The sequence below is a fragment of the Zobellia russellii genome, assembly GCF_018728565.1.
GTDB classification, from domain to species: domain Bacteria; phylum Bacteroidota; class Bacteroidia; order Flavobacteriales; family Flavobacteriaceae; genus Zobellia; species Zobellia russellii.
The window spans coordinates 115343-230685 of the sequence record NZ_JACSOI010000006.1; the positions used below are offsets into that span (position 1 = coordinate 115343).

At 39.2% G+C, this 115343-nt stretch carries 101 protein-coding genes, 2 tRNA genes and 1 other RNA gene (2 of these 104 running past the window's edge); 44 read left to right on the top strand and 60 right to left on the bottom strand.

Translation table 11 applies throughout. The features are described 5' to 3' along the window. The 10 genes from H9565_RS14895 to H9565_RS14940 form a co-directional block, all read right to left on the bottom strand. A protein-coding gene (locus H9565_RS14895; protein WP_215440807.1) for a CRTAC1 family protein crosses the window boundary here: on the bottom strand, positions 1–1234 show its beginning. Its footprint begins 2045 nt before the window's first position; only the first 1234 of its 3279 coding nucleotides appear in the window; it begins with the start codon at positions 1232–1234; the stop codon falls past the left edge of the window. A 134-nt stretch (positions 1235–1368) separates the two neighbouring features. Continuing rightward, positions 1369–2385, bottom strand: coding sequence for an AraC family transcriptional regulator (locus H9565_RS14900; protein WP_215440808.1), 1017 nt, complete (start codon positions 2383–2385; stop codon positions 1369–1371). Positions 2386–2398: 13 nt separating this feature from the next. Then, complete coding sequence (locus H9565_RS14905; RefSeq protein WP_215440809.1) at positions 2399–3265, bottom strand: sugar phosphate isomerase/epimerase family protein; 867 nt, start codon at positions 3263–3265, stop codon at positions 2399–2401. A gap of 34 nt (positions 3266–3299) precedes the next feature. Then, entirely contained in the window at positions 3300–4211 is a 912-nt protein-coding gene (locus H9565_RS14910) for a DUF6807 domain-containing protein (RefSeq protein ID WP_215440810.1), read from the bottom strand. A gap of 88 nt (positions 4212–4299) precedes the next feature. Then, a complete protein-coding gene (locus tag H9565_RS14915) occupies positions 4300–5844 on the bottom strand; it encodes a DUF7133 domain-containing protein (RefSeq protein ID WP_215440811.1) in 1545 nt (514 codons plus the stop codon). A gap of 296 nt (positions 5845–6140) precedes the next feature. Then, a complete protein-coding gene (locus H9565_RS14920) occupies positions 6141–7694 on the bottom strand; it encodes a RagB/SusD family nutrient uptake outer membrane protein (protein WP_215440812.1) in 1554 nt (517 codons plus the stop codon). A gap of 50 nt (positions 7695–7744) precedes the next feature. After that, on the bottom strand, positions 7745–10804 hold the full coding sequence (locus H9565_RS14925) for a SusC/RagA family TonB-linked outer membrane protein (protein ID WP_215440813.1): 3060 nt from the start codon (positions 10802–10804) through the stop codon (positions 7745–7747). A 674-nt stretch (positions 10805–11478) separates the two neighbouring features. Then, a tRNA-Pro gene (locus tag H9565_RS14930) sits at positions 11479–11553 on the bottom strand. Between the two features lie 70 nt (positions 11554–11623). Then, positions 11624–11712: transfer RNA gene (locus H9565_RS14935), tRNA-Ser, on the bottom strand. Between the two features lie 184 nt (positions 11713–11896). After that, a complete protein-coding gene (locus H9565_RS14940) occupies positions 11897–13945 on the bottom strand; it encodes an HD family phosphohydrolase (protein WP_215440815.1) in 2049 nt (682 codons plus the stop codon). A 121-nt stretch (positions 13946–14066) separates the two neighbouring features. On the opposite strand from H9565_RS14940, the gene H9565_RS14945 reads away from it, so the two are divergent. Both H9565_RS14945 and H9565_RS14950 read left to right on the top strand, forming a co-directional pair. After that, on the top strand, positions 14067–15239 hold the full coding sequence (locus H9565_RS14945) for an acetyl-CoA C-acyltransferase (protein ID WP_215440817.1): 1173 nt from the start codon (positions 14067–14069) through the stop codon (positions 15237–15239). Positions 15240–15264: 25 nt separating this feature from the next. Further along, on the top strand, positions 15265–16017 hold the full coding sequence (locus H9565_RS14950; protein WP_215440819.1) for a C40 family peptidase: 753 nt from the start codon (positions 15265–15267) through the stop codon (positions 16015–16017). A gap of 73 nt (positions 16018–16090) precedes the next feature. Here H9565_RS14950 and H9565_RS14955 read toward each other — a convergent pair whose 3' ends face one another. Beyond that, positions 16091–17353, bottom strand: coding sequence for a tetratricopeptide repeat protein (locus H9565_RS14955; protein ID WP_215440821.1), 1263 nt, complete (start codon positions 17351–17353; stop codon positions 16091–16093). A 44-nt stretch (positions 17354–17397) separates the two neighbouring features. Continuing rightward, positions 17398–19938 (bottom strand): DNA gyrase subunit A, encoded by a 2541-nt coding sequence (gene gyrA, locus H9565_RS14960; RefSeq protein ID WP_215440823.1) that lies wholly within the window; start codon positions 19936–19938, stop codon positions 17398–17400. Between the two features lie 256 nt (positions 19939–20194). Between gyrA and H9565_RS14965 the strand changes: the two genes are divergently transcribed. Further along, positions 20195–22741: an ATP-dependent Clp protease ATP-binding subunit gene (locus H9565_RS14965; RefSeq protein ID WP_215440824.1), complete on the top strand. Its 2547-nt coding sequence runs from the start codon at positions 20195–20197 to the stop codon at positions 22739–22741. 202 nt (positions 22742–22943) lie between these two features. After that, the gene (locus H9565_RS14970) at positions 22944–23345 is read left to right on the top strand and encodes an STAS/SEC14 domain-containing protein (protein WP_215440825.1); all 402 of its coding nucleotides are present in this window, start codon (positions 22944–22946) and stop codon (positions 23343–23345) included. A gap of 75 nt (positions 23346–23420) precedes the next feature. Here H9565_RS14970 and H9565_RS14975 read toward each other — a convergent pair whose 3' ends face one another. Further along, positions 23421–24974 (bottom strand): NAD(P)H-hydrate dehydratase, encoded by a 1554-nt coding sequence (locus H9565_RS14975; RefSeq protein WP_215440826.1) that lies wholly within the window; start codon positions 24972–24974, stop codon positions 23421–23423. Positions 24975–25353: 379 nt separating this feature from the next. Between H9565_RS14975 and thrA the strand changes: the two genes are divergently transcribed. From thrA to thrC, 3 genes are read left to right on the top strand one after another with little or no spacing between them, the layout of a single operon-like run. After that, positions 25354–27798, top strand: a complete 2445-nt coding sequence (thrA, locus tag H9565_RS14980) for a bifunctional aspartate kinase/homoserine dehydrogenase I (RefSeq protein ID WP_215440827.1) — start codon at positions 25354–25356, stop codon at positions 27796–27798. Positions 27799–27800: 2 nt separating this feature from the next. Then, entirely contained in the window at positions 27801–28724 is a 924-nt protein-coding gene (locus tag H9565_RS14985; protein ID WP_215440828.1) for a homoserine kinase, read from the top strand. Next, complete coding sequence (gene thrC / locus H9565_RS14990) at positions 28724–30019, top strand: threonine synthase (protein ID WP_215440829.1); 1296 nt, start codon at positions 28724–28726, stop codon at positions 30017–30019. Before H9565_RS14985 ends, thrC begins: the two co-directional genes overlap by 1 nt. Before the next feature lie 45 nt (positions 30020–30064). Here thrC and H9565_RS14995 read toward each other — a convergent pair whose 3' ends face one another. Further along, complete coding sequence (locus H9565_RS14995) at positions 30065–31678, bottom strand: aminopeptidase P family protein (protein ID WP_246560682.1); 1614 nt, start codon at positions 31676–31678, stop codon at positions 30065–30067. 129 nt (positions 31679–31807) lie between these two features. Here H9565_RS14995 and gcvT point away from each other — a divergent pair, with 129 nt between their 5' ends. From gcvT to H9565_RS15015, 4 genes are all read left to right on the top strand, one after another. Next, positions 31808–32893, top strand: a complete 1086-nt coding sequence (gene gcvT / locus H9565_RS15000; protein WP_215440831.1) for a glycine cleavage system aminomethyltransferase GcvT — start codon at positions 31808–31810, stop codon at positions 32891–32893. Between the two features lie 9 nt (positions 32894–32902). Then, positions 32903–33751: a sugar nucleotide-binding protein gene (locus tag H9565_RS15005; RefSeq protein WP_394370257.1), complete on the top strand. Its 849-nt coding sequence runs from the start codon at positions 32903–32905 to the stop codon at positions 33749–33751. Positions 33752–33832: 81 nt separating this feature from the next. Next, complete coding sequence (locus tag H9565_RS15010; protein ID WP_215440832.1) at positions 33833–34120, top strand: 4a-hydroxytetrahydrobiopterin dehydratase; 288 nt, start codon at positions 33833–33835, stop codon at positions 34118–34120. A gap of 128 nt (positions 34121–34248) precedes the next feature. Next, positions 34249–34959 carry a YebC/PmpR family DNA-binding transcriptional regulator gene (locus H9565_RS15015; RefSeq protein WP_215440843.1) on the top strand — a complete coding sequence of 237 codons (711 nt, stop codon included), beginning with the start codon at positions 34249–34251 and terminating at the stop codon, positions 34957–34959. Between the two features lie 69 nt (positions 34960–35028). On the opposite strand, the gene H9565_RS15020 is transcribed toward H9565_RS15015, so the two are convergent. The 7 genes from H9565_RS15020 to H9565_RS15050 all read right to left on the bottom strand — a co-directional run bounded on the left by H9565_RS15020 (position 35029) and on the right by H9565_RS15050 (position 41472). Next, a complete protein-coding gene (locus H9565_RS15020; RefSeq protein WP_215440844.1) occupies positions 35029–36057 on the bottom strand; it encodes a hypothetical protein in 1029 nt (342 codons plus the stop codon). Between the two features lie 136 nt (positions 36058–36193). Further along, a complete protein-coding gene (locus tag H9565_RS15025) occupies positions 36194–36730 on the bottom strand; it encodes a 1-acyl-sn-glycerol-3-phosphate acyltransferase (protein WP_215440847.1) in 537 nt (178 codons plus the stop codon). A gap of 77 nt (positions 36731–36807) precedes the next feature. Beyond that, positions 36808–37935 carry an iron-containing alcohol dehydrogenase family protein gene (locus H9565_RS15030; RefSeq protein ID WP_215440849.1) on the bottom strand — a complete coding sequence of 376 codons (1128 nt, stop codon included), beginning with the start codon at positions 37933–37935 and terminating at the stop codon, positions 36808–36810. A gap of 3 nt (positions 37936–37938) precedes the next feature. After that, positions 37939–38640, bottom strand: coding sequence for an HAD family hydrolase (locus H9565_RS15035; protein ID WP_215440850.1), 702 nt, complete (start codon positions 38638–38640; stop codon positions 37939–37941). Then, the gene (gene kdsB, locus H9565_RS15040; RefSeq protein ID WP_215441065.1) at positions 38631–39344 is read right to left on the bottom strand and encodes a 3-deoxy-manno-octulosonate cytidylyltransferase; all 714 of its coding nucleotides are present in this window, start codon (positions 39342–39344) and stop codon (positions 38631–38633) included. Before kdsB ends, H9565_RS15035 begins: the two co-directional genes overlap by 10 nt. 47 nt (positions 39345–39391) lie before the next feature. Further along, entirely contained in the window at positions 39392–39967 is a 576-nt protein-coding gene (locus H9565_RS15045) for a DUF4126 domain-containing protein (protein ID WP_215440852.1), read from the bottom strand. A 65-nt stretch (positions 39968–40032) separates the two neighbouring features. Then, on the bottom strand, positions 40033–41472 hold the full coding sequence (locus H9565_RS15050; protein WP_215441066.1) for an ATP-dependent DNA helicase: 1440 nt from the start codon (positions 41470–41472) through the stop codon (positions 40033–40035). A 101-nt stretch (positions 41473–41573) separates the two neighbouring features. Between H9565_RS15050 and H9565_RS15055 the strand changes: the two genes are divergently transcribed. The 3 genes from H9565_RS15055 to H9565_RS15065 are packed head-to-tail and all read left to right on the top strand — an operon-like array spanning position 41574 to position 43583. Then, on the top strand, positions 41574–42227 hold the full coding sequence (locus tag H9565_RS15055) for a hypothetical protein (RefSeq protein WP_215440853.1): 654 nt from the start codon (positions 41574–41576) through the stop codon (positions 42225–42227). Then, on the top strand, positions 42202–43035 hold the full coding sequence (locus tag H9565_RS15060) for a DUF3822 family protein (RefSeq protein WP_215440855.1): 834 nt from the start codon (positions 42202–42204) through the stop codon (positions 43033–43035). The genes H9565_RS15055 and H9565_RS15060 overlap by 26 nt, the downstream gene beginning before the upstream one ends. After that, positions 43035–43583 carry an RsmD family RNA methyltransferase gene (locus tag H9565_RS15065; protein ID WP_215440857.1) on the top strand — a complete coding sequence of 183 codons (549 nt, stop codon included), beginning with the start codon at positions 43035–43037 and terminating at the stop codon, positions 43581–43583. Before H9565_RS15060 ends, H9565_RS15065 begins: the two co-directional genes overlap by 1 nt. Positions 43584–43603: 20 nt before the next feature. On the opposite strand, the gene rnpB is transcribed toward H9565_RS15065, so the two are convergent. Continuing rightward, an RNA gene (gene rnpB / locus H9565_RS15070) (RNase P RNA component class A) lies at positions 43604–43915 on the bottom strand. 124 nt (positions 43916–44039) lie between these two features. Between rnpB and H9565_RS15075 the strand changes: the two genes are divergently transcribed. After that, positions 44040–45872, top strand: a complete 1833-nt coding sequence (locus tag H9565_RS15075; protein WP_215440859.1) for a DNA polymerase III subunit gamma/tau — start codon at positions 44040–44042, stop codon at positions 45870–45872. Here H9565_RS15075 and H9565_RS15080 read toward each other — a convergent pair. The 7 genes from H9565_RS15080 to H9565_RS15110 are packed head-to-tail and all read right to left on the bottom strand — an operon-like array spanning position 45861 to position 52658. After that, positions 45861–46220, bottom strand: coding sequence for a transmembrane 220 family protein (locus H9565_RS15080; RefSeq protein ID WP_215440861.1), 360 nt, complete (start codon positions 46218–46220; stop codon positions 45861–45863). The two genes, H9565_RS15075 and H9565_RS15080, sit on opposite strands and share 12 nt — an antisense overlap. After that, a complete protein-coding gene (locus tag H9565_RS15085; RefSeq protein ID WP_215440863.1) occupies positions 46217–47596 on the bottom strand; it encodes an alkaline phosphatase family protein in 1380 nt (459 codons plus the stop codon). Before H9565_RS15085 ends, H9565_RS15080 begins: the two co-directional genes overlap by 4 nt. A gap of 3 nt (positions 47597–47599) precedes the next feature. Continuing rightward, positions 47600–48793, bottom strand: coding sequence for a metabolite traffic protein EboE (eboE, locus tag H9565_RS15090; protein WP_215440865.1), 1194 nt, complete (start codon positions 48791–48793; stop codon positions 47600–47602). Position 48794: 1 nt separating this feature from the next. After that, complete coding sequence (locus H9565_RS15095; protein WP_246560685.1) at positions 48795–49958, bottom strand: 3-dehydroquinate synthase; 1164 nt, start codon at positions 49956–49958, stop codon at positions 48795–48797. Between the two features lie 30 nt (positions 49959–49988). After that, positions 49989–50891, bottom strand: coding sequence for a UbiA-like protein EboC (gene eboC, locus H9565_RS15100; protein ID WP_215440867.1), 903 nt, complete (start codon positions 50889–50891; stop codon positions 49989–49991). Continuing rightward, positions 50891–51799: a TatD family hydrolase gene (locus tag H9565_RS15105; RefSeq protein ID WP_215440869.1), complete on the bottom strand. Its 909-nt coding sequence runs from the start codon at positions 51797–51799 to the stop codon at positions 50891–50893. The genes eboC and H9565_RS15105 overlap by 1 nt, the downstream gene beginning before the upstream one ends. 1 nt (position 51800) lies before the next feature. After that, complete coding sequence (locus H9565_RS15110; protein WP_215440871.1) at positions 51801–52658, bottom strand: EboA domain-containing protein; 858 nt, start codon at positions 52656–52658, stop codon at positions 51801–51803. Positions 52659–52836: 178 nt separating this feature from the next. Between H9565_RS15110 and miaE the strand changes: the two genes are divergently transcribed. Further along, positions 52837–53418, top strand: a complete 582-nt coding sequence (gene miaE / locus H9565_RS15115; protein ID WP_215440873.1) for a tRNA-(ms[2]io[6]A)-hydroxylase — start codon at positions 52837–52839, stop codon at positions 53416–53418. Between the two features lie 62 nt (positions 53419–53480). Here miaE and ppk1 read toward each other — a convergent pair whose 3' ends face one another. The 9 genes from ppk1 to rpsA form a co-directional block, all read right to left on the bottom strand. Then, positions 53481–55583: a polyphosphate kinase 1 gene (ppk1, locus tag H9565_RS15120; RefSeq protein ID WP_215440875.1), complete on the bottom strand. Its 2103-nt coding sequence runs from the start codon at positions 55581–55583 to the stop codon at positions 53481–53483. Next, positions 55584–56069: a SixA phosphatase family protein gene (locus tag H9565_RS15125; RefSeq protein WP_215440876.1), complete on the bottom strand. Its 486-nt coding sequence runs from the start codon at positions 56067–56069 to the stop codon at positions 55584–55586. It lies immediately after the preceding gene. Between the two features lie 63 nt (positions 56070–56132). Then, positions 56133–56780 (bottom strand): pyridoxamine 5'-phosphate oxidase, encoded by a 648-nt coding sequence (pdxH, locus tag H9565_RS15130; RefSeq protein ID WP_215440878.1) that lies wholly within the window; start codon positions 56778–56780, stop codon positions 56133–56135. Between the two features lie 70 nt (positions 56781–56850). Next, positions 56851–57756 (bottom strand): ribonuclease Z, encoded by a 906-nt coding sequence (locus H9565_RS15135; protein WP_215440879.1) that lies wholly within the window; start codon positions 57754–57756, stop codon positions 56851–56853. Between the two features lie 4 nt (positions 57757–57760). Then, positions 57761–58234, bottom strand: coding sequence for a DUF3291 domain-containing protein (locus H9565_RS15140; protein ID WP_215440881.1), 474 nt, complete (start codon positions 58232–58234; stop codon positions 57761–57763). Next, positions 58231–58563 (bottom strand): ribonuclease Z, encoded by a 333-nt coding sequence (locus H9565_RS15145; RefSeq protein ID WP_215440882.1) that lies wholly within the window; start codon positions 58561–58563, stop codon positions 58231–58233. The genes H9565_RS15140 and H9565_RS15145 overlap by 4 nt, the downstream gene beginning before the upstream one ends. A 7-nt stretch (positions 58564–58570) precedes the next feature. Beyond that, positions 58571–59497, bottom strand: a complete 927-nt coding sequence (locus H9565_RS15150; RefSeq protein ID WP_215440883.1) for an aspartate carbamoyltransferase catalytic subunit — start codon at positions 59495–59497, stop codon at positions 58571–58573. 2 nt (positions 59498–59499) lie between these two features. Then, positions 59500–60039 (bottom strand): bifunctional pyr operon transcriptional regulator/uracil phosphoribosyltransferase PyrR, encoded by a 540-nt coding sequence (pyrR, locus tag H9565_RS15155; RefSeq protein ID WP_215440884.1) that lies wholly within the window; start codon positions 60037–60039, stop codon positions 59500–59502. 196 nt (positions 60040–60235) lie between these two features. Next, positions 60236–62068, bottom strand: coding sequence for a 30S ribosomal protein S1 (gene rpsA, locus H9565_RS15160; RefSeq protein ID WP_215440885.1), 1833 nt, complete (start codon positions 62066–62068; stop codon positions 60236–60238). A 266-nt stretch (positions 62069–62334) separates the two neighbouring features. Between rpsA and H9565_RS15165 the strand changes: the two genes are divergently transcribed. Continuing rightward, a complete protein-coding gene (locus tag H9565_RS15165; protein ID WP_215440886.1) occupies positions 62335–62715 on the top strand; it encodes a LysM peptidoglycan-binding domain-containing protein in 381 nt (126 codons plus the stop codon). Positions 62716–62767: 52 nt separating this feature from the next. Here the strand turns inward: H9565_RS15165 and cmk are convergent, their stop codons facing one another. Together cmk and lon are read right to left on the bottom strand one after the other, a co-directional pair. Beyond that, positions 62768–63460, bottom strand: coding sequence for a (d)CMP kinase (gene cmk / locus H9565_RS15170; RefSeq protein ID WP_215440887.1), 693 nt, complete (start codon positions 63458–63460; stop codon positions 62768–62770). After that, the gene (lon, locus tag H9565_RS15175) at positions 63460–65910 is read right to left on the bottom strand and encodes an endopeptidase La (RefSeq protein WP_215441068.1); all 2451 of its coding nucleotides are present in this window, start codon (positions 65908–65910) and stop codon (positions 63460–63462) included. The genes cmk and lon overlap by 1 nt, the downstream gene beginning before the upstream one ends. A 233-nt stretch (positions 65911–66143) precedes the next feature. Between lon and H9565_RS15180 the strand changes: the two genes are divergently transcribed. Genes H9565_RS15180 through H9565_RS15195 form a run of 4 tightly spaced genes read left to right on the top strand, consistent with a single transcriptional unit; the run spans position 66144 to position 69087 of the window. Further along, positions 66144–66698, top strand: a complete 555-nt coding sequence (locus H9565_RS15180; RefSeq protein WP_215440888.1) for an RNA polymerase sigma factor — start codon at positions 66144–66146, stop codon at positions 66696–66698. Between the two features lies 1 nt (position 66699). Further along, the gene (locus H9565_RS15185) at positions 66700–67260 is read left to right on the top strand and encodes a hypothetical protein (RefSeq protein ID WP_215440890.1); all 561 of its coding nucleotides are present in this window, start codon (positions 66700–66702) and stop codon (positions 67258–67260) included. Next, positions 67241–68332: a DUF4097 family beta strand repeat-containing protein gene (locus tag H9565_RS15190; protein ID WP_215440891.1), complete on the top strand. Its 1092-nt coding sequence runs from the start codon at positions 67241–67243 to the stop codon at positions 68330–68332. Before H9565_RS15185 ends, H9565_RS15190 begins: the two co-directional genes overlap by 20 nt. Before the next feature lie 32 nt (positions 68333–68364). After that, complete coding sequence (locus tag H9565_RS15195) at positions 68365–69087, top strand: head GIN domain-containing protein (RefSeq protein WP_215440892.1); 723 nt, start codon at positions 68365–68367, stop codon at positions 69085–69087. Positions 69088–69119: 32 nt separating this feature from the next. On the opposite strand, the gene H9565_RS15200 is transcribed toward H9565_RS15195, so the two are convergent. The 4 genes from H9565_RS15200 to glgB all read right to left on the bottom strand — a co-directional run bounded on the left by H9565_RS15200 (position 69120) and on the right by glgB (position 75761). Next, a complete protein-coding gene (locus H9565_RS15200; RefSeq protein WP_215440893.1) occupies positions 69120–70457 on the bottom strand; it encodes an MFS transporter in 1338 nt (445 codons plus the stop codon). Between the two features lie 60 nt (positions 70458–70517). Then, on the bottom strand, positions 70518–71327 hold the full coding sequence (locus tag H9565_RS15205; RefSeq protein WP_215440894.1) for a M48 family metallopeptidase: 810 nt from the start codon (positions 71325–71327) through the stop codon (positions 70518–70520). Positions 71328–71363: 36 nt separating this feature from the next. Next, complete coding sequence (locus H9565_RS15210) at positions 71364–73763, bottom strand: glycoside hydrolase family 31 protein (protein WP_215440895.1); 2400 nt, start codon at positions 73761–73763, stop codon at positions 71364–71366. A gap of 99 nt (positions 73764–73862) precedes the next feature. Continuing rightward, positions 73863–75761: a 1,4-alpha-glucan branching protein GlgB gene (gene glgB / locus H9565_RS15215; protein WP_215440896.1), complete on the bottom strand. Its 1899-nt coding sequence runs from the start codon at positions 75759–75761 to the stop codon at positions 73863–73865. Between the two features lie 189 nt (positions 75762–75950). Between glgB and H9565_RS15220 the strand changes: the two genes are divergently transcribed. From H9565_RS15220 to H9565_RS15240, 5 genes are all read left to right on the top strand, one after another. After that, a complete protein-coding gene (locus H9565_RS15220; protein ID WP_215440897.1) occupies positions 75951–76517 on the top strand; it encodes a collagen-like protein in 567 nt (188 codons plus the stop codon). 166 nt (positions 76518–76683) lie between these two features. Next, positions 76684–77181: a peptide-methionine (R)-S-oxide reductase MsrB gene (msrB, locus tag H9565_RS15225; RefSeq protein ID WP_215440899.1), complete on the top strand. Its 498-nt coding sequence runs from the start codon at positions 76684–76686 to the stop codon at positions 77179–77181. Between the two features lie 50 nt (positions 77182–77231). Next, positions 77232–77759: a DUF1572 family protein gene (locus H9565_RS15230; RefSeq protein ID WP_215440901.1), complete on the top strand. Its 528-nt coding sequence runs from the start codon at positions 77232–77234 to the stop codon at positions 77757–77759. A 165-nt stretch (positions 77760–77924) separates the two neighbouring features. Further along, positions 77925–79316 carry a dihydrolipoyl dehydrogenase gene (lpdA, locus tag H9565_RS15235; protein ID WP_155600434.1) on the top strand — a complete coding sequence of 464 codons (1392 nt, stop codon included), beginning with the start codon at positions 77925–77927 and terminating at the stop codon, positions 79314–79316. 115 nt (positions 79317–79431) lie between these two features. Continuing rightward, entirely contained in the window at positions 79432–79722 is a 291-nt protein-coding gene (locus H9565_RS15240; protein WP_038234646.1) for a DUF3817 domain-containing protein, read from the top strand. An 18-nt stretch (positions 79723–79740) separates the two neighbouring features. Here H9565_RS15240 and H9565_RS15245 read toward each other — a convergent pair whose 3' ends face one another. The 3 genes from H9565_RS15245 to H9565_RS15255 form a co-directional block, all read right to left on the bottom strand. Then, on the bottom strand, positions 79741–80259 hold the full coding sequence (locus tag H9565_RS15245; protein ID WP_215440903.1) for an outer membrane beta-barrel protein: 519 nt from the start codon (positions 80257–80259) through the stop codon (positions 79741–79743). A 177-nt stretch (positions 80260–80436) separates the two neighbouring features. Then, positions 80437–80853, bottom strand: a complete 417-nt coding sequence (gene aroQ / locus H9565_RS15250; RefSeq protein WP_038234648.1) for a type II 3-dehydroquinate dehydratase — start codon at positions 80851–80853, stop codon at positions 80437–80439. Positions 80854–80947: 94 nt separating this feature from the next. Beyond that, positions 80948–81535, bottom strand: coding sequence for a porin family protein (locus tag H9565_RS15255; protein ID WP_215440905.1), 588 nt, complete (start codon positions 81533–81535; stop codon positions 80948–80950). Positions 81536–81773: 238 nt separating this feature from the next. Between H9565_RS15255 and xerD the strand changes: the two genes are divergently transcribed. Beyond that, a complete protein-coding gene (xerD, locus tag H9565_RS15260) occupies positions 81774–82670 on the top strand; it encodes a site-specific tyrosine recombinase XerD (protein ID WP_215440906.1) in 897 nt (298 codons plus the stop codon). Between the two features lie 10 nt (positions 82671–82680). Here the strand turns inward: xerD and H9565_RS15265 are convergent, their stop codons facing one another. Further along, positions 82681–83043: a hypothetical protein gene (locus tag H9565_RS15265; RefSeq protein ID WP_215440909.1), complete on the bottom strand. Its 363-nt coding sequence runs from the start codon at positions 83041–83043 to the stop codon at positions 82681–82683. A 364-nt stretch (positions 83044–83407) separates the two neighbouring features. On the opposite strand from H9565_RS15265, the gene H9565_RS15270 reads away from it, so the two are divergent. Next, the gene (locus tag H9565_RS15270) at positions 83408–85102 is read left to right on the top strand and encodes a glycoside hydrolase family 13 protein (protein WP_215440910.1); all 1695 of its coding nucleotides are present in this window, start codon (positions 83408–83410) and stop codon (positions 85100–85102) included. Here the strand turns inward: H9565_RS15270 and H9565_RS15275 are convergent. Beyond that, positions 85087–86409 (bottom strand): NAD(P)/FAD-dependent oxidoreductase, encoded by a 1323-nt coding sequence (locus H9565_RS15275; RefSeq protein ID WP_215440912.1) that lies wholly within the window; start codon positions 86407–86409, stop codon positions 85087–85089. The genes H9565_RS15270 and H9565_RS15275 overlap by 16 nt on opposite strands. 321 nt (positions 86410–86730) lie before the next feature. On the opposite strand from H9565_RS15275, the gene H9565_RS15280 reads away from it, so the two are divergent. Together H9565_RS15280 and H9565_RS15285 are read left to right on the top strand one after the other, a co-directional pair. After that, entirely contained in the window at positions 86731–87225 is a 495-nt protein-coding gene (locus H9565_RS15280) for an RNA polymerase sigma factor (protein ID WP_215440914.1), read from the top strand. Between the two features lie 4 nt (positions 87226–87229). Further along, positions 87230–87880, top strand: a complete 651-nt coding sequence (locus tag H9565_RS15285; RefSeq protein ID WP_215440915.1) for a hypothetical protein — start codon at positions 87230–87232, stop codon at positions 87878–87880. Here H9565_RS15285 and H9565_RS15290 read toward each other — a convergent pair. Then, positions 87877–88692 (bottom strand): lysophospholipid acyltransferase family protein, encoded by an 816-nt coding sequence (locus H9565_RS15290; protein WP_215440918.1) that lies wholly within the window; start codon positions 88690–88692, stop codon positions 87877–87879. The genes H9565_RS15285 and H9565_RS15290 overlap by 4 nt on opposite strands. A 25-nt stretch (positions 88693–88717) precedes the next feature. Continuing rightward, entirely contained in the window at positions 88718–89362 is a 645-nt protein-coding gene (locus H9565_RS15295; RefSeq protein ID WP_215440919.1) for an NUDIX hydrolase, read from the bottom strand. Between H9565_RS15295 and H9565_RS15300 the strand changes: the two genes are divergently transcribed. Continuing rightward, positions 89361–90077: a peptidylprolyl isomerase gene (locus H9565_RS15300; RefSeq protein ID WP_215440920.1), complete on the top strand. Its 717-nt coding sequence runs from the start codon at positions 89361–89363 to the stop codon at positions 90075–90077. The genes H9565_RS15295 and H9565_RS15300 overlap by 2 nt on opposite strands. 11 nt (positions 90078–90088) lie before the next feature. Here the strand turns inward: H9565_RS15300 and H9565_RS15305 are convergent, their stop codons facing one another. Together H9565_RS15305 and H9565_RS15310 are read right to left on the bottom strand one after the other, a co-directional pair. Next, on the bottom strand, positions 90089–90706 hold the full coding sequence (locus H9565_RS15305) for a trimeric intracellular cation channel family protein (RefSeq protein ID WP_215440922.1): 618 nt from the start codon (positions 90704–90706) through the stop codon (positions 90089–90091). A 75-nt stretch (positions 90707–90781) separates the two neighbouring features. Beyond that, positions 90782–91498, bottom strand: coding sequence for an RDD family protein (locus tag H9565_RS15310; RefSeq protein ID WP_215440924.1), 717 nt, complete (start codon positions 91496–91498; stop codon positions 90782–90784). Positions 91499–91530: 32 nt separating this feature from the next. Here H9565_RS15310 and H9565_RS15315 point away from each other — a divergent pair, with 32 nt between their 5' ends. The 11 genes from H9565_RS15315 to H9565_RS15365 all read left to right on the top strand — a co-directional run bounded on the left by H9565_RS15315 (position 91531) and on the right by H9565_RS15365 (position 103925). Then, entirely contained in the window at positions 91531–92490 is a 960-nt protein-coding gene (locus H9565_RS15315; RefSeq protein ID WP_215440925.1) for a stage II sporulation protein M, read from the top strand. Then, the gene (locus H9565_RS15320) at positions 92487–93359 is read left to right on the top strand and encodes a hypothetical protein (protein WP_215440927.1); all 873 of its coding nucleotides are present in this window, start codon (positions 92487–92489) and stop codon (positions 93357–93359) included. Before H9565_RS15315 ends, H9565_RS15320 begins: the two co-directional genes overlap by 4 nt. A 2-nt stretch (positions 93360–93361) precedes the next feature. Further along, positions 93362–94102, top strand: coding sequence for a DUF4129 domain-containing protein (locus H9565_RS15325; RefSeq protein WP_215440929.1), 741 nt, complete (start codon positions 93362–93364; stop codon positions 94100–94102). Next, positions 94095–95312: a DUF4350 domain-containing protein gene (locus H9565_RS15330; protein ID WP_215440930.1), complete on the top strand. Its 1218-nt coding sequence runs from the start codon at positions 94095–94097 to the stop codon at positions 95310–95312. Before H9565_RS15325 ends, H9565_RS15330 begins: the two co-directional genes overlap by 8 nt. Then, positions 95302–96300 (top strand): AAA family ATPase, encoded by a 999-nt coding sequence (locus H9565_RS15335; protein WP_215440932.1) that lies wholly within the window; start codon positions 95302–95304, stop codon positions 96298–96300. The genes H9565_RS15330 and H9565_RS15335 overlap by 11 nt, the downstream gene beginning before the upstream one ends. Positions 96301–96302: 2 nt before the next feature. After that, complete coding sequence (locus tag H9565_RS15340; RefSeq protein WP_215440934.1) at positions 96303–97634, top strand: DUF58 domain-containing protein; 1332 nt, start codon at positions 96303–96305, stop codon at positions 97632–97634. Positions 97635–97927: 293 nt separating this feature from the next. After that, positions 97928–98461, top strand: coding sequence for a hypothetical protein (locus H9565_RS15345; RefSeq protein ID WP_215440936.1), 534 nt, complete (start codon positions 97928–97930; stop codon positions 98459–98461). A 91-nt stretch (positions 98462–98552) separates the two neighbouring features. Then, positions 98553–99572 (top strand): DUF3500 domain-containing protein, encoded by a 1020-nt coding sequence (locus H9565_RS15350; protein WP_215440937.1) that lies wholly within the window; start codon positions 98553–98555, stop codon positions 99570–99572. Positions 99573–99591: 19 nt separating this feature from the next. Further along, a complete protein-coding gene (locus H9565_RS15355) occupies positions 99592–100101 on the top strand; it encodes a DinB family protein (RefSeq protein ID WP_215440939.1) in 510 nt (169 codons plus the stop codon). Positions 100102–100210: 109 nt separating this feature from the next. Further along, the gene (locus tag H9565_RS15360; protein WP_215440941.1) at positions 100211–100444 is read left to right on the top strand and encodes a putative signal transducing protein; all 234 of its coding nucleotides are present in this window, start codon (positions 100211–100213) and stop codon (positions 100442–100444) included. A gap of 70 nt (positions 100445–100514) precedes the next feature. Beyond that, positions 100515–103925: a HEAT repeat domain-containing protein gene (locus tag H9565_RS15365; protein ID WP_215440942.1), complete on the top strand. Its 3411-nt coding sequence runs from the start codon at positions 100515–100517 to the stop codon at positions 103923–103925. Between the two features lie 70 nt (positions 103926–103995). Here H9565_RS15365 and H9565_RS15370 read toward each other — a convergent pair whose 3' ends face one another. Beyond that, positions 103996–104937 carry an NAD(P)H-dependent flavin oxidoreductase gene (locus H9565_RS15370; RefSeq protein WP_215440944.1) on the bottom strand — a complete coding sequence of 314 codons (942 nt, stop codon included), beginning with the start codon at positions 104935–104937 and terminating at the stop codon, positions 103996–103998. Between the two features lie 21 nt (positions 104938–104958). Next, positions 104959–106149 carry a tRNA 2-thiouridine(34) synthase MnmA gene (mnmA, locus tag H9565_RS15375; RefSeq protein WP_215440946.1) on the bottom strand — a complete coding sequence of 397 codons (1191 nt, stop codon included), beginning with the start codon at positions 106147–106149 and terminating at the stop codon, positions 104959–104961. Positions 106150–106374: 225 nt separating this feature from the next. Here mnmA and H9565_RS15380 point away from each other — a divergent pair, with 225 nt between their 5' ends. Beyond that, complete coding sequence (locus tag H9565_RS15380) at positions 106375–107748, top strand: fasciclin domain-containing protein (RefSeq protein ID WP_215440948.1); 1374 nt, start codon at positions 106375–106377, stop codon at positions 107746–107748. Positions 107749–108123: 375 nt separating this feature from the next. Here H9565_RS15380 and yidC read toward each other — a convergent pair whose 3' ends face one another. The 3 genes from yidC to H9565_RS15395 all read right to left on the bottom strand — a co-directional run bounded on the left by yidC (position 108124) and on the right by H9565_RS15395 (position 112004). After that, entirely contained in the window at positions 108124–109977 is a 1854-nt protein-coding gene (yidC, locus tag H9565_RS15385; protein ID WP_215440950.1) for a membrane protein insertase YidC, read from the bottom strand. Between the two features lie 118 nt (positions 109978–110095). Next, a complete protein-coding gene (locus H9565_RS15390; protein ID WP_215440952.1) occupies positions 110096–111712 on the bottom strand; it encodes a CTP synthase in 1617 nt (538 codons plus the stop codon). 58 nt (positions 111713–111770) lie between these two features. Further along, positions 111771–112004, bottom strand: coding sequence for a DUF3820 family protein (locus H9565_RS15395; protein WP_215440954.1), 234 nt, complete (start codon positions 112002–112004; stop codon positions 111771–111773). A 48-nt stretch (positions 112005–112052) separates the two neighbouring features. Between H9565_RS15395 and H9565_RS15400 the strand changes: the two genes are divergently transcribed. Continuing rightward, the gene (locus H9565_RS15400) at positions 112053–112922 is read left to right on the top strand and encodes a hydroxypyruvate isomerase family protein (RefSeq protein WP_215440956.1); all 870 of its coding nucleotides are present in this window, start codon (positions 112053–112055) and stop codon (positions 112920–112922) included. 32 nt (positions 112923–112954) lie between these two features. Here H9565_RS15400 and H9565_RS15405 read toward each other — a convergent pair whose 3' ends face one another. Beyond that, the gene (locus H9565_RS15405; RefSeq protein ID WP_215440958.1) at positions 112955–113701 is read right to left on the bottom strand and encodes a LytR/AlgR family response regulator transcription factor; all 747 of its coding nucleotides are present in this window, start codon (positions 113699–113701) and stop codon (positions 112955–112957) included. Between the two features lie 7 nt (positions 113702–113708). After that, positions 113709–115343, bottom strand: partial view of a tetratricopeptide repeat-containing sensor histidine kinase gene (locus H9565_RS15410; RefSeq protein ID WP_215440960.1) — the 3' portion only. It continues 471 nt past the right edge of the window; the window shows 1635 of its 2106 coding nt (coding positions 472–2106); its start codon lies beyond the right edge, outside the window; it ends in the stop codon at positions 113709–113711.

The window sequence follows — 115343 nt, forward strand, 5'->3', positions numbered from 1 at the left end:
CAGGCTCCGTTTGGTGATATAAGGCAGATTCTTCATTAGCAAAAAAATCAATAAAATCCCTATTCGTAATGTCTTTATAAATGCCATTATCGACAAAAATATCTTTTAGACCATCATTGTCAAAGTCCGCTATAAGACCGCCCCAACTCCAATCTGAACTCTGTACATTGGCCATCTGGCCCACCTCAGCAAAAACTCTATGGTCTTTATCACCTGCAGCATTGGGAGCAGGAATATTCCAATGAAGCATGTTTCGCATATATTGATGGTAATAGCCCTGTTTTATTTTATTTTGATGCACATCATAAGGCTCATACCCTACCAACTTTTTAAATCGTATTTCATCATCGGGCAACATATCCGTCACAAAAACATCAGGGAACCCATCATTATCGATATCGGCCATATCAGCACCCATTGAAAAAGTGCTTATATGCCCCATTCTATCCATTAATTCTTCACTGAAAGTGCCATCCTTTTGATTTATATAGAGGTAATCTCGTTCAAAAAAATCATTGGAAACATAAATATCCAACCATCCATCCTTATTGATATCTCCCACAGAAACGCCAAGACCAAACCCTATCTGGCTCCCAAAAATTCCCGCTTCTTCAGTAACATCCCGAAAGACCCCATCATCATTTCTCAACATTTTATCGCCCCCTAGGGCGTCTCTTTCATTACGAGTATTTTTATACCCATGTTTTATAAAATCTACAATTGGCGTAGAGGAATTATTGAGCAGATATAGATCCAAATCCCCATCATTATCATAATCAAAGAAAGCACTATGCGTAGAATACCCTTTATCGTCCACACCATACATATCTGCCGATTCTGTAAAACGAACCTCGTTTATAGACCCCGTAGTTCCATTATTAATAAAAAGTTCGTTTGCTTTATTATCACCTTGTACATCTCCGGAATTACAGACATAGATATCTAAAAAACCGTCATTGTTCACATCTGCAAAACCAACACCTGTAGACCAGGCTTGTTTTCCGCCAACACCAGCTTGTTCCGTAATATCTTTAAACCTAAAACCGCCTTGGTTCAAATAAAGTTTGTTTGAAGTTCGATTCGCAGTAAAATATATATCTGCCAGACCGTCATTATTGATATCTCCAATAGCAACACCTCCTCCATTGTAGTAGTTTCGATAAGAGAAGATGTCAAATTTACTATCGCGTTGAAGATTGTTCGAAAATTCAATACCCGTATCTTGAGCCGACATTTGGCTAAAAAGAGTTAATTCCCCACTAGGCTCGCCGCATGCGAAAAACAACAAGATGAATGCGACACATACGAATGACCTAACCATAAACTATTATTAGTGACATTTATAGGAATTATAGCTTTCAACTACAACTACTTTTTGGCAAGCAGTAAATTTGCCCGATAATCTTTCGGTGAAACGGCGTACTGCTTTCTAAACGTAGTCGCAAAGTATTGGCTACTCGAAAAACCACAGTCATAACTTATTTCCCCAACCCCCTTATCTTCATCATCGAGCAGCATTTTTGCAGCCGCTTCAAGCCTTATTTTAATGAGATAATTAATAGGGGTCAAATTTGAAAGCTGTTTACAATACTTTGTCAGACTAGTTATACCCATACCGCAATGTCCAGCCATTTCATCCAAGGTCCAATGTCTCTCAAAATCTGTCTGAAGGTGGTCTAAGAATATTTCTACCGTTCGAAGGTTAACGATCAAGGATTCATCCAATTCCACTTGGCCCTTTCTGAACAGATCGAGCATTTGCAACAACAACTGGTTTATCAGTATGGTAAGCTTTGAATGTGGAATCTGACCTTCAGTCTTTGATTCTTCTATACATTTTCCGATTTCAGTGAAGCAAACATTTAGAACCTCACTTGTTTTCCAGACGGGCATTTCATTTTGCCTAAGAATTTTGGTCAACTCCGACAGGTCTTTTTTAGAGAGCACTATCCAATCTGGCCAAATCCAGTCTTGGTGAGGCTGCCGAACATCTACATCTATGATCATCCAATACAGTTTACCAACCGTAATATTTGGGTTCCCCACTCGGTGGAGTTGCCAAGGCCTTGTCACCGTTAGGTTTCCGGGCCTCAATTTGAATGTTTCATTCCCCAACGAAAAATCGAGTCCCCCCGACGATAGAAAGGTAAACTCAATACCCTCATTTCTATGCCAACCCAAACCCCAATCTTGATTCTTTTTAGCATCCCAATAGCCCAAGCTATATATACCGGGCAAAACCTCATCGGGAAGCTTGAGACCGGGGTAATTGCTCCGGCGAAGTCCTTTGACCTCAAGATCTCCCGAATCAGCAGCGGAAATCAACGACTCACATCGGTCAGCCGAATAAATTTCATAAAAGTTCTTGTTGGGTTGATTATTCATTTTTACATGCCTTCTATTCCTTTTGTTGTGCATACAATGCATCTAGCTTATTAAGGTAATCAAAACTTTTCTTAACAGCATCCTCTCCTGCAATTTCTAGGGTGGTGTATCCATCAAAACCGATTTTCATCAATTCTTCATAAATACTTTCAATACCGACAATGCCGTCGCCCAGTGCGATTAAAGACATTCCACACCCGAACATTTTCCCTCTTTGCCCTTGAAATTCAGCTGGCAGATCCTTCCAATGTATGTGTTCTATTTTGGATCCCAATTTTTGTATCATCTCTACGGGACTCCCTCCCCCTAGCCAAAGATTTCCGGTATCTAGGTTAAGCCCCAAGGCTTCCGAATCGCACTCGTGCAAAATCTTCTCCATATGCGCAACGGAATCGGTATACTTCCCATGGGGCTCCAATAGTATTTTTACCCCATAGTCTTTGGCCATTTGCAAGGGCTCGTTAAGCTTTTCCTTTATAGAAAAAATGGCTTCGGCATCGGTCAAGTTGTGACCGAATGTGGTGTGGGCATCCCCTTCCGTCGTAATCACATGCTTCACCCCAATAGCGGCCGCCATACGGATCGCTTTTATGATTTGCGAAGTACCATACCTCCACGGTGCGCTCGGATCCAAAAGATTGGCATGGGCACAAACACTTGTAATCTTGACTCCCCGAGACTCAAAAAGACGTTTGATATCAAAGGCATTGGCATCTAAACTAGCAACGGCATTAAATCCGAAATGGGACCCTAGGCACGCACCATCGGCATTATCAGTTACATCGGCATATTCAAAACCCCAATCTTTTATCTGATCCACCTGTTTGTCTAACGTTTGAAATGGATTTATAAGGGCAAAACACCCTACTTTAATGGCCATACTATTTGCTTTTTATTTAAAAATATCCGTTTTATTATTTACTTAAATTGATGTAGGATTTGTAATGCTTGCTAATTTTAAGCTTACTTGACTTATCACCGTGAATCAGAATCCGATATTGGAGTCGCATGCTGTCTCCCGGATAAATGGTCATAGGACCGTGAAACAATGGAGAAGCATTAAAAAAAGCGAATTCACCGTCTTTATAGATATACCACGGCACCTCTTCATTTCCATTTTTCGGATGATTGAATATGGCCAAACCCGACAAGCCGTTGGATTGCGCGAAGTTCCCCGATAAATCCATCCACTTGTCTTTCATACCATGGCCTACAAGTTTATTTTTGGTCTTCCAATCGCTAGCCGTACTAAAAGTATGATCGTGCATGTCGCGTGCAGCTCGATACGAAAGTCCCCCATAGCCCCCATATTGGGGACCACCATATTTTTTAGGAGGGGTTCGGTCAAAGGTAACCGTGTCTTTTTGACCCGACCATTCTCCGGACCAGTCGATGTAGTAAATTCCATGCTTATCAGGGGCAGAAATCTTTAAGGTCCTTTTTTCCAAAAGCATCGGGCTCCCCTCTGTTTTTGCATAGGAAATGTCAAATTTAACAATGGCCGAGAAGTCTTCGTTTAGTGTTTTCGAAATCTTTCCTACCCTAGCCCTACCCTCTGAAAGACCGGTATTTCGATCCTCTTCCCAAAAATTCACACCGTTGATATACTTCCACGAAAACCATAAACCGTAATGCCAGGGATGGTCTTCAGGGTGCAACCACACCAGGTTTTGTCCTTCTACAGTTTTCAATGGGGCAAAATAGGGCTTACCCTTTAACTCATTATAGTTGAGTTTCCACAGTATTTTTGAATTATGTAAAAGTGCCAGCGATGTATCGGATTCCTGCCAACTGTAGATAATCACTTTTGTTTTCGTACTTTTCACCGGCGACGGCTTAGGACCGAAATCACATTTCAATGCGACTATCATCCCCAAAAACAAAACCGAAACCAACGAAACCAAAGCTTTCATACTAATACTTCATTTTTAGACTATTCAAATACCCCAATAAGTTTTCGACTTCGTTTTCACTCAAGCCCGACAGCAACCCAGTGGGCATAAGAGAACTTCCGACCAATTCTTGAGATTGGATCTCGTCCCTATTTATTCTTAAGACTTGGTTCCCCACGACCATAAGTGAAATTTCCTTTTCATTTACGGTGATCATCCTACCATTCAAAACACTTCCATCATTTTTAATCACAGTGTAGGTATCGAAACCCGTCTTAATATTCCTTTCCGGTTCATTAATTGATTCCAACAACTGTTCTTTTGACAAGAGCTTTCCGATCCCCATTAAATCAGGACCCAATAAATTATCACTACCATCAACGGTATGACAGGTCACACATGCCCTTTCGGTAAAAATTCGTTGTCCCTCCTTTATATTCCCAACAAGCGCCAAAGAATCGTTCTGTGTAGTATCGGGCTGAACCCAGGGTGCCACGATCAACTTATAGATTTCCCCAATGGGATTTTTGTTCGGGGTATGCATTCTATCCTCAATCCCAAATTGTGCGACGTACAAATTCCCATCCTTTCCGAATTCAACATCAGAAACTTTTGGCATTTTATCGACGACACTAAATTCTTGTACATCATAACCCCCAGAATTATTTAATGTCAACCTTACTCGAGAAACCCCGCCTTCTTCCCATTGCCCATCAGGGCCATAAAGAGCGATAAACAAATCTCCCGCCGTACCACCAAAATCATTATCTTCTTTATTAAAGGTAATTCCAGTGGGCGCAAAACCTGTTTTGATCTTTAGTATTGGCTCGGTAATAGGAGGGTGATTGGGGAATTTCGGTAAATTATTACCGTAAAAACTATCTTTCTTCGCCCAATTCAACTCTTCGTATTTGTTCTCATTCCCCCTGTTGTCGGAAAAAAACAAATGCCCATTGGTATTGAACTCCATACCATAGGCGAACCGCAATCCGGAAGCGAACCTCTCATAAGACTTACCATCAGGAGCAATTTTCAAAATAGAACCCCTCAGGCCTTCCGGGTCTTTCGCCGGCTTACTATTCCAAGAATCGGTACATAAAATTGCATATATATATCCTTCTGGACCAACTTCAAGACCAAAGGTCCAATCAAATGGATGCAAGGTATAAGGGAAATCTGAAAAGAAGGTATTACTTGTATTGGCTACCCCATCCCCATCCGTATCTTCGTATACCCGTATTTCTTGGGTTGTGCCTACATAAAGCTTGTTTTCCTTAAATATCATGGATGTGGGATATCGCAACCCATCATCCTTTACATCACAAAACAATTTTGCCTCATCTTCCAAGCCATCACCATCGGTATCTTGAAGCGAATAGATTTCACCCGTGTAATTAGCGGCATACATAACACCATCGGGACCAATAGCTACATTAGTGGGGTTCCACAAGGGAACACCCTTGTCTATCGGCAACTTGACGGCAGCATAATGCCCAAAAACCTTTACGGAGGTATCCGTATGTTTCTTCACCAGCTCCTCCCATTCCTTGGCTTTAGCTTCAGCCATACCATCGGGTTTGTTCTTTATTTCGCCACAGGAACCAAATAACAATATCGAGCCTAGACTTAAAAAAGTTAGTCTCTTTAGATTAAAATCCATTCTTTACGTATCAATATTTACAGTGTAATGTAAAAACTTTAACCTACACATATGTTCAATAAATAGCGTCACGATATATTGCACATTTATGTTCTTCCTTAGACAATTATAAAATATCATCGAAAAAAGGCTGTCAATATATCTTATTCCGCTCTTGGACTAGGCCAACGCTATTTTCTATATCATTTAGTAGAAAAATAAAATCAATAACCTGGATTTTGAGTCAAATTCGGATTCGCATCCAATTCAACCTGTGGTATTGGAAAAAGTTTTCTGATAGGATCGTTCTCCAATTTAAACTGCCACGGATCGTTCCATTTTCCAAACCGAATCAAGTCTGTCCTTCTATGGGCTTCGAAAAGAAATTCCTTGCCCAATTCTTCCAACAACAGATCTAAATCTAGACTTACCAACGGCTCCTCTGGCTCGAAAGCCCTTGCCCTCACCGCGTTAATATCGGTAAGTGCATTCGTCTCATTACCCGTTCTTAGATATGCTTCGGCGCGCATGGTGTAAGCTTCGGTGAAACGAATTATAATAAAATCATTGCCAGCTGCCCCCCCAGATATGTTAGGATCTTCGGACCATTTTAGTAGGCGTGCACCATCAAAGAAACCTGTTCTATTGATGTCAGTTAAATCACGGTTATGTACCACGGGCTCAACCTCACCCGTAATTATATTTCCTGTTGTCACAACGTTACCACTATCATCTTTCAAAGTATCTACCACGATTACATCAAACCTTGCATCGTCTTCTAGATAAGAATTTACCAAATCGGCAGTTACAACAAAGCCACCCCAAGGATTTGTATTCTTAAAGGAAGGATGAACGTTCAAAGACAAATTATTGATATTATTTCCCGCCCCTCCGACATTGGAATAACGGGTCACAAAGACTGCCTCAGGGTTATCCAATTCATATGCCGGGTTAAAAATATCAAGATAGTTATCCATTAACGAATAAACACCTGAATTGATTACCTCTGTAGTAAGAGCCACTACCTTTTGCAAATCCGCATCGGAAAAACTACCTGTTTCAAAATAGATGTTCGCATTTAAATACATCCTTGCAAGAAGCATTTGGGCCGCCCCCTTTGTTGCACGCCCAAAATTTTCGCCAATCTGTTGAGTTGGGAGAAGCGGAATAACCTCATTCAATTCATCAACAACGAACTGGGCCACTTGTTTTCTATTCGAAGCCCCCTCATTTGACGGCAACTCATCTGTATTGGTCAATGGTTGGGTAACAATAGGAACATTACCATACAGGTCGACCAAATTTGCATAGAAAAAGGCTCTTAGAAAACGCGTTTCGGCAATTAATTGTTCTTTTGAATCAAAAACCGCATCAGAATTATCTAAATTGTAAAGAAAGGAGTTGGCTCGGGCAATCGCGGAAAACAAACTTTTATACGTTGAGGTAATACTACTATGCTGAGGGGTCCAATTGTGTTCTGCCAAGCGCAACCACAGGCCCCCATCTTCCCAACCCCATCCCGGTCTTGCCGGCACTACGATTTCATCAGAGGTAACCTCTGAAATACCACGAATATTTCGCTCATTGTAAAATCCCCTTAAAGATGCATACACCGGTACTAGGCCCGTAACAGCCTCACTTTCATTTCTAAAAAAGGTTTCCGGCGTTACAACTCCAAAGGTATCCTCGTCAAGATCAGTACACGATATTGGCAGAAAAAACATAGAAAGCACAAGTACTCCTGTTATTTTCATTATTCTTCTTGCTGAATTGTTCATAATATTTAGCTGTATTTAGTTTAATCAATTGTAGTTGCCTTCTTAACCTTCTATAGCGTGAACTGAAGACCAATATTAATGGTTCTAGCCAATGGATATCCATTAGTATCTACCCCAATGGTAGGGAGCCCTGCCGGAGTTTCTCCCCCTAAGTTCGAAACATTTACTTCTGGATTGAAACCTGAATAATTTGTTATGATAAATGCATTTTGAACCGTTACATAAAGTCTTCCTGCTTTTAACCATTGAATATTATCAGCTGAAAGTTTATAGCCTAAGGTAAGGTTTGACATTTTCAAGAAATCACCACTTTCGATTATACCGCTATGAAACACCCTTGGTTCACCGAGCGCCGGGTATTGAGCACCTGTATTTTCCGGAGTCCAATAATCCGCATAGTCCCTAAAAGTATTCGTTGCCCCTACCGTTCGCAACTCCAAACGCTGCACATATAGCATATCTATTCCTAATCGGGCTTGCATAAAGAATGAGAAATCCCAGTTTTTATATTTAAAGGAATTATTGAGCCCCAAGATCAAGTCAGGCTGGGCACTCCCTATTATTTCTCGATCTTCACCATCGGTATCACCGTCTCCATCAACATCCTTAAACTGTTCTTTACCTGTAGCGGGGTCGACTCCCGTAAACACCCTTCCGTAGAAAGATCCAAGTTCCTCGCCCACCCTAAGTATCTGTGTTGTAGTACCACTTAAACCAGCGCCGGAAATTCCACCACTAATTACATCCGCATTATTGTTCGCCAATCGTAATATCTCGTTTTTGTTATGCGACAAATTAAAGTCCGTTGACCACGTAAACTCCTCACGATTGATATTTAAACTACTCAAAGAAAACTCAATACCCTGATTTCTAACCTCCCCAATGTTCACTAATCGAGTAGAGGCGACCGAGGGTGAAGGCAAGGCCGCTTCCAACAAAAGGCCATCCGTATCTTTTCTATACATATCTATACTTCCTGAAATCCTACCATCAAAAAAACCAAAATCGAGGCCTAGATTAGTAGAAGTAGTTTCTTCCCAAGTTAAACTTTCATTACCAACATTGTTTTGGGCAATACCAGTTAAAAAGACACTGCCTATTTCAGCATTAAAACTGTTTCCTGCGGGACCAAAAGTATTTAACGATCGGTTTGAAGGAATTTCTTGACTCCCCGTAACTCCCCATCCTAATCGTAATTTTAAATCGCTAACCACCTCGCTGTCGGTTAAGAAACCTTCCTCTGAAATTCTCCAAGCAGCGGAAATAGACGGGAAATTTCCCCATTTATTGTTTTCACTAAAACGGGTGGAACCATCCTTTCTATAGGTTGCTGTAAATAGAAATTTATCATTATAGCTATAGTTGGCCCTAAATATCCCTGAAATCAAACGGTTTTTTGTCCATGTTGAAAAGGGAGGGTTTGCACTAAACCCTCCGGATTCCCCTAGTCCCAAGTTATAAAAGGAAATAGCATCTGTTGGAAACCCAGTTCCTGTAGCCCCGAAAGCTTCAAAAATGAAATCTTGATAGGAATATCCCAAAAGGGCATTCAGTCGATGATTCTCGCCAAATTGCTTATCATACTTAAAAAACACCTCGCCAAGAATACTAGACCTGGTTCTTTGCCTGATATCGGCCCTTCCACCTGTTCGCTCTCCCGTTCGCGTAGTTGTTGGGTTATATGAGGTTCTTTTTCCTATATTTCTATCACCGCCGAACCTACCTTCCAATTCCAATGATTCCGTTAGCGACAAGCTAACCACCAAATTACCTAACACCCTAGATGCCTGAGTATTATCAGCAATACCCAATACTGCTACCGGATTATCCGTAGTCAATAAAGAACTCGGAAAAAATGTTCCATCCGGATTAAAAACTGGATCAGATGGAGGTGCCTTTAATGCATTATTTATTACACCTCCATCTCCTGAAGTTCCTGCAGAACCTGCAGCCAAGTTTGCAAGATCGGAATATGAACCTAACAGATTAATCGAAATCTTTAGTTTATCATTCAAACTTTTATGGTTCAATTTTATTCTACTCGTGAGTCTTTCAATTCCCGAATTTTTCACAATACCCTCTTGATCAAAATAACCCACCGACGCACTATATGACGAACTCTCACTACCTCCTGAAACAGAAAGCGTGTGACTATGCGAAATGGCACTTCTTGTTACCTCATCAAACCAATCAGTTCTAGCAGCGGTATTCGGATCAATCGTACCAGGCGTAATCTTATTCGTTTCTTCAATAAATTCTTCCGGACTGAATATATCTAAAGTGTTTATCGCTTGTGAAACTCCGGTAAACCCCTCATAATTCACTTGCATTCTTCCCGCAGAACCCTTCTTTGTAGTTATTATAACTACGCCATTAGCTCCTCGAGAACCGTAAATTGCGGTGGCAGACGCATCCTTTAAGATATCGATAGACTCAATATCAGCCGGATTTATCATACTCAACGGATTTGAAGCTGAAGTTCGTGTGGTAGACAGTGAACTACCCGGGTCAATTGCGCCATTATCAATTGGAAAACCATCGATTACATACAATGGCTCATTGCTGGCCGTGATTGAAGTCCCCCCTCTAATCCTGACATTGGCACCAGCACCGGGGGCACTTGAAACATTGGAAATATTCACCCCGGCGACCCTACCTCTTAACAGCTCTTCGGGCCCCACTACCGAGCCTTGATTAAAATCTTCCGCTTTTAACGATCCGACAGCACCGGTAACGTCTTTTTTTCTTTGTGTACCGTACCCAATAACTACAACATCTTCCAATTGAGTAACATCAGATTCTAGCCGCACATCAATATTCGACCTATTGTTCACCTCAATTTCAATGGTCTGAAATCCTAAATATGAAAAAATAAGCGTAGAAGAAGCATCGGCGGTAATTTCATAATCCCCATCAAAATTAGTGGTTGTTCCACTTGTTCCTCCTTTGACTACAATACTAACTCCGGGCAAAACACCTTCATCATCCGCCGATATAACTACACCCTTTACTATTATCTCCTGAGAATAAGCATCTACCCCTATTAGAAAAACAGAAATCAATAACACTATGTTTATTCGTTGCCGGCTAAACCATAAAATCTTTTTCATCAGTATTTAGTTTAATATTAATTTCAGTTTGATTGCAACGCAATATAAACGGAAGAACTAAAAACGATGTTCATTTTCTCATGGTGAAAAATAATATACAGATGAATATTTTTCTTTCAGAGCCTCATTTCATATTTTACGAATGTGAATTAACCACCTAATCAAAATGTAGACAAAGGATTAAACAAAACAGCGGGAAATTTTCAAGAAACCGGTAATTATCCCGGATTAAATTTATAACATCAATTATTGGATTAATACACGAGATTATATAGTAAATTCAGTATAAACAAGTTCCTTTTTAAATCCAACAAAAACGATTTAAGAGTTTATCAACCTTACTAAATGAGCAGGATATTTATACTGTCGAATAATTATATATTTTAAAGGAAGATGATTGTCAATCATGCAATAAATAATTTCCATTTAAACCAAAACCTACAAGTACGATATATCAAACAAATTAAAACAGCAATAAAAATTCATTTGAGTTTTAGATATAAGGCAAATACCTAATATTAGAAATATCAATTAACAATTGATTCAAATCCAATATAATTAGAATTTTCTGTACCAAAATGTTGGTACCACCTACTCTTAGGAAAAATAGCTTTTCCTTTAAAAAGCAACCCCTTGAAAACAAAAAAACCAGTTCATTTCTGAACTGGTTTTTGTCGGGGTGGCAGGATTCGAACCTGCGACCTCCGCGTCCCAAACGCGGCGCGATAACCGGGCTACGCTACACCCCGAGTGGTTATCAATATTATTTCAATACTTGAGAAATTTTTCTGCCCTCGCAATTTGCTTTGACAGCTATTGCGGAGAGACAGGGATTCGAACCCTGGGTAAGTGTTTCCACCTACGACGATTTAGCAAACCGCTCCTTTCGGCCACTCAGGCACCTCTCCAGTAATCTCTTCAATGAACTTAATTTTAGTACGTCTCCGTGGCTAAAATTGCGGTTGCAAATGTATGTTTTTGTATTCAAGTTCGCAACTATTTTCTTTATTTTTTTCAATAAGTTTGAAACTATTTCTAGATGGCCTCTAAAATAATTTAAATCGCTTACTTTCTAATATTCATACCCCCTTATCATTCAGGATATTCCACTCGCAGATGGTAGATGTTTATCAATTTTTGCTTAAAAATCTTTTTTATCGCCTCAATCTCCTTAAAGGTAATATTAGCGTTCAAAAACTGTCCGGCACTCATTTGGCCCGCTACAATTTTATCCACAAATTCTTCAATAATTCCCGAAGTAGGGTTCTTTAAACTCTTGGATGCGGCTTCAACCGAATCTGCCATCATAAGTATGGCCGTTTCTTTTGAAAAAGGTATGGGCCCAGGATATCTAAAGTTAGCTTCATCCACATCTTCTTCCAACTCTTGTTGTTTTTTATAAAAATAATAAACCAAAGATGAACCGTGATGCGATCGTATAAAATCTATGACTCGATCCGGTATCTTGTTTTTTCTGGCCAGTTCAATTCCATCAATTACATGGTTGATTATTATTTTACCACTATCCTTTGGCGACAATTCATCATGAGGGTTTACATTGGTAATCTGGTTCTCCGTAAAATAAGTGGGGTGGTTCATTTTCCCAATATCATGATATAGCGCCCCTACTCTGACCAACATAGCATTTGCACCAATTTCGTTTGCTGCAGCTTCCGCTAGGTTCGCTACTTGTAATGAATGATGAAAAGTTCCCGGAGCTTTATTAGAAAGCTCCTTTAACAGCTTAGAATTGGTATCCGATAGTTCCAACAAAGACACATCGGACACCAATCCAAAGACCTTTTCATATACATATATAAGTGGTTGCACAAAAAGGGTTATCATTCCGTTCAAAAAGAAAAGCCCCAACGTAAACCATTGAATATTGTCCAGATTTCCTTCATGTATGATATGAAAAGCTAAATACCCCACAACATATATCAAAGTAATCTGGCCTACGGATATAAAAAGATTGGCTCTTTTATAAAGTTCGGATACCGTGAGTATAGTAACAATTCCCACAATTATCTGTAGAAAGATGTATTCAAAACTGTTGGGAACCACAAAGCCCAAAATAAGTACGGTCAAAACATGAACAAAAAGACCTAATCTAGCATCAAAAAAGGTCTTAAGCACCAGGGGTAAAATGCAAATGGGCACTACAAAAACAAAGGCTTCATCATATTTAACAACCATAGTGGTAACAAATACCATGAACAGAATATTAAAGAAAATAAAGGTAACCTTAGTGCTATTCTCAAAATTCTCTCTCCTATACTTTTTTAGGAAGAGAAAAAGCATCATGAGCACTAGGGCAACCAAAACGGTATAACCGAACAATATAAAATAATAGTTATTGGCCGTCCATAATTCGGACTCATATTCCGTTTTTAGAGAGTTCAGCACATTTAAATTTTCGGACTCTACAACCTCTCCTTTTGCTATAATGAGTTTTCCCTCATCTACCGTTCCCCTGGTATGTGATATGCCTGATAACGCTTCATTCAGCGCTTTTTCAGAGAGATTTTTATCATACGTAATGTTTGGCCTCACAATATCCAAGAACAAGTCTTGATATTCTTGAGCATATATGTCTAAATCTTTCTTCTGAAGAATTTTTTTAAGTACAGTTCTCAAGTCCTTAATCTGAACAAAATTGCTGACCGCAACACGCTCCGCTTGGTTATCATTTACAAGATAGAACTGTTCTTTTACCCCTGGTTTACTGTTTTTTGCCAGAACTCCGTTTTTATACAACTGTTCTAGGATATCCTTCCCCGCTCCATCCAAAGCTTCCAGGGCACTTGGACTAAATCGTTCGCCAGTAAATACCGTAGAAAATTTTTGCTCGTATTCTTGGGCTACTTCTTGTTTAACAGAAGTATCTAGTTTAAAATAATCTATTTGATTGTTAAGAAGCTCGGTCTTTTCCTTAGAAATATCTTCATTACTTTTTTGTATAGAAAAGTCAAAAGGAGCATACAGATTCTCATACTGCCATGGTTTTCCTTTTTGAAACTCGTATTTAAATTTCCCCCCTTGGGGAAAGAATAAAACTATACAAACCACCGATACCAAGTATAGAAAATACTTATATAAAAGCGATTGGTTTTTAAAAAGTCTATCCAAAAAATTGCGCATGGGCCATGTATCTGAGTCAAAAATAGAAAATTATAAACTTCCGAGGGGCTTTTATCAAAACAACGAAATGTATTGCCTATTAATTTCTTAGTTTTGTGATACGAGAAATTCTTGTCTTAATATGAAAAAAGTAGTCATTGTATCTGCCACCAGAACTCCAATAGGTAGTTTTATGGGAGCCTTATCCTCAATTCCAGCTCCTAAACTTGGGGCTTCGGCCATAAAAGCGGCACTCGCTAAAATAAATCTTGAACCCAATCTAGTTGAAGAGGTTTTAATGGGTAACGTTGTTCAAGCAGGAACCGGACAAGCGCCTGCAAGACAAGCTGCAATTTTTGCAGGAATTCCTGATAATGTACCCTGTACTACCATTAATAAAGTCTGCGCTTCCGGGATGAAAGCCGTTATGCAGGCAGCTCAAGCTATTGCCCTAGGCGATATTTCAATTGCAGTGGCCGGAGGAATGGAAAATATGAGCCTTATTCCGCATTATGTTCATATGAGAAACGGTCAAAAATTTGGCCCCACTACTTTGGAAGACGGAATGCAAAAAGACGGTCTGGTAGATGCTTACGACCAACAAGCTATGGGGGTTTGTGCCGATGCATGTGCAACAGAATATAAGTTTTCCCGAGAAGACCAAGATAATTTTGCCGTGCAGTCTTACAAAAGGTCCACAGAAGCATGGAAAGACGGGAAATTCAACAATGAGGTAACGCCAATAGAAGTACCTCAGCGTCGTGGAGAGCCTATAGTTGTTTCCGAAGACGAAGAATTCAAGAATGTGAGAATGGATAAAATTCCCGCACTGCGTCCAGCCTTTTCAAAAGACGGAACGGTTACCGCAGCAAATGCTTCTACTATTAATGATGGAGCTGCTGCACTGGTTTTAATGAGCGAAGAAAAAGCGAAAGAACTAAACTTAAAACCCTTGGCTACTATTCAAAGTTATGCCGATGCCGCTCAAGAACCAAAATGGTTCACTACCGCACCGGCCAAAGCACTTCCAAAGGCTATTGCCAAAGCTGGTATTTCAATAGATGACATAGATTTCTTTGAGTTTAACGAAGCGTTTTCCGTGGTAGGATTGGCTAATATGAAACTATTGGGGTTAACGGATAAAAATGTAAACGTAAATGGTGGTGCCGTATCCCTAGGACATCCGTTAGGTTGTTCTGGGGCGCGTATTCTTATAACGCTGCTGAATGTCTTAGAGCAGAACAATGCAAAAATAGGGGCTGCCGCAATATGTAATGGCGGAGGTGGCGCTTCTGCAATAATTGTAGAACGATAAAGAACACCTTCATTCAACCAAACATATGCAATACGGAATTTGTCCCCTAAGTATAGTTTCCGTTCGTGTAAATGCCGATGAAACATCAGAAATGGTTTCTCAATTGGTATACGGCGAACATTTTAAAGTCTTGGAGCGTAGAAAGGCTTGGAGCCGCATTCGCCTTGCTTTCGATAAATTTGAAGGATGGGTGAACAATCACCAAATGACCCTAATTTCCGAAGAGACATATAAGAGTATAGAGTCTTCTAAAAACGTAAGTTACACTTCAGACCTTATTTCTTTCGTAGAAACGGAAAACTCAGTTCTCTTACCCGTAATTCTGGGATCAACAACAAGTAATTGCCCTATACTTTCCCATACTTTTGACGGTAAATGCAATGGCAATAAAAAAGACAAAAGCCAAATCATACAGACGGCATTACTATACCTGAACGCTCCATACTTGTGGGGCGGAAAAACTCCTTTTGGAATTGACGCCGCAGGGTTCACCCAAATGGTGTATAAAGTTAACGGCTACCGGCTACTTAGAAAAGCGGCCGATCAATCCGGCCAAGGTCATGCATTAAGTTTTATTGAGGAAACCGAAGCTGGGGATTTAGCTTTTTTTGACAACAATGAAGGTGAAATTTACCATGTTGGGATTATCATGGAAAATAACTACATCATTCACGTAGATGGAAAAGTACGGATAGATCGTATTGACCATACCGGAATATTCAATAATGAAACAGGTAGTTACACCCATAAACTTAGGGTAATTAAACAAATTGTTTAGACCCAAAAAAACGGCATAAAAAAAATCCCCTAGGAAAAATTCCAAGGGGATTTTTTGTGTTTATAAACAGGGATTACTCTCCTAAAAGCTTCTTAACTCTTGTAAAGTTCTCCGTGTCACCCATTGCGCCATAGATGTTTTTCAACTGCGTTAAGATACCTTGGTTATCTGGGTTCAACTTTAAAGCATCCTCCAATACAGTAGCTCCTTGAGTGAAAAGGTTATCTTTCTTTTCTTTTAGCTCATCATAACGAGCAATATCTTTTTTAGAATTGCCCAACGAGTTCATCTCATCAATTAGACCGTTACCTTCGTTAACGTAAGTTGTAGAAAGGTTTAACTGAGCATTAGTGTAACCAGGGTTGATTTCCAAAGCTTTCTTGTAAGAAGCTCTCGCATCTTCCAAGTTACCCTGCTCCATGTTAATTACCCCAATGTTGTAATGTAAATCTGGATTATCAGGAGCTACAGAAGCTGCTTCCGCCATTAACTCTTTAAACTTTTCCTTATCACCCATCTTGTAATACAGGTTGGCTTCGTTCAAGATCAGGTTTACATCCTCTGGATCGTTAGCTCTTGCCGCTTTATAAGCTTCCAAAGCTTTATCATCTTGTCCTAATTGAGTATAGATTAAAGCCGTATTCTTAACGATTTCAGCTTTCTTAGACGGAGATCTCTCATCTTTAGGGTCTTTGTAAGTTCCAGACTTTACCATCAAATCTCTTTGAGTTTTGTCCATCTCCTCTTCTTGACCTGTCTCTACATTAGTAGCTTTATAGATAACACCACTACCGTCGTAACCTATTTCTTGAAGTTCGTTATAGTAAGACAACGCCTCTTCATAGTGACCACCGTTTACAGCGCTACTTGCCGCATAGTAAAGGTAAGATGTATCCTTTGGGCTAATCTTGTAGCTGGTATACAACTTCTCCGCAGCTTCTTTAAACTTCTTGTTACCGTTATCTTCTACAGCAGAGTTTACCAAATCAGCACTTAAGGCAGACATGTGTTGTTGAGTTTCATCGGAATATTTTTTCTTTCCGCTTTTTTCTTCTACTTCAATCACTTTTTGAAAAGCATCCGCTGCTTTTTTGAAAGCACTGGCATCACCTTTTTTCGCTAAATCTGCATAGGCTTTACCGCTTACGAAATAGTATTGCGCCTGTAATTTTGCATCAGCTCCTGAAATGGAACCCGAAACAGCTTCAAGTGCGCTACTTGCAGAAGCAGCATCACCAGCTTTCATAGCCTTTTCGGCTGCTTTTATTTCGTTCTTCTGTGCGAATCCTACCATGCAAAAACAAAGGCTCGCAACTATTAAAAATCTACGTTTCATTTTCAATTTAATTAAATATTAGTGTTATAATTATAGTTCAAAATTTATTCTTCTTCTGTTCCTTCGGTATTGTCAATATCAAGAGCCGTGCCATCTTCTTCTGCCTTAACATCTATATCCAATACATCTGCATCCGTAAGATCGTCTTCGTCCTTCATCACCTTAGCTACTGCCGCAATAGAATCGTTACCTTTTAGATTGATAAGACGAACCCCTTGTGTGGCTCTTCCCATAACCCGAAGATCCTCTACACTCATTCTAATAGCGATACCTGATTTATTGATAATCATTAGGTCATCCGAATCCGAAACATTCTTAATGGCAACAAGACCTCCCGTTTTTTCAGTAATAGAAATGGTCTTAACTCCTTTACCTCCTCTATTGGTTATACGGTAATCATCTATATTGGAACGTTTACCATATCCATTTTCAGAAACTACAAGAAGGTTATCTTCCATATCATGAACGGAAACCATGCCAATTACCTCATCATTATCGTCCGCTAGGGTAATACCACGCACACCGGAAGCGTTCCTACCCATAGGGCGTGTCTTACTTTCCTCAAAACGTATAGCCTTACCAGACTTCAAACCTAAGAAAATTTGGCTAGTACCGGTAGTCAATTTTGCTTCTAGCAACTCATCGTCTTCACGAATACCAATAGCATTGATTCCATTTTGTCTTGGACGTGAGTATTGTTCTAAGCTAGTTTTCTTAACCACACCTTTTTTGGTGGCCATAATTACGTAGTGGCTGTTTACGTACTCTTCATCCTTAAGATCTTGGGTACAGATAAACGCTTTAACGTTATCATCCTGCTCAATATTAATTAGGTTTTGGATAGCCCTACCTTTTGATGTTCTACTACCCTCCGGTATTTCATAAACCCGCATCCAGAAACACTTACCTTTCTGAGTGAAGAATAGCATGTACTGGTGGTTGGTCCCCACAAAAAGATACTCCAAGAAATCTTCATTTCTAGTAGATGATGCTTTTTGACCAACACCTCCCCTGTTCTGTGTCTTGTACTCAGAAACCGGGGTTCTTTTAATATATCCAGCGTGCGAAATAGTAATTACTACTTGCTCATCCGGTATCATATCCTCAATACTTAAATCTCCGCCGGCCAAGTTAATTTCGGAACGACGTTCATCTCCGTACTTCTCTTTTACCTCTAACAGCTCTTCCTTAATGATTTCCATTCTACGCTCTTTTCTAGCAAGAATATCTTTAAGATCGGCAATAGTCACAAGAATCTCATCATACTCGGCACGTAGCTTATCCTGCTCCAGACCTGTTAGTTGACGAAGTCTCATTTCCACAATGGCTTTCGCTTGAATCTCCGTTAATTTAAAACGTTCCATCAAGTTCTCCCTTGCCTCATCTGCATTAGAAGATGCCCTAATAATTGCAATTACTTCATCTATATTATCAGATGCAATAATCAACCCTTCCAAAATATGGGCACGGGCTTCCGCTTTCTTAAGTTCAAACTCCGTACGCCTTACCACTACTTCATGGCGATGCTCCACAAAATAATGAATCATTTCCTTTATGTTCAATAACTGCGGACGGCCGTTTACCAACGCAATGTTATTGACACTAAAAGAATTTTGTAGTGCAGTATACTTATATAAGGTATTAAGAACAATGTTAGGAATGGCATCTCGTTTTAAGATATAAACGATACGCATTCCATTTCTATCGGACTCATCCCTAATACTAGAGATACCTTCTATTTTCTTTTCGTTAACAAGATCGGCTGTTTTCTTGATCATGTCCGCCTTGTTCACCTGATACGGAATCTCTGTAACCACAATACATTCCCTACCCTGCACCTCTTCTACAACAGCCTTTGCTCTTATCTTTACCCTACCTCTACCGGTATGGAAAGCCTCTTTAACTCCATCGTATCCATATATAATACCTCCTGTTGGAAAATCAGGGGCTTTGATATGGGTCATGATCTCATCGATCTCTATATCATTGTTCTCAATATAGGCTACGGTTCCGTTTACAACCTCTGTTAAGTTGTGGGGCGGCATATTTGTTGCCATACCAACCGCAATACCGGAAGCTCCGTTTACCAATAAGTTAGGTACACGGGTAGGAAGAACGGTAGGTTCTTTTAAAGAGTCATCAAAGTTTAATTGATGATCTACGGTTTCCTTATCTATATCCGCCAACATGTCATCGGCAATCTTTCTCATTCTTGCCTCGGTATAACGCATTGCCGCAGGACTATCGCCATCTACGGACCCAAAGTTACCTTGGCCATCTACTAACATGTAGCGCAAGCTCCACTCTTGTGCCATACGCACCATAGAGTCATATACGGATGTATCACCATGCGGGTGGTACTTACCTAGAACCTCACCCACGATACGCGCAGATTTTTTATGGGAACTAGTGGATCGCACCCCAAGTTCGTACATCCCGTAAAGCACCCTTCTGTGAACTGGTTTTAAACCATCCCTGACATCAGGTAAAGCACGTGACACAATGACTGACATCGAATAGTCGATGTAAGCAGATTTCATTTCCTCTTCGATGTTAATCGGGATCAATTTTTCTCCTTCTGCCATTTTTAAATCCTAGAATTATTTTAGTTAAAAAACATGCCAATATACACAAAATGATAGCCTTTAAAGCACATACGACCTTCTTTATTAAACAATTTATCAACACTTTTTCAATACCAAAAAGCCACCCTTCTTACCCTAAGCACCTTTTAGGGGCATTCCTTTTTCAATATTTCAAGCTACTTTCTCTAATATTAGGTACACTATTTGCGTTAGATTGGTATAGTTTTACTAATTTTATAGATGAAAGGATAAATTTATGGATGATAATTTTTCACCGAGAGTAAAAGACGTAATTGCTTATAGTAAAGAAGAGGCGCTGCGGTTAGGCCATGATTTCATTGGTACCGAGCATCTAATGTTGGGGCTTTTACGAGATGGCAACGGCAAAGCAATTAGTATTCTTGACGCTATGGAGGTCGATTTAGATCATCTTAGGCGTAAGGTAGAAATTCTTAGCCCTTCCAACCCAAACCCGAACACTTTACAAAAAGATAAAAAGAACCTGCATTTGACGAGACAGGCAGAGCGCGCCCTTAAAACTACGTTTTTAGAGGCTAAGCTTTTCCAAAGTTCCTCGATCAATACTGCACATTTACTATTATGTATTTTGAGAAACGAAAATGACCCTACCACGAAGCTACTTCACAAACTAAAAGTAGATTACGATGGCGTTAAGGAACAGTTTAAATTTATGATTACAAGCGATGATGATATTGTAGACTCTCCAACTTCCGAATCATTTCCTAGTGATAATGATGACAGTGAAGGAAAAGAAGGAAGTTTTGGCACTACTGCCGGACAAAAAGGCAATAAAAAGTCTAAAACTCCTGTATTGGACAACTTTGGTCGTGACCTTACCCTTATGGCAGAAGAAAACAGACTGGACCCTGTAGTTGGACGAGAAAAAGAAATTGAAAGAGTTTCACAAATTCTAAGCAGAAGAAAGAAAAACAACCCTTTATTAATAGGTGAGCCCGGTGTTGGTAAAAGTGCCATTGCCGAAGGTTTGGCTTTGCGCATCATAAACAAGAAAGTTTCACGTATTCTTTACAACAAAAGAGTAGTAACGCTAGACTTGGCCTCTTTGGTTGCCGGAACAAAATACCGCGGGCAGTTTGAGGAACGCATGAAAGCCGTTATGAACGAACTTGAAAAGAATGATGATGTTATTCTTTTTATTGATGAAATCCACACCATTGTTGGCGCTGGTGGTGCTACGGGTAGTTTGGATGCTTCCAACATGTTCAAACCTGCTTTGGCAAGAGGTGAAATTCAATGTATTGGTGCTACTACGCTAGACGAATACCGTCAGTACATAGAAAAAGACGGCGCTCTAGAAAGACGTTTCCAAAAAGTAATCGTAGAACCTACTACTGTTGAAGAGACTATTGAAATTCTTCATAATATAAAAGGTAAATACGAAGATCACCACAATGTAAACTATACGGACGAGGCTATTGTTGCCTGTGTAAAATTAACAAACCGTTATATGACGGATCGTTTTTTACCGGACAAAGCCATTGATGCCCTTGACGAAGCAGGTTCTCGCGTACATATTGTAAACATGGATGTACCCAAGCAGATCCTTGAACTCGAAAAACAACTTGAAGATGTTCGCGAGCTAAAGAACAGCGTGGTCAAAAAACAGAAATACGAAGAGGCCGCTAAATTGCGCGATGACGAGAAACGTCTTGAAAAAGACTTGGCTACCGCGCAAGAAAAATGGGAAGAAGACAGTAAGCTTCATAAAGAAACGGTAACGGAAGACAATGTGGCCGATGTAGTTTCCATGATGAGCGGTATACCCGTAAACCGAATTGCACAAACGGAAAGTAATAAATTAGCTGAATTGCCCAACCTCATAAAATCCAATGTAATTGGTCAAGATGATGCGGTTGCAAAAGTTGCCAAAGCCATACAAAGAAACCGTGCCGGACTAAAAGACCCTAACAAGCCTATTGGTTCGTTCATTTTCTTAGGTCAGACCGGGGTAGGTAAAACGCAATTGGCCAAAGTATTGGCTAAAGAACTTTTTGATTCGGAAGACGCTTTAATCCGTATTGACATGAGCGAGTACATGGAAAAATTCGCCATATCTAGATTAGTAGGTGCACCTCCGGGATATGTGGGTTATGAAGAAGGTGGCCAGCTGACGGAGAAAGTACGACGCAAACCTTATTCTGTTATCTTGTTAGATGAAGTTGAAAAAGCGCATCCAGATGTATTTAACATGCTCTTGCAAGTTTTAGATGATGGATTCCTTACGGATAGTTTAGGACGAAAAATAGATTTCAGAAACTCTATAATCATCATGACCTCCAATATTGGAGCCCGTAAATTGAAAGATTTCGGTCAAGGCATCGGTTTTGGAACATCTGCCATGAAATCCCAAGAAGAGAGTCACCAAAAGAGTGTTATTGAAGGTGCGCTTAAAAAAGCGTTTGCTCCTGAATTCTTAAACAGAATTGATGATGTTATTGTCTTTAATGCTTTGGAAAGAGCAGACATTCACAAAATCATAGATATTGAGCTTCGCAAACTATTCGCAAGAATTAAGGATATTGGATATGATTTAAATCTTACCGATAAAGCCAAAGATTATATCGCGGATAAAGGTTTTGATAAGCAATATGGAGCTAGACCTTTAAAAAGAGCCATCCAGAAGTATATTGAAGATGCCCTAGCCGAAGAAATAGTGAACTCTAAACTTGATGAAGGAGATACTATTTTGATGGATTTGGACGAGAAGAAGGAAGAGCTTACCATAGAGATCAAAAAAGCAGAAAAATCTTCTAATACATAAACTTAACGTAGGAAATGTGAGCAAAGGGAGTCAATTAATTTGACTCCCTTTTTTCTTATGATAAAATTTTGAAGTAAGAAACACAACACATTTATTTTCCAGCAATAGCACTATAAACGATATTTACGCTTTTAGTCTATTATTTTTCGCAAAAGATTACGATACATCTACATTCGTCACAGGACATTATAATATATTTAAAATGAAAGTGAGACGACCAAAAAAGACTGTTATAGTCAGGGAGTATCAATTAGATGTTGGAAAAATACAGGTTTACGAAAACTATATGGTTTCGCTGTTCGATGAAGGAGCAACACTTACATTGGAAAGAGTATACCAAATCATAGGAATTTCAGAAATACATTTTAGGGACAAAAACTTTGGTTACATAAGTCTAAGAAAAAATTCTTATGCCGTAGACCCTACCATATACACCTATTTGAGACAGTTAGACAACCTTAAGGCAATGGCTATTGTTTCCGTAAAGGAAATAGATATGCACAACTTTAAAATTGAAAAACTCTTCTACAAAAAACCAATGAAATTTTTTATTGAGTTTGATAATGCGGTAGCTTGGGTAAAAAGACGGGTTAAGAGCAAATAATATTGTTTTATTCCATAAAAAAAGCCTCAAGATTCTAGAATCTTGAGGCTTTTTTTATGTCTTTAAGTCAGTCTATTATTCTGCTGACGCTTCTCCAGCGCTCTGCTCAGGCCTATTTTCCGGTTGTGCGAACAAATCTATAAAGGCCAAACCAATTGCGTCAACAATATGAGATGCCGTAAGTGCTTGATATCCGGTTTTTTCCACAGCTATATCTCCTGCTCTTCCGTGTAAATAAACCCCAAATACGGCCGCGTTAAGTGGGTTGTAACCCTGAGCTATCAGACCCGTTATCACCCCTGTTAAAACATCTCCTGTACCACCTGTTCCCATTCCCGGATTACCCGTTGTGTTTACATACCCCTTATCATCATAGATAGTAATCGTATGAGAACCTTTAATCACCAATACACAATCATATTTCTTTGAAAATTCTTTGGCTTTTTTCAGCTTGTCAAAATCATCTTTCCAGCTTCCAATTAATCGCTCCAACTCCTTTGGGTGCGGTGTTAACACGGTCTGAGCAGGGATTTTACCCAGCAATGCCTTGTTTTCTGAAAGAATATTAAGCGCATCAGCATCTATAACCAGAGGTTTTTTATTGTCGCCCAAAAACTCATCCAAAGCTTTTACGGTACTCGCATCCTTTCCTAATCCAACACCAATACCTACTACCGTGGGGTCAATATCAAATTCAAGTTTTGAGATATGATTTTCATCGTTGTCGGTTAAAACCATGGCCTCTGGAAAATTGGTTTGCAACGGAATATATCCGCATTTGGGCACAAAAGCCGTAACCAAACCGCTACCCGCATACAAACAGGCCTTTGAAGCCAAGTGAACCGCTCCTATTTTTCCATAGCTACCGCCCACAATCAATCCATGGCCGTGGGTACCCTTGTGCGAGAACTTCTCTCTGGGAATGTAAACAGGAAGCATTTCATTTTTTCCTATCAGCTCATATTCCGTTTCCGTATTCACCAGAAATTCGGGGTCAAGACCAATATCTAAAACTTCCCATTGTTCCGTAAAAATGCCAGTTTCGGGCAAGAAAAAAACCAATTTAGGCACTTGAAAGCTCAAGGTATGGTTCGCTTTTACAACTGCTTTTTCGTCCTCTGGTACTCTATCTGTAAATAAACCGGAAGGAATATCCACAGAAAGCACAAAGGCTTTAGATTTTTCAATATGTTCAAACAAATTCACCACCCAAGAATCGGGAGCACGGTTAAGTCCAATGCCAAAAATAGCATCAACAATAATATCATCACGACCAATTTCCGGAAGCACTGAGCTATCATCCAAAAATTCCGGCCATATTTTTCGGTCTTTTAATCGGTCTAAATTCACCAAAAAATCATCTGACCGCTTCTTGCTATAGTTTACAACATAGACTCCAATATTATAACCATGTTCTTGTAAATGCCGCGCCAACGCAATACCGTCTCCCCCATTATTACCTATTCCGCAGAACAAGTGAATTTTAACCGGTGCCCCTTGAATCCTAAGGTGCAACCAATTAAAAAGTTGAACGGCAACCCCTTCCATTAATTGGTCACTAGAAATATTGTTCTTTTTAATTGTAGCCTTATCAGCTTCATAAATTTGCTTTGACGAGAAGATTTTCATGTATAAAATTGTAGAATTATCTGGTTCTTAAGTATGTAACTAGTTCTATATAGTTAGCCGTTTTGCCGAAATATTAGACTTTAGCCATTAATTTTTTGCGAAAATCTCACAAAAATCTGAATAATGTAAGTAATTAACATTATCGCTCAATAACTAACAACAAAAATTTGATTAAGAATCCAAAAGTACTACTTTTGATGCTTTCATTTTTACAATGTACCAGCATATCGCAAACATATCAACTGAATTTTTCTTCACGACCAATGGTTCAATCAACACATTTGGCACCACCACCCCTTTGGGGTAGACAAAAACATATCAGTTCGTTTTCGCGTTATTTCGCATCCAATCTATTTTTTAAGAGTAAATTTCATCTAACATGAAAGTTTTAAAATTCGGCGGCACTTCTGTTGCCAACGCCTCTAACATATCATTAGTAAAAAATATTGTTGCTAACACAGAAGCCAAAAAAACCATTGTGGTAGTTTCGGCCTTTGGCGGTGTTACAGACTTATTATTGAATGCAGCACACTTAGCCTCATCGCAGAGCCAAGGGTACAAATCTATCTTGAAAGAAATAGAAGATAGGCACTTAGATACGGTAAAGGCTCTCATTCACGTAAGTGCACAAAGTAAGGTGCTAAGTAAGGTGAAGAGCGAATTGAACACTTTGGAGACCTTACTGGAAGGCGCCTCCTTAATTGGTGAGACCACTCCAAGACTTTCGGATAAAATTGTTAGCTATGGTGAACTTTTATCATCTTATATCATTAGCGAATACTTTTCACAGGAAAAGTTAAATGCTGGTTATGTAGATAGTAGGGAACTCATAAAGACGAATAATATTAATGGTAAGGCTGCAGTAAATTTTGACCTGACCAATGCTAATTGTGAGCAGTTCTTTAATGCGGACAAGCATCAAATCATTGTCATGGGAGGTTTTATTGCTTCCTCAGAAAACGGAAACTCCACTACTTTAGGACGTGGAGGATCGGATTATACCGCTGCTATAGTAGCTGCAGCAGTGAATGCGGAATTCCTTGAAATTTGGACGGACGTTAGCGGCATGTATACTGCTAATCCAAAACTGGTGAAACAAGCCAAGGCCATCCCGCACATATCATACGAAGAAGCCATGGAGCTATCGCACTTTGGCGCTAAAGTTTTATATCCCCCAACTATTCAACCTGTATTGGCCAAGGGCATTTCTATCGTAATCAAAAACACTTTTGAACCTGAAAACGCAGGTACCCTTATTACCAAGAACAAGAATAAACAAGGTAAGACCGTACGTGGTATCAGTCACGTTGAGAATATTGCCCTTTTATCTTTGGAAGGTCCAGGAATGGTAGGGATACCAGGAACTTCAAAACGGTTTTTTGAGGTGCTTTCCCAATCAGAGATAAGTGTAGTTCTTATTACTCAAGCTTCCTCCGAACATTCAATTTGTGTTGGTATTTCCGCGGATGATATCGATAAGGCGACAGAAGTGGTAAACACCGCCTTTGAATATGAAATTGAGCGCGGGAAAATCAAACCTGTCATTGCGGAAAAGGACTTGGCCATCATAGCACTAGTTGGTGACAACATGAAAAGCCATCAAGGTTTAAGCGGTAAAATGTTCAGTACCTTAGGTAAGAACAATGTTAATCTAAGGGTTATTGCGCAAGGGGCTTCAGAGCGAAACATATCTGCGGTCATCAAAAAAGAGGATGTTAAAAAGGCCCTGAATGCACTTCATGAAGAGTTCTTTGAAGAGAATATAAAACAATTGAACCTGTTTGTAATGGGTGTTGGTAACGTTGGCTCCAAATTTTTGAACCAAGTGCATCAACAAAAGAAATTTTTGAAGGAAAACCTAAAATTGAATATCCGGGTCATAGGTATGTCCAATTCCCGTACTATGGTTTTCAATGAAACCGGAATTCCCCTTAAAAACTGGGAATCAGAATTAGCTGCTGGTGAAAAAGCGGATAAAGTTAAGTTCATGCAAAAAGTGAACGAACTTAATTACCGTAATAGCATTTTTGTAGATAATACGGCCAGTGAAGAGGTTTCAAAAACATATAACACCTATTTGGGCAACAGCATTTCTGTTGTTACTTGTAACAAAATTGCTTGCTCGTCAGCTTTTGAAAATTACCAAGAACTAAAATCATTGGCTAGAACTTACAATGCTCCGTTTTTGTTTGAAACAAACGTAGGCGCAGGTCTTCCAATCATTGACACCTTGAAGCATTTAATTGCTTCAGGTGATAAAATCCTCAAAATTCAAGCGGTACTTTCTGGAAGTTTAAACTTTGTCTTTAATAATTTTAATGACAAGACTACTTTTCACGATATCGTAAAACAGGCCCAGCAAGAAGGGTATACAGAACCTGACCCAAAGATTGATTTGAGCGGTGTAGATGTAATGCGAAAAATATTGATTTTAGCGCGTGAAAGCGGAAATCAGCTAGAGATAACCGATATCGAAAACAAATCTTTCTTACCACAAGAAAGTTTGGATACCGATAATAACGAAGACTTTTTTGCTACCCTGATAAAGCATGAAGATGATTTCCAGGCCATGTACAAAGAAGCTAACGACGCTAATAGCAAACTAAAATACGTTGCACAGTTTGAAGATGGAAAGGCAAGCGTAGGTTTACAAGCCATACCAAAGGGACATGATTTCTATAACTTGGAAGGAAGTGACAATATCGTTTTATTTTATACGGAACGCTACCCAAATCAGCCTATGATTATTAAGGGGGCAGGTGCAGGTGCCGATGTTACCGCTTCCGGTATTTTTGCCGATATCATCAGAATTGGAAATTTCTAATTATGGAGGAAATCAAAGTATTTTGCCCGGCCACAATTGCCAACATCTCATGTGGATTTGACGTATTAGGCGTTGCCCTTGATAATGTAGGCGATATTATGGTAGTTAGGAAAACCCAAGAAAAAGGCATTCGCATCACCAAACTGGAAGGTCAGGATTTACCTATGGAAACCGAGCAAAATGTTGCCGGTGTAGCAGGTTTGGCACTTGTGGAAAAAAGTGATTATACAGGTGGATTCGAAATAGAAATCTATAAAAAAATTAAAGCCGGTAGTGGTATTGGAAGTAGTGCGGCAAGTTCTACCGGTGCCGTCTGGGCCATGAACGAGCTTTTGAACAGACCGTTCACGACAGCTGAATTGGTTACATTTGCAATGGAAGGCGAAAGATTGGCAAGCGGTGTAGCCCATGCGGACAATGTAGCCCCTGCCCTATTTGGCGGGTTTACTCTGGTACGCAGTTATGCTCCATTGGATATTGTCCCCATTCATACGCCACCCGAATTGTACGCTACGGTAATACATCCACAGATAGAAGTAAAGACATCTGATTCCAGGAAGATTCTTAAGACCAATATTACATTGGCCGATGGCATCAAACAATGGGGCAATGTAGGTGGCCTTATAGCCGGTCTATATACCGAAAATTACGACCTTATTGGCCGTTCTTTGGAAGATCATATCGTAGAACCTATACGCTCCATTCTTATACCTGGTTTTGACCAGGTTAAAACCGAAGCTTTAAAAGCAGGTGCTTTAGGTTGTGGCATCTCAGGGTCAGGGCCCTCAATTTTTGCATTCAGCAAAGGCATAGACACCGCTCAAAAGGTAGGTGAAGCAATCAAAGAAGTATACAAGAACATTGGTATTGACTATGACGTTCATGTATCTAAAATTAATAGTGAAGGAATTAAGATTTTACAGTAATGAATTTTTATAGTCTAAATAAAAAAGCACCCGACGTTTCATTTAAAGATGCCGTAATTAAAGGAATTGCTCCTGACAAAGGCCTTTATTTTCCAGAACGTATAGAACCGCTTCCAAAGCGATTTTTTGAACATATTGAAGACCTTACGGATCACGAAATCGCGTTCAACGCCATTCACCAATTTGTATCCAAGGAAATCCCTAACGATAGACTTAGAGAAATTATAGCCAAGGTGCTAGATTTTGACTTTCCAGTGGTAGAAATTGAAGATAACGTAGCTACGTTAGAGCTTTTTCACGGCCCCACCATGGCGTTCAAAGATGTAGGCGCCCGTTTTATGGCCAACTGTCTCGGTTATTTTTCCGAAGGCGAAAAACAAGATGTGACCGTTTTGGTAGCGACTTCCGGCGATACTGGCGGTGCCGTAGCCAATGGTTTTTTAGGCGTAGAAGGTGTTCGTGTGGTAATTTTATATCCGGACGGAAAAGTGAGCGATATTCAAGAGCGCCAATTGACCACTTTAGGTAAGAATATAACAGCCCTTAAAGTTGACGGTACTTTTGATGATTGTCAAAAAATGGTAAAAACCGCATTTCTAGACGAAGCCCTTCTAGAAAAAATGCAATTGACCTCTGCTAACTCTATTAATGTGGCACGGTGGTTGCCCCAATTGTTCTATTTTCTTTTTGCCTACAAACAGGCAAAATCCCAAGGAAAAGAAATTGTATTTTCCATACCTAGCGGAAATTTTGGAAATGTATGCGCCGGAATGGTAGCCCAACGTTTGGGTATGCCCGTAAAGCACTTCATTGCCTCTACGAACGTTAACGATACCGTTCCCCAGTTTATGCAAACGGAAGAATACAAACCCAAACCGTCTACAGCTACTATATCAAATGCTATGGATGTGGGTGACCCGAGTAATTTTATCCGTATTAGACATTTGTATCAAGACAATTTTGATACGCTAAAAGAGAACCTCAGCTCCTATTCTTTTACAGATACAGAAACAAGGGAGACCATGAAGAAGATATACGGTGAGAGCGGATATATTGCAGACCCACACGGTGCCGTTGGTTATTTAGGATTGAAAAAATATCAGGAATCACACCCAAATACCTACGGTATCTTCTTAGAAACCGCACATCCGGTTAAATTCTTGGATGTAGTAGAAGACACCATTGGAAAGTCCGTTGAAATCCCAGAGCAAATCCAAAAGGTAATGGACAAAGAAAAGAAGGCTATTTCAATTAAGGAATACGACGAGCTAAAGCAATATCTACTGAATAGATAGCAAACAAAAAGCCCCTAAAGAAAATTCTTTAGGGGCTTTTTGTTTTTAGTTTAAAGTAGGAAGTTCAAACTTGTCCAGCGGACTTGGTTGTTTCATTACTTTCTCTATTTCTTCCGCTTTTCTAGGAGCCATAGCCGATAGATTAACCGGACCATCTTTTGTGATTAGGATATCATCTTCAATTCGTACCGCAATACCCCACCATTTTTCATCACAAGCACTACCTTCCGGAATATAAATACCGGGCTCCACGGTTATAATCGTGTTTTCTTGAAAGGGCCTATAAGTGCCAGCATCATGCACATCTAAACCCAAATAGTGAGAAGTGCCGTGAGGAAAGTAAATACGGGCGTCTTCCTCTTTTGTAATAATACCCAGTTTCATCAATCCCTCTGTAACCACTTTACTCGCTGCCTGACCCGGTGCCTGAAACGGAGCCCCCACTACACTTGCCTTAATACCGGCCTCCTGCGCGTCATAAACAATATCGTAAACTTCTTTTTGTTCTTTTGTAAACTTTCCATTTGCAGGTATAGTCCTAGTAACATCTGCAGTATACCCGTGATATTCCGCTCCCAAATCCATCAATACCAAATCATCACCTACCTTAGGTTTATTGTTTTCAATATAATGCAAAATACAACCGTTGTTACCCCCTCCTACAATGGAAGGATAGCCTTCATACTCAGCTCCATATTTCTTATAAACATACTCGTGCACCCCCTGAATCTCCGTTTCAGACATGTTGGGATGCATGGCTTTCATTACCTCAACTTGACCCACCGCAGAAATTTCAATAGCCTTTTTCAAAAGCACCATCTCCTCTGCAAGCTTAGTCTCACGAAGGCTCGCCATAATTTCACTTAACATGGAAGAGTTTAAGTTGTTCGCCGCTAATTTTAAGGACACTTTTTCCTTTATTTCGCTCCGTAACTTATCATCCTCAGCATTTACAAATCCATTTATGAGTTCATCTTCTTTCAAGCTTTCATCCCTGTTCAAATAACGTCCTAAAATCTGAGCGACATTAGCACTGTTCTCAACATCCGTAGAGGTAATCATAGAGTAGAATCTATCTTTTGAACTATCATAATCCGCAGGGTAATTGGCCTTTACCTTAAACGCCTGAATCAAATCGAACAAATCTGCTTCGTCCCTAGAATCGCGATAGTCATTTTCAAAATCAAAGAACAGTACTTTATCAAAATCCTTAAAATTAATTTCTGCCGCTTTAAAAGCACTTCCGTTAAAAGCAGTTTTAAAACCCAGTCTACCTTTCGCTCCTTCAACCCCTAAACGTTTTCCGTTCCATTGCTCGGCCCGTGGGTCCTTTTCTTGAACATATAATATTTCATTATCACTGGCCCCCAAAATTTGTTGATCTTCCGAAAAAAGAACCAGAACGGCATTAGGCTCATTGTATCCCGTTAAGTAATAAAAATTAGGGTCCTGATGATAAACATAATCCACATCATTTGCCCTATTTCGTACGGCATTGGCAAAAAATACGGCAACACTATTAGCCGGCATCATTGCGCGAACGGCGTCTCTCCTACCTTTATGAAAATCCGCAGGAAGAAAATCTGCAGGCCCTTCTTGTGCTATGTTGGCCAAAGGAACCAACAATAACGCCACCATTACGTAAAGTAGTCTCACCATCCTATTTGTTTTTAGAAAATTATTTTTTGTGTTCGGGTAATTTACAAAGATTATGCAAAACATAACAAACTGCGGTTATACTATAGTTAAATATTTCAATAGCTTTGTGAACCTAAATACAGAAGTACAATGAAAAATACTGCATTAACCAAGACCCATGAAGCACTAGGAGCCAAAATGGTGCCCTTTGCCGGGTACAATATGCCCGTTTCTTACGAAGGCGTAAATGTAGAACATGAGACCGTTCGTAACGGTGTAGGCGTTTTTGACGTCTCCCATATGGGTGAATTCCTTATTGAAGGCCCAAAAGCACTTGAATTAATTCAAAAAGTAACTTCTAACGATGCCTCAAAACTCACTATTGGAAAAGCACAATACAGCTGCCTCCCCAACGAAACAGGTGGCATTGTAGATGACTTGATTGTATATCGCATTAAAGAAGAAACCTACCTCTTGGTAGTAAACGCTTCCAATATTGATAAAGATTGGGCCCATATTTCTAAATACAATGAAGAAATAGGTGCTACAATGCGTAATATTTCCGATGGGTTTTCTCTTCTTGCCATCCAAGGGCCTAAAGCTGTTGAAGCCATGCAGTCTTTAACTTCTGTAGATTTGGCCAGTATAAAATTCTATAATTTTGTAGTTGCCGATTTTGCAGGAATTGAACACGTTATTATCTCTGCAACAGGTTATACTGGTTCTGGCGGATTTGAAATTTACTGTAAGAACAGTGAAGTTCAGCAAGTTTGGGACAAAGTTTTTGAGGCCGGTGCCGCCCATGGCATTAAACCTATAGGACTTGCCGCTCGTGACACTTTACGCCTAGAAATGGGGTATTGCCTTTACGGAAACGACATTGACGATAGTACTTCTCCTTTTGAAGCAGGTCTTGGGTGGATTACTAAATTCACTAAAGATTTTGTAAATAGTGATTCTTTAGCAAAAATAAAAGCGCACGCTCCCGAACGTAAACTCATTGGTTTTGAACTAGACGAAAGAGGTATACCAAGACAGGGGTATGACATTGTAGACGGACAAGGAAATAAAATTGGCGTAGTTACCTCCGGTACCATGTCACCCTCACTGGGCAAAGGCATAGGGCTTGGTTACGTACCTACCGTGTTTACAGAAGCAGGCAGCAAAATACATATTCAAATTAGAAAAAACGCAGTATCGGCTACTGTTGTAAAACCACCTTTTTACAAGGGGTAAACAACATTTATGAGTAAGAGAAGAGGAAAGATGGACGACGGAAGTAAAAAGATTCTCATTTTGGGTGCCAGTGGTTTTTTAGGTAATGCCATATACAAGGAACTGTGCAATTATTTTGATACGTACGGTACCTACAACTCGGCCAGGCGTTCGTTTGAAGACAACCAACAGTTCTTCAAATATGATATGGAAGAGGATGACGTACATGAAATCTTAAACAAAATACGTCCTCAAATAATTATTTCTGCCGTTCGGGGTAATTTTGCCGCTCAAATCATGGCACATCAACATCTGGTTGAATATTTGAACGAGAATGAATGCCGTCTCTATTTCCTGTCTTCGGCCAATGTTTTTGATGCGTACCGGAAATACCCTTCCTACGAACATGACAAGACGTTATCCGAAAGTGTATACGGACGGTTAAAAATTAAAATTGAAAACATGCTTCTTAGGCTGCCCCAGAAAAAAATGGGCATCCTTAGGGTACCTATGGTTTTTGGTAATAGTTCTCCAAGAATAAAGGATATTAAAAAATATATTTGGGACAACGCTCCTGTGGAGGTTTTCCCTAATTTGGTTTTAAACGTAACCAATGATGATAAGCTTACGCAGCAAATACACTATCTTATAAACAGAGATAAAACCGGAATTTTTCACTTGGGAAGTAACGACCTTGTTCACCATGAAGATTTTATAAAGGAAGTGGTTGAACGCATTGGAGAATTCACCCCTATTTACAAAAGGGTGTTTACCACCAATGAAGAGCGTTATCTTGCCGTATTGCCAAAGGATAACAAATTGCCAAAAAATTTACAGTACGGATATCAAGATATAATTGACCATCATGTAATGCGCTAATTTAAAATTATGCTCTTTTTTACATTGAATTGCTTACTTTCAAAGTCCCTACTCACACGAACAAAAATTAACTAGAATACTATGAAAAAATTAACGGAACAAGAAATTGAAAGCCAACTTGCCAAACTTAGCGGTTGGGAATATGTTGATGGTGCAATAGAAACTTCATTTGAGTTCAAGGATTTTAAGGATGCGTTCTCGGTCATGACCCGTATAGCTTTTGAGTGCGAGGCCCAAGGCCATCACCCGGATTGGAGTAATGTTTACAATTCTTTGAACATTAGACTCAATACACATGACGCAGAAGGCGTAACGGAAAAAGATTTTAAACTGGCACACAGCATTGAAGAGATTATAGAAAGCGAATAAAAAATGTGAAGATTTCACGTAAACCTGAGTCAAAATGCATCCTTATTGAATTGGTGACGCTCAGTTACTTGCAACCCTTACCATTTTTATTAAATTTGCTACGTTCAACAAATATTTAGTTACAGATTATGGGAAGAGCTTTTGAATTTAGAAAAGCACGTAAAATGAAGCGATGGTCCGCAATGTCCAAAGCCTTTACACGTATAGGCAAAGATATTGTAATGGCGGTCAAAGAAGGTGGGCCAGACCCAGACTCCAACGCAAAATTAAGGGCGGTTATACAGAATGCCAAGTCTGTAAACATGCCTAAAGACAACGTAGAACGTGCTATTAAAAGAGCAAGTGACAAAAGTCTTGGTGATTATAAAGTTGTTTTATTTGAAGGCTACGCCCCGCACGGAATTGCAATCTTGGTAGAAACGGCAACAGACAATAACACAAGAACCGTAGCAAATGTTCGCAGTTATTTTAACAAATGTGATGGTAGCTTGGGAACTTCGGGTTCTGTAGAATTTATGTTTGACCATACCTGCAACTTTAGAATTCCTGCAGAAGGAATTGACCCGGAAGAACTGGAATTAGAACTTATTGATTTTGGTGCCGAAGAAGTTTTTGTTGATGAAGATGGAATCCTTATCTACGCTCCTTTTGAGAGCTTTGGTGCTATTCAAAAAGAATTGGAAAACCGGGAAATAGAGATTCTTTCTTCTGGATTTGAGCGTATTCCACAAGTAACCAAACAACTTACGGAGGAACAAGCGGCAGATGTAGAAAAGCTTTTGGAGAAAATTGAAGAAGATGATGATGTACAGAACGTATATCATACCATGCAAGAATAATTTATTCCTGCATCCATAAAACAAAAAAGCGACCTTTTCAGGTCGCTTTTTTTATGCTCTACAATCTGTTTACTTATTAGAATAAAAGTAAAGTGATGAAGCCGAAGCCAAACTGTTATTAACTGAAGGAGCTATATCTCCACCAGCATCTGTATTTGAAAAAGCTAAAACTCGGCCTCCTCCATTAGCAGCTTCTGCTATAAATACCATTTTTGAATCTGCATCATATTCGGCGGAAACTGGATTACCCAAAAAGGTACTGGCTCCAGATACTCTAATTTGGTTATTGGCCACTGCCATAACCTCTCCGTTTGCGACCGCACCAAATTTAGAATCAAAATCAGAGATGATATGAAAAGCCCCATCGGAATCGGACGCGGCATCACCCACATCTGTCAGAATCATTGTTCCATTATCATAAGCCAAACCATGGGTACGGACAATTCCTTCTATTGCAATCTGTTTTGACGCACTCACTGTAGCATTTATAGTATTCGTTGCTGTAAATTCTGTAAAAACAGCCAATTCATTGGTTTTATCTACTACGGCATATAAATCATCTTCTACCATTTCAATTCCCCAAAGTGCAAAATCCGTAGTTACTATATTCCGTAACGTAATTTCCCCATTACTTCTGGTGTATACAAACAACCTTCCATCGGGTGTTTCCGCATTTCCATCTACATCGGCATTATCGGCAACTACAATAAAATCATCATTTACAGCAATATCCCTTGGGCTTTCTAAATCCGCAGAACTAGAAACTGATGCCGTAAGTGCTGCATCTACCAAAAAAGTAGAAATATTCGCAAATGCATTCAATTGGCCCGATGACCTGGATGCCTGGATAATTTCATCTGTATCATGATCATAATAAATACCTTCTGCGGCGGTAGAAGTTGTGGTCAATGTTTTGACTTCTCCCTTTGTCATATCATAAACCGTAACATTTCCATTGCTATTGTTAGAAGCAAATAACTGTACTTGCTCCTCTTGTTCTTGCATCTCTACCGTATCGTCGTCATCTTTATCACATGAGACCATTAAGAAAGAACCTAAAGCGATTGCTAAACTGAGTTGTATTACATTTTTGTTCATCTATTCGTGTTTTATTTATCTATACCTACGAAGAACGAACTAGATGGTTTTAAAAAAAAATGTTAAAAATATGGAAACCTAAGCAACTAAAAGATTTACAGTTGGTTGGCTCCTAAAAAGAATAGTTTGTAAAAAGTCATGATCTACGTGCCCTACCTACAACCCCCTTAAAAAAGCTTTCGTAAACTTTAAAATCCGCTTCTTTATCATCGGTAGTAAGCATGGGCTCCGAAATTTTGACCTGTTTTTTTCCAAAATCAAAAGCTATCAAAACAATAGGCACTTGAGCTCCTTTGGCTATATAGTAAAACCCTGTTTTCCATTTGTCTACTTTCTTGCGCGTACCCTCGGGTGCAATGGTCAACCTAAACTTTTCCCGTTTTTGGAATACCTTTACCGTAGCGGAAACCATATCATTGTTCTTACTGCGATCTATGGGCTCTCCTCCCAACCGTCTAAAGATATATCCAAAGGGAAATGTAAACAGGCTTTTTTTACCCACAAAATTGATTTGCTCATTCCAAACTTTTCTGATGAGCAGGCCCAGAAAAAAATCCATATAACTGGTATGTGGCACCACTGCAATTACAAACTTGTTCAGATGACCGGGAAATTGACCTACCATTTTCCAGCCCATTACCTTGAAGTAAATAAATTGAGCTAGTTTTTGCATGAGTATATGTAGAGTTTCAACAAAGAAAAATTAGCGTTCCCAGCTAGGGAAACGATTGTGTTACACATCTAATAAGGCTATATTTTTCTGTAGATGGATTCCAATTTCTCAGGAGTAATGGTATCTCGCCAATTCTCTCCAAGTGCATTTTCCCATAGGGGAACCATGTTCATTGCAACAGAAATCATGGTATCAAATTCTTTTTCACTTAAATTAGAGCAAATACCTGTAGGTAGAACAATACCATGTTTTTCTTTCATTTTATTAAAAAGCGCCACACCTTCTGGATAGAATTCTTCCAAATGCTGAAAAACGAGACAATTTCCAATACCATGTTTAACACCTAACAAATATCCCAGGCCATAACTCATGGCATGCGCTACGCCCACTTGAGAATATGCGATGCTCATGCCTCCATGCCAAGAAGCCATCATTAACTTATCCCGTGAATCCTCTTCAGATAAATCATCTAAATAAACTTCTTTACACAACTCCAAAGCCTTTTCTCCGTAACTCTGGCTAAAGGCGTTCAAATACGTACCTGTAAGCGATTCTATGCAATGGATGTAGCAATCCATACCGGTGTAAAACCATTGTTCTTTTGAAACCCCTTGGGTTAAATCCGGATCTAGCAGCACTTGACCAAAAGTGGTATGATCAGAATTGATTCCCAGTTTTTTCTCAGGCCCAAGCAAAACTGTGGTTCTAGAAACCTCGGCACCTGTGCCACTAATTGTAGGAATACCAACATGAAAAATAGATGGTTTCTGAACTAAATCCCACCCTTGATATTTTGATGAACTGCCCTCGTTTGTCAATAAAATAGCCACTGCTTTGGCCAAATCCAACAAAGTGCCCCCTCCAATACCAACGATACCGCTTGGCAAGTCTTTATATTCTTTCTTTATTTTGTGAACCAAAGCATCAACTTGCACTGTCTTAGGCTCCTCTTCCGCAGAGATAAATATAATCTGATCGTTGAAAATTAATGGGATTCTTTGAGCCAGCTCGGTTCCCTCAAAAACATCATCTACCAAGAAAATAAAAGGAGCTTCGGAATGTTTTCTTTTGGGTAGTAAAATATCTCCCAATTGATTAAAACTTCCTTTGCCGAAAACAACTCTAGGCACCATTGGAAAATTCTTGAATTCCGGCTTTTTACCTACAGTTTTATGTTTTACCTGCACTTCTTTCTTTACCTCCATAAGCTATTTCAAATACTCAACTATATCCGATAATTTATTTATTTTCAGATACTTATAATCACCATTCTCTATTTTTACTTCTTCATGCTGCCATGTAGTATGAAAGGGCACATGCACCGCCTGAGCACCAATTTCAATAAGCGGCAACACATCTGATTTTAATGAATTTCCAATCATCAAAAATTCATTCACATCAATCTCTAAATGGTTCAACAAATGTAGATAGTTTTCTTCTTTTTTATCACTCAAAACCTCCACATGATGAAAGAATTCCGAAAGTCCTGACCTTTCCAATTTACGCTCTTGGTCTAAAAGATCACCTTTGGTCAGAACTATTAACCGATAATTATTGCTTAATTTACGTAAAACTTCTCTTACACCGTCTAATAATTCCACAGGTTGGCGTAACATCTCCTTACCAAGATTTAAAATTTCACCTATTGTGTCTTGAGAAACCCGATTATTAGAAAGCTGCAAAGCAGATTCTACCATAGATAGCATAAACCCCTTTACACCATACCCATACAATTCAAGGTTTTTAATCTCCATTTTAAAGAGCTCCTGATCAATGGTGTTCATGGTTTCGTATCCCTCTAGAAGCTTGGCGAACTTTTGTTCGGTATCCCTAAAGTAGGTTTCGTTTACCCACAGGGTATCATCGGCATCAAAGCCAATTACCTTTATATTACTGTAATCTACTTCCATGCTGCTTGCGCTCTTTTCAAATCTTCAGGCGTATCTATTTCTATTCCCGAGACGGTAGTTTCTACCATTTTAATTTTTTTTCCGTACTCTAAATATCGGATGGCTTCAATTTTTTCGATAGCCTCCAAAGGCAGCATAGGCAGTCTCTGGAAATCCATTAAAGCCCTTTTCCTAAAGGCGTAAATACCTTTGTGCTTGTAGTACACACTTTCAATCTCTTTATTTCGGGGATAAGGAATTGGCGAACGGGAAAAATACAGTGCAAAATTACGGTTATCCACAATTACTTTTACCGTATTGGGGTTGCTTATTTCCTCTTCGTCTGTAATCCTGACCATTAACGAGGCTAAATCTATCTCTTTCTCCGGATCGTTTTTAAACACCTCCAAAACCCCGGCCAAACTTTCCCTATCCGTAAAAGGTTCGTCTCCTTGAACGTTTACAATGATATCAACATCCATATCGGTTACCGCTTCCGCTATACGGTCACTTCCACAGTCATGCTCTTTTTGGCTCATCAGGACTTTTCCGCCGGCGTTGCTTATAGCATTAAAAATGACATCACTATCCGTTACCACGTAAACCTCATGAAACAACTTGGTTTCTACTGCCGCTTCGTAAGTGCGCAATATAACGGGCTTTCCCGACAAGTCCTGCATCAGTTTTGCAGGAAATCTAGATGCCGCATAACGGGCAGGTATCATGGCTATTATCTTCACTTTATATACAAATTATAGTTTTTATTCTATTGTTACGTCCGGTCATTTCTTTTGGGTCTTAATTTTCTGTAAATACGAAAAATCACTACCAAAATAATTATGACTAAAATTACGGCAAGTACAGGAGCGAATATAGATGTCGTGGTTACCACGACCGCCGTGCCCGTTTCTACGGTAGAAACCACAGGATTGGCCAAACCGCCTGTTGAAGCCGTAGAGGCCAACCTACCGGTTGCCCCGGCCCCTTTTATGGCCGTAGCCGTACCGCCACCTGCAATTATAGCCAAAGACCAAGTTACCACTGGATCTAGATCTGCCACCGTAGAGACCATTACCGCCGTACCTGCAATGGCCGCCAAAGGTACCGCAAAACTATCCAAAACATTATCTACCCACGGTATAAAGTAGGCGAAAATTTCCACCAAAGTTGCGACTCCAAATGCTATTACGGCTGCAAAACTTCCTATCCACTGCCAACTTTCGTTTAATTCCCAAACTCCGGTATACGAGGCCAAACTAAGTGCAAACAGAGGCAGGAATACCCGAAACCCTACCGAAGCGGCTAAACCTACACCTAAAAAAATACTGATTATGGTTTCCGATGTCATCTTAACACTATTATTTCCGGTCCGTACGACCTTAAAATTAATACCCTGTACGAGTGCAATTTAGCCTATTCATCACCAACAAAAAAATCGTCCTTAAAACCTATAAGATACAATTGTTTTTTTGCCCTGGTAACCGCGGTGTACAACCACCTAAGGTATTCCTTGTCCACCCCATTTGGCAGATAAGGCTGTTCTACAAAAACCGTATTCCATTGGCCTCCTTGAGACTTGTGACAAGTAATGGCATAAGAAAATTTTACCTGGAGCGCGTTAAAATATTTATTATTCTTCACGCCCAGAAACTTCTTGTATTTAGAAGATTCATTCACAAAATCTTTCATTACCTCTTGGTAAAGCCTATTCCCATCTTCGTAAGGTAGCGATGGTGTTTCCGCTTTTATGGTATCCAAAAGTAGAACTGTCTCAAAAGGTTTTTGGTTAGGATAATCTACCATTTGCACCTTTACTTCCGCAAACCTAAAACCATAGAGTTCTTTTATTGCAAACAGCTCTAACACCTCAATTATGTCACCATTTGCAATAAAACCGGCCTCCGTATTGGGCGATAACCAAAAATAATTATTCTTGACCACCATCATATAATCCCCAACAGATATCTCATTCTCCAGAAACAAAATCCGGCTACGAATGTTCTCATTGTACAGGTTGGCCCGCTTATTGGACCTCACGATAAATGCGGTTTCTTCTTTTCCGTTTTCAGAATAGCTTGAATCTATTGCCTCTTGAATCTCATACCCATCAACCAGTCTAACTATATCTCTAAAATTGCTTAAATGAAATTTAAACTCATCTACAAAACTACTCTGTAATTGCTCCCTAAGCAGGGTAGCATTAACCAAAATACCCGAATCTTCGGCCTGGCGCACTACCTCATCCAGTTCTAGGCGAACCACTTCCTTATCGTAATTTAGCGCCAGTTTATCAGGGTCTAACGCCGGACTTAGGTTTAAGTGCACGGGTGGCAACTGAGCGGTATCACCAATTAAAATCAGTTTGCAATTATGTCCTCCATAAACAAATTGTATTAAATCATCTAAAAGCGAACCGTTACCAAAAAGCTTGGAATCTGTAGGTGCATCCGGAATCATAGAAGCCTCATCTACTATAAAAATGGTATTCCTATGCTTATTGGGGGCCAAAACAAATTGAATACCGCCTCCGCCCTGCTTTTTAGGGAAATAAATTTTTCGGTGAATTGTAAAGGACTGGGTGTTTGCATAGTTGGACATGACTTTTGCCGCCCTTCCTGTGGGTGCCATTAACACTGCCTTCATAGTGGTCTTCCACAAACTACTTACCAAGGTCCCCACCAAGGTAGTTTTACCCGTTCCCGCAAAACCTTTAAGTAGGAACACATCATCCTTTCTGTCAGAAAGTATATACGTAGCTAGTTTTTGTAGCGCTATCGCTTGCTTAAGGGTAGGTTCGTGCGGAAATTTTTCCTTTAAAATTTTGTAAAATGAAGCATCGTTCAACATTGTCATAGGTATCAAAGATAAACAGGATTTTTGGGCGAAAAACTTTTGCGATTGAAAAAAAATTGTAGATTTGTCACAACCACTTAAATATAATTAACACTTAAGAAATGAAGACCATAATTCAAATTGTACTGTGGGTAGCTTGTGTAGGTTTGGCATACCTTATATACCAATCAGTTACGGGGCCTATCGAATTCAACAAAGTAAAGGAAGAACGTTTCGGGCAAGTTATTGCTAAATTGAAAGATATAGGAAACGCTCAAGAAGCTTACAAAACGGTGAACAGAAAATACGCCAATGATTTTAACAGTTTGATTAAATTTATCGATACTGCTGAATACACTATTACTCAGCAACGCGATTCTTCATACATGGAGTTTGATAAAACTTACCAAATTGACCTTCTTAAAGAAGTAAAAATTATAGATACCTTAGGTACCGTTTCAGTTAAAGATTCACTTTTCAAGAACGATACTCGTTACAAGACTCTTATGGAAGTTCCTTTCGCTAAAAATGGTGAGAAGTTTGAAATGAAAGCTGATGTTCTTGTTAAAGGAAATTACAAAGCCCCTGTTTATGAGGCTAAAGTAGACAAGGCTGTTGTTCTTTACGACCAACAACCTACTCTTTTAAAGAAAGAAAAAGCAGAAGTTGGTGTGGAAGAGGTAAATGGTGCTTACATAAAAATTGGCTCACTTACCGAAGTTAGTACTGCTGGTAACTGGCCCCCTATATATGACAAAAAAGCAGACAAAAAATAATACTGGAGAACCAGTGGAAAATTTTAAAAAACTGTCCATTCAAGTTAGCTTGAATGGACTTTCTTTTTGTGTATTTGATACCGTAGCGAATACCATACTAAATTCTGAAAAGGTGGTTTTTGCAAAAGAACTTACCCCGTATGAAATATTAAAACGGTTAAAGCTCTTATTTTCATCCCATACCATTGAAAAAGAGCAATTTTCAGAAATAGTTGTTGTTCACAGAAACAACCTCTTCAGCCTTGTACCAAAAGCTTTGTTCAATGAAAACGAGCTGGCCAATTATCTAAAATTCAACACCAAAATCTTGGCCAACGACCATTTGGCCTATGATGAACTTGAAAGTTTTGAGATCAACAATGTTTATGTTCCTTTTGTAAACATCAACAACTATATCTACGACCTTTTTGGAGAATTTACCTTTAAGCACAATGGCACCGTAATGGTAGAGTCATTATTGAACAACCATGCTACCAATAAAGAAGCTGTGTGTTATATACATACTTCGCAACGCCAAATGGACGTTACGGTAATCGCATCAAAAAAACTTTTGTTGTTCAACAGCTTCAATTTTGTAACCAAAGAAGATTTTCTCTACTACCTGCTCTTTACGTTGGAGCAACTGGAGCTTGATACGGAATCGGTTTGTTTAAAACTCTTTGGTGATATTGAAAAAGGCGATGATATTTACGACCTATGTTACAACTACGTAAAAGATGTTTCCATTTTCTACCCCTCATTTACCGAACACCCTGGCATAGACAGACCAGAAGAAACTATTGATTTTACCGTAATAAACGCCTTTTAATGCGCATCATTTCAGGTTTACACAAAGGAAAGCGATTAACAGCTCCCAAAAAATTACCGGTTCGCCCTACTACGGACATGGCCAAAGAAGCCCTGTTCAACATTTTAAACAACCGTTATTATTTTGACGAACTCGTAGTTTTGGACCTATATGCCGGAACAGGAAATATTAGTTATGAATTTGCCTCTAGAGGCACCACACAAATTAGTGCCGTAGATGCAGACTATGGGTGTATACGGTTCATTAACGAAACCTCGGAAAATCTAGAAATGAGTATTTCTGCTTTTAAAAGTGATGTTTTTAGTTACCTTGAAAAATCCCGGGAAAAATCAACTATCATTTTTGCGGATCCGCCTTACGACCTTCCTTTGGAGTCATTTGAAAAAATACCTGAACTGGTTTTTGAAAATGAATTATTGTTGGATAATGGCCTTCTTATTATAGAACATGCCAGCCAAATGGACTTATCCCATATCAACAATTTTGTGGAAAACCGAAAATACGGAAGTAGTATGTTCAGTTTTTTTGAAAATCCTGACCAAGATTAAAATTGAATTCTTGGAAGAAAAAATAAAGCAGGCCATAAGCCGGATTCTGTTAAGCCCCAAAGGAACTCCCTTATCATTTATCTAGTACTAACATTACTGTTAGGCTCAAACCGCCTACCCTTCGGCTCGGGCGTGCAGCCCTCAAGCACCGATTTACATGACGTTTCACCGCATAGAGTTTACCTGGTTTCACTACAGCATTACCTGTACATACTTTCTGCTGCACTTGTCCTATTCCGTTAAACGGACGACGGGCGTTACCCGCTATGCTGCACTGTGGTGTCCGGACTTTCCTCTCCCGTTTTCACGGCAGCGATAAGGAGACCTGCTCAACGCGCTAAATTAGTACAATTGTTGATAAATAAAGACTTTATCCCACCGAAATAAAACACTGGTACCATTCCTATTTTTATATTTGTAGGATTGAATTGATGTAAATTCTAAACCATAGTTTTTTTGGAACCTTTTATTGTATCGGCACGTAAATATAGACCTCAAACATTTAGGGATGTTGTGGGGCAACAGGCCATTACCAATACTTTGACCAATGCCATCGAACACAATCATTTGGCACAGGCCCTTTTATTTTGTGGCCCTAGAGGAGTTGGCAAGACTACCTGCGCCCGTATTCTTGCCAAACAGATAAATTCTGATGGAACGGAACGTGAAGGTGAAGATTTTGCTTTCAATATTTTTGAGCTGGATGCCGCATCCAACAACTCGGTAGATGACATCCGTAATCTTATAGACCAAGTACGCATACCACCACAAGTGGGCAAATACAAGGTTTACATCATAGATGAGGTTCACATGCTCTCGCAATCGGCCTTCAACGCTTTTCTAAAAACACTTGAAGAACCGCCAAAACACGCCATATTTATTTTGGCCACCACCGAGAAGCATAAAATTATACCCACGATACTCTCTCGTTGTCAGATATTTGATTTTAAGAGAATCACCGTTAAAGATGCTGCCGAATATCTAAAATACATTGCCGAGAACCAAGGTATTGTTGCAGATGATGATGCACTACATATCATAGCCCAAAAGGCAGATGGTGCAATGAGGGATGCCCTTTCTATTTTTGATAGGGTCGTTAGTTTTTCAGGAAAAGAACTGACCAGAAAGGCCGTGACGGAAAATTTAAATGTTCTTGATTACGACACTTATTTTGCTGCGACCGATTTAATTCTAGCTCATAACATACCGCAACTACTCTTATTATTTAACAAAACCCTATCATTAGGCTTTGACGGGCATCATTTCATAAGTGGATTAGCCTCTCATTTTAGGGACTTAATGGTTTGCCAACACCAAGACACCATTAACCTTTTGGAAGTAGGCGATGTGGCCAAACAGAACTATTTAGAGCAATCAAAGAAGACCTCAATGCAGTTTCTTCTTCAGGCTTTGAATATTGCCAATGACTGTGACCTGAAGTATAAGACCAGTAAAAACCAACGGTTGCTGGTAGAACTTACCTTAATGAAACTAGCTTCAATTGGATTTGAGGCCGAAAAAAAAAATTCTGAATCCGACCTCCTAGACGGTTCTACCATTGATTATATAGCTCCAGCATCCTTTTTCAAAGGAAATGGCGCGGTTCAAAAAACACCGGCAAACACTAGTATTCCCGCTCCAAAAGAGCAACCAGAAGTGACTACTCCTGAACCTGTTGTTTCTACCGAAAAACGAGAGGAAACCTATCAAAACGAGGAAAAAATTCCTTCTCCAAGTTCAATTGCCGTTGCGGAGCCCAAAATACAGGAAACAGCACAGCCACAACCTGAAGCTGCACCCATAAAAAAACTCAGTATAGGTGGAGAAAGAAGGGTTTCAGGACTTTCCCTGTCTAGTTTAAAGGCAAAAAAAGAACATGAGCTTAGTAGAAAAGATGAAACAATTGATGAAAGTAAGCTCCCAAAAGATGCTTTTTCCGAAGAGGAAATGCAACAACATTGGGCAGATTATATTCAGAAAATTGATAATGACGGAAAGAAAATTTTGGCCTCCAACCTTAACGTAGATATTCCAAAACTAGTTCAGGATAAAACCATTTGGATAGAATTACCCAATGAAACCATGAAAAAGGAAATTGAGCGTGAGCAATATGGACTTATGGAGCATTTGAGAAGAAACCTGAACAACTACTTTATTGAATTAAAGATTACCGTAAACGAAACCGTTGCGAAAAAGTTTGCGTTTACTCCTGAAGAAAAATATGAAAAGCTCAGGGAGAAAAACCCTGCCATAGATTTACTTAGAAAAACTTTTGATTTAGACCTTTAGCCCTTTTTCAAACCGGATTCTTAGAGCGTACACCAACATTATTACAGCAATAATCAGCAAACCACCTGCTTCCCTAGCCCGTTCAATATTTACAATATCACCTTCACCAATAGCAAAACCTTGAAATTGCTCTGGCCATTGGGTATACGTACCAATTACGGCCAAAAAGAAAAAAGATATAGCCACATAAACAGACAAACGGTTCATTGCGAACAAAGCAGAGGCCAATGCCGCAAGTCCGTAAATAAGATACCACGTAGTAGCATCCGGATCATTATACTGCATATAGGCGGCCCAAGCGAAAAGAATGGCGAATACCACGCCCACTATTTTAAAGAAGATTTTCATATTTCCTCCGTTACGTGCTCCTTAAGGATAGTATACACATCCGTAGCTTCTATATCATCCTTAAAAGAAGAATTGATCTGATCAGTTATCAATATAGGGTAATCTGCCTTGTCTTCAGGAATTCTACCATGAGAACCTTTTACTAAAGTAGCATCTAAGGGAATAATATTCATAACCGTTCTAAAGCCCATTTTTTTCTTCAACAACTTAGCTACAACTTTTGCCATAACCAATTTGTCTTTTGGGTTTGTCAACATTTCTACAGGGTCGTAACCCGGTTTTTTATGAATATCAACCATACGTGCGTAATCCGGCGCCTTGGCATCATCTAACCAAAAATAATAGGTAAACCAAGAATCGGCATCTGCTACTACAACTAAGTCTCCACACCTCTCATGATTTAAATTAGCTTTTTCCAACTCCTCACCTGTCAGAACCTTTTCTACTCCGGAAACGGTCTCTAATAAAGCTTTAACTTCTAGTTTTATAGATGGGTCGTTTAAATACACATGTGCAATTTGATGATCGGCCACGGCAAAAGCCCTACTCTGCCCCGCATCCAAAAGCTCCAACCCACGTTCTTCCCTAATAGCGATGTACCCCTTAGAACGCAAAATTCTATTTAAATGAACAGGGTTGTTTACATCCGTAATACCATATTCCGACAGTAATACAATACGCGCGTTACGCTGTTGAAAATGAGTCACCAACTGTTCAATAACAGCATCTATTTCCTTTAAATCCTTTTTTATTTTGCTGAAATCCAACCCGTGGCGCTGCAAGTTGTAATCTAGATGTGGAAGGTAGACAAGAGACAATGTTGGATTGTGCATCTCATCCGTACGAATAGCCGCATCGGCAATCCATTTACTGGATTTTATAGAGGTTTTTGGACCCCAAAACTGGAACAAAGGAAAAGTACCCAATTCATCCTGCAACATATCCCTTAATTCCGGAGGATAAGAATATACATCAGGTATCTTTCGGCCATCTGCCAAATAGTTCGGCCTTGGGGTTAAACTGAAATCAACCGTAGAATACATATTGTACCACCAGAAATGATTGGCACAGGTAAAATGTTCATCCTCCTTTTTAAGATCGTCCCAAAGCTTATCGCTCTGTACCAAATTATTGGACTGTCGCCAGAATTTTATTTCACATTCTTCCTTAAAATACCAGCCATTACCCACAACACCATGCTCATCCGGTGTTTTCCCCGTGAGGTACGTAGATTGTGCCGAACATGTTACCGCTGGCAAAACTGGACTTATGTAAGCCGATTTTCCCTTTTTTAAGAAAGATTCTATAAATGGGGTATGTTCCCCAATAAGACGTTGGGTCAAGCCTACAACGTTAATTACTACCGTTTTTTTCATCCTCTAAAACTTTTCAACAAACCACTCAATCTCTCTGATAATAGACTCCGAAAGGTCTCTTTTCAAGGTATATGGAAGAACATCCCACGTATAGGTCTCTATTTCCAAGTGCTCGGAAACAGGATTATTTTTTAAATATTCCATCACCTTTAGGATATGGTCTTGCGTAGAATCCAGTACCCCAAACCGTTCCAGAAATATAGGTACGTGAAAATGCGCGCGCAACTCCTTAAAATCACGCTTATGCTCCAACACTATGGGTAAATCATTATAGGTTTTTACCTTTCTATCTATCTTTTCGGTCACCTGATGCAGGTAAGTAGGCTCATCAAAAAGAGCCAAGGCCTCCCATATTTCTTCATTGCCTGACGGATTAGCAAGAATTTTCAGCGCTGCACTAACTTGAATTTTTCCAATCGCTATTCCCGCGTCGGCGAACTTCTTAAATGTGTCCACTGGTTCTTCATAGGCCAAAGAAAAATGACAGATATCATAACAGACAGTAAGATACCGGTGTATAATTTTATTGGCTTCTGAAGCATTCAAACCAAGTTTATCGGCAATTACGGTCGTTCCTATGGGTATAAGGTAATCCGTAAAAAAACGTAGCACCTCATCACTGTTTTCCAACATACCATCTGGCTCCGGTTCTATGTCCAGATGTACATACTTTCCGGTTCGCTTTTCTATGTCATGTAGATGAATGGCGACTTCCACCATATTCTTTGCTCCGGTCTCAAAAGCTGATTTTGTAGCCTCTTTGGTAGAATGCCAATATTTATAACTTACCGGAGAGGTAGATATTCCACCGGATATACCTTCAGGAAGTAAAGCCTCTAACTGATCGAACAAACGTTTGGTATAGATCAACCGTTCAGCAGTGGTCCAATCCGGGGCATGTACATCATCCTTTACCCGTTCATTATGAAAGTTGCCGTATGGAAAACCGTTCATGGTAAACACATACACATTGTTCCTGTCCAACCATTGCTTGAATTCTTCAAGATTACCGTTCATGGCAAGCTCTTCACTAGCTTTGTTGGACAACCGCAACCCTAATCCAAAGGGCTTGTCCACAGCTACTTTTTGCTTTATCTGGGGAACATGTTCCTTAAGACTATCAAACGTAGTCTTCCAATCAAATCCGGGGTGAATATTGGTACAATAAGTGAGTTGAAAATTGTTATCTATCTGCAAACTACCCTACTTTAAGTTTTGAAATTTCGTTTACCATGTCCAGTGCCTTTTTCATGGTCTGGCGGTCAATCTGATGAACATCATGCTTAACACCTAAATCAGAAATAAGTGTTATAGTAAGTTCTCCTCCTAAATGCTCGCGAAACTCTTCTATTCCGTTCAACAATTCATTTACCTCTTTCTCCGAAGCCAATGGAAAGCTTAAATCAAAACCAATGTTCTGAAAAACAGCCACCACACGGTCCAAATCCGCTTTATTGATCAAACCTGTTAAATGCGCATACGCCACATCTAACACGATACCCTTTGCAACGGCTTCGCCATGACGTAAGGCATAATTGGTCATATATTCTAATTTATGGGCCGCCCAATGCCCAAAATCCAAAGGTCTGGACGAACCACTCTCAAAAGGGTCTCCGCCTTGGGCAATATGGTGCATATGCATTTCGGCACACCTATATATCGTGTACTGCATTGCTTCCATGTCTCTATCCCGCAATTTATATGCGTTTTCCTCCAAATACTCAAAAAAGACCTTATCCTTGATCAATGCGACTTTTAAGGCTTCGGAAATACCGGAAATCCAATCGCGTTGCTCTAAGGTTTTTAGAAAATCCGTATCGTTTATAATCGCATATGGTGGCGCAAAAGTGCCAATGAAATTCTTTTTCCCAAAAGCATTCACACTATTTTTAACGCCCACAGCGGAATCATCTTGAGACAAAACAGTTGTTGGTATACGAATTAATTTTACACCTCTATGCGCAATTGCCGCGGCGTATCCCGCCATATCAATTACCGCTCCCCCGCCAATGACCACAACAAATGAATGTCTGCAAATAGCATATTCGCTAACTCCTTTAAGAATTGCTTCAACTTGACTTTCATCATTTTTACACGCTTCGCCCCCTTGGACTATCATGCTCTTCATGTGCACCAGATTTTCAGGATAATGCTTACAGTAAGATTTTATATTATCCATAAGCGCCGGGTGCGCAGCCGCAACACCATCATCAACCACAAAAAGAAGTTTTACAGGCTCATTTTTATAGGTCTTGATAATATCCTTGAACAAGGTATTTTCGGTACCGAACAAGTTTTGGGTAAAGTGAAGGCCATATTGATATGAAACCTCAAATTTTTGTTCTATCGTTTTAAACATCATTTTTCTTTTGAACGCCAATAACAATTGACCTTAGGTAACGGCAAATAATTTTGATAGGCTCTTGGACACCGGAAGCAGTGCCAAAATAACCAACCCATACCACCAGTCCGAAAAAGCTACGGCAATGGACGAATCCAATAAAATTAACGCTATGACACCCGCCATAACCGCTTTTTTAATATTCTCCGGTGAGTTTACGGAATGTGCCTTAATCAAAGGCTTAAAAACCGTGAACGCAAACAATATCAAAAACAATAACGGAAATAAAAGCGCATCCGTATGTAGAAAGGCCATAGTTGCAACGGCTAAAATTACAGTTCCGTAGAGCACACCCGCCAATACAATATGATTTTTATTTTCTCCATGCACTTCACCTCTACTTATTAAAGTAATCGCAAAGATGTATACGATGGGTATAAAGGCCATGAACCAAAAACTAAAATCATTTAAGATGGACATGCCCAATAACAAGTTGATTCCCCTGCACAGCCCCATACTTAAAGGCCCGAAAAAATCATATTTCTTAGCAATTGCATCATATAAAAGTATGGCAAATGCCAATGCTACAGCAACCATTCCGGACGTTACGGATACCAGGAATGCCAACAGTACGCCAACAGTTAAAGTAACACCGCCATATAACGCCGCCGAATTATAAGGAACAACACCACTAGGAATGGGCCTTTCCGGACGTTCTACTTGATCGATCTTAAAATCGAATACATCGTTTAGAATTACGCCTCCCGCATAGAGAAGTACGGATGAAAATATTAGGTATATCACATTAAAAAACCGCTCCGAACCTAGAAAATCAGTTTGAAGACCACCTACAAAAATACCTCCAATAGCTACACCGGCCAAAATATCGGCCGCAGCAGTCGGTAAATTAGCAGGTCTTGCCAATCGTGCATAACCAAGAAACGTGCGATTCATTATGTAATCTGATCAGAATCTATCCTAGGCTCCTGCCCTCTTAAAACACTGTTATCATTATAAAGTTGCGTTTGATTGATTCCATCAGGCTTTAACCAGTGCTCTTCCTTCATTTTACCATTAGATCCAAAAATATCCAATGCATTTTGATAACATGTCTTTACAACATCCTCTCTTGCAATTCCTCTTTTAAGCATAAGGTTTGCCGTCTTTGGCACCGCCAAAGGATCACTAACACCCCAATCTGCAGAGCTATCTACTATAATATTGTTGCTTCCATATTTTTTGACCACTTCTACCATACGTTCGTTACCCATTTTTGTCTTTGGGTAAATGGTAAATGCTGCAATAAAACCTCTATCAAGAACGTCTTTTACGGTTTCTTCGTTATTATGGTCGATAACCACTTTTGAAGGGTCTAGACCATGCTCCAAACAAACCTCCATACTTTTTAAAGTTCCTGCCTTTTTATCGCGATGAGGCGTGTGCACTTGCACTACCATGTCCAACTCCTTGGCCATTTCCAGCTGCATACGGAAATATTTATCCTCCGCCGGGGTCTGGTCGTCATACCCTATTTCTCCAATAGCTACAACGTTCTGCTTGTGCACGTACAATGGCAAAAGCTCTATAACCTGCTCCGCCAATGCTTCATTGTTGGCTTCTTTGGAATTTAAGCCGATGGTACAATAATGCTGGATACCAAATTGGCTCGCCCTAAAAGGCTCCCAACCTACCAAACTACTGTAATAATCTTGAAACGAACCCACTTGCGTTCTTGGCTGTCCTAACCAAAAAGAAGGTTCTATTATAGCTACTACTCCGGCCTCGGCCATAGCCTCATAATCGTCCGTAGTTCGCGATGTCATATGTACATGCGGGTCGATTATCATCATTTTATCTTCCATACTAATCTTTTATATTTTTCCAGGTAATAGTTTTACGCTCTACTTGAGTTTTTATTTCGGGATACTTATCCAGTAATTCTTTCGCTTTTGACGCTTCGGAATTATAGCAACATAATGCGGCCACTTTATTTTCAACAGGATTATCACTTGCAAACAAGCGTGCCATATCTTTCAACAAGTTATCATCTAAAAATCCCGCGACCGGTCTCCAAAACAAAGGTTCAATCTCCCTTGAAGCCGCCCAACGTTCATGTGCATAATCTGAGATAATCCGTGCCAAGTCCTTATTGGCCCGCTCGTCAATATTCAAAATATTGGAGAGGTCTAACTGCATAAAGGCAGCCTTTAGAAACATTTGGTTCCATTGCTGATCATTAAAATATTTTGCCGGGTAAGGGTTCCGCATACTTATCGCTTCAAAAATAGTGGCAATGTTCGTACGCAAAGCTTCAACTGCGGTCTGCTTATAATTCTCCGCATTGGGCAATAAGATTAGAAATTTCAGAAAAGTTTCGAGCTCACCAATATCTGCAACTTGAATTAAATTGGCCACTTTGGGCACAAAAAAATCTTCGTTGGCATATAGCACCTTTATCAATAGATAAATACGCGCTACCTGAAGCGTTGTAGCTTTTTGAGTTTTTAAATATTGGGTTACTGCATCCGCATCCTCACTTAGATTCAGAATAGTGCCTGAATCTATTTTACTAGCCAGCAGGCTATAGGTCATATACAGGTCCTTAGTAGAACTTGAGCCAATGATCTGCTCTAATTTTTGTTGCAACCATGAATTTGTTTCCGAGTCTAAATTAGTGCTTAATAAAGACTGGAGCTTTTGGTCTATTTTGGTTAATTCCATAATCTGTTATTCGGGTTTCTTGACAAGTGGTAACAACCCTGCTTTTTTAACCTTTCGGTCTAATAAAAAACAACTATCTACAAAACTAATTATTCTTTAGGGGAAACTGGATATTTAAGATGCTAAATTCTAGTTATAGTTTACAAAGATTCTTGCTAATTTTACGAAAAATATAATTATGCTAGGCCTTAAGTTACCAACTGACCCCAGATGGGTGAATATTGTTGAGAAAAATATAGATGAGATTTTGACCGATCACGCCTACTGCGAACAAAAAGCAGCAAGCACGGCCATATCATTAATCATAAGTTTTCCCGAGTATACCGAGTTGGTGGAGGAAATGATAGCACTTTCTAGAGAGGAAATGGCCCATTTTAAAATGGTACATGACCGTATTACGGCTAGAGGACAAAGTTTAGGACGGGATAGAAAAGATGAGTATGTTCTTCAATTGATCAAATTCTTTCCAAAAGGCGGAAGCCGCACCACCCAATTGGTACATCGTCTTTTATACGCCGCATTGATCGAAGCCAGAAGCTGTGAACGCTTTAGATTGCTATCTGAAGAACTGGAGGATAAAGAACTTGCTGAGTTCTACCATAAGCTTATGGTAAGTGAAGCCGGGCACTACACCATGTTCCTAAAATTTGCAAGGCAATATGGAAATCGTGAAGAAGTGGACAAGAAATGGCAAGCACTCCTAGATTTTGAGGCTGAAATAATGAAAAACCTAAGTAAGAACGAAAGCATTCACGGGTAAGAATTTCAGGTTTTAGAAAAGCCCATATGCTTTAGCCTAAAACCTGAAACCCTAATTATTCCTTACTCTGCCATTGAAATATCCGGACCTAGTTTATTTTTGTAATAATCATATGTAGCAAACTGCGAACGTAGCTTAGGCTTATCATTTACACGATAAGCGTTATTCTGTTCTTCATTGAACACTCTAGCTTTTACATTATCGTTCCAAGAAATTTCATACGTATCTATCAACTCTTGTTTTACATCTTCGTCATAAATAGGACAACCTACCTCTACCCTATTCTCTAGGTTACGGGTCATAAAATCCGCAGAAGAAATAAACACTCTGGTATCACCATCGTTACAGAAAATAAAGATTCTTGGGTGTTCCAAAAACTTATCTACAATACTAATGGCCTCAATATTCTCGCTCATACCTTTTATACCGGGTATTAAGCAGCAGATACCCCGCACAATCAATTGTATCTTAACACCGGCATTACTGGCTTCGTACAATTTATCTATCATTTTATACGAAGTAAAGCTGTTCATCTTAATTTTGATGTACGCCTCTTTACCCGCTTTAGCGTTCGCTATTTCCTTATCTATCAGTTTTATAAAGAAAGATTTGGTATAATGTGGAGACACTATTAGATGCTTGTACTTATTGATTTTATAGGTTGTCTCAAAGAAATCGAAAACCTTATTCAATTCTTTTAGAATACGCTCATTTGCCGTAAACAGCGTATAATCCGTATAAATTCTTGCTGTAGACTCGTTAAAGTTACCTGTGCTAATAAATCCATAACGCTTCAGCACCCCGTTTTCCTCTCTTTCTATCATACATATCTTACTATGTACTTTAAGCCCCGGTACACCAAAAATGAGTTTTACACCTTCCGCCTGAAGTTCCTCGGCATATCTAATATTGGCTTGTTCATCAAAACGTGCGCGAAGTTCTATTTGCAGGGTCACCTGTTTTCCATTCTTAACCGCATTGGACAAACAAGCGGCCACCTGAGAATCGTTGGCAAGACGATATACCGTAATCTTGATCGCTTTTACCTTTGGGTCTAGAGCGGCTTCCCTTAAAAATTTAAGCACATATGAAAATGTATGGTAAGGCGTGTACTGCAAATAATCCTTATCAGCTATTTTCTCAAGCAGACTACCTTCAAGATTTAAACCTTTTACCGGTAAGGGAGCTATTTTACTGTACATTAAATCTTCTCTTCCCAAACTAGGGAAGCCCATATAATCCCGCTTGTTATGATATCTACCTCCCGGTATAACACTATCCGCATCCTCGATCCCCATTTTATCCTTAAGAAAATCCAGCGTATCCAACTCTATGTTCTTGTCATATACAAAACGTACCGGATCACTAATTTTCCTATGTTCTACACTGGAGTAAATTTTCTCAATAAAACTTTTACTTAAATCATTATCTATATCAAGTTCCGCATCTCGCGTAATCTTGATCATATGAGAGGATATGGACTTATAATCGAACATAGGGAAAACACTATCCATACAATACCGGATAATATCATCCAGAATGATCACATAGTTCTTATCACCCTCTTTAGGCAGGACCACAAAACGATCAATACCCTTAGGAATCTCAATAAGTGCATATCGTTTTTCCTTTTTCTCAAAGGTACGTTTGGTGCGATCATCACTCTTTAAAACCATCTTTACGGCTAAATATGCCGCTGTATCCTTCAACATTGGAAACTCCGCCAAATCATTTAAAATGATGGTCATAAGCTGCGGACTCACCTTTTGAATAAAGTATTTCTTAACGAACTCCCCTTGTTTCTCGGTCAATTCGTTTTCCTTAAGAAGATAGATATCCTGATTTTCTAACTCCTTCTGTATTTCGTCTAAAATCTCAACACTTTTGCGTTGCTGCTCAATTACAAATTTGGTAATCTCTTCCAGTAAATCCTTGGCCTTCTCACCACCTAAAACACTTTTGCCCGATTTTCCCGCTTCAAAAATTCGTTTTACGGTAGCATAACGCACTTTAAAAAACTCATCTAAATTGTTGGAAAAAATTCCTAAAAACCGAAGACGTTCTATTAACGGTACATTCTCATCCTCGCACTCTTGAAGCACTCTTTCGTTAAAACGCAACCAGCTTATTTCTCTGTTTATATATTTGTAATTTGTCTTTATCATTTATCTAAGGTCTTTCGGGAAAATGGTTTGTTTTGTTGTTCCTTTTGTTACTGAATTCCAGCTATTGACCGGAAAATTGAGCTGTACCAGACCACTGGTCGTAACGTTGTCAATATAGGTATTTCCCAAAGAATTGGCAACATGGGTAAAAGCGTGATTATGACCAAAAATCATCACAGAATCTAACGAATCATCAAGGTTTGATATAAAGTCAAAAACCGATTCCCCTGAAAAATCATACAGTTCGTTCGTAATCTGTACCAAGGACAAAGAAATATTGAGCTGTCTAGTAAAAATCATAGCGGTGTGCAATGCCCTATTTGCGGGACTTGAAAAAACGGCGTCTATATTTTCTCCTTGAGAATTAAACTTGGAGGACACTAAAAGTGCATCGTTCACACCTCTTTCCTGAAGCGGCCGATCTTTATCGCTCACCGAATAATCCCAAGAAGATTTCCCGTGCCTGACCATTATCAATGTTTTCATTTAATCGAAATTTAAAGTTTTAAAAATGTTTAGCCCCTTCCAAATTTTGCTCTAACCTTGGGTTTAAGGTGCCAATCTTTCCATTTTCCAATCCAAACCATCAATTAAGCTGTACCTAATACGATCATGCAAGCGGTTAGGTCTTCCTTGCCAAAATTCCAATGATTGCGGTTTTACAATATACCCGCCCCAATAGTCCGGTCTTGTTATTTCCTTGTCCTGGTATTCTTGCTCTAATTGCTTTAACTTATTTTCCAAATTTTCCCTAGATGCAATAACAGAGCTTTGCTCAGAAACAATGGCTCCGAGCTTGCTCCCATCCGGGCGGGACTCAAAATAACCGTCAGACATATTTTCGGCAATCTTTTCGGCCTTGCCTTTTATAATAATCTGTCTTTCCATATTAGGCCAAAAAAAGGAAATACACACATTTGGATTAGCGGCTATGGCCTTGCCCTTTTCACTATGGTAATTGGTATAGAATATAAATCCCTCATGGGTAAACTTTTTCAAAAGCACCACCCTACTTTTAGGGTAACCGTCCAAACCAATAGTTGAAACGGTCATAGCATTTGGCTCATCCACTCCGTCCGATGCTTCTGTTTCATAGAACCATTTTTGAAACAACTCCATAGGATTATCCGAAATGGAATCTTCCAAAAGGGCACTCTTTTCATATGATTTGCGATAATCGCCTAAATCTTTCTGCATAATTTTTTTTGCTAAAATCCTTTTAACCAAAGTTCAGCAAAAGATTGGTAACGAAAAAGTAGGAAGGAAACTAAAACTCAAAAAACTTGCCGTCATCGGCAAGTTCTACATTGGAGAAAACTTCCAATGCTTCGCCTTTAAAAAGCTCTATGGATTTATATCGGGTAGAATAGTGACCTAAAACCAGCAAACCCACGTTTGCCGCTTTGGCAATTGCCGCTGCTTCCTTGGCCGTAGAATGCTTAGTTTTTACCGCTAAATGGGCCTCTGTCTCCAAAAAAGTGGACTCATGGTACAATGCCGTAGCGTTTTTGATTTGACCAACAATATCTGGCTTATAACCGGTATCACTACAATAGGCATAACTTTTGGGGATTGGCGGATCAAAACTTAACTTGGCATTAGGAACCACAGTTCCGTTATCTAACGTAACATCCTTGCCGTTTTTTATATTTTGAAAATAGGCCCTATCCACCTTATACTTTGCAACCGCTTCTACATTAAGTTTACGCTCCCCCGGTTTCTCTTTGAATAGGAAACCGTTTGTATATACCCGATGATTTAACCGAATAGTTTCTACAGAAATTTTATCGTCTTCAAAAACAATTTCCGATTCCCTATTTGAAAGCTCATGAAAATACAGTTGATAATTGGTCCATGAATCACCCAGCTTTAAGAGTAAGGTAACAGCTTCTTTAATTCCCTTGGGCCCATAAATATGTAATTCTTTTTCCCTACCTAGCAACCGAAAAGTGGAAACCAAACCCGGGAGACCAAAAAAATGATCACCATGTAAATGGGAAATAAAAATATGGTTAATGCGCGAAAACTTTATTTTATGCTTTCGTAACTGTACTTGGGTACCTTCGCCGCAGTCTATCAAAAACATATGGTTCTTGACTTCCAAAACCTGAGAAGTAGGATTGGTTAACGTACGAGGTGTTGCAGCGTAGCAACCAAGAATATGCAGTTTCATTTTTCTAGTTCTTAGGCGAATAGCTTAAGGCTTCCTCAACCGTAAATTGCCCTTTAAAACTGAACGCATAAGGAGATTCACCATGCTCATTAAGGTACCTAAGACGTTCTTTAGCCTCATCCGGAGTGGGTTCATGACCTTCCTTTGTGTACCACAGACACATGTGCATATCTGACATTTGGTGAAACCATTCCTTTTTTCTTCTCATGACACCCGCATGTTGCGAGGCATAGGTAAAATTGAACAAAGCTTCTTTGGATTCCCAAACAGACATATTGATAATAAGAAAATCATCTTCAAAAACGCGCAGGGCGGTAGCATTGTCGTCTTCACCTTTAAGTCTCCAGACAAAACCCGTACTCTTGTCCGCAATGGCATTTATACGATCAAGGTCATTTACAAAATCGGCCATTACAGGGCTATCTATTGGAGCCCGCATCTTAGCTATGTTTACTTGAGACAGGTGATAGTTACTCATAGGTCTAAATCTCGTTCAATTTCTTCCATTTCTATGATATCATGGGCTTCTTGAATGGTTGGCACTACCATTATGGTATCCGGCACCTCATCATAAGAAACCTTATCTGTCACCAAAACAAAAGATTTCTTGGCTTTTTTATGCAAATCCGAAATTTGCAAAAACTCAAGAACATCATCTGCCTTTAACTTTGAAAAGGAAAAAAGGTTTACGACAATATTGTCATTTTTTATCTTTGGATAAGCGTCATTTAGGTTTTTTAAGAAAATAGAAAGCGTGGTATTTTCTTGAAAAACGATAGTTGTAGAACCGTCCGAATCGAAAATCATACTTTTATTATTTTATTTTTGAAGCTAATAAATAAATCACTGCCATACGAATGGCAACTCCATTTTCTACTTGATTTAATATAATGGACTGTTTTGAGTCCGCCACATCACTGGTAATTTCCACACCTCTGTTTATTGGACCTGGGTGCATAATTACAATCTCTTTATCTAAACTGTCCAGCAATTTTTTGTTGACACCAAATTGCTGCGTATACTCCCTAGTGGTAGGGAAGTAACTAATATCCAGTCTTTCGTTCTGGATTCGCAACATATTTGCCACATCGCACCAGTTTAAAGCCTTTCTTAAATCCGTTTCTACTTCTACCCCTAATGATTCCACATATTTTGGCAGTAAGGTCTTAGGTCCACATACTTTTACGTTCGCACCTTGAAGCTTTAAAGCAAATATATTGGACAGCGCTACGCGAGAATGCAAAATATCTCCAACAATCACAACATTCTTACCGGCAACATCACCCAATTTTTCACGAATGGAATAAGAATCTAAAAGTGCTTGGGTAGGATGTTCATGAGCACCATCTCCAGCATTGACTATAGATGCTTTAACATGTTTGGACAAAAATATTCCGGCCCCAGGATTGGGATGGCGCATAACCACCATATCTACTTTCATAGACAAGATGTTATTGACCGTATCTATTAGGGTCTCCCCTTTTTTAACCGATGATTGGCCCGCCGAAAAGTTAATGACATCCGCAGACAATCTTTTTTCTGCAAGCTCAAAAGATAGCTTAGTTCGGGTACTGTTTTCAAAAAAGATATTCGCAATAGTAATATCCCGTAAGGAAGGCACCTTCTTTATAGAACGATTTATTACTTCCTTAAAATGATCGGCGGTTTCGAAAATGAGCTGAATGTCATTCTCATTTAAATATTTGATTCCCAGTAAGTGTTTTACACTCAGTTCCGCCATTGTTATTTATTTATCAAATATATCACGTCTTCACCATCGTTCTCTTTCCAAAGAACCTTAACTTTTTCATCGTTTATAGCATCTACCTGCCTGCCCCTGTAGTTTGGCTGTATAGGCAAATGTCTACTAAAACGCCTGTCTATAAGGGTTAGCAATTCTATTTCCGAAGGTCTCCCAAAAGATTGGATAGCCGTTAATGCAGATCGAATACTACGCCCGGTATACAGTACATCATCTATAAGTACCACTTTTTTATCCTCCACCAAAAAATCTATTTTGGTCTTGGTGGCTTCCAAGGTTTTATCACCCCTTCTAAAGTCGTCCCTATAAAAAGTAATATCCAAAAAGCCTAGCTTAATTTCCTTTACGCCGTATTCTTCCTGCAAAATTTTGGTTAACCTATCTGCTACAAAAATACCCCTAGGCTGAATGCCTATAAGTACGGTATCTTTAAAATCTAGATGGTTTTCGAGAAGTTGACATGCCAAACGATGGAGTATGATGTTTATTTCCTTTTCAGAAAGAAGTACTTTTTGCCCCATACTGCTCTATTGCTTTAGCTTAACAAAAATAGGGAATTCTAGTTAGAAAAAAAGTGATTTTTAAATGTATACCGTTTTCTTCCAAAGTAATAAAATCTAGAAGCTTCTTAAGTCCTTTAAAAATAGTTTCATAGACCAAAAAAAAATCCCCATAACCAAAAGGCTATGGGGATTTCTATATAGATTAGTGTAAGATTTAGCTCTTACCTTCCATCTTATCTTTCAACGCTTGCAACGCTTCGTTAGCATCACCTAAAGTAGGCTTAGCTTCCTCTGCAGATGCAGCAGCTTTCTTCTGTGCCGCCTTAACGTTACGCTGCTCTTCTTCTCTGAAAATAGCAGTGTGACTTGCAACAACACGTTTGAAATCTTTGTTGAACTCAATGATCTTAAATTCGGCTTCGTCTCCTTTACCTAATTTCTTACCATCTTCCTTCTCTAAATGACGTTGCGGAATGAAAGCAGTGATATCTTCATTAAAGTCTATTGTAGCACCTTTATCAACGATATCGGCAATAGTTGCTTTATGAACAGTATCAACAGCAAATTCAGCTTCGTACTTATCCCAAGGGTTCTCAGTAGTCTGTTTGTGACCTAAGCTAAGCTTACGACCTTCAACATCCAACTCTAACACTTCAACCTCCATTTTGTCTCCAACAGAAACAAACTCAGATGGGTGCTTGATTTTCTTAGTCCAAGATAGATCAGAGATATAGATCAAACCGTCAATACCTTCTTCCATCTCTACAAAAACACCAAAGTTGGTAAAGTTTCTAACGATACCAGAATGTCTTGAACCAACAGGGTATTTAGTAGTAATATCAGTCCATGGGTCTGGAGTCAATTGCTTGATACCAAGAGACATTTTACGATCTTCACGATCCAATGTCAATACCACAGCTTCTACCTCATCACCAACTTTTACGAAATCCTGAGCTGAACGCAAGTGCGTAGACCAAGACATTTCAGAAACGTGGATCAAACCTTCGACACCTTCAACAACCTCAATAAATGCACCGTAATCTGCGATTACAACTACTTTACCTTTTACTTTGTCTCCAATTTTGATTTCATCGCTCAAAGCATCCCAAGGATGTTTCTCCAATTGCTTCATACCCAACTGGATTCTAGATTTGTTCTCATCAAAATCAAGGATAACCACATTGATTTTCTGATCCAATTCCACAACCTCGTTCGGGTGGTTGATACGGCTCCAAGAAAGATCGGTAATATGTACCAAACCATCAACACCACCAAGATCAACGAACACACCGTAAGAAGTAATGTTTTTCACAACACCTTCTAACACCTGTCCTTTTTCTAACTGGCTGATGATTTCTTTCTTCTGCTCTTCGATATCTGCTTCGATCAACGCTTTATGAGATACTACAACGTTCTTGAATTCATGGTTAATCTTAACCACTTTGAATTCCATTGTCTTACCAACGTACTGATCGTAATCTCGAATAGGCTTCACATCAATTTGAGAACCTGGTAAGAACGCCTCGATGCCAAATACATCTACGATCATACCACCTTTAGTTCTACATTTAACGAAACCACTAACAATTTCTTCTTTATCGTGGGCCGCATTTACACGATCCCAAGCCATAATGGTTCTTGCCTTTCTGTGAGAAAGTACCAATTGGCCACTTTTATCTTCACGGATATCTATAAGAACTTCAACCTTGTCACCTACTTTTAAGTTAGGGTTGTAACGGAATTCGTTCAAAGAAATAACACCTTCAGATTTGGCATTGATGTCTATGATCGCCTCACGGTCGGTCAAATAAACTACCTTACCTTCAACTACCTCTTCATCGGCAGTATCTACGAAGTTTTCAGCTACCAACTTTTCAAATTCCTCTAATTTAGAGTCATCTACTCTTTCGATACCTTCTTCGTACTTCTCCCAATCAAAGTTTTCCAAAAATTCTTTTGGATCTTGCTTAGGAGCTTGTTCTTTTACTTCTTGTTTTGCCTCGGTAGAAGTTTCCTCTACCTGAGCTGTTGCTTTTTCTTCAGCCATTTGCTGATCTTAAATTTGTATTCTACGATGGCACAAGAGTTAAACAATGATCGCAGAAGTTGTTATATGTCAATTTTTTATCTTTCCTTTTCGCTCTTGATGAATTTGTAAAAAAGGAGTGCAAAAATACATCTTTTTTATTAGTTTACCAATCTTATTACCACAGCATTGTCATTGCAACCTTTTTTTACTCCATTTTATACGTAAAACAGTGGTTTTATCGTTATCTTGGGGTCAAGAATATTAACCATTAAAAAGTATTACGTATGAGCGTTAAAGCAAAATATCAAGAAGTTTTAAATCTTGGTGAAGAATTAGGTATAAAAAATGGAGATGTTTCCGAAGAAAACGGTGTGCTAAAAATTAAAGGCGAAGCCAACACCCAATATGAAAAGAATTTGCTTTGGGACAAGATAAAGCAATTGGGCGGCGAAAACCCTTCTGATCTTAAGGCCAATATTACGGTAGGTGATTCTTCTGTGTATCACAGACATACGGTAAAGAGCGGTGAGTCTTTGAGCAAAATTGCAAAACAATATTACGGGGACCCAATGAAATACAAGCAGATTTTTGCTGCCAACACAGGTGTATTGACTAACCCGGATGTTATTCACCCTGATCAAGTTCTTGTTATCCCTAATATCTAAGAAGAACCGAAAACAAATAAAAAACGTGCCAGATTAATTTCTGGCACGTTTTTTATACTTTCTCAATACAGCGATCCGCTATACTGAGTAGCCGTTCAAATTGTTCCTTCAGCCCCATATCACTATTATCGAACTCTATGGCATTATCCGCTTTACGCAATGGAGAAAATTCACGGTGGGAATCTATAAAATCTCGCTTCTGTACATTTTCCAGCACATCTTCATAAGAGACTTCCTCTCCCCTATCCAACAACTCTTTATATCTGCGCGTAGCCCTTGCTTGTGGAGATGCAGTCATAAAAATCTTAAGCTCGGCATCGGGAAAAACCACGGTACCAATATCCCTGCCGTCCATAACAATTCCCTTTTCCATGCCCATAGCCTTCTGCATTTCTACCAACATGTAACGTACTTGCTCAAGTTCAGCAATTCTACTCACATGTTTAGAAACCTGCATAGTGCGTATTTCTTTCTCCACGTTCTCATTGTTGAGATACATTTCGGCAAAACCAAGATCAGGATTGGGAACGAACTTTAACCTGATTTTTGGTAACAATTTCACCAAATCTTCAAGTCGTTCTTCCTTTCCACCAATAAATCCGTTACGCATAGCAAACAACGTTATGGCACGATACATTGCGCCCGTATCTACATATACATAACCTAATTCTTTAGCCAATTGCTTGGCCAAAGTACTTTTTCCGGTAGAAGAAAATCCGTCTATGGCAATTGTAATCTTAGACATTAGAGTTTTTTAGCGTTCTTAACTTTTTGGGCCGTAATAGCAATATCTACCACTTCGTGCATATCCGTAACGTAGTGGAATTTTAAGCCCTTAAGATACTCTTTTTTTATCTCTAAAATATCTCTTTCATTGTCTTTACAAAGAATTAACTCTTTGATTCTTGCTCTTTTAGCCGCTAAGATTTTCTCCTTTATACCACCAACAGGCAACACTTTTCCCCTTAGCGTTATTTCTCCTGTCATGGCCAAACTTTTCTTCACTTTCTTTTGTGTAAACAAAGAAACCAATGAGGTTAACATGGTTATACCAGCACTAGGACCATCTTTAGGGGTAGCACCTTCCGGAACGTGAATGTGAACATTATACTTATCAAACACTTCTGAATTTATCCCAAATCTATCCGCATTGGATTTAATGTACTCCATAGCAATAGTGGCGGACTCTTTCATTACCTTTCCTAGATTTCCGGTAATATTTAAAGCTCCTTTACCCTTGGACAAGATTGATTCTATAAAAAGAATATCTCCACCAACACTTGTCCATGCAAGACCGGTTACAACCCCTGCTACATCATTATTTTCATACTTATCGCGCTCCAGACGTGCAGGACCCAAAACCTTTTCTATAATTTCATTGGTTACCTTTACATCGTACTCTTCTTCAATTGCAATATTTTTGGCCGCATAACGTACCATTTTAGCAATCTGTTTTTCCAAAGAACGAACTCCGGACTCACGCGTGTATCCTTCTACTATTTTTTCTAATTGTGGTTTTCCAACGGAAAGGTCTTTTGGTTTAAGACCATGCTCCTTTAGTTGCTTTGGAAGCAAATGCCGTTTTGCAATTTCAACCTTCTCCTCAATGGTATACCCCGTTACGTTTATGATTTCCATACGGTCACGTAGCGCCGGCTGAATAGTTGACAAGTTATTTGCCGTTGCTATGAACATCACTTTAGAAAGGTCATAACCCATCTCTAAGAAATTATCGTAGAACTCACCATTTTGCTCTGGATCCAGAACCTCCAACATTGCGGACGATGGATCACCTTGATGACTACTGGATAGCTTATCTATTTCATCTAAAATAAAAACGGGATTGGACGTTCCTGCCTTTTTTAAACTTTGAACAATCCTACCTGGCATTGCACCAATGTAGGTTTTACGGTGCCCACGTATTTCGGCCTCATCTCTTAAACCTCCCAAAGATATTCTTACATATTCCCTTCCTAGGGCTTCCGCCACGGATTTACCCAACGAGGTTTTACCCACGCCCGGAGGTCCGTATAGACATAAAATAGGAGACTTCATATCGTTTCTAAGCTTCAGAACCGCCAAATATTCAATGATTCTTCGCTTTACATCCTCTAGTCCATAATGATCCCTATCCAATATTTTCTGAGCCCTTTTCAAATCGAACTTATCCTTTGAAAACTCGTTCCATGGTAAATCTAGAAATAGGTCCAAATAGTTTCTTTGGATGGAATACTCGGCCACTTGTGGATTCATACGCTGCATCTTTGACAATTCCTTATCAAAATGCTCTTTTACCTTTGCGTCCCACTTTTTCTTTTTGGCCTTCTTGCGCATTTCAACAATTTCATCGTCATGCGAAACTCCGCCCAACTCCTCTTGAATGGTCTTCATTTGTTGGTGCAAGAAATACTCACGCTGCTGTTGGTCCATGTCATTGCGTACTTTGGACTGTATATCATTCTTCAACTCCAATTTCTGAAGCTCAAGGTTCATATGTTTTAATGTGGCAAGTGCACGCTCCTGAAGATTGTTAATTTCTAACAATTCCTGCTTCTCCTTTACGCCAAGGTTAAGATTGGACGAAACAAAGTTGATTAAAAATGAATTGCTCTGAATGTTCTTAATTGCAAAAGAGGCTTCACTTGGTATGTTCGGGTTGTCTCTAATAATCTTTAGAGCCAAGTCCTTAATAGACTCTATAATGGCCAAAAATTCCGGCTCGGTCTGGTTAGGTCTTTGCTCGTTGGTATCCCTTACAGTAGCAGTCATATAAGGCTCTTCGGTAAGTATTTCAGCTACTTCAAAACGCTTTTTACCTTGTAGGATTACCGTAGTATTTCCATCGGGCATCTTTAACACCCTTAAAATACGGGCTACCGTTCCCAGAACGTTTATATCTTTTACCGTGGGGTTTTCGGTATCCTTGTCTTTTTGAGATACCACACCTATTACCTTGGACCCGTTGTTGGCATCCTTGATCAAATTAATGGACGAATCCCTGCCGGCAGTAATAGGAATTACCACTCCGGGAAACAAAACGGTATTGCGTAAAGGCAATATTGGTAGTGTTTCTGGCAAGGCTTCATTACTCATCTCTTCCTCGTCTTCTGCGGTCAAAAGGGGTATCAGCTCAGCATCTTCATCAATGGACTGTAGCGACATATTGTCAAAATTCGTGAATTTAGGATCTCCCATAGTATCAATTGCGGTCATTCTGTCATTTTAATGACAGAAACCCTTAGTTATCTGTTATCTTCATATTCCTCTAAGACACCGTAAACATTGCTAGAATGTAGAATAGTGCCTTTTCTATCGGTGCAATATTGACAATTCTTATGCCATACCCAAAGAAATGCCGTTCATTTATTTTTCCCTCCAAACTGTAACAATCCATATCTTAGGTCATCTTTAAGAAAACCTTTCACTTTTTGAGCCAAGAAAGAGAACATATTGACACTTTATTACAAATGTGTCTGGACGGAAAGCAAAGTGCCCAGCTCGAAGTTTACAATCGTTATTACACAGCCATGTACAACACGGCCGTACGTATTGTAAAAAAGAGCGATGAAGCCGAAGATGTCATGCAAGAATCGTTTCTGAACGCGTTTACGAAACTGCATACGTTTAAAGGCGAGGTAACTTTTGGCTCTTGGTTAAAACGCATTGTAATAAACAATAGTATCTATCACTACCGAAAGCAACAGAAAAAAAACGAAGTTGCCATACAAGATGTATTGTACAAGGTTGAAGATAATGATATAGGTGTCGCAGACCCTCATGCGTTAACTGAAACGAAGGCTCAAAAAGTGATGGAAACCATGAAGTGTTTAAAGGACAACTACAGAATTTCTTTGACCTTACATCTTATTGAAGGTTACGATTATGAAGAAATCGGTGAAATTATGAATATGAGTTATGCCAATTGTAGAACCACTATTTCCAGGGCCAAGGAGAGCCTAAGAAATAAATTGATGGAAGCTTAAGATGAAAGAAGACAATATAGATAAACTATTCAAAAACCTAGAAGGTTCTTTTGACCTTGAGGCACCCGCCCATGGCCACGAGCAACGGTTTTTAGAAAAACTGGACACCCAACAAGGCACTAAGACCTTAACCGGAAAGAACAAATCTTGGTGGAAACCTTTGTCCATTGCAGCCTCTATTGCAATTCTATGTACAATTGTATTTAACGTGTATAAATCAAAGCCGTCTTTGGAACAGCAGGTTGCCCAGATATCACCGGAAGTATCACGTACTGAATTTTATTTTGCGAGCCTTATTGAACAACAGGTCAACACACTTAAAAGCGAAAGCACGCCCGAAACCAAAAAGATAATTGATGACACCATGATACAACTTAAGAAACTGGAAACCAATTACACCCAATTGGAGCAAGACTTGGTTAATGGAGGCAACAGTAAACTCATTTTAAGTGCAATGATCACAAACTTTCAAACGCGTATTGACCTATTACAGGACGTTCTCAATACAATTGAAACCATAAAAAATTTAAAAAATTACGATAATGCAAAAACTACAATATAAATCCATTGCCCTATTTTTTCTGATGGTTCCTATGTTACTCATGGCAAACACCAGAGAACCAAAAGGCAAACACAGCAAAGAAAAAACCATAAAAAAGGAGTTTTACGTCAATGCCGATGCTCTTTTAAAAGTTAACAACAGCTATGGCAATGTGAACATTATTTCTTGGAACGAAAACCGCATTCTTATTGAAGTTCATATTAAGACCAACAGCAATAACGAAGAAAAAGCTCAGGAAAAATTAGATGGGATTTCAGTAGATTTTGAAGCCTCAAAAAGCATAGTTTCCGCTAGAACCAACATTGATAACAATAATAGTAGATGGGGGTGGAACTGGGGAAAAAGCAATAATGTAAACATGCAAATCAACTATACTATAAAGTTGCCGGTAAAGAACAATGTTGATCTAGACAATGATTATGGCAGTATTAGTATTGACCGAGTAGACGGGCATGCAAAAATAAACTGCGATTATGGCAGGTTGGATATTGGGGAACTGCGTGGCAGGAACAATCAATTGAATTTTGATTACACTACAAAATCTACCATTTCCTTTATTAACAGCGGTAAAATTTCAGCTGATTATTCCGGTTTTCACATTGAAAAAGCAGGTGATTTGATTATTAGTGCAGACTACACCAACGGTTCCGTAGCCCAAATGAAAAACTTGCAATATAACAGCGACTATGGTAAAATTGAAATTGCCGAAGTCAACAACATACAAGGAACAGGAGATTATATTAATGTTCAATTGGGTACGGTTCACGGCAATGTAGATATCGTAGCGGATTACGGCTCCCTAAAAATAGCGAACATGGCCCAAGATGCCGGAAATATGCAACTAAGGACAGACTATACCGGGGTTAAAATAGGCTATGATCCTAATTACCATTTCAACTTTGAGATCAAAACATCTTATTCAGGTGTTAGTGGCAAGGATGATTTTGAAATTAATATAAGCGAAGAAAAAAATACAAGTAGGTTTTACAAAGGCTATTACGGTTCTAACAATAGTGGTAATTCCGTTTCTATTTCTAGCGACTACGGGGGCGTAACATTCTATAAAAATTAAATCATCATCATAATCAATTAAAACAAACAGTCATGAAAAATTGGATCGTATTAAGTTTAGCATTAGCAGCCGTTTCTTGTTCCGCACAATGGGGGAAAGGCATAAAAGGCAATGGAAATGTAGTGAGTATAGAGCGTAGCGTTGGCGATTACGATGCCATTGCGGTTTCCGGTTCTTTTGACGTAGACCTTGTAGAAGGCAATGAAGGAGAACTGGTGATTAGCGGAGAACAGAATTTATTGGATTACATCGTTACCGAAGTACAGGGTGAAAAATTGGTCATAAGAGTCAAAAAAGGCATAAGCATAAGGCCTTCTTTACACAAAGGCAGCATAAAAGTAAAAGTACCTGTAGAACGTATTGATGCGCTAAGTTTATCCGGTTCCGGGGATATTGTTGGACACACTACTTTAAAGACCTCTAGATTCAAAACATCTATGTCCGGTTCGGGTGATATTACTTTAGATGTTACAACGGATGCCCTTGTGGCCTCTATGTCCGGCTCCGGAGATATGAACCTAAGTGGTAATACCCATGATTTTGAAGCTACTATTTCGGGTTCCGGAGACATTAGGGCTTACGATTTAAATGCCGATAATGTAGAAGCCACAATCTCCGGTTCTGCGGATATAAAAGTTACGGTAAACGAAAAATTAAAAGCAAGGGTTTCCGGTTCCGGTGATATTAGCTATCGCGGAAACCCCAAAAAAATAGATACAAAAACATCGGGTTCGGGCGATGTTTCTAAAGGATAATACATCAAAAAGCGATCACTACAGTCATCTAACTAAGCCTCTTTTATAGAGGCTTTTTTATTTACCCGCGTTAAAAGAAACATCCCTATTAAGAAAAATAGTCCTAAAAATATGATTGAATACCTAATGCTTCCCGTAATCTGGGCAATGTAGCCATAGCTCAACATTCCTATCACAATTCCTATTTTTTCCGAAACATCGTAAAAACTAAAATAAGAAGTGGTGTCTACCGCATCTTCCGGTAATAGCTTTGAATATGTTGATCTAGATAAAGATTGTATACCACCCATCACGAGACCCACTGCCCCGGCGGTTATATAAAACTCCATAGGTGTGGTAATCGTATAGGCAAAAATGCAGATGAAAATCCAAATAAGGTTCAAAACAATTAAAACGTTGATGTTGCCAAAACGTGATGAACAACGCGACGTGACAAAAGCCCCTAAAACCGCAACAATCTGAATGAGCAAAATACTAACAATCAGCCCCGTAGTGGAATCCGTGGTACCCCAATCCAATTCTTCTATTCCAAAATAAGTAGCAATCAACATAATGGTCTGTACAGCCATACTGTACACGAAAAACGCACCCAAATATCGCTTTAACGGCACGTTGGTCTTTATTTTGGACCAAATTAGCTTCAATTCCTTAAAACCGTTAAACAGTATATCCTTTGTAAAAGTTTCCTTTTTATTCCCTTTGGGGAGATGATAATAGGTGTATTGACTAAAACCGATCCACCATAAGCCCGTCAACACAAAAGAGAGCCGGGTAGGTATGGATTCGTCTTCAAACCCAAACGAATCAAACTTTAAAATCATTGCTAAACAAATTATCAAAAGAACTACACTACCAATGTATCCCAAAGAATATCCTTTTGCGCTTATAGCATCTTGCTGTTCGGGAAAAGCGATATCCGGCAAATACGAATTGTAGAAAACCAAGCTAGACCAAAATCCTATTAAAGCAGTAAAATAGCACAACAGGCCAAACCAGAGGTAATCCATGCTAAACCAATAGAGCCCTATGCACGAGAGAGCCCCCAGATAGCAAAAGAACTTCATAAATATTTTCTTGTTGCCTACGTAATCCGCAATTCCACTTAAAAACGGACTTAAAAACGAGACCACCAAAAAAGCCGCTGCCGTTACGTAACTAATTAAAGTATCATTATTAAAATCTACTCCCAAGAAGCGTACTGTGTCATCTAGAACATTACCTTCCTTGTCCTTGACCAAGGTTAAGGCTCCGTAAAAAATAGGAAATACCGCTGAAGAGATGACCAAATTATAAACTGAATTGGCCCAATCATAGAATGCCCAAGCATTCAGTAGTTTTTTACTTCCTTTTGGAAGGTTGGTTTTTGGCATAATGGTATAAAAAAACCGTTCTTTTTGAGAACGGTTTTAAATATACAATAATTGTAAGATTTACTGAAAACTAGTAACCCCAAACTTTTTGGCCTCAGCTTTTGCCGCTGGAGCCCATTCCGTAAGATTATTGATCCTAGTATCATTGGAAGGGTGCGTACTCATAAACTCCGGCGGAGCTTGACCTCCACTATTGGCCTTCATACGTTTCCACAATTCGGCCGCTTCCGTAGGGTCATAACCTGCAATAGCCATAATCTGAAGACCTATACGATCCGCTTCTGTCTCATGGCTTCTACTGAACGGCAACATTACCCCTACTTGAGAACCAACACCATAGGCTTGGTTGAACATTTCCCTTTTCTGTGGATCTTGAATAGCCACATTTCCGGCTACCGCCCCTAATTGTTGTAACGTTCCGGCGCTCATACGTTGTGCGCCATGATCGGCCAGTGCGTGCGCTACTTCATGCCCCATTACAACGGCTACACCTCTTTCACCGGCACAAATGGGCAAAATACCTGTATAGAAAACAATTTTCCCTCCTGGCATACACCAAGCGTTCACTGTTTTATCATCTACCAGATTGTACTCCCATTTATAATCTTTAAGATATCCGGAATACCCATTGGCGGTCAACCATCTCTCTGCTGCGGAAGATATACGTTGCCCCACTTTTGTTATCATTTTGGCATCCGCCGAATTTTCAACCACTTTGTTTTCCGTCAAAAATTGGTCATACTGAGCAAATGCAGTTGGAAAAAGCTGACTGTTCGGATAAAAATTCAACACTTTTTTCCCTGTAAACGGATTTGTTTTACAGGAAGCTACCCCTAAGAAAAGGGCGAGAACTAAAATTACTTTTTTCATAACGGTTATGTTTAGACCTGTAAAATACGAAAAAACTTAAATGGCGGTTATGCGCAATTGCGTAAAATCTTTGCTTACATGAACCGTATTATCCCCATTTGGCATAATAGTTTTTAAATCCACATCTTCGTTATCTATCTGTACTTTACCAATTTTAAAGGGAAGACCGTGCAAATTGATTTTAAACGTCTCGTAACTGGTAATAAAAGCCCCGTCTTTAAATTGTTGTATTTTAAGTTCCCCTTCTTTACCCAGAAGTTTAAAATTTCTTAGACTATATTTTCCGTTTTCGTAGGCATAACCATCTTCGGCATCTTCATAAACCGTAGAGTTTTCCTCTCCTTCGGTAAAATATACATCCAATATAAGTTCTTTAATTTCCAACTCTCCTACATATTGCTGTACCGGATATTTTGGAATAATGGCACCTGCCTTTATGAAAAGCGGAATCTTATCAATATCTGCTACAACCCATTTTTCTTTCCCTCCTTCAACAATTTCATCGTTCCAATAATTGTACCAATTCCCTTTAGGAATATACATTCTGCGCCCTTTAGCATTTGGCTCTTGAATTGGACAAACCAAAATCTGTTCTCCAAAAATAAACTCATCCGTTCTAAAATGGGTTTGCGTATCTTCTTGGTCATAACAAACTATGGGCAACAACATTGGAGTCCCTTCTTTTGAATACCTCCAAAACATTGTGTACAGGTACGGCAGCAATTCATAACGTAATTCTATGAACTTTCTAACAATATCCGTAATCTCCGTCCCAAAGGACCAAGGCTCCTGATCGCCATGATCTCCACTGGAATGCACTCTGCAGAAAGGGTGAAAAATCCCTAATTGAATCCATCTGGCAAAAAGCTCCCCGTTTGGCTGTTCCGCAAAACCACCAATATCCGAACCTACAAAAGAATAACCGCTCATACACATCCGTTGCATTTGCACATTGGCTATCCATAGATGTTCCCAAGTAGCTACATTGTCTCCCGTCCAAGTTGAAGCAAAACGTTGCGTACCGGAGTAAGCCGCTCGCGTGATAACCAAGGGTCTCTTAGGGTACACATATCTTTTAACACCTTCATAGGTTGCCCGTACCATTTGCATACCATAAATGTTATGCGCTTTTCTATGGCTACTAGGGTGGCCGTCATAATCATGACGTGTATCCAATGGTGCCGTTTTAGAAGGTACTTCCATTACCGCAGGTTCGTTCATATCGTTCCAAACGGCATGCACCCCTATCTCGGCCATGAATTCCTTATAAAGTTCTGCCCACCATTCCCGCACTTCAGGATTGGTGAAATCGGGAAAATTACATTCCCCAGGCCATACTTTACCCTTCATTCGTGGACCATCTGCCCGCTTGCAGAAATAATCGTTTTCTACAGCTTCTTGATATATCCAATAATCTTTGTCCACTTTAATTCCTGGATCGATCATGACTACGGTCTTAAAACCGTCTTCATATAGTTCATCGATCATACGTTTGGGTTCGGGAAATCTCTTTTTATCCCATGTAAAACACCTAAAACCGTCCATATAATCAATATCCAAATAAATGGCATCACATGGTATTTTAAGGTCCCTGAACTGTTTGGCTATATCCTTTACATTACTTTCCGGAAAATAGCTCCATTTGGACTGATGATAGCCCAAAGCCCATAAAGGCGGTAGTTCTGGCGCTCCCGTAAGGTTGGTATACGCTCTTACCACTTTATGCATTTCCGGTCCGTAAAAGAAATAATAGTTCATTTCACCACCATCTCCCCAAAAACTTGTGGTTGAACGGCGTTCGTGAGCAAAATCAAAATGGGTTCTAAAACTATTATCAAAGAAAATACCGTATGCTTGGCCGCTGTGCAGGCCTATATAAAATGGAATTGCTTTATATAATGGGTCTTGATCTTTACCATATGCGTATTGATCGGTTACCCAATTATTGACCCTTTTTCCCTTAAGGTTACTATGAGTAGCTTTATCACCCATACCGTAGAAGCTCTCCGTATTCTGGGTTATTTTACTCATCTTCACGGTATTACCACCGTGTTCGTAGTTTTCTTCCCAGTGAAAGCCTAATTCATCTTCACTGATGATATTACCGTTTAAATCGGATATTTGGGTACGTAATGTTTTTTTATCTACAAGGACCTGAAGTTTTGAGGTCTCTATAATGTATTCCGTTTTTGTTTCCAGGCAATCTAGGTGACTATACCCTCGGCTGGCGTTAGGATCAACGGCATATGAAAAATCTGGCTGAAACGCATGCTCCGTAGCATAACGGAACCGTATGGTCCTATCCTGAATTACCGTGACTTCTAAGATTACACCGTTTTCGGTAGTAAAATAGAACTTATCCTTATCCCTTACATAATCTACAATATGATTTGGGTAAAGGTTTCCTTTATATTCTAGTTCTGTATTGGTTATCATTAGTTTGATATTTAAAGACTAACAAAAAAAAGACTTTAAACCTTAAAAACGAAATGATTTCACAACATTTACCAACTATTGTCATTATAGTAGAGCAACCTACTGAAAAATAACAATACCCAAAGGTGGAATAGTCAATTCTACGGATTGTTCGCGACCATGCCAAGGTTTTTTCTTTATCCCCGAAATTTTAGGGTCCATTCCCGCTCCCCCGTACTTTTTATCATCACTGTTCAGAATGATTTTTAGCTTACCTGAGGTCTTAGGTATACCCACTCTATATTTTTCCCTAGGAACAGGCGTAAAGTTGCATGCAATAAAGATATCATCTTCCGTATCATGGCCTCTTCTAATATAGGTGAGTACAGAATTTTCATGGTCTCCGTAATCTATCCACTGAAACCCGTCCGGACTAAATTGCTTCTGGTAGAGGGCCGGAAAACTTTTATAAATAGTGTTCAAATCCTTTATAAGTTCTTGTATTCCACTATGAACTTCATACTGTGTAAGGTCCCAATCCAAGCTTTTTTGAAAGTTCCATTCAGAAGTCTGTCCAAATTCACCTCCCATAAAAATAAGGTTGGTTCCCGGATGGGTAAACATATAACCGAACATCAAACGCAAGTTTGCAAAACGCTGCCACTCATCGCCAGGCATGCGGTACACCAATGATTGCTTACCGTATACCACCTCATCATGTGAAAATGGCAACATAAAATTCTCCGTAAAGGCATAGGTTGCACTAAACGTAAGATCATTCTGATGGTGTTTTCTATAGATAGGTTCTTTCTTAAAGTACTCCAGTGTATCGTGCATCCATCCCATCATCCATTTCATTCCAAAGCCCAAACCTCCGTACATAACAGGCTTAGAGACTCCAGAAAATGCCGTAGATTCTTCCGCAATGGTCTGCACATCCGGGAAACTACCATAAACGGCCTCATTAAACTCCCTAATGAAAGACAAAGCCTCAAGGTTTTCATTATTTCCGTACATATTAGCCTCCCACTCGCCTTCTTCCCTAGAATAATCCAAGTAAAGCATAGAAGCTACCGCGTCTACACGCAAGGCATCTGCATGAAACTGATCTAGCCAGAAAATGGCGTTACTGATCAAAAAGGCACGTACCTCGTTTCTTCCATAGTTAAAAATCAAACTCTTCCAATCTGGGTGATATCCTCTTCTACGGTCTGGATGCTCATAAAGGTGAGAACCATCAAAAAAGCCAAGGCCATGTGCGTCTTCAGGAAAATGCGAAGGCACCCAATCCAAAATAACTCCAACCTCTGCTTGGTGTAGCGCATCTACCAATAGTTTAAAACCTTCAGGATCTCCAAATCTTGATGTGGGCGCAAAGTATCCGGTTAGCTGATATCCCCAAGAAGGATCGTAAGGATACTCCATAATAGGCATGAACTCTACATGGGTAAAGCCCATCTCCTTTACATAAGCCACCAAATCTTTGGCCAGTTGCTCATAGGTTAAAAAGTTTCCGTCTTTATCACGTTTCCAAGAACCCAAATGTACTTCGTAGACAGAAAACGGAGCATCCAATGCATTTTTTTCCTTACGGGTTTTCATCCATTTCGTATCTCCCCATGTGTAATCCGCTTTCCAAACAATAGAAGCAGTTTTTGGGGGATGCTCACAATATCTTGCAAAAGGATCGGCCTTTTCAGTTACCGCTCCATGGTTATTTGAGTATATTTTATACTTGTAAATTTCACCTTCGCCAACCTCGGGAACAAAACCTTCCCATATACCACTACCGTCCCATCTTACATTTAACATATGCTGGCTATCATCCCAACTATTAAAGTTACCGATTACGGATACCGCACGTGCAGATGGAGCCCAGACCGCAAAATAAGTGCCTTCAACACCATTCAATTCCATTGGATGGGAACCTAGTTTTTCATATAATCTAAAATGTTTACCTGATTTAAAAAGATCAATATCAAATTCGGAGAAAAGACTAAAAACAGTTACTTGTGGCATAGTGTTCGATTAGTTAGGTAATGCTGACAAATCTAAGCAACTTTACAAAAAAGGTTACATATTTGTTAATTAACTTTATGTCAGCATTTCAATGTTACAAATAAAAGATACGAATAATTCAAAAATGGAACGCTTTTTGAAAAAAGATTCTTAAATATCTTTTAAATTTTCAACTATAAAATGAATACTATGAAAAAATCCCTTCTTTTGCTCGGCACATTTTTTACACTTTTTTTTATTGCCTGTGAAGGTCCAGCCGGCCCTCCTGGATTTGACGGGCGTGATGGTCAAGACGGATTTGATGGCAGAGAAGCTCAAGTTTTTGAAGTAGATGATGTAGACTTTACTTATATATCAGAAGATAATTTGTACGAAAGCGTTTTAGCCTTTGAAGATTTTACAAGTTTTGAGGTATTGCCCAACGATGCCGTATTAGTATACCAGTATGATAGAACAGTAGAATTTCAAGACGGTAGCCAAGATGATGTCTGGAATCTAATACCGCAAGCTTTCTTTACAAACGAGGGAACCATTCAATATACTCCGGGGCACACTACAAAAGATGTAGAAATCCTTATCTCTGGCAACTATGACCTATCAAATTTAGAAACCCAATTTACACAAGGCCAGCTTTTCAGGTTCGTTATAGTGCCCGGTCAAGCTGCAACTGCCAAAATAGACAAAAGCAGCATTTCAGCGGTAATGAGCAGCATGGGGCTTACGGAAGCCGATGTTTTAAAAGCATCGTTCAAATAACATTCACAAATAAATAAAATAGACACCCTGCCCTGTTTAGAGCAGGGTGTTCCGTTTTTTAGGGGAAACCAAAACCATTTCTAAAAAATATCGTAAATACAGTTAAATTTGAAAGGACGAAGCTTCTCTTTCGTCCAATTGAAAACCTAAAAAAATTAAAAACGCTATGTACAAAAATATACTTATTGCCATTGGTTTTGCCCTTGTAGGGTGTCAAGGTAATTCTCAAAAGAAAGAAACAGCTCAAAAAACAACAGACAAAAAAGAAACAAACTTTAGCGTAGTAAAAACGGATGCGGAGTGGCAAAAAGAACTTACGGATGCCGAATATTATGTACTCCGCAAGGCCGCTACCGAAAACCCTTTTTCATCGGATTTATTGGAAAACAAAAAAGAAGGTACCTATGTCTGCGCGGCCTGCGGTACGGAGTTGTTCAAAAGCAATACCAAATTTGATTCCGGTACGGGATGGCCTAGTTTCTACGAAGAAATAAAAGGAAATGTGGGTTATGATGTGGATTATAAAATTGGTTATAAAAGAACCGAGGAGCACTGCGCTACCTGCGGTGGTCATTTAGGGCACGTTTTTGAAGATGGCCCCAAGCCCACTGGCTTGAGGCACTGTATAAATGGAGTTGCGCTAAATTTTGTACCTGCGGAATAGTGCTCTTACTCCTGTAATTCAATAATTTTATAGTATTAATTACAGCATGTATGAACTATCCTGAGACATTTATTAAAAGTGCCCTTTTTGAATTTAATAGATACAAAACGATGGGCGACAGAACTTTTGAACAACTCAGCGATGATGATATTCACTGGAAACTGAACGAAAATGATAATTCTGTTGCCCTGATAGTTAAACACATGTCCGGCAATATGTTAAGCCGTTGGACCAACTTCCTGACTGAGGATGGAGAAAAACCTTGGCGCAACCGCGAGGACGAATTTGAGAACCCTTCCACAACAAAAACAGAAATGCTGGCCGCTTGGGAAAGTGGTTGGCAATGTCTGTTCAACGCTTTAGAATCAGTATCTACAGAAAATTTTGATACGGTAATTAAGATACGAAACGAGAACCACAGCATAGTCCAAGCCGTACACAGACAACTTGCACATTACAGTGGACATGTGGGCCAAATTGTTCTTTTGGGTAAAATGATCAAGGGTACGGCATGGGTATCACTTTCCATTCCAAAAGGCCACTCGGACCAATATAACAAGAACATGTTTGAGAAGTGAGTTGTTATGTACGCCACAAAATCTTGATTCAAAGCAGTACCAAACTTCCTCTTTTTAGAACTAGACTTTAATTTTGGTATTAATCTTTCCGTTAGGTTTTGTACTTTTGCACCTGCTTAGCTATAGCTGGCTTCTTAAATTTACAACAGCAAAAAAATAAAAAATATGAGCAATTTCGATGTTATTGTTTTGGGTAGCGGACCCGGAGGATATGTTACCGCTATTAGAGCCTCTCAATTGGGCTTTAAAACGGCCATTATCGAGAAAGAAAATCTAGGTGGTGTATGCTTAAACTGGGGTTGTATCCCTACCAAGGCGCTTTTGAAATCAGCTCAGGTTTTTAATTACCTAAAGCATGCCGAAGACTATGGTCTATCCGCAGAAAATGTGGATAAGGATTTTGATGCTGTGGTCAAAAGAAGCCGTGGTGTTGCGGACGGTATGAGTAAAGGTGTCCAGTTTTTGATGAAGAAAAATAAAATTGAGGTCATCAAAGGATACGGAACTTTAAAAGCAGGCAAAAAGGTATCCGTAAAGGATGACGAAGGCAAAGAAACAGAATACGGTGCAGACCATATTATTATCGCTACCGGAGCTCGTAGCCGCGAACTGCCTAGCTTACCACAAGATGGTAAAAAGATTATTGGCTACCGTGAGGCTATGACCTTAAAAGAGCAACCAAAGAAAATGGTTGTTGTTGGTAGTGGTGCCATTGGTATTGAATTTGCTTATTTCTATAACGCTATGGGCACTGAAGTAACCGTAGTGGAATACCTACCCAATATAGTACCGGTAGAAGATGAGGATATTTCAAAACAACTGGAGCGCAGCTTAAAGAAAGCCGGTATAAAAATCAAGACTTCTGCAGAGGTTACTTCTGTTGACACTTCCGGTGAAGGCATAAAAGCAACCGTAAAGACTGCTAAAGGAGAAGAAATTCTAGAAGCGGACATTGTTCTTTCTGCTGTTGGTATCAAAACCAACATTGAGAACATTGGTCTTGAAAACGTGGGGATTTCTACCGATAGAGACAAAATATTGGTAAACAACTACTACCAGACCAACATACCGGGGTACTACGCTATTGGTGATGTAACTCCAGGTCAGGCGCTAGCACACGTTGCTTCTGCCGAAGGTATTCTATGTGTTGAAAAAATAGCGGATATGCATGTTGAGCCATTGGACTATGGCAACATTCCAGGATGTACCTATTGTACACCGGAGATTGCATCTGTAGGTCTTACTGAAAAGCAAGCCAAGGAAAAAGGATTGGACATCAAAGTTGGCAAATTTCCTTTCTCTGCCAGTGGTAAAGCAAAAGCTGCCGGTACTCCAGATGGTTTCGTTAAGGTTATTTTTGATGCAAAATATGGCGAGTGGTTAGGTTGTCATATGATCGGTGCCGGTGTAACGGATATGATTGCAGAAGCTGTTGTTGCTAGAAAACTAGAGACTACCGGCCACGAAATTTTAAAAGCGGTTCACCCTCACCCAACAATGAGTGAAGCCGTTATGGAAGCTGTAGCAGCTGCTTATGACGAGGTGATACACTTATAATGAATTGCAATTAGATTAAATTAAATTAGAAATGGGCCTAGTAAGATTGTTCTCAAATACATCTCACAGGCCCATTATTTTTTATTAGAACGAACACAGTAAAAATTCATTCCGTATGCTCAACTTTTTTCGGATTACAGCAATTTTAGAAGGTATCTCCTATTTGGCCCTATTTGCCGTAACTATGCCGTTAAAGTATTTGGCTGGTCTTCCCATGCCCAATAAATACGTAGGCTACGCACACGGTGTACTCTTTATTACCTATATTATTTTGGCCGTAGTCCTGTGGATGGAGAAAAAATGGAGTATCAAAAAAGGAATTATACTACTTGTCGCGTCCCTGTTACCTTTTGCCACTTTTTATGTGGAAAAAAAGTACTTGAGCGAAAACACGGCGCAAGCCTAAATCCCTCTTAAAACTAGCTTATCTAAAATGTCTTGCTGATAAAAAAGTATAGACAAACCCCATGGTTACGGTATTCCATGTGCTATCGTTTATTGTGATACCGGTATACGAAAAATTGAGTTCAGATTTTGGCCCCACTTGAAAGCCAATTTGTGGACGGTAGTAAAATCCACCATCATTCCCTTCGTTTAGTCCAAAGGCGTTTCCTATGTCCCCCCCAATAGAGAAGGTCTTTGAAGGCCACAATCTAATTGAGGCCGCAAGTGGCAAAAATTGAACACTTGGGTAATCTACAGTAATATTCTGACCGGTAAACGTTTCTGCAAAGCCGTGAATTATACCTGCTTTTACCCCAAGATCAAATGCTTTGTTGGGAGCCCACATATAACCTACATCGGCACCTATAACTACACTAACAAAATCATTATAATCTCCTATAGGCATACCCGCATGGGCACCAATTTTAAAGCCCTCTTGGGCAAATAACGAAATACACGAAAAGGTCAAGGTCAGAAATAAACAAAAAGATTTGGTCATGGCAATTTTAAATTTGGTTTGTGCTGGTTGCTTGGTAAAACTAAAGGCTAAACGAAGTTCATTGCCTTTTTGTTGTAGCTACAAATCAAAAATTGTTGTGAGACGGTTGACGTTAAACCTTTTAAATAGGTGCCAATACTGCTAAAATGCGACTTAATACAAGAAGATTCTAGCCAATTACTTCACAAAACTCTGTATGGCCAAATCATAACTTTGAAGCCCAAAACCAAGGATTACTCCTTTTGCTACCGGAGAAATATAGGATACATGTCTAAACTCTTCTCGCTTGTGCGTATTTGAAATATGAACCTCTACAACAGGTGTAGATACCGCTTTTATAGCGTCTCCAATACCTACGGAAGTATGTGTGTAGGCCGCAGCATTTAAAACAATACCGTCATAGGAAAAGCCCACCTCCTGTATTTTACCAATAAGCTCCCCTTCTATATTAGATTGAAAATATTCTAACTGAACGTCTTTGAACTTAAACTGTAAATCAGCAAAATAATCTTCAAATGTTTTGTTTCCGTATACTTCAGGTTCGCGTTTCCCTAATAGATTTAAATTGGGGCCGTTGATAATGATTACTTTCATACTTCAAAAATAAACTTTTTAATGTGATTTTTAACAAGAGAAAACAAAAACGGCCGCATGTAGCGGCCGTTCAATTTTTATACTTTTTTATTGATTACAAAAAGTAAACCGCACCTACGGATACTGCACCGTTATGTGCTTTTGTAACACTTAAAACTTCAGAAAGCCCTACTCCTATTCTAAACTGAAAATAAAAATTCTCATCCATACGGTAACCGGCACCAATATTAACCCCCAACTCAATGCTTTTGGTATCTTGGAACTGTAAATCCTCTTCCCAGTTGTCCGCCAAAAGAAAACCTACTTGCGGTCCTAGTTCTACCGCTATCTCTTCCGTTATATGATATTTACCCATTACAGGTATCTGCAGATAAGCCAAGTTTACGTTAGAAGGGCCCAAATCTGCACCCTGTAGAGTAAACAGTAACTCTGGTTGCACATAGAAGTCATCCATAACCGGTATCTCTGCAATACCACCGAAATAGGTACCTACTTTAGCTGATACACCGTCAAAATCATTCCCTAGCCAAGTTGTAAAGTTAATCCCAGCCTTTCCCCCAAATTTTATGTCTCCCATATTAAACCCGCCAGAAGGGCCTGTGCCCTGTATTACGGTTTGTGCAATACTACTTTGTATGCCAAAAAAAACAAACGTTAGAATAACGCAAAATTTAATTTTCATGATTATGGTTGTTTTAAGAACCGTATTTTAATCCGCTATCGCTCCGTATTTTTCTCAGTCAAGAAATATTTTAGGAGAAGGAAATAACGGACAAAATAATAATTGGTCCATGGTTATATCATAACCAAAGATAGAAAACTTTACTTAGCGTCAATTCTTTACAGAAGAAATTGGGTTTTATTTTTGTAGTCATTTAAAAAATAAAGAATCATGACTTCACAATGGTTAACTTTACATTATGAATTGGGATCAAGCGCTTCAGGACTACGGGCATTATCTTAGAATAGAACGTGGCCTTTCCGATAACTCCATTAAAAACTACAGTTGGGACATTAGCAAGCTTATTGCATTTTTAAAAAACAACTCTTTAGAGGACAGCCCTAAGCAAATCAGAAAAGAAACGTTACAGCAGTTTATTTACGAGGTAGCAAAGACCATGAACCCCAGGTCTCAGGCACGAATTATTTCCGGACTTAAAAGTTTTTTCAATTATTTAGTTTTTGAAGGGTACAGGGAAGACAACCCCTTGGATTTAATAGAGTCGCCCAAAATTGGAAGGAAGTTACCCGATACCCTATCCGAGGACGAAATCAACAGCATTATTGGTGCAATAGACCTTTCAAAAGCTGAGGGCGAAAGAAACCGTGCCATGCTGGAAACTCTTTATGGATGCGGATTAAGAGTCTCAGAACTTGTAGACCTCAAAATCTCCGATCTATTTTTTGAAGAAGGATTTATAAAAGTGACCGGAAAAGGAGACAAACAGCGTTTTGTGCCCATTAGCGAGGTAAACAAAAAGTACATTACCATCTACCGAAACGAAGTACGGGTGCACCAAGACATTAAAAAAGGGTTTGAAGATATCCTTTTTTTAAACCGAAGGGGCAGACAACTTACCCGCGCCATGATTTTCACCATCATTAAAAATCTGGCCATAGCAATAAACCTGAAAAAGAGTATAAGTCCGCATACTTTTAGGCATTCTTTTGCAACACATTTATTGCAAAATGGAGCTGATTTAAGGGCCATTCAACAAATGTTGGGGCACGAAAGTATTACTACAACAGAAGTGTATGTGCACGTAGACCGCACCCATCTTACGGACGTCATGAACAAATACCACCCAAGAAAATAGAGAACAAGAGTTAAAATTTGATTTTACTTTTTACAGAAAGTAAACTTGGCATTCCGTAACTACCAATATTAGATGAATTGAAATTCAAGTCGTGATTAACTTCCATCATAACATTTTTATTGATGTCATAGCCAACACCGTTAGTCATGATATAACGCGGCTTGGCTGCATTTGCACCATGCTTATCCAACTCTCGCTCCATTGCAACACCGTTTACTAGATATAACTTATCACTCAGGTAATTTTTCACTTTTAATTCTACACGCTGTACATCAAATGAGCGATAGGTATCGTAGTAATTCTGAAGTTCTATCAAAAAATCATCATCTAACTTATAGCCTATGGTGAACTGTGAATGCATTTCATTATCCATAAAATAGGGTAAGCAAAGCTCTCCGTATAAAAATCAGAAGTTTCCGTAGACTGTCCAAAATCCTGATTTGTACCTGCTGGACTTTGAGCCTTACCTATAGACATACATAAAAGAAGAAATATGATTCGGACAAGTGTAATCATAGTTTGGTTTTGCTTCGATAAATATAAGAACACCTTCCTAAAAACGAGGTCTTTTCTGACAATTTTAACGATTGACAAGCAAGTATCATAAAGCCGTTTAGGGCCTATTTTTCATCTTAAAAATATATTTATGAACCGAAAACGTTGTAGTTCAACTCTATATACCACTATGCTATTTTGTTCCGTTTACATACTCTATATTTAAATTTAAATAGCTAAGAATGAAACATAATACCGAACGAAAATGGTGGAAAGAAGGTGTAGTCTATCAGATTTATCCTAGAAGTTTTCAAGATACCACCGGTAACGGTATTGGAGATTTACAGGGCATTATTAAAAGACTGGATTACATCCAAAGTCTTGGCGTTGATATTATCTGGCTAAATCCTGTTTATACCTCTCCCAATGATGATAACGGTTACGATATTTCGGACTATAGAAATATTATGGCCGAGTTCGGCACCATGGATGATATGGACGAGCTTATGACCCAAATGAAAAAGAGAGGGCTGCGCTTGGTAATGGACCTAGTAGTGAACCACAGTAGTGACGAACACGAATGGTTTGTAGAATCCAGAAAATCCAGAGACAACGCATATAGGGACTATTACCACTGGTGGCCCGCCGAAAAAGGTACTCCTCCAAAACGATTTAGCTATTTTGATGAGGATAGTAACGCTTGGAAGTATGATGAACCAACAGATTCATATTACCTGCACTATTACTCCGCCAAACAACCTGACCTAAAATGGGAAAATCCTAAGGTAAGGGAAGAGGTGTACGACCTTATGAAATTCTGGTTTGATAAAGGAATAGATGGTTTTAGAATGGATGTAATATCAACCATTTCCAAAGATGTCAATTACCCGGAGCTTCCCGAAAAATACAAAGGCGATTTTATTCCTTATTATGCAGATGGGCCACACCTGCACGAGTATCTAACAGAAATGAACCAAAAAGTACTAAGCAGGTATGATGTTATGACCGTTGGTGAAGCACCTGGTGTTAACCAAGAACAGGCCCTTAATTTTGTTGACAAAGACCGTAAGGAACTTAATATGTTCTTTCATTTTGATTTAATGTCCCTTGACCGTGAACCGGGCGAGACCTTTAAAATGAGAAAAGAACAATGGAAGCTTACGGAGTTTAAGAAAGTCTTTTCGGAATGGGACGGGGTTTTTGCACAAAAAGGCTGGGGAAGCCTTTATTTGAACAATCATGATTTTCCAAGAAGCGTTAGCCGTTGGGGGAATGATTCAAAAACACACTGGCAAAACTCGGCTACTTTATTGCAGACTTTTTTACTTTCCATGAGGGGTACACCCTATTTTCTCTATGGTGAAGAAATAGGTATGACCAATATAAAATTTGATTCTATTTCCGACTATCAGGATATAAATACCCATAGCCGCTACAAAGCCATTAAAAAAGCGGGAGGTGATTTAGAAACTTTCCTAAAAGAAGAGAAACACGCAGGAAGGGACAATGCCCGTACCCCAATGCAATGGAACACACAACATAACTCCGGGTTTTCCGAAGCCAAACCATGGCTCAAAATAAATGAAAATTATAAGGAAGGAATAAATGTTGCCGAACAGGAACCGGAAAAAGACTCGGTTCTTAACTATTTTAGAGCAATGGTACAGGTGCGCAAGGACCATCTTGCTTTGGTATATGGGGCGTACCAATTATTATTGGCGGATAATGAACAAGTGTATGCCTATGTAAGGTCTTGGGAAGACGAGCATTTTCTAGTTCTGTTGAATTTTTCTACCAAACGAAGCTCGGTTACTATAGACGAGATACGTTTTAATAAAGCGCATCTTATCATTTCCAATGACGATGCGGAAAACAACAAAACCGATAACCATTTTGAGCTTACGCCATATCAAGCATCGATCTATAAGGTTTTTTGATCTTTAAACAGTGAATAGTCGCGCTGGTAGGGACGTATGATCAATCGTGCTTCCCTATCAAAACGCACATAATTATATACCCAGTTTACAAAAACAACTACCCTATTTCTAAAGCCAATTAGAAAAAACAGGTGAACGAACATCCACACGAACCAAGCAAAAACACCCTGAAACCTATAATTTTTTAAGTCTACCACGGCCTTATTACGGCCAACGGTAGCCATGCTACCCTTATCCTTGTAAACAAAAGGCTTCATAGGTTCATTACGCACCAATCGTAATAAATTCTCACCAAGGTTCCTTCCCTGCTGAATAGCCGGTTGTGCCATCATAGGGTGGCCATGGGGCGTATCTTCGGTTTGCATACAGGCAATATCGCCAACGGCAAAAATACTATCCTGCCCTTGAACTTGGTTAAACTCATTTACTTTAAGACGGTTACCCCTCACCAAGAATTCCTCCGCTTCTAGACCGCCAATAGGCACACCTTTTACTCCAGCTGCCCAAACTAACGTGGCCGCCTCAAACACAAGTTCTGTTTTAGTACGGGCCGTTTTGCCGTCATAACCCACGACACGTGTATTTTTCCAAACATTTACACCAAGGCTCTCTAGAAAATCTTCCGCTTTTTTTGAAGCGTTCTCACTCATTCCCTTCAATAGACTATCTCCGGACTGTACTAAATTTATCTGTGCCCTACGGGTATCCAGATCGGGGTAATCCTTTGGAAGTATTCCTTTTTTAATCTCTGCTAAGGCACCTGCCAGTTCCACACCCGTTGGACCTCCACCAACAATTACAAAATTCATTAAAGCATCTCGCTCATGAAGATCGTCCGTTAACAAGGCTTGCTCAAAATTCTCAAGAATAAGACTTCTAAGATTCAACGACTGCGGTATACTTTTCATGGCCATACCGTTCTGCTCAATTTCTGTGTTACCAAAGAAATTTGTGGTAGACCCCGCGGCTATTACCAAATAATCATAGGAAAGCCTTCCTATATTGGTTACAATTTTTTTGGACTCAGGCTCTACCTTTTGCACTTCCGCTAAACGGAAAAAAAAATTGCTATAATCCTGTAAAATTTTCCGAATGGGATAAGCTATGGAATCCGGTTCCAGCCCCCCTGTAGATACTTGGTATAAAAGTGGCTGAAACGTATGGTAGTTATTCTTATCCAATAAAACTACCTGAACCTCTTTCTTACTTAGTTTTTTTGCTAAGGCTACCCCTCCAAAACCACCACCAACAATTACAATTCTCGGTAAACTAGATTTTGGTAAGTTAAGTGCATCTGTATCTGACATGTATAAAAAATATGGGCAAAATTAAACATTCATTGTGTACCCCAACCGATAAACTAAAGGTTTTATTATATTTAAATTCTCTAAAATGTAAGAAAATTCATTGAAATCATGGTTTATTCTCATTATAGAACTTAAAACTCAAAAATAAAACAGAAATACAGGTAGAAAAAAACTTTCTCTTTTGTTACATAACCACCTAAAAACCAATGCTATTTATTCTTAAAAACATATTACATCTCTTTTTTTATCCATTCAGTAAAATAATATCTGTAACAATTAATCCTTTTGGGCTACTTATAGTCTAACAACCACCACCTTGCCGTGAACAACGAACTGGAACATCAATTTGTGACGGAACTTGAGAACAATCAAAACATTGTTCACAAGGTCTGTACATTGTACACCAATGATAGGGATTCGCACAATGATCTGTTTCAAGAAATAACGATTCAGCTCTGGAAGGCCTATCCAAAATTTAGGGGCGAATCTAAGTTTAGTACATGGATGTACCGTGTGGCTCTGAATACAGCTATTACATTATATAGAAAATCTAAAAGGCATATTCAGACACAAGACTATGAATCGGTAATTTTTAAAATAAAAGCCGACGAATACGATGCCACCCAAGAAGAGCAGTTAAAGCTCATGTACAAGGCGGTAAAGCAATTGGGCGATATAGACAAGGCCCTAGTATTTTTATACCTAGAGGACAAAGATTATCGCGAAATAAGTGAAACCCTTGGTATTACTGAAGTTAATGCCCGTGTGAAGATGAACCGGATCAAGACCAAATTAAGAACCGTATTGAATCCTTAAGGAGATGATGGACGAACTGGAACTTTTAAAGAAAGATTGGCAGAAGAAGGGAGATGAACTACCTAAGCTGACCTATAGTGATATACATAAAATGACATGGAGAAAATCATCCTCTATTGTCAAATGGATTCTCATTATTAGCATCCTAGAAATAGTTTTACCCAATCTACTCTACTTAATACCTTCCTTTAGGAAGAGTATGAGCATTTACGAAAACACCGTTGTAGACCATTATTTCTTGGCCATGACCATTATTTATTACGTGGTGGTATTCTACTTTGTATACCTTTTCTATAAGCGCTATAAAGAAATTTCCGTGTTGGATAGCGCCAAGAATCTCATGCGCAAAATTATTAGGACCAGAAGAACTGTTAAATACTACGTTATATTTTCCTTGTCTACCATATTAGTATTCATAGCTATAGTTATAATAGGCATTTACCTGAACGATAGTTTTATGGATAATTTTACGGAAATGGCGGGCAATGCACAAAATGTTTCTCCAGAAAAGTTAAAAACTACTTTAATGGTCTCCATGGCCATATTGGGCGTGGTTATGATTGCATTCTTTGGCGGTATTTATTTCCTCCTCTACGGACTGCTCCTAAGGAAGCTAAAGAAGAATTATAAAGAACTTAGAAAACTGGAAGTCTAAATTTTATGTCGGTTTCTGTACCTACGTAACTCATTTTCTTCTTCGTAGGCAAGCAAGTCTTTTTTGGAGATTACTTTTAAGAATGATGGGTGTTGCTCTATAGCATACTCTAATTTTTCGATAATGGCATCAAACGACTCGTTATCGTAATCTATATCCAAAGGTTCTTTAATAACTATAGATTGAAGAATACCCTTTTTCTTTATCCGAAGCCCTTTTTTATCAAAAGAACGTCTAAAACCATCAATAACCACAGGAACCACTACAGGTTTATATTTCTTGATGATATGGGCGGTACCCTTTCTAAGGGGCTTCCATGGGGTGGTCGTACCTTGGGGAAAAGTTATGACCCAACCATCATTAAGCGCCTTCCCAATACTTGAGATGTCGCTCATTTTCACCTGTCGCTTAATATCCTTTCCTTCCGCTCTCCAAGTACGTTCTACGCTCACGGAGCCCGCATAGGCAAATATCTTGGTTAGAAGGCTTTTTTTCATGGTTTCCGCAGCCGCAACGTAATACATGTTTAACTTGGGGTTCCAGATATACCCTACGTTCTTTATATTATTGTCTCGCCCTTTAAGGCTAGCATTGAATACATGGAACATAGCAACCACATCTGCAAAATAGGTTTGATGGTTACTAACGAAAAGTACATTCTTGTCCGGTAAGGAACGGATAATGTCCGATCCCTCTATCTCCAAACTGTTAAAACGCTTGTACCTTGAATGTGTTACCAATCCTAAAATACGGATAAGCCATTTTTTTAGAAACAGAATATGCCCGAAAGGATTTTCCTTAAATATGCCCATAGGGCACAAAAATACGAATTTACCCCTATAAAACCTGTTGTAACAAGGTCTTGATTTCACTTAACATCATTCCGGTAGCCCCCCAAACGGTATAACCATTTAATTTAAAGGCAGGTACGGGTACGTTTGAGGCATAAGAAGTAGTCATTTCTTGGGTAAAAATATTGCTCTCATCCATAAAATCCAGCAGGGGCACCTCTACCAGTTCCTCTACCTCTGTCTCTTGAGGCAAAAATGGTTCCGCCCTATTATACACTCCAACAAAGGGGTGGACATTAAAATTACTTGGAGGTATATAAATTTCGGTGAGTGATTTTATAACCTTTATATTTTCAGGTTCTACCCCCACCTCTTCATGCGTTTCCCTTAGCGCCGTGGCCATCATATTGGCATCTTCGGCCTCTACTTGACCTCCTGGAAAGCCGATTTGATTGGAGTGTACATCCTTGGGGTGGCTTTTTCGCAAAATGAGCAATAAACGCGTTAGATTTACTTCATCTGGGTAAAAAAGCGCCATTACTGCCGCTTTTTTCGTCAATTTAGGCTTTTGCCTAGCCGTTTGTAGCTCCTCCAATCTAAACTGAGGAGCCATTTTTAAATGCGAAGCCTCTCCGGGTAAAGGCAGATTCTTTATTTTTGGGATTCGAATAGAGAAATCATCAAAATTCATGACAATCAGAAATTCTTTTAGATTAGCAATATTACCACTAATTTTTCTCGCTTCTTGCGGCGAAAGTCCTAAAGAAAAGCAAAAACCTACCGTACAGGAAGAAGTAAAAGAGGATACGGTTCAAATTGATTCCTCTAAAATCCAAAAAGAAAAAGAAGAAGAGTTTGTATTAACTGAAGAAAATGCAATTGATTTCTTCTTTGAATACCAAAAAGATTTAAAAGTTGATAAAGTAAAGATTACCACCCGGTTCGGGAGTTTTACCGTGCAACTCTTTGACAATGTGCCGTACCACAAGGCCAATTTTATTTACTTAACACGTAAAGGCTACTTTAACGACACCCAATTTCACCGGATAGTGAAGAATTTTATCATTCAAGGGGGCAATTCAGACGATAGAAAAACGGGAAAAAAACGAAGCGAGATTGGACGATACCTTCTTCCTCCCGATACGCGAAAAGGCCATAAACACCATAGAGGGGTAATCTCTATGCCCAGTAGTGAGATTGACAATCCGCATATGCTGGCATCACCTTACGAGTTTTTTATAGTGGTCACCAAACCAGGATCCTACCATTTAGATGGCGAGTTTACGCCTTTTGGAAAGGTCATAGAAGGAATGGATGTTGTAGATAAAATTAACAGCGTAGAAATTGGCGAGGGAGATTGGCCGCAACAGAATATCTATATTCAAAAAGCGGAGGTTATAGAATAAAAGTCAATTATTTAGACGTCTACTTTCTTATAAATATTAGGTAGAGCAAGTCCAAATTTGACCGCCAACAATCGGGTAACGATAATAATTAGGATAGCGGCAATGTAGGCGTAAGCTCCGTCTATAGGAAGAAGTACGAGTATAAAATAACTTATACCCCCAAGAATACAGGCCGTTGCATAGATCTCCTTGGTCCTAAAGATTACAGGAATTTCATTGCACAGCATATCGCGTATAACACCTCCGAAACAAGCTGTAATGGTGCCTAGTGCCACACACATTACGGGCAGCAAGTCTGCCGTTAATCCTTTTTCTATACCCAACATGGTAAAGAGGCCAATTCCTATAGTGTCGAACAGAAATAAGGTTTTTCTCAGATATTTTAAGTGTCTCACAAAAATCACTGAAAAAACAACGGCCCCGGCAATAACCGTAATATACACAGGCTCACGCATCCAAAGTACGGGCGTATTGCCTATGAGCATATCACGTAAAGTGCCCCCGCCCACCGCAGTTACGAACGAGATTATAAAAATCCCGAAAAGGTCCAACTTCTTATCCATCGCCACCAAAACCCCGGAAATGGCAAAAGCAATAGTTCCCAAAATATCGATTAAAAAATAAAACATGCGCGAAAATGAGTTTTTGAACGTTCCTAATATTTTGGGCCACCGTGCAACGTTGGAAAGAATATTTAAACCAGGTTACAGTTGTTGCGTGTAGTAACTATAATCCTTGATTATTCTATCCACAAAATCCAAAGGTTTCATATCCGTAGTTATGCTCGTTACCTTTTTTATTTGATCGCTCAAAGATACAATTACATTATGATTTCCGTTGCGTTTGGCGGAATCATAGAATTCCTTGATGGTCTGCATCTCACGGTCCTTAAAAATGGTAACCTGTGGAAATTGAGGTTTATAATCTTCAGGTAAATCGCGTAACAAGGTATCTTTTAAAGAGACTCTTTTCTTTTCGCTAATTACGGTTGTTCCTGCTGCTATATCTCCTACACGTTGCCCATTGCCCCTAATTAAAATAGTAAGTACCGCAACACCTCCGGAAGTAAGTACTACATCTATAATCCGTAATATCCACCGCACAAAATAACTAGAAAAACCGGGTTTGGAACCATCAAGTTTTACCACTCGTATTTTCATAACGGTCTTACCAACGGTCTGCCCGTTCATAAACGTTTCTAGAAGCACATAGTACAGAAAGGCCGGCAAACTAATAAGCATATAAAGCGCCCACATATCCCCAAAATCAATATCCAAAGAAAGCAGTGCCATAATCATGATTATGGTATAGGCTAGAATGATAAAGCTATCTATCATATAAGCAAGCATGCGGTCTCCTAGATGTGCCGTATGCTGGTTAATGGTTATATTTTGGGCTGTTTCTATTTGAAATTGTTCCATAGTTTCGTTTCTTTGGTATAAACCAAAAGTTGATGCGCGAAGCCGCCTTTGTAAAGCAAAATAAAGACAAATGGGCTACTTTTGAAAATGCCCTGACCAACAAAACGGCATTGACACCAGATAAATTGTCCGATCTCTACATTGAAATTACGGACCATCTTAGCTACGCCAAAACCTTTTATGCCGGCAGCAATACAGAGTTTTACCTCAACACTTTGGCCTCTCAGGCCCACCAAAAAATTTACAAGACCAAACGTGAACCCAAAAACCGTATTGTGGAGTTTTGGAAAACCGAATTCCCTACGATGTTCTACAATCACCAACGCGAATTGCTGATCGCCTTTCTGGTATTTGTTTTTTTTAGTTTGGTAGGAGTATTTTCTGCCGCAAACGAAGGTACGTTTGTTCGTTCAATTTTGGGTGATGGCTATGTAAATATGACCATGGAAAATATTGACAAGGGAGACCCCATGGCCGTTTATAAGAAAATGGGGGAATTTAATATGTTTCTTGGCATAACCATCAACAATATTCGGGTAGCGCTTATGGCCTTTGCATATGGTATTTTATTGGGTATTGGCACCTTGTTCGTTATGATGCAAAACGGAATTATGTTGGGTAGTTTTCAATATTTCTTTTACGAAAAAGGATTACTTTGGGAGTCTGCACGTACCATTTGGATTCATGGCACCATAGAAATATCCGTAATTATAATTGCGGGATGTGCCGGACTGGTGTTGGCCAACGGCATTCTATTCCCGGGCACATATACTAGGCTGGAATCTTTTAAAAGAGGGGTGCAAAACGGATTAAAAATTATGCTCAGTACGGTTCCTTTTTTCATCATTGCCGGTTTTTTAGAAGGCTTTGTCACAAGACATACAGAAATGCCGGATGCTTTGGCCATTTTTATAATTTTATCTTCCTTGGCACTAATTCTCTTTTACTACGTTATATATCCTAAACAACTTCACAAAAAACCAACCTCATGAAACAGTTTATAGAGTTCAAAAAACAACGGGAAATGAGCCAAATTTTATCGGACACCTTTGGCTTTTTGCGAAACGAATTCAAAACGTTTTTTGGTGTCTTCTTTAAGATTATCGCTCCTTTTCTAGTGGTTATGCTTATTAGCTACGGTTTTTACATGTTCCAGATAGGAGATTTCATGAACTTTAGCATAATTAGCTCCAACTCCGCTGTAAGTGGCTTGGTCGTTTTTGTGGTTGCCCTAGTATTTCTTATCGCCACCGTCACTACCTATGTAATGGCCCAAGCTACTACCTTGTTTTACATCAAATCATATATAAAGCACAACGGAAATATAAACTTTACCGAAATTAAGGAAAACGTTTATAGCTCCTTTTGGAAATTTATCGGGCTCGGCTTTTTAGTGGCACTATGTGTCGGGTGCGGTTTTCTCTTCTGTATTATTCCCGGTGTTTTTCTTTATGTACCGCTGGTGCTGTCCTTTAGTATCCTTGCTTTTGAAGGAAAAGGAGTTTCAGATGCTTTTAGCAATAGTTTTACTTTGGTAAAAGAATATTGGTGGGTAACCTTTGCTTCACTTTTTGTTGTGGGTATCATAGTTACGGTTACCGGTTATGCTTTTGCCTTACCGGCTACGATATACACCTACGCCAAGATGGGTATACTTTCCGGTGAAATAGATGCCGAAAATTTTACCGTTGCAGATCCTATTTCTATTGTTTTGGGAATTATAAGTACGCTTGCCCAGTTTCTATTGAACATCATTTCTATTGTGGCCAGTGTCTTAATTTATTTTGATTTGAACGAGAAAAAGAACTTTACGGGTACTTACGAACGTATAAAAAATCTTGGAGGAACGGCTGACGAATAAATATGCGAAAACTGCATTTCCTTTTACTGCTAGGCATATACTGGGCCGGAATTCTTTCCGCTCAGAAAGATTCTCTAAATATTGTCTATGACTCCGCTCCTCTTGAAGTCAAGACTATTAGCGACTCCGATCTAAGCAAATTTTATGAGGATAAGGATTTTCAGTATGAAGTTGTCGAAATAGACCCCACTTGGTGGGACGATTTTAAAAGTTGGCTCAACAACCTCATGCTCCGTATTCTTGAGAATATTTTTGGTTTTGAGGAAGCTTCCGGCATTCTTGCCGCAATCATACGCCTTGTACCTTATTTGCTTCTGGGTGTACTAATCTATATTCTCATTCGGTTTTTTCTGAATATCAACGCCAGTGCACTTAAACAAGCCTCAAAAAACAAGGCCTTGGTTTCCCTTTCAGAGGAAGAGCATATAATTAAAAATGAAAATATTCAGGACTTGATTAACCAAGCCCTTTCCCTAAAGGACTTCCGGTTGGCGGTACGATACACCTATTTACAGGTATTAAAACTAATGAGCGAGAAAGAACTCATTTCATGGGAACTGCAAAAAACCAATGATGACTACTTAAAAGAAATTTCAAAAACCGATCTCCAAAGTCCGTTTACCGCAATTACCCGTTTATACAATTTTACTTGGTACGGAGGTTTTTATATTGATGAAACCGCCTACCAAAAAGCAAAAGGAACATTTGAATCCATTGAAAAAATCATAAGCTCCAATGGATAAAAAAGGTTTAAAATATATTGTGGTAGCCATAGCTACGGTAGCCCTGTTAATGGTTATTCAATATAACAGTCCCAAACAGATCAACTGGACCAACTCTTACGTGGCCAAGCACAAAATACCCTACGGCACTTTTGTGTTGAACGATGTTATGGAACATCTTTTCCCGAATAAAATTAAGCAGGTTAATATTCCTCCTTTTGAATTCCTTAAAACTAACGAAGAAGCTTCCGGAACCTACTTTTTTGTAAACAACAATGTAAGTTTTGGTGATTCGGAACTGTTCTCTCTTTTAGACTGGGTAGAAAAGGGCAATACACTATTTATAGCTTCTGAAGATTACGAAGAAAAACTTTTGGACACTCTTAAGCTAAATACCGCTACTCTTTTTAGCGGATTAGAAAACATACGGTCCCATAAACACAGATTGGTGAACCCTGCGCTAGATTCAGAAGACGGCTACGTTTTTAACAAAGAAGATTACGTTACGTATTTTGTGAAATACGGGACGGATTCCATGACTATCTTAGGAACTGTAACCAATATAGAGAAGACCCAAAAGAAAGATGAAGAAGTAAACAACGTAATCAAAAGGTCATTTGGAAAAGGAGAGATTATTCTAAGTACTTTTCCTAAAGCTTTTACAAACTACTTTATTCTAAAGGACAACAACAAAACATATACGGCGGGGCTTCTATCCTATTTAGACGGTTCCCGAACAATTTATATGGATAACCATTATAAAAGCGGAAAAGCGGTTTACACATCACCTATGCACGTTTTTCTTAATACCAAAGAATTTAGGTGGGCTTACTATCTTGCCCTGATCGGTATTGTTATCTATGTATTTTTTGAAGGTAAACGTGAGCAAAGGGCCATACCGGTAATTAACCCGCTTAAAAACCAAACTCTGGCCTTTACCCGTACCATTGCCGATATGTACTTTGAAAAAGGGGAACGAAAACAAATTGCGGAACATAAGGTGGTTCATTTTCTGGAATACATCCGCTCCCGTTTCTATTTGAATACATTGAATAAGGATGATGAGTTTTACATCAATTTAGCATCGCGAAGCCATCATACCAAGGAAGAAATCAAAGCACTTTTCTCACTTATAGCACAATTGGAAGCAAAGGATAACCTAACCGATAATGAGTTACAAAAACTGAATTCGGCCATAGAAAATTTTAAAAAGAAATCACATGGAAAATAATGAGATTCAAAATGAAGACCTCAACTTTAACAATCGCGTTCCTCTAGAAGATTTGAAGAACGCCGTTGGCGAAATCAAAAAAGAGCTTTCTAAGGTTATTATTGGCCAAGAAAACTTTGTTGAACTTCTCATTGTGTCCCTTTTAGTAGACGGGCATGTGCTTATTGAAGGGGTCCCGGGCATTGCCAAGACCATTACCGCAAAGCTTTTTGCCAAAACTTTAAAAACCGATTTTAGCAGGATTCAATTTACACCGGATCTTATGCCAAGCGATATTCTAGGCACATCAATTTTTAATATAAAAACTTCCGAGTTCGAATATAAGAAAGGACCTATTTTCTCCAATATCGTGCTAATTGATGAGATAAACAGAGCTCCGGCAAAAACCCAGGCCGCCATGTTCGAAACCATGGAAGAACGTCAAATAACCATGGACGGTAACACTTACAAAATGGAAGCTCCATTTATGGTATTGGCCACACAAAACCCAATAGAACAGGAAGGTACATATGCCCTACCCGAAGCCCAACTAGACCGTTTTCTTTTTAAAATAAAAGTAGAATACCCCTCTCTTGATGAGGAAATCTTAATTATAAAGACTCATCATGAACGGAAAGGAGCCATTGTAAAAGAAATGATAAATGGCGTGCTTACGCCCGAAAAATTAGCCGGTTTTAAGGCGAATATCCAAGAGGTTGTTGTAGAGGAAAAAATTATACGTTATATAGCCGAAATTATTTCCAAAACAAGAAACCATCCACATCTGTATTTAGGTGGTTCTCCTAGAGCTTCCATTGCCACATTAAATGCCGCCAAAGCCTTTGCAGCAATAAGCGGAAGGGATTTTGTAACTCCGGAAGACATTAAAAAATCTTTGGTTCCGGTCCTTAACCACAGGGTTATCTTAACTCCAGAACGAGAAATGGAAGGCATGACCACAGAAAGCGTAATTCAAATGATAACGGAGTCTGTAGAAATTCCGAGGTAAGGATGCAATTTTTGAAATCGTTCTACATACACAACGTTTTTTTTAGGTATATAGCTATACTTTCCGCCAGCTTTATACTCAGTTATTGGCTGCCGGTGCTCTACCCTATTGCTTGGCTTTTAAGCTTGCTTTTAATTGCCCTCTTTTTATTTGACACTTACCTACTCTATGCGCCAACGACAGGCATAAAAGCATCCAGAACATTACCTAAAAAATTATCTAATAGCGATTTAAACCCAATTTTAATTCAGTTTAAAAGTCAATATGCATTTCCTACCCATGTATCCATTATAGACGAACTTCCCGCTCAATTTCAAAAACGCGATTTTGAATATAAAACAAGCTTATCTAAAGGGGATAAAAAAGAATATAGCTACACCGTAAGGCCTGTTGACCGTGGCGAGTATGTTTTTGGAAATTTAAACGTATTTGCGTCATCGCCTTTAAAAATAGTAAAGCGCAAGTTTGTCTTTCAAAAGGATCAAATGGTACCCGTATACCCAAGTATCATTCAGATGCAGCAATATGACTTTTTGGCCATCAATAACCGACTAACCGAGGTTGCCCTAAAAAAAATACGCCGCATTGGGCATACTCAAGAATTTGAACAGATAAAGGAGTACGTACAAGGTGATGATTTTAGAACTGTTAACTGGAAGGCTACCGCCAAACAAAATCAGTTGATGGTCAATCAATATCAAGATGAACGTTCCCAACCAATCTATTCCATAATTGATACGGGCCGAGTAATGAAAATGCCATTTAACGAGCTTAAACTTTTAGATTATGCTATTAATTCTGCTTTAGCCTTCTCAAACGTTGCCCTAAAGCGAAACGACAAAACGGGAATGATTACATTCTCAAAAAAAATAGAAACCTTTGTTCCGGCCATTCAGAAAATCACACATTTGAATACCATCCTGGAAAAACTTTTTAGTATTGATACTCAATTTTCAGATTCGGATTTTGGCATGCTTTACGCGCATATAAAGCGAAAAGTGAACCAAAGAAGCCTTTTACTGCTCTACACTAACTTTGAACACATATCGGCCTTAAAAAGACAGCTTCCGTTCTTGAGCGCTATTTCCAAAAAACATGTGCTCGTCGTAATCTTTTTTGAGAACACAGAATTGGATACTCTAATTTCTACGGATTCAGAAGACCTTCAGGCCATTTACCACAAGACTATTGCCGAAAAGTTTGCCATGGAAAAACGCTTAATGCAAAAGGAACTTCAGAAATACGGCATTCAAACTATTTTGACCAAGCCGGAAAACTTAACCATGAATTCCATTAATAAATACCTGGAAATCAAGGCTCGTGGGCTTCTCTAAAGGCCCCTATAAAAAACAAACAGCTACAACAACGAATAAAGCTTAAAAAAGTTTTCAACAAGTTATCACCAACGTTTATGTTGATAACTTTTAAATGGAATCAAAAGAAATTCCCACCCCTTACTAACACTATTACTGATCGATAAAACGCATTTTTGATAACCTTGTTTTATGCCGCAACATGGTACTAACAGCCAAAAAATATCGTCATTATTCTGTAAATTGCAGTCCCCTCATGGTATGTAGAATACCGCCCTAAAAGCCTAACAACGAACCAAACCTACAGAACAGGAATGAAAAGCACTTCTCCTCTAACTGCAAAACCCGCTGCAAGCCTTTTTAAGTTTTTAAAGCCTAATCCAAAATACAAGTTTCGTCTTGTAGATTTTAAAAACAAGGATTACAAAACGGATTTACTTTTAAGTCAGACAAAGTGCAATCTAGACATTTTACCAATGGGGGTTATGGTTGTTGGTAATTTTGATAATCATGACAGTATCATTCCCATTTTAAAGGAAGAGATAGAATCTATTAGTTTGGTTCGGGGCAAAGAAACTATAGATACCTTTTATCTATCGCCAATGCATATTTTAACAAAATTGGGCGTACCTAGCCGTATATCAAGATATTTTAAGGTTTACCCTTCCGAGTATAAAATTTCCGAGACCCAGATCATTATTAAATGCGCAGAGTACCAATTAAAACTGATTACCAACGGCTCTAACTTTGAGGCACTGTTACGTAGTTTTAAAAAATCTGGGTACTCAAAGGAACTAGACCTCTTGCGCAAACCTACACTAAACCACCTCAATTACAGCGTTTACTAAAATTGAGCATAAATCCTATGGTTCGTAAATTGGGGTAGAGTTTATTAAATTTAAACTAGTTTCGCTCACCTCCTTACCAAAAACCATAGAAATGAGACCAAAACCATTCGTACTCCTAGCCTGTTGTGTATTCCTATTTGTAAAGGCTCAGGCTCAAGACCTTCACGATATTGCCCAAACTTTTTTGTACACTTTAGATTCAGACCTTCTAGAGAAGGCCCAATTTAAAATTAACGACAAAGAGCGCTTCAATTTTAACTATGTACCTATAGCAAGAAAAGGACCCACTTTTCACGACTTTAATGAAGAACAAAAAGAGGCTGCCACCCATCTATTAAAAGCTTCTTTGAGCCAAGAAGGGTTTAGAAAGACCTCAGAAATAATGGCGCTGGAAAATATTTTAGCGGTGCTAGAAAACAACGAACGTACCATGCCGGACGGCACTCCAATGCGAGACGCCCTAAACTATCACTTTTTAATATTTGGGAAACCTGCGGAAGGAGCATATTGGGGTTGGCGCTTTGAAGGTCATCATGTATCCTTGAACTTTGTAGCTTCCAAAGGAGCTATTGTATCGGCTACACCCTCTTTTATGGGTTCCAATCCAGGTGTTGTGCCAAGCGGAAATTTAAAAGGGAAAGAAGTACTCAAAGAAGAGACCAAACTAGGTTTTGAACTGCTCAACTCCCTATCTAAGGAACAATTGGCACAAGCCGTATTTTCTAATGAAGCACCTTACGAAATATTTACCCGCAATAACAGGAACACATCTAGGTTAGAGCCCAATGGCGTATGGTATTCCGATCTGTCACAAGAACAAAAAACAATCTTTCAAAAACTTCTGCACCTCTACTTGAACAACTATGAAGCCGAATTTTCTAAATCTATGTCATCAAAAATAGACAAAGCGGATATAAACAAGCTTTCTTTTGCTTGGGCAGGTAGTTTAGAACCTGGTAAAGGCCACTATTACCGTTTACAAGGCCCTACAATTTTAATTGAATATGACAATACCCAAAACAACGCCAACCATGTACACACTGTTGTTCGTGATCTGACCAATGATTTTGGAAACGATATTTTAAAACAACATTACCACGAAGACCATTAAAAATTAAAACCTATAACTCATGCAAAATTCACGGCCCGAAGTTTGGCTACGAGGTCCGGTTCCAGGAATTCCCTCGCTTTTGCAGCCCGCTGCTCATGCCCTCTTACAATCTTCAGAAGAAATAGAACGTTATTTACAGGATTTTCCCGAAGATCAACTCTGGACTAAAATTGCTGGAAGGGCTTCTGTAGGCTTCCACCTAAAACATATTACCGGAGTTCTGGACCGTATGATTACCTATGCCAAATCTAAGGGTTTAACGGATTCACAATTTTCCTACCTTGCCAATGAAGGAAAACCGACTGCAGAACTATGCGCCGCCGATTTAGTTCTCAACTTTCAAAATAAAACTAAGGAAGCATTATTGTTTTTCGAGACATTGAACGAAGCTACCTTAAAAGAACCGCGTACCGTGGGTCGCAAAAAATTACCGTCAACCACTTTAGGGCTTCTTTTTCATGCCGCTGAACATAGCCAACGCCATGTGGGACAACTTTTGGTGACCGTCAGTTTTCTAACGAAATCCTAAAACAAATAACATTTTCATCAATAAAAGCCATAGCATCAAAAATTAACTTTTTATGAGGTCATAATTTTACTATAACACACTAACTTCATATTGTTATAAAAATAAAGTTATGAAATCTAAAGAAGTAAAAATTTACTCGGGAAACCGTTTTACCGCCCAACGTATTGAAGAGAAGTTAAACGAAGTAGACATCAACCCCATCATTAAAGATGCTACTGAATCTGCCCGTTTAGCAGGTTTTGCCGCTAACATTAATGGCGAATTGGACATTTATGTGCGAGATGATGAAAAAGACAAGGCCATGATTATCGTAAGGGCCATACATGCGCAGCAAAAAGATTAAAAGCTAGTTGTTTACTGTATTCATAATTGCCTATTTTTATCAGCTACTTACCAATGAATACAAAACAGTAATGACAAACAAAACCAAACTCACCCAATTAGTTGCAACATCGCTTCTAATCACCCTGTTCTGCGCTTGTGAATCCAAGCCAAAAAAACCAAAGGAAACCCCTCTGGTTATTGTAGAAGATTCCCTTACCGAAGTCAGTAGAGCAAAAGAAATGCGAGAAGGCATAAGTCCTAAAATCGCGGACGGACTAGAACTAACGCTTTGGGCGTCAGATTCTTTGGCTCCAGACCCAATTGCCATGCAAATTGACGATGAAGGCAAAGTGTACCTTACACGTACCAATCGTCAGAAAAACTCGGAATTTGACATTAGAGGGCATCAAGATTGGATGACCGCTTCTATTTCCCTGCAATCCGTAGAGGACCGTCGCAAATTCCTTCACGAAACATTTGCCCCGGAAAAGAGCGAAGAAAATGAATGGTTCCCTGACCTTAATGAAGATGGCAGCCATGACTGGAAAGACCTTACCGTAGAAAAGGATGAAATCTGGATGCTAGAAGACACCAATAATAATGGCATTGCGGATAGATCTACCCGAATACTGGAAGATTTTAATGACGAAATCACGGACGTTGCTGGAGCTCTTTTAGTAAGAGAAGATGACGTTTTTGTTGGTGTAGGCCCGGATATGTGGCGTTTAACGGATACCAATGACGATTTAATCTTAGATGAAAAAACATCACTAGCACACGGTTTTGCCGTGCACATTGGTTTTGCCGCCCACGGAATGTCCGGTGCCATAGAAGGCCCAGACGGCAAGATTTACTGGGGTATTGGCGATATTGGGGCCAACCTTACCACTGCAGACGGCCAAACCCTGAAATACCCTAACCAGGGGGTTATTGTGCGCTCCAATCCTGACGGAAGCAGCTTTGAAGTTTTTGCCAGAGGATTACGAAATACCCATGAATTTGTTTTTGATGCCTATGGAAACATCATCTCTTCCGATAACGATGGCGACCATGCCGGAGAAAGCGAAAGACTGGTGCACCTTGTTGAAGGTTCTGATTCCGGTTGGCGTTCCAATTGGCAGTACGGTAAATACACAGACCCAAAAAACAATGGCTACAAGGTTTGGATGGATGAAAAACTGTTTACCCCACGTTGGGAAGGACAGGCCGCCTATATTGTACCTCCCATTAAAAACTTCCATAACGGCCCTACCGGTATGACCTTTAACCCGGGTACGGCTTTAGGTAAGGACTGGATCAACAAATTCTTTTTAGTAGAGTTCGTGGGTAACCCTGACCGGTCTAACATCTGGGCCTTTGACTTAAAACCTAAAGGTGCTTCGTTTGAACTGAATACGGACAGAAGTATCTTGAGTGGGGTTCTACCAACAGGGATTCAATTTGGTCCGGATGGTGCCATGTATGTGGCCGACTGGGTAAACGGATGGAAAACTAAAAACTACGGACGCGTTTGGAAACTTGATGTTAGCGATGCCAAAAACGATTTATCCGCAGAGCGAAAAGAAACAGAACGTCTTATGACTTTGGACTATGAAGAGCAATCTATGGACGAGTTAATTCAATTGCTTTCTTATGGTGATATGCGTATTAGAAAAAAAGCACAGTTTCAATTGGTTAAAAATGGCTCAAAAGGTTACAAAGCCCTTAAGGAAGCAGCCGCTAAAAACTCCAACCAGTTTGCACGTATACATGCTATTTGGGGAATAGGCCAATTGGCCGATAAAAAGGCATCCGAGGCAGAACCACTTGTTGCCTTGTTAGCCGATAATGACCCTGAGATCATCGCCCAGGCCGCTAAGGTTTTAGGCGATGTAAAATATACTGAAGCAGGCTCAAAATTAATACCGCTTTTAAAGCGTAACAATCCAAGAGTGAAGTTCTTTGCGGCACAAGCTTTGGGTAGAATTAAAACCGAAGCTGCCATTCAACCGCTATTAGACCTTATTGTAGCCAACAATGACGAGGATGTGTATCTGAGACATGCGGCCGTTTTGGCATTGTCCAGAATTGGTAAAACCGAATCCATTACTACTCTGGCGCACAATCCAAACCGAAGCTTGAGAATAGCGGCCGTACTCGTTTTACGAAGACTTCAAGACCCTGCTGTTGCTGAATTTTTAAATGACGAAGACGAATACATTGTTACTGAGGCTGCAAGGGCAATCAATGATGATTTTTCCATTAAAGCCGCACTTCCCGTACTTGCGAATATGTTAACCGTACAGAAATTCAACTCGGAGCCTTTGTTGAGAAGAGCAATTAATGCAGCACTTCGTGTAGGAGACGATAAAGCCCTTGAGAACCTCATTACTTTTGCCAAGGACAAAAACAGGTCTAATGTTCTAAGAGGTGAAGCTCTCGCTACAATTGGCACTTGGGCAGAACCTTCTGTGCTGGATAGAGTTGATGGCCGCTATCGTGGTGAAATTAAGAGAGATCCTAAGGTTGTAAAGCAAAAAATTGAGAAAGATATTCCAGATTTTATCGAGGACACCAATACAGATATTTTAATCGGTATTACCAACACACTGGCCAATTTGGGAATCGACTCTCATAACGACGCTCTTTTTTCCATTATGAAAAAACATAAGTCGCCAATGGTTAGGTCCGAAATTCTAAATGCTTTAGGAAAACTAGGTTTTGACAAAATTGAAACGGCCATGCAGTATGGTATGAAGGATGCTGACAAGGATGTTCGTACTACCGCTATAGGACTGATGTCCAAAATGGAAATTTCAAAAGAGAATCTACCAAGTATTATAGGTCCTATTTTCAAAAAAGGTTCGGTTCGTGAGCAACAACAATTATTGAGTGTTCTAGGTGAACTTCCCGTTGAGAAAAGTGGAGAAGTTTTAGAAGGGTTGATAAAACAAGCTAGCGCAGACCGCCTAAAACAAAGTGTTATTCTAGACCTTATTGAGGCTGTGGAAGCCACAGAAGACGAAAACTTAATTGCACAGTTAAAACCCCTTAAAGAAAATGGAAATTCAATGGACGCGTTTAAGGAAACTTTAGTAGGTGGTAATTACCGCAACGGGCGAAACGTTTTCAACAAAAACCCAACAGCACAATGTACCCGCTGCCATGCCATAGGTAGCGCAGGAGGCGATGTTGGACCTTCTCTAGAGAACATTGGTAATATTTTAACCAGAGAACAACTCTTGGAAGCACTTATAGAACCGAGCGCACGATTGGCGCCTGGATATGGTAGTGTTTCGCTGACTTTAAAAGACGGTCAAAAAGTTAACGGAATCCTTGAAGCCGAAAACCATGAAGAACTAACACTTAGAACTTCTGAGGCAGAGCCTTTGGACATTCCTATTTCGAGAATAGAGAAACGAGAAAATATGCCATCGGCGATGCCACCAATGGGCCGTTTAATTTCTAAAAGGGAATTACGCGACCTAATAGAGTACTTGGCCAATTTAAAAGAAGGCTAATAAGAAAAAAAATCCCTCCGGTATGGAGGGATTTTTTTTTATCATGTGTTTTCCTTTTATTCTATTCTTATTATAAAGATGCCACGCCCTTTTTTGCCATTTTAAATTCGGCCATCATATCCTCTACAATTCTTGCTGCAGGTTTAATATCATGGATCAATGATGCTACTTGCCCAATTTCGAGTTCGCCCTCTTCCATATCACCTTCAAAGATACCTCGTTTGGCACGGGCCCTGCCCAGTAAAGAAATTAAATCTTCTTTGGAAGCTCCTTTAGCATAGGCATTCTGAACATCGTTATAAAACTTGTTTTTTATCAACCTGACGGGAGCCAATTCCTTTAAGGTAAGCTGTGTACCACCTTCACCTGTTTCTACTACTTTTTGTTTGAACAATAGGTGTGATGATGCCTCATCACTCGCTACAAAGCGACTCCCCACTTGTACTGCATCCGCACCCAATACCATTGTAGCAAGCATTGCGGCTCCGGTTGCAATTCCGCCTGCGGCAATTATGGGGATATCTAATTTTTCCTTTACAGCGGGAATCAAAGTAAGGGTTGTAGTTTCATCCCGGCCATTGTGCCCGCCGGCCTCAAAACCTTCGGCAACTACGGCATCTACCCCAGCCTCTTGAGATTTTAGCGCAAATTTTAAACTACTGACCACATGAACTACGGTAATTCCTTTTTCCTGTAAATAGGGGGTCCACGTTTTTGGGTTCCCTGCGGAAGTAAATACAATTTTTACACCTAGGTCTACTATAATTTCCATGAGCTTATCCAAATCAGGATAAAGCATGGGCACATTTACCCCAAAAGGCTTACGGGTTGCTTGTTGACATTTTTGAATATGCTCCCTTAATACTTGCGGATACATACTACCAGCTCCTATCAGGCCCAAACCACCGGCATTGGAAACCGCAGAAGCTAATCGCCAACCACTGGTCCAAACCATACCCGCTTGAACAATAGGATATTCAATACCAAAAAGTTCCGTAATCCTGTTCTGCATGGAAAATATATTAAAGCCTATCTATGAAATTACGCCCGACCCAATAAGCTCGTCATCTAAGTACCAGGCAACAAATTGTCCTTCGGTAATAGCGGACTGCTTTTCTTCAAAATCTACATATAGACCACCATCAATTTTATACAAAACAGCCTTTTGTAAAGGTTGACGATATCTAATGCGCGCCATTACCTCCATAGTTTCGTCTTCCTTGAGCGCTAGATCTGTTCGTACCCAATGGAGTTCATCATCCGTTACAAAAAGTGTTCTTCTATATAGACCAGGATGCGATTTGCCCTGTCCTGTGTAAATTACATTTTCGTTTACGTCTGTCTCAATTACAAACAAAGGCTCCTTAGTTCCCCCAACATCAAGACCTTTTCTTTGCCCTTTGGTAAAGTAATGTGCCCCTTGATGCTCGCCCACAATTTTTCCGTCTTGAACCTGATAAACCGGTTTCTCAGAGAAAAAAGACAGCTCTGCATATTTGTTCTTAAACTGAGGCAATTCTTTTTGATACTGGATAACATCCGAAGGCACCTCTACAATAACCCCTTTTTTAGGTTTCAGTTTTTGCTGAAGAAACTCTGGCAAACGCACTTTTCCTATAAAGCAAAGACCTTGGGAATCTTTCTTATCGGCAGTAATCAAATTATTATCTGCGGCAATTTGTCTTACTTCAGGTTTATTCAAATGCCCTATTGGAAATAAGGTTTTAGATAATTGTTCTTGCGAAAGCTGACATAGAAAATAGGACTGGTCTTTGTTGCCGTCTACACCTGCCAAAAGCTGGTACGTTTCGGACCCATCATCATTTGTAATAGTTCCTTTTCTGCAATAATGGCCCGTAGCTACGTAATCCGCTCCCAATCCCAAGGCGATATCCATAAAGACATCAAACTTAATTTCTCGATTACAGAGCACGTCTGGATTAGGCGTACGTCCTTTTTCATATTCCGCAAACATATAATCTACAATACGCTCTTTGTATTGCACACTTAAATCTACCGTTTGGAAAGGTATACCCAGTTTTTCAGCAACAATCAAAGCATCGTTACTATCTTCTAACCATGGACATTCTTCCGAAATAGTTACCGAGTCATCATGCCAATTCTTCATAAACAAGCCTATTACCTCATACCCTTGTTCTTTTAAAAGGTATGCGGTTACGCTTGAATCCACACCTCCTGAGAGGCCTACAACTACTTTTTTCATGAATATAAATAAAGCTACAAATTTAATCAATAAACACGGATACCACCTTCACTAATTCAATTTTAGCATTTCATTAAATTCAAAAATGTTCAACTTTTTGCCAAAAGAGTTAAACAAAATAATATTTTTATCATAGATTGCCGCAGATTTAACGTAGAAAGCAGATTAGATTTTAGTCCATCTTTAATTCTATTCGCTTTAATATAAACCATTAACATTTTTATTATGATTCTCAACAACTTTAAGGGTCTTTTACCCCTTGCCCTAGTATCTATCTTATTTGTTTCGTGTAGTGATGATGACAACGCTCCCGAAATTCCACAGGAAATGCCTGAAACTACAATTGTAGATGTCGCCATTTCTGATTCCAATTTGTCTATTTTGGTAGAAGCCCTTGACGAAGCCGATTTAGTAACTACCCTTAAAGGTAGCGGTCCTTTTACCGTATTTGCTCCTACGGATTCGGCTTTTCAAGCCTTTTTAGCAGATAACAATTTTTCATCTTTGGATGATATTCCCGAAGAAACCTTAAAGCAAGTACTTTTGAACCATGTGGTTGCAGGTAACGTTAAGGCGGCAGATTTAGAAACTGCTTATTATAGTTCATCTTCTACAGCCGGTGTAGATGGAAAAAACCTAAGTCTATACGTGAAAACTATGGATGGGGTAACTATTAACGGTTCTTCTGTAGCTACGGCAGATATTGAAGCTTCCAATGGAACTATTCATGTTGTGGACAAGGTTATTGGTTTACCAAATGTTGTAAATCACGCTACTTACAATAGTGCTTTTACGGAATTGGTAGGTGCATTGACCGCAGATGGAAACACCGTATTTACGGATTTATTAAGTGGTACCGATCAAAAATTTACTGTTTTTGCTCCTACCAATGATGCTTTTACCGCATTTGAAAATCCTAACGGAAACGAATTAAACTCTATTCTATCTAACCACGTTATAGCGGGAGCAGCTTTAGCCGCAGGTGATTTGAGCAATAGCTATGCGAATACTGCCGCTACCAATGAAGATGGTGATAATTTAAGTATCTATGTTAATACAGATGATGGTGTAACCTTAAATGGTTTCAGCAAGGTGATTATAGCTGATGTAGTTACTACAAACGGAATTATACACGCCGTAGATACCGTTATAGATTTACCAACTGTTGTAACGTTTGCCACTGCTGACAGTGAAAACTTTTCATCTTTAGTGGGTGCACTTACTTCTGAAGGACAACCTGACTTTGTTTCTATCCTAAGCTCTACTACCGAGAATAATCCATTTACGGTTTTTGCACCGGTGAACAGTGCTTTTGCTGCTCTTACCGCAGTTCCTGAAGGTGAAGATTTAACCGCTGTACTTACGCATCATGTAATTGCTGAAGCAAACATTGTTTCCTCCGATTTATCGGATGGTTTGGTTTCTCCTGCAACTTTACAAGGTGATGCTTTGACTTTTTCCGCATCTGGAGACTCTTTTGAAATTACCGATGGAGCCGGAAATATGGGAATTGCTATAGTAAAGGCAGATGTTCAGGCCATAAATGGTGTCATTCACGCAGTTGATATGGTACTTATTCCTAGCGCATCGGAAGACTAATCTAAACCATTACAACTATTGAAAAAGGTCGCTAAGTTAGCGACCTTTTTTTATTGACATTTTTTACAAAGTACTGATTTAATATAAGATATGTAAGATTGAATAGAGCGTTGAAATGGCATATGACCCGTATATTTTTTGAAGACGATGCTGAGTTAAACAACAATTAATTCAAGCGCCGAAATTACAAACAACACCGCTGCCTGTGTTAGCATACAAAAAAGGGCTCTTTACAACTCTCTTTTTTTTAAAGCTTGATTAAGCTGCATCTTTACAGTCCCAAATCTTATCAAACCAACCTAACTTTATGCTAAAAACCCCGACTTAACGTCAGGGTTTTTTTATTGTAATAAAGAGGGTAAGTGAATTATAGAACTACCTCTTGCCAGTTTTCTTTTGCTCTTCGGCCTGCTCCATCATCTCACGCATTCTTCTTTGGAATTTGTTCTCTTTCTTAGGCTTTTTCTTGTTTTCTTGAATCTGGGCATGAATCTTCTCATCATCAAGAATAAAGTTTTTAATAACCAACATAATACCAATAGTAATCATGTTAGATACAAAATAGTATAAACTCAATCCACTCGCGTAGTTATTGAAGAAAAACAACATCATAAGTGGCATTAAGTACATGATAAACTTCATGTTAGGCATACCTGGCTGTTGTGGCATATTCTGACCGGTTGTCATGGTCATATAAAAGAATATGGCAATAGAAGCCAATATTGGAAACAAACTAACGTGATCCCCATAAAATGGAATATCAAAAGGTAGATTGGCAACAACATCATAGGATGATAAATCATCTGCCCATAAAAATGATTTCTGGCGCAAAGCGAAGGATGTGGGGAAAAACATAAACAACGCATAGAAAATAGGCATTTGTAATAGCGCCGGTATACATCCGCTCATAGGGCTAACACCAGCTTTTCCGTACAGCTTCATTGTTTCTTGCTGCTTCTTCATAGCATTATCCTTGTACTTCTCTCCTAATTCCGCTAATTCAGGTTTTAGCACCTTCATTTTAGCTTGGGATAAATAGGATTTATACGTTACGGGAGACATTGCCAATCTTACCAAAATGGTCATCACAACAATGGCCACACCAAACGGTAAGAAAGAACTTAAGAAAGAATAGAATGGTGTAAACAAATATCTATTTAACCAACCAAAAATTCCCCATCCAAATGGTATGGAATCATCCAACCCTAATTCTTTGTATTGACTCAACACTTTTACATCTGTTGGCCCATAGTACCAATGCATATTCTGTGCTAGCTCACCTCCTGTTAGTTTTAAAGGCACTTTTGCACCGAACAGTTTAGTAAACTTCGTTTCCTTACTTTCTTCTTCCACCAAGTTTTTAGAAGTAAGTACGGCATTCTTAAAATTGGTCTTACCGGCCAGAATAGAACTAAAGAAATGTTGTCTATATGATAGCCATTTTACATCTTCTTCCGTTTCCTCATCATCGTTGGTAAGTGATAAGTAGCTTATTTTACCATCATCATGATTGTACGTAAGTTCCGTGTATCTATTCTCGTACTCTACGCTTTTATTATGACGAATACCCTTTAAGTTCCATTCTAAATCTATAGGTCTGCTACTGTCTATAATACCGTTAAGTCCTTGAGAACGTATGGTAAAATCTACAAGGTAATCTCCCTCTTTCATCTCATAACGGTACTCTAAAAAGTTATTAGGGCCCGCTTTGGCTTTCATAGAAAGCACTTTGTTACCGTTGCTCTCTGTTAAGGATGGCTCAAAATAAAGGTCTTGGGTGTTCAGCACACGGTTGTCCGAGGTTGTAAAATTCAGACCAAACGAAGCATTACCCTCGTGTATTAAATATACAGGAATAGAATCGTACGTATGGTATTGTTTCATACGCGCCTCTACAATCTGCCCACCTTTGTTGCTTATTTCCAAAGAAACCAAATCATTCTCTAACTTGGTAATTTTATCGGTTGGCTGCGTATACCCAAAGGCACCTATTTTACCTTGATAATTAGCTACAGCCGTAGAATCCTGAAGGTTTATTGCGGGAGACTGTGCTAAATTTTCAGATGGTAAAGCCTCACTGCCCTCCTCTTTAACAACTAGTTCCTGTTGTGCTTTTTCGGCCTCTAACTCTTCGGGAGTGGGCTGATTCTGATAAAACATAAATATCAATATCCCGAAAATCAGCACAAAACCGATTATGGAATTTATATCTACTTTCTTTTCTTCCATCTAAATAATTGTTAATAGACCGCTTTCAATTTTAGAAAGCGATCATGTACAGGGGTTTGGTTCAGTCAATTAGCAAATATATGCCCAATTGCTCAAATTATGCCAGAATGGCATTAGTTTATTGTTTTTTATGTTTTAATGCCGCTTTTACAAACCCTACGAACAACGGATGCGGGCTAGCGACCGTACTTTTGTATTCCGGGTGGTATTGAACGCCTATAAACCAAGGATGCTCAGGTATTTCCACAATCTCTACAAGACCTGTTTCTTTGTTTATACCTGTAGCTTTTAACCCACTTGCCTCCAGTTGCTCTTTAAAATCACTATTGAACTCGTAACGGTGACGGTGTCTTTCCGATATATTATCGGCTCCTTTATAAATTTCTTTTACCAGACTACCATCCAACAGCTCACAGTCCCATGCACCCAATCTCATGGTACCCCCTTTATTGGTGATGGTTTTCTGTTCTTCCATTAAGTTAATTACCGGATAAGGTGTTTTCTCATCCATTTCGGTTGAATTGGCATCTTCAAGCTCCAAAACATTGCGGGAATATTCAATAACAGACATTTGCATGCCCAAACAAATACCCAAAAACGGAATGTTGTTCTCTCGTGCATACTGTACGGCCTGTATTTTTCCTTCAATTCCACGTTCGCCAAAACCTGGCGCAACGAGTATACCGTTTAAGTCACTAAGTTTTTTCTCAAGTCCTTTACCCAATAAATGCTCGGAATGAATGGACTTCACATTTACACGAACTTCATTTACCGCTCCGGCATGGATAAACGCCTCCAAAATAGATTTGTAAGAATCCTGAAGCTCAACATATTTACCGATCAAGCCAATATTTACCTCGTTCTGTGGATTCTTGTGCTGATCTAAGAAATCTTTCCATTGGTTTAAATCAGGCTCTACGTCATCGGCCAAAGCCAATTTCTTTAGAACCACGGTATCCAAACCTTCTTCCTGCATTAACAGGGGAACGTCATAAATTGTAGAAGCATCAATAGACTGAATGACCGCTTCACGCTTTACGTTACAGAATAGCGCCAATTTATTTTTAATCTCGTCAGAAATCTCATGCTCTGTACGGCACACCAAAACATCGGCCTTAATTCCACTTTCCATTAACGTTTTAACGGAATGCTGAGTAGGCTTTGTCTTCAACTCTCCGGCTGCAGATAAAAACGGAACAAGAGTTAAATGTATAACAATGGCATTATTCTCACCAAGCTCCCAAAGTAATTGTCTAACGGACTCTATATAAGGTAAGGATTCAATATCACCTACGGTACCTCCTATTTCGGTAATTACAATATCATATTCGCCACTATTGCCCAATAACTGAACACGTCGTTTAATTTCGTTGGTAATATGAGGTACCACCTGAACGGTCTTACCTAAAAATTCGCCGCGGCGTTCCTTTTCTATTACACTTTGGTAGATACGACCTGTAGTTACGTTATTGGCCTGTGAGGTACGAACGTTCAAAAAACGCTCGTAATGCCCTAAATCCAAATCGGTCTCCGCTCCATCATCGGTTACATAGCATTCGCCATGTTCATACGGATTTAGCGTACCTGGATCTACGTTGATATACGGATCTAATTTTTGTATCGTTGTCTTATAGCCACGTGCCTGTAGCAATTTGGCGAGCGATGCGGCTATAATACCTTTCCCTAGAGAAGAAGTAACACCTCCCGTAACGAAAATATACTTTGTCTGCGACATATTGGTGTTCTTTGTTACGGGGCACAAAGATATAAATCCCCTAGTGAAATCATAGGTATTACCTAGGAAAATCTTTTTGAATCTTATGAATTAACGGCTCTAATCCATTTATCTTAATTTCCAACATAGATTTAAGTAGTATTCCTAATTTTCCGTCAGGAAACCCCTTTTGTTGATACCAAACCAAATAGGGTTCCGGAAGTTGCACCAGATACCTACCTTTAAATTTTCCAAATGGCATTCTATAGTGTGCCAATTCTATTAACTTTTCTTTATCCGGAGCTATATTCATTTTTAAATCTAAAAATTTTATCTTTATTTTCGCCTAATAGCCAAAATTATGAAACGAAGAAAATTTATTGGTACATCTGCAGCCGCATCGGTTGGATTGGTGGCCTGCAAAACTACAAATGCCATGGCATCTCCAACTGCTGAAAGTGTAAAGTTAAAAGAAAATATTCACCATAGCGTTTGCCGTTGGTGCTACAAGGATATTCCTATGGAAGATTTCCTAAAAAGCTTAAACGAACTTGGTATTAAGGCAATGGACCTTACCGGTCCTGAAGATTGGCCTTTAATGAAAAAATATGGAATTCATGCTTCTATGTGCTGGGGCGCCGGTTTTGGCATTGAAAAAGGTTGGAACGACCCTTCTTTGCACGAAGAACTTATTGCAGATTACTCACAACACATTCCAAAAGTAGCTGAAGCAGGCTATACCAACCTTATTTGCTTTAGCGGTAACAGAAACGGAATGGATGATGCAGAAGGACTTAAAAACTGCGCTGAAGGACTTAAAAAAATAATGCCTATTGCAGAGAAACATGGCGTAGTCCTTCAAATGGAGCTTTTGAACTCTAAAGTAAACCACCCGGATTACATGTGCGATACCAGTGCTTGGGGCATAGAACTTTGCAAAGCTATAGGTTCAGAGCATTTTAAACTATTATATGACATCTACCACATGCAAATTATGGAAGGTGACATTATTAGAAATATTCAAGATTACCATCAATATTTTGGACACTACCACACCGGAGGAAATCCAGGAAGAAACGAAATAAACGATACTCAAGAGCTTTTTTACCCTGCAATCATGAAAGCAATTCTTGCTACAGGTTTTAAAGGCTACGTGGCCCAAGAATTCATACCCACATGGGACGATCAGATTGCAGCCTTAAAAGAAGGCGTTACCATTTGTGATGTATAAAATTACCAGCCTCCCTTCGGGGAGGTTTTTTTTTAGCCCATTAATTTCTTTAAAAAATCTTCTTTTCTCCGCACCGCCACTTCTATATGCGAACCATCGTTCATAAGTGCGTAGCCACCTTTACCCTTTACATACTTATCCACACAAGTTAAATTAATCAAATGCGATTGATGTGTCCTGTAAAAATGATGCTTATCCAACAATGCCTCAAAATACTTTAATGTTTTGGCTACGGTAAGTTTCTTATCATCCTTTAAATACAGATGCGTATAGTTAATATCCGATTGGCAGCGAACAATATCTTTTATGGCAATCATAGAAAGGCCATCTACGGTAGGTACCGCTATTTTCTGAAAATCACTGGTCTTTTGCCCCTCAAGATTTTGGAACAAGACTTCCATTTTCTGAGATATCTCTTGGAGCGAAATTTTCTTTTTTAGCTTTTCCAAGGCTATATGCAAGTCATCTTCCGCAATTGGTTTTAAGAGATAGTCCAATGCCGAAAACTTAAAAGCCTCTAGAGCGTAATTATCATAACCCGTTGTAAAAATAACCTCAAAATTAATGCTCGGCACCGCCTGTAGCAATTCAAACCCGGTTTTATTGTGTAACTGTATATCCAAAAAAACTACTTGTGGGCTATATCTTTTTATGACGTCCAGACCTTCCTCATATGAGGAGGCCACTTCCTGTACTTCTACCGTACCGTAGGTTTTCAGCAATAAAAGTAACCTATCCTGACAATGCTTTTCATCATCGACTATAATCGCTTTCAACATAAATTCTTTAAAATTGAAGTTCCAAAGGCAGTTTTAACTCCACGCGAAGCCCTTCTTCCTTATCGAACATTTGGATGCTTCCTTTTTCTTTTTTCAACTGGTTTATAATATCAAGCCTGTTCTTGGTTATTTTAAGTCCCATTGAAGTCTTTCCTTTTTTTGCTTCACCATTCATTCTTCGCCCTACCCCATCATCATCTACCGTACAGACTAAAAACTGCCCCTCGGTTTTCACCGAAATATCTATATGCCCCGTAGCCTCTTTTTTTGATATCCCATGCCAGATACTATTTTCTATAAAAGGCTGCAAGATTAGTGGTGGTACCATGGTATTCTCAACATCTACATCTTCACCCACCTTAAAGGAATGCACGAATTTCCCCTTTAAACGTAATCCTTCAATTTGCATATAGAGTTCCGTAAGTTCAAGGTCTTCTTCCAGCGAAATCCATTTTTTCTCGGAACTCTCCAAAATGGCCCTAATGAGTTTAGAAAACTTCACCAAAAATATATTAGCGGTCTGCAAATCGTTCTTGGCCATATAATCACTAATGGAGTTCATGGCATTAAAAATAAAATGGGGATTCATTTGTGAGCGAAGTGCCTTTAGTTCGGTTTCCGCTACCTTGGTCTTGAATTCGGAAATTTTCTTTTCGGACAAGACCCGTTCTCTTTTTTTATACAGTTGAAAAGCAATAACCGAAAAAATAACAATCAAAAGTGCCCCGAGGGACAAACCCGTTATCATTAGTTTTTGACGTTCCATTTCTGCATTAGATACAGCCTGTTCCTTTTCATGGGTAGCCAAAAGGGTAGATTTTTCTTTTTCGTACTCGTAATCTGCCTCAAGAAGTGCTATTTCTTCTTTTTTCTCTACGGAAGCAAAACTATCTCGCAACACTACGGCATCGGTTTTATTCTTAAACGCCTGTTTATAATTTCCCGTTGCACTTTGCAAACTTGCCAGTTGTTCAAGAGCATTGAACTGCAAGTTTATACTACCTGCTTCTTTGGCATATCTATACGAAGTCTCGTAATTTTCTTCGGCAAGCGCCATTTTTTTATCCGCTCCTAAAAAATAACAGTCGCCCAAAGAACGATGTACTATTGCCAGGTTATTGGTATTCTTTAACTTCTCGTATATTTTCTGTGTCTGTTTAAAATAGGGCACTGCCTTAGCGTATTTTCCCATTTCAGTATATGCGATTCCCATATTGGTCAACGCACTGGCCATACCTCTTTCATTGGTATTACTTTCCATGATATCATAAGCCTTCCTATAACTCTCAATGGCCTTTTCCGAGTTTCCGGTGTCATTATAAACCCGCCCAAGATTGGTTAGCGCATTGGCCACACCTTCCTGAAAATCACTCTTTTCAAAAAATAAAAGGGCCTGTTTTTGGTATTTTTCCGACTCTTTAAACTTTTCCAATCTAGCATACAACAGTCCTATATTGCTAAGAATAGATGCATATTGACGATTCTCAGTAAGCCCCAAATCCTCATAAATACGCTTAGCATCCAAGTAGCTTTTGATGGCCTCAGGATATTTAGAGAGGTACATATAATTAATGCCGATGCTATTTAACATTTTAGCCATTAAAAAGCTATCCTTGGCTTGCTCAAAAACCTCGTACGCCTT

Coding starts and splice junctions, on each gene's coding strand:
- H9565_RS14900 (WP_215440808.1), bottom strand. CDS start 2,385: ATGAATAATCAACCCAACAAGAACTTTTATGAAATTTATTCGGCTGAC.
- H9565_RS14905 (WP_215440809.1), bottom strand. CDS start 3,265: ATGGCCATTAAAGTAGGGTGTTTTGCCCTTATAAATCCATTTCAAACG.
- H9565_RS14915 (WP_215440811.1), bottom strand. CDS start 5,844: ATGGCTGAAGCTAAAGCCAAGGAATGGGAGGAGCTGGTGAAGAAACAT.
- H9565_RS14920 (WP_215440812.1), bottom strand. CDS start 7,694: ATGAACAATTCAGCAAGAAGAATAATGAAAATAACAGGAGTACTTGTG.
- H9565_RS14925 (WP_215440813.1), bottom strand. CDS start 10,804: ATGAAAAAGATTTTATGGTTTAGCCGGCAACGAATAAACATAGTGTTA.
- H9565_RS14940 (WP_215440815.1), bottom strand. CDS start 13,945: ATGCGCAATTTTTTGGATAGACTTTTTAAAAACCAATCGCTTTTATAT.
- H9565_RS14945 (WP_215440817.1), top strand. CDS start 14,067: ATGAAAAAAGTAGTCATTGTATCTGCCACCAGAACTCCAATAGGTAGT.
- H9565_RS14950 (WP_215440819.1), top strand. CDS start 15,265: ATGCAATACGGAATTTGTCCCCTAAGTATAGTTTCCGTTCGTGTAAAT.
- H9565_RS14955 (WP_215440821.1), bottom strand. CDS start 17,353: ATGAAACGTAGATTTTTAATAGTTGCGAGCCTTTGTTTTTGCATGGTA.
- gyrA (WP_215440823.1), bottom strand. CDS start 19,938: ATGGCAGAAGGAGAAAAATTGATCCCGATTAACATCGAAGAGGAAATG.
- H9565_RS14965 (WP_215440824.1), top strand. CDS start 20,195: ATGGATGATAATTTTTCACCGAGAGTAAAAGACGTAATTGCTTATAGT.
- H9565_RS14970 (WP_215440825.1), top strand. CDS start 22,944: ATGAAAGTGAGACGACCAAAAAAGACTGTTATAGTCAGGGAGTATCAA.
- H9565_RS14975 (WP_215440826.1), bottom strand. CDS start 24,974: ATGAAAATCTTCTCGTCAAAGCAAATTTATGAAGCTGATAAGGCTACA.
- thrA (WP_215440827.1), top strand. CDS start 25,354: ATGAAAGTTTTAAAATTCGGCGGCACTTCTGTTGCCAACGCCTCTAAC.
- H9565_RS14985 (WP_215440828.1), top strand. CDS start 27,801: ATGGAGGAAATCAAAGTATTTTGCCCGGCCACAATTGCCAACATCTCA.
- thrC (WP_215440829.1), top strand. CDS start 28,724: ATGAATTTTTATAGTCTAAATAAAAAAGCACCCGACGTTTCATTTAAA.
- H9565_RS14995 (WP_246560682.1), bottom strand. CDS start 31,678: ATGGTGAGACTACTTTACGTAATGGTGGCGTTATTGTTGGTTCCTTTG.
- gcvT (WP_215440831.1), top strand. CDS start 31,808: ATGAAAAATACTGCATTAACCAAGACCCATGAAGCACTAGGAGCCAAA.
- H9565_RS15005 (WP_394370257.1), top strand. CDS start 32,903: ATGAGTAAGAGAAGAGGAAAGATGGACGACGGAAGTAAAAAGATTCTC.
- H9565_RS15010 (WP_215440832.1), top strand. CDS start 33,833: ATGAAAAAATTAACGGAACAAGAAATTGAAAGCCAACTTGCCAAACTT.
- H9565_RS15015 (WP_215440843.1), top strand. CDS start 34,249: ATGGGAAGAGCTTTTGAATTTAGAAAAGCACGTAAAATGAAGCGATGG.
- H9565_RS15020 (WP_215440844.1), bottom strand. CDS start 36,057: ATGAACAAAAATGTAATACAACTCAGTTTAGCAATCGCTTTAGGTTCT.
- H9565_RS15025 (WP_215440847.1), bottom strand. CDS start 36,730: ATGCAAAAACTAGCTCAATTTATTTACTTCAAGGTAATGGGCTGGAAA.
- H9565_RS15030 (WP_215440849.1), bottom strand. CDS start 37,935: ATGGAGGTAAAGAAAGAAGTGCAGGTAAAACATAAAACTGTAGGTAAA.
- H9565_RS15035 (WP_215440850.1), bottom strand. CDS start 38,640: ATGGAAGTAGATTACAGTAATATAAAGGTAATTGGCTTTGATGCCGAT.
- kdsB (WP_215441065.1), bottom strand. CDS start 39,344: ATGATACCTGCCCGTTATGCGGCATCTAGATTTCCTGCAAAACTGATG.
- H9565_RS15045 (WP_215440852.1), bottom strand. CDS start 39,967: ATGACATCGGAAACCATAATCAGTATTTTTTTAGGTGTAGGTTTAGCC.
- H9565_RS15050 (WP_215441066.1), bottom strand. CDS start 41,472: ATGACAATGTTGAACGATGCTTCATTTTACAAAATTTTAAAGGAAAAA.
- H9565_RS15055 (WP_215440853.1), top strand. CDS start 41,574: ATGAAGACCATAATTCAAATTGTACTGTGGGTAGCTTGTGTAGGTTTG.
- H9565_RS15060 (WP_215440855.1), top strand. CDS start 42,202: ATGACAAAAAAGCAGACAAAAAATAATACTGGAGAACCAGTGGAAAAT.
- H9565_RS15065 (WP_215440857.1), top strand. CDS start 43,035: ATGCGCATCATTTCAGGTTTACACAAAGGAAAGCGATTAACAGCTCCC.
- H9565_RS15080 (WP_215440861.1), bottom strand. CDS start 46,220: ATGAAAATCTTCTTTAAAATAGTGGGCGTGGTATTCGCCATTCTTTTC.
- H9565_RS15085 (WP_215440863.1), bottom strand. CDS start 47,596: ATGAAAAAAACGGTAGTAATTAACGTTGTAGGCTTGACCCAACGTCTT.
- H9565_RS15095 (WP_246560685.1), bottom strand. CDS start 49,958: ATGATGTTTAAAACGATAGAACAAAAATTTGAGGTTTCATATCAATAT.
- eboC (WP_215440867.1), bottom strand. CDS start 50,891: ATGAATCGCACGTTTCTTGGTTATGCACGATTGGCAAGACCTGCTAAT.
- H9565_RS15105 (WP_215440869.1), bottom strand. CDS start 51,799: ATGGAAGATAAAATGATGATAATCGACCCGCATGTACATATGACATCG.
- H9565_RS15110 (WP_215440871.1), bottom strand. CDS start 52,658: ATGGAATTAACCAAAATAGACCAAAAGCTCCAGTCTTTATTAAGCACT.
- miaE (WP_215440873.1), top strand. CDS start 52,837: ATGCTAGGCCTTAAGTTACCAACTGACCCCAGATGGGTGAATATTGTT.
- ppk1 (WP_215440875.1), bottom strand. CDS start 55,583: ATGATAAAGACAAATTACAAATATATAAACAGAGAAATAAGCTGGTTG.
- H9565_RS15125 (WP_215440876.1), bottom strand. CDS start 56,069: ATGAAAACATTGATAATGGTCAGGCACGGGAAATCTTCTTGGGATTAT.
- pdxH (WP_215440878.1), bottom strand. CDS start 56,780: ATGCAGAAAGATTTAGGCGATTATCGCAAATCATATGAAAAGAGTGCC.
- H9565_RS15135 (WP_215440879.1), bottom strand. CDS start 57,756: ATGAAACTGCATATTCTTGGTTGCTACGCTGCAACACCTCGTACGTTA.
- H9565_RS15140 (WP_215440881.1), bottom strand. CDS start 58,234: ATGAGTAACTATCACCTGTCTCAAGTAAACATAGCTAAGATGCGGGCT.
- H9565_RS15145 (WP_215440882.1), bottom strand. CDS start 58,563: ATGATTTTCGATTCGGACGGTTCTACAACTATCGTTTTTCAAGAAAAT.
- H9565_RS15150 (WP_215440883.1), bottom strand. CDS start 59,497: ATGGCGGAACTGAGTGTAAAACACTTACTGGGAATCAAATATTTAAAT.
- pyrR (WP_215440884.1), bottom strand. CDS start 60,039: ATGGGGCAAAAAGTACTTCTTTCTGAAAAGGAAATAAACATCATACTC.
- rpsA (WP_215440885.1), bottom strand. CDS start 62,068: ATGGCTGAAGAAAAAGCAACAGCTCAGGTAGAGGAAACTTCTACCGAG.
- H9565_RS15165 (WP_215440886.1), top strand. CDS start 62,335: ATGAGCGTTAAAGCAAAATATCAAGAAGTTTTAAATCTTGGTGAAGAA.
- cmk (WP_215440887.1), bottom strand. CDS start 63,460: ATGTCTAAGATTACAATTGCCATAGACGGATTTTCTTCTACCGGAAAA.
- lon (WP_215441068.1), bottom strand. CDS start 65,910: ATGGGAGATCCTAAATTCACGAATTTTGACAATATGTCGCTACAGTCC.
- H9565_RS15185 (WP_215440890.1), top strand. CDS start 66,700: ATGAAAGAAGACAATATAGATAAACTATTCAAAAACCTAGAAGGTTCT.
- H9565_RS15190 (WP_215440891.1), top strand. CDS start 67,241: ATGCAAAAACTACAATATAAATCCATTGCCCTATTTTTTCTGATGGTT.
- H9565_RS15195 (WP_215440892.1), top strand. CDS start 68,365: ATGAAAAATTGGATCGTATTAAGTTTAGCATTAGCAGCCGTTTCTTGT.
- H9565_RS15200 (WP_215440893.1), bottom strand. CDS start 70,457: ATGCCAAAAACCAACCTTCCAAAAGGAAGTAAAAAACTACTGAATGCT.
- H9565_RS15205 (WP_215440894.1), bottom strand. CDS start 71,327: ATGAAAAAAGTAATTTTAGTTCTCGCCCTTTTCTTAGGGGTAGCTTCC.
- H9565_RS15210 (WP_215440895.1), bottom strand. CDS start 73,763: ATGATAACCAATACAGAACTAGAATATAAAGGAAACCTTTACCCAAAT.
- glgB (WP_215440896.1), bottom strand. CDS start 75,761: ATGCCACAAGTAACTGTTTTTAGTCTTTTCTCCGAATTTGATATTGAT.
- H9565_RS15220 (WP_215440897.1), top strand. CDS start 75,951: ATGAAAAAATCCCTTCTTTTGCTCGGCACATTTTTTACACTTTTTTTT.
- msrB (WP_215440899.1), top strand. CDS start 76,684: ATGTACAAAAATATACTTATTGCCATTGGTTTTGCCCTTGTAGGGTGT.
- H9565_RS15230 (WP_215440901.1), top strand. CDS start 77,232: ATGAACTATCCTGAGACATTTATTAAAAGTGCCCTTTTTGAATTTAAT.
- lpdA (WP_155600434.1), top strand. CDS start 77,925: ATGAGCAATTTCGATGTTATTGTTTTGGGTAGCGGACCCGGAGGATAT.
- H9565_RS15240 (WP_038234646.1), top strand. CDS start 79,432: ATGCTCAACTTTTTTCGGATTACAGCAATTTTAGAAGGTATCTCCTAT.
- H9565_RS15245 (WP_215440903.1), bottom strand. CDS start 80,259: ATGACCAAATCTTTTTGTTTATTTCTGACCTTGACCTTTTCGTGTATT.
- aroQ (WP_038234648.1), bottom strand. CDS start 80,853: ATGAAAGTAATCATTATCAACGGCCCCAATTTAAATCTATTAGGGAAA.
- H9565_RS15255 (WP_215440905.1), bottom strand. CDS start 81,535: ATGAAAATTAAATTTTGCGTTATTCTAACGTTTGTTTTTTTTGGCATA.
- xerD (WP_215440906.1), top strand. CDS start 81,774: ATGAATTGGGATCAAGCGCTTCAGGACTACGGGCATTATCTTAGAATA.
- H9565_RS15265 (WP_215440909.1), bottom strand. CDS start 83,043: ATGGATAATGAAATGCATTCACAGTTCACCATAGGCTATAAGTTAGAT.
- H9565_RS15270 (WP_215440910.1), top strand. CDS start 83,408: ATGAAACATAATACCGAACGAAAATGGTGGAAAGAAGGTGTAGTCTAT.
- H9565_RS15275 (WP_215440912.1), bottom strand. CDS start 86,409: ATGTCAGATACAGATGCACTTAACTTACCAAAATCTAGTTTACCGAGA.
- H9565_RS15285 (WP_215440915.1), top strand. CDS start 87,230: ATGATGGACGAACTGGAACTTTTAAAGAAAGATTGGCAGAAGAAGGGA.
- H9565_RS15290 (WP_215440918.1), bottom strand. CDS start 88,692: ATGGGCATATTTAAGGAAAATCCTTTCGGGCATATTCTGTTTCTAAAA.
- H9565_RS15300 (WP_215440920.1), top strand. CDS start 89,361: ATGACAATCAGAAATTCTTTTAGATTAGCAATATTACCACTAATTTTT.
- H9565_RS15295 (WP_215440919.1), bottom strand. CDS start 89,362: ATGAATTTTGATGATTTCTCTATTCGAATCCCAAAAATAAAGAATCTG.
- H9565_RS15305 (WP_215440922.1), bottom strand. CDS start 90,706: ATGTTTTATTTTTTAATCGATATTTTGGGAACTATTGCTTTTGCCATT.
- H9565_RS15310 (WP_215440924.1), bottom strand. CDS start 91,498: ATGGAACAATTTCAAATAGAAACAGCCCAAAATATAACCATTAACCAG.
- H9565_RS15315 (WP_215440925.1), top strand. CDS start 91,531: ATGCGCGAAGCCGCCTTTGTAAAGCAAAATAAAGACAAATGGGCTACT.
- H9565_RS15320 (WP_215440927.1), top strand. CDS start 92,487: ATGAAACAGTTTATAGAGTTCAAAAAACAACGGGAAATGAGCCAAATT.
- H9565_RS15325 (WP_215440929.1), top strand. CDS start 93,362: ATGCGAAAACTGCATTTCCTTTTACTGCTAGGCATATACTGGGCCGGA.
- H9565_RS15330 (WP_215440930.1), top strand. CDS start 94,095: ATGGATAAAAAAGGTTTAAAATATATTGTGGTAGCCATAGCTACGGTA.
- H9565_RS15335 (WP_215440932.1), top strand. CDS start 95,302: ATGGAAAATAATGAGATTCAAAATGAAGACCTCAACTTTAACAATCGC.
- H9565_RS15340 (WP_215440934.1), top strand. CDS start 96,303: ATGCAATTTTTGAAATCGTTCTACATACACAACGTTTTTTTTAGGTAT.
- H9565_RS15345 (WP_215440936.1), top strand. CDS start 97,928: ATGAAAAGCACTTCTCCTCTAACTGCAAAACCCGCTGCAAGCCTTTTT.
- H9565_RS15350 (WP_215440937.1), top strand. CDS start 98,553: ATGAGACCAAAACCATTCGTACTCCTAGCCTGTTGTGTATTCCTATTT.
- H9565_RS15355 (WP_215440939.1), top strand. CDS start 99,592: ATGCAAAATTCACGGCCCGAAGTTTGGCTACGAGGTCCGGTTCCAGGA.
- H9565_RS15360 (WP_215440941.1), top strand. CDS start 100,211: ATGAAATCTAAAGAAGTAAAAATTTACTCGGGAAACCGTTTTACCGCC.
- H9565_RS15365 (WP_215440942.1), top strand. CDS start 100,515: ATGACAAACAAAACCAAACTCACCCAATTAGTTGCAACATCGCTTCTA.
- H9565_RS15370 (WP_215440944.1), bottom strand. CDS start 104,937: ATGCAGAACAGGATTACGGAACTTTTTGGTATTGAATATCCTATTGTT.
- mnmA (WP_215440946.1), bottom strand. CDS start 106,149: ATGAAAAAAGTAGTTGTAGGCCTCTCAGGAGGTGTGGATTCAAGCGTA.
- H9565_RS15380 (WP_215440948.1), top strand. CDS start 106,375: ATGATTCTCAACAACTTTAAGGGTCTTTTACCCCTTGCCCTAGTATCT.
- yidC (WP_215440950.1), bottom strand. CDS start 109,977: ATGGAAGAAAAGAAAGTAGATATAAATTCCATAATCGGTTTTGTGCTG.
- H9565_RS15390 (WP_215440952.1), bottom strand. CDS start 111,712: ATGTCGCAGACAAAGTATATTTTCGTTACGGGAGGTGTTACTTCTTCT.
- H9565_RS15395 (WP_215440954.1), bottom strand. CDS start 112,004: ATGAATATAGCTCCGGATAAAGAAAAGTTAATAGAATTGGCACACTAT.
- H9565_RS15400 (WP_215440956.1), top strand. CDS start 112,053: ATGAAACGAAGAAAATTTATTGGTACATCTGCAGCCGCATCGGTTGGA.
- H9565_RS15405 (WP_215440958.1), bottom strand. CDS start 113,701: ATGTTGAAAGCGATTATAGTCGATGATGAAAAGCATTGTCAGGATAGG.